Genomic DNA, 115343 nt, shown 5'->3' with positions numbered 1-115343 from the left:
CGGTGTGCGCGATCAGTTCGGCGAGTTCGGTGCCGCCGTAGACGTCGGCGGGACTCACCACGAGCCGACCACCGGCACCGAGGGCCATGGTGATCTCGAAGATCGAGGCGTCGAAGCTGGGTGAGGCCACGTGGAGCACGCGGGCGTCGATGCTCGCCCCGAGAATCTGCTGCTGATTGGCCAGCATGCCCGCCAGGCCACGATGGGTGACCGCGGCCGCCTTGGGCCGTCCGGTGGAGCCGGAGGTGTAGACGAGATAGGCGAGGTCGTCGAGGCGGGGCCGACGGGTCAGCTCATTGTCGCCGATCCGTGTCCCGCAGTGACCGGCCAATTGCAGCTCGACCGTCGCATCGTCGATCACCAGCCATCGAGGCCCCTCGGGCAGGTCGTCGGCGGCATCGGTGGTGGTCAGGCCGATCAGCGGCGTCGAATCGGCGATCATGTCGCTGCGACGTGCCGCAGGCTGGCGGGGGTCGATCGCGACGAACGCGGCACCCGTCTTGGCCACCGCCGCCACGGCGACGACCGAGTCGATCGACCGGGCGATCATCACCGCGACGGTCGTACCCGGACCGGCGCCGTGCGAGATGAGTTCGCGGGCCAGCTGATTGGTGCGTGCCTCGAACACCGCCCAGGTCATCGTCGAATCCGTGCCCACCACGGCGGGCGCAGCACTCTGTGCCTGGGCGGCGCCGTCGGAGAGCAGCTCACGCAGGGTCCGGCCGGCCGCGGGTCCGGTCACCGGACGGGTGAGCTCGGCGATCCGGCGGGTGGGCAGCAGATCGATGGTCGCGACATGGCCATCAGGCGTGTCGACCATGCCACGCAGCATCGCGGTCAGCTGCGTACCGATCGCCGCGACCGACGACTCGTCGAACAGCTCGGCGGCATAGGAGATCTCGACCTCATACGCGTCGGCACGGTCGGTGACGGTGATCGACAGGTCGTATTTCGCGGCGGCCACGCGCGCATCGATCCGGTCGACGACGTCGGGCCATCGGGTCAGCTCGTCGGACGGGTCGGCCTGCATCGTCAGAGCGACCTGGAACAGCGGGGTGTACGACGCAGAACGTTGCGGTGCAACCACATCCACGACCCGTTCGAACGGGGCGTCGGCATGTGACATCGCGCGCGCCCGGCTGGTGTGCGCGGACGTCAACAGTTCGGTGACCGTGGTGGCCGCCGGCACCGCCGTACGCAGCACCACGGTGTTCACGAACATGCCGACGAGATCGGCGGTGCGTTCGTCGTCGCGCCCGGCGACGGCGGTGCCGATCGACACGTCGTCGGTGTCGGCGATGCGGGCGAGGACCGCGGCCAACGCCGCGTGGACGACGGAGAACGGGGTCACCGACGTGGTGCGCGCCAGTTCGCGGATGCCGTCGGTGAGCTCACCGTCGAGGGCCAGATCGACGTAACCGCCTCGGCCGCCTGCCATCTCGGGCCTCGGGCGGTCGGTGGGCAGGACGAGCAGATCCGGCGCTCCGGCGAGTTCGGCACGCCAGAAGTCGAGGTCGGCGGCGTGCAACGCACTCGGATCGTCGTCGTCGCCGAGCATGCGCTGCTGCCAGAGCGCGAAGTCGGCGTACTGGATCGGCAGCTCGGTGAACGTCGGCGCCCGGCCGTCCTTGCGTGATGCGTAGGCACTCAACAGATCCCGGATCAGCGGGCGCAGGGAGAACCCGTCCGCGGTGATGTGGTGCAACACCACGACGAGCACATAGCCGTCGTCGTCGCCGAACAGCGCCCAGCGGAAACCGATCTCGTCGACGAGATCGAATCCTCGTTCGGCGACCGTCGTCACCGCATCTGCCGCCGGACCGTCGATGCGGCCGACCTCGATGTCGGCGACGTGACGTACCTCGTCGACCGAGAGGATCTGCTGCACCGGCTCACCCGCGACCGCCGGATAGCGGGTACGCAACGACTCGTGACGGTCGAGGACGTCGAGCACGGCACCGCGCAGCGCATCGACATCGGCGTCGGGTCCCAGCCGGATGGCACCGGGCATGTTGTAGGTCGCGGCGTCGGGGTCCATCCGGTTGACGAACCACAGTCGGGTCTGTGCGTGCGACAGCGGAACCGTCGGGCCCCGATCGGCGACCCGGGTGAGCACCGGACGTGCCACGTCGGCCGCGTCGTCTGCCCGACGGGCCATCTGGGCGATCGTGGGACCGTCGAAGACGTCGGTCAGACGCAGCGACAGATCGTGTTCGATCCGGGCACGCGACACCAGTCGCGCCACCGTGAGAGAGTCGGCTCCCACACCGAAGATGTTGTCACGCACGCTGATCGACTCGACGCCGACCAGGTCTGCGAGCAGTTCGGCGAGCACCTCCTCGGCGCGCGATCGCGGCGCGACGAACGGTGCGTCGCCGCCGGCGGAAGGCGCAGGCAGAGCTGCTCGGTCGAGCTTGCCCGAGGCGTTCACCGGGAACTCGGCGAGAACCACGACCGCCGAGGGCACCATGTGCGAGGGCAGGTGCCGGCGACAGAAGTCGAGGACGTCGTGATCCACGAGTTCGGTTGCGCCCGAACGCACGTAGGCCACCAGAGCCGGACCGGAAGCGTGATCGTCGCGAGCCACCACGACCACCGCATCCACGCCGTCGACCGCGGTGATGACCGACTCGATCTCCCCGAGTTCCACCCGCTGACCACGGATCTTGACCTGGAAGTCGGTGCGCCCCAAGAACTCTAGCTCACCGTCGGAGTTCCACCGGACCAGGTCCCCGGTCCGGTACATCCGTTCGCCCGGATCACCGAACGGCAGGGCGACGAAGCGGTCGGCGGTCAGATCCGTCCGCCCCACGTAGCCGCGCGCCAACTGCACGCCTGCGATGTAGAGTTCGCCCGCCACACCTGCCGGGACCCGGCGCAGGCGGGCGTCGAGCACGTACAGGTCGGTGTTGGGCACCGGTCGGCCGATCGGCACCGTTGTGTGGCCCGCAACGACTCGGTGCTCGGTCACGTCGACCGCGGCCTCGGTCGGGCCGTAGAGGTTGACCAGGTCGACCGAGCTGGTCTCGGCCACCTTGTCCGCCAGGCCTCTGCTCAGCGCCTCACCCGAGGTGAACACACGTCGGACACTCGGGCCGAACGCCGGTGCATGCGCGTCGTGGTGGGCGCGGATGTCCACGTAGGCATCCAGCATCGACGGCACGAAATGCAGGGTCGTGACGCCGGTCGACGCGATGAGTTGCGCCAGGTAGTCGGGGTCGCGGTGTCCGTCGGGACGGGCGAGCACCATTCGGGCGCCGCAGGCCAACGGCCAGAACAACTCCCACACCGAGACGTCGAAGGTGATGGGCGTCTTGTACAGGACGACGTCGTCGGAACCGATGGGGTGATGATCCTGCATCCAGTCGAGTCGGTTGAGCACCGCCCGGTGACCGACCTCGACCCCCTTGGGCACGCCGGTCGAACCGGACGTGAACAGCACGTAGGCTGCGGCATCGCCGCCGCGCACGGGAACCGTGGCGGCCTGTTCGGGGAGTGCGTCGGATGCGGTGGCGTCGAAAGCGGCCCAGTCCAGGTAGTCGGCGTCCACGACGATCTGCGCGCCGACGGTGTCGGCGATCAACGCACGACGCCGGGCCGGCTGCTGCGGATCGACCGGCACGTATGCGGCACCCGCGGTGAGCACCGCGTAGACCGCGACGACCTGGTCGAGGCCACGCGGCAACGAGACGACCACCCGATCCGACGGCGCGACACCGTCTTCCATGAGCCTGGTCGCCAGACGACGGCGCAGGTTGTCGAACTCGACGTAGGTCCAACGACAACCGTCGGCCTCGACGGCAACGGCGTCGGGACTGCGGCGGACCTGCTGCGTGAACACGTCGAGCAGGTCGGTGGAGTCGGCTGCCGTCGGCTTCTGCTCGCCTGTCCCGAGTGCATGGATCTCGGCGAGTTCGTCGTCGAAGAGGAGGTCGATGTCGGCGATGGCGGTGTCGGGCGCGGCCAGCACACGGTCGAGAAACAGCATGAACCGCTGTACGTGGCGGTCGAGTGTCGCCTGATCATAGAGTTCCGGATTGCCGTGCAGATCCACGACGAGTTGCTCGCCGGGCCCGGCCTGATAGAGATTGATCCGCAGATCTTCCAGAATCCCCGACGTCAGGATGTGGTAATCGACACGGGCACCGACGAGTTCGATCGCCTTGTCGAAGAACATCATGTTGACGATCGGACCGAACGACGCGGTGTTCGAGTTCCCCATCCCGGCGTCCACCCGGATGTCCTCGAACCGATACCGCTGGTGCCGTAGCGCACCGGTCATCTCCGCGCGGACCTGGGTGACAAGCTCGTCGAGTGGGAGATCACGCACGTCCCGAGCGACGATCGGCAGCATGTTGGACAACATGCCGCCCGCCCGCTTGATGCGGGCCGTCGCGCGACCGGTCACCGGAAGGCTCAGCACCACATCGTCGGTGCCGGTCATCCGTGCCAGGTAGGCAGAAAATGCCGCGGTCAGCACCATCGCAGGCGACGCACCGAGATGTGCGGCGTGGTTCTCCAACGTCTTGCGCGCGACACCGTCGAGCACGTCGCCCGCGACCGCGTTGACCGGCCGTAGCGGAGCCGTCGCCGAATGTGCTGCGAGACTGACCCGTTCGGGCAGGTCGACGGCCCGCTCGGACCAGTAGGCGTGATCGGACTCACGTCGGCGGCCGGTCGTGTACGCGTGATCGTCGGCGACGAGTTCGGCGAGGTCTGCGTGCCGGACCGGGCGCGGCGCCTCGTCACGTACCGCCGCGTTGTAGCGGTCGAGAACCTGCTGCATGGCGGTCAGTGCGGCGTAGCCGTCGATGACCAGGTGATGGGCACGCAGGTACCAGAAGGCCCGGTCGTCGGCGACGCGGATCAGTGCGGTGACCGCGAGCCGGTCGGCGAGCAGATCGATGGTGCGCTGGTGATCGCGATCCATCCAGGTCCGTGCCGCGGTCTCCGGGTGGTCGTCGGCGCGCAGATCGACGATCTCGAGGTGGAATCCGACCTGAGGGTCGACGACCTGCAGCGGTGTGCCGCCGTCGTCGATGATCCGGGTGAAGGGGGACTGCAGGTCCCAGCCCACCTCGCCGACCTTCTGGGCGAACAGGTCGATGTCCAGGGCACGGTCATCGTCACGGATGTCGAGATAGTGGGCGACGATCACCGAGTAATCCGGAGAGAGATTCTCCGCGAACCACATTCCGCGCTGCGCTGCCGTGAGAGGCAGTGGCGTGTGGTCCGCGACGTCCACGACTTGGGTCGCGGGTTGCGTCGGGTCCATTCCACTCGCTCTCGTTCGGTTCGGCCGGTCTGGCGGTGACATGCACCGACCGCACCCGAGATAACGAATGCGGCATCGACCGACACATCTACGTCTCGTTCTTGATCCGTCATCGCCGACGTGGCTGTACGCCGACGACCCTCCCCCGACTTTCGATCCCCCGATCGCGTGGTCCGCGTCCGCCGGCTGCTTAGTACCTGCAACTAACCGTCACGAACTCACGTAAGTCGTTATTCGATCCGCGCCACCGGTTCGTTACATGCCCGGGACGTCCGATTCCGACATCGCACCGTAACGAAATCGGTCCGCGAACCGGTAATCGACACAGGGGCTGGTTCATCCGGTCGATCGAACGGTCTACCCGGCGCCACGACGCCCGTCGTGGCCCATCCGAGTCGGTGACCGTCGTCAGTGACAGTCGTCACGCGAATCGCCTGCCCACTCGTCATGAAATGCACCATATGGCGCAAACCTGTACGTCGGCTGTCAGTGCCACGTCAGGTCGCCGTGTATCGATGTGGGGCCGTATGTTGGGCCCAGAGGGCCCCGGTACGCCCCCCATCGTCGATCGCCAGGAGGAGCCCGAATGTCCGGAGGACGTCACCGCGCCGATGACCCAGATCGGGTCGGACGTGTGATCGTCGCCTCACCTCCGGCCGCTCCCGCCCCGCCTCGGGCTCGACACCCGGCCGACTCGGTTCCGGACGCGCCGAGTCCGGACGTCCCGGTTCCGGACGCGCCGGTTCCGGGGCCTGCGGCCGACCCGCCTCCGGCCACCGCTGGTCGGCCTCCGGGGCCACGGTCACCGCTCGACCCGGGTCGGGTCTCCCCGACCCTGTCTTCGGGTCCTCTGCCCCCGGGTCCCCGGCCCTCGGATCCCCTGTCCGCGGATGCCGTGCCCTCTGTTCCACAGCCCCGGAATCCACAACCACCGAATCCACGGTCACCGGGTCCCCGGCCCGCTGAACCTCGGCCCGCTGCACCCCGGTCGGCTGCACCCCGGTCCGCTGGACCCCGGCCCTCCGCTCCCCCGCCCCCTGTTCCTCCGCCCTCCGCCGCGTCGCGTCCGGTCGCGCCAGTTCGGCCCCCGGCCGGCCAACCGCCGGTCGCCCCGGCCCGGCCGCCGACTCGCCAGCCCCCGACTCACCAGTTCCCGGCCGACCAGCCGCCAGGCGTCCCGAACCGGCCGACGGGCGCGCGGCCCGCGGCAGGCACGCGGTCGCCCGGCCCGGCTCCCGCCACCGGGCCCCGGGCTCCCGTCGCACCGAACGCCGCCGCCCCGAACTCCGCCGCCCCGACCGGGCGGCAACCATCTCGACAGTCCCCGGTCCGCGAGGCCGTGACGCGGCAGGAACCGGCCCGACAGCCCCCGGCCCAGCAGGATTCTGCCCAGCAGGACTCGGCCCGGCAGGACTCGCTTCGGGACGCTCGGGTCGCTCCCGAGCCCGCCGTTCGCGCGGTCGGATTGCAGAAACGATTCGGCGAGGACGTCGCGGTCGCAGATGTGGGATTCACGGTCGAGAAAGGCACCATCCTCGGTCTGCTCGGCCCCAACGGGGCAGGCAAGACGACGACGGTGAACATGCTCTGCACCCTGCTGTCCCCGGACGGCGGCACCGCCACGGTCGCCGGGCACGACATCGTCGGCGACCCGGCCGCGGTGCGGCGGTCGATCATGCTGACCGGGCAGTTCGCCGCCCTCGACGAATCGCTGACCGGACGTGCCAATCTCATCCTGTTCGGCCGTCTGCTCGGTCTGACCAAGGCTGCCGCCGAGGTGCGCGCCGACGCACTGCTCGCCGACTTCGGTCTGACCGACGCCGCACAGCGGCGCGTCCGTGAATACTCCGGCGGCATGCGTCGACGCATCGACATCGCCTGCGGACTGGTCACCCGGCCGGAGGTGGTGTTCCTCGACGAACCGACCACCGGCCTCGACCCCCGCAGCCGTCAGGAGGTGTGGCAGCTGGTCCACCGGCTGCGCGAGGCCGGGGTCACCATCGTGCTGACCACCCAGTACCTCGAGGAGGCCGACGCACTCGCCGACCAGATCGTGGTCATCGACCAGGGCCGGGTGATCGCGGCGGGCACTCCCGACGAACTCAAGGACCGCATCGGCGCGGCCTTCTACGAGGTGACACCTGCCGACCCGGACGAGATCGCGGCGACCCGATCGGTGCTCGCCGACCTCGGTGCCGAGACCGCGGACACCACCGACCCGCAGCGTGCCGAGTCGGTGACCGTGCCGGCACCCGACGATGCCGACACCCTCGTGGCGATCGTGCACCGCACCAGCCGGGCGGGCATCCGCCTCGCGGATGTGGCGCTGCGACGGCCCACCCTCGACGAGGTGTTCCTCACGCTCACCGATCCCGGTCGCCGCGCCGACCACACGCGTGACATCGAGACGACGACCGTGCGGGCCACGTGAGCACGAACGCATTGATCGACGACACGGCGCTGACCGCACCGCGGATCAGCGCCATGCGTCAGTGGTGGACGCTGGCCGGGCGCGGGGTCGCCGGCATCATCAGCAGCGGCGAGTTCGTCTTCGCGATCATGGCGCCCGCGTTCCTGGCGGTGTGCTTCTATCTCCCGCTGCGCTCGATGATGGACGCCGGGGGCATGGACTACGCGCAATACCTGATGCCGATCATCGCGCTGCAATCCGTCGGATTCGTGGCCTCCGCGTCGGCGATGCGATCGTCGGCCGACGGACTGCGGGGTATCAATGTGCGTTTCCGTGCCATGCCGATCCATCCGGCGGTGCCGATGGCGGCGCGCGGCACGGCCAACGCCGTCCTCCTGGTGATCTCGCTGATCTTCGCCACCATCGCGAGTCTGCTGATCGGCTGGCGCCCCCACGGCGGTGTGCTCGGCACGATCGGCCTGTACGTGGTGGTGCTCGTGGTCGGCATGCTGGTCGCGGTCGTCGCCGACGCGGCCGGTCTGCTGGCCCGGAGCCCGGAGTCGGTGAGCCAGATGATCAGCCTGCCGGTCCTCATCCTCGGCATGCTGTCCACCGGTTTCGTTCCCGCCGAGAGATTCCCCGACTGGATCGCGCCGTTCGCACGCAACCAGCCGGTCTCGCAGTTCTCCGATGCGATGCGCGCCTTCAACGACGGCAGCGCCACCTGGACCGTCGTCGCGCCGACCGTCTACTGGTGTGCGGGCCTGGCCGTGTTCGCCGCCGGTTTGCTGTACTGGGCCGAACGGCGGGCTCGCGGATGACCGCTGCACATCGCGCCGCCGAACCGCACACCGACGACGAGCACCCGACCCTGCCCGACGCCCCGGTGGCGGCCGGACCGCGGGAGAGTTCCGTGGCCGCCTGGCTCGCACACACCGTCATCCTGGCCGGTCGCCAACTGTCGGTCTGGGTCCGCGACTACACGACGCTGGCCCAGAGCCTGCTGTTCCCGGCGCTCACGATGATCATGTTCACCGTCGTCCTCGGGGACGTGGTCAGCGAGACGACCGGTCAGGACTCCGCGTTCGGGACGGTACCGCTGGTGATCCTCGTCGGCGCGATGTTCGGTTCCATGGCCGCTGCCGTCCGACTCAACCGGGAGCGTGGCACCGGCCTGCTGGCCCGCCTGTATGTACTGCCGATCCACCGAGCTGCCGACCTGAGCGCACGCATCATCGCCGAATTGGTACGCATCCTGGTGGCGACGATCGTGTTGCTGATCGCCGGTCTGGCCATCGGATTCCGGTTCACGCAGGGTGTGGGCGCCGCGATCGGCATCGTCGGGGTCGCGCTGCTCTACGGGATGTCGTTCTCGATGGCGGTGTTGGCGCTGGCCGTCAACGCACGTCCCGGTGGACCGATCGTGCCGATGATCTCGCTGCTGGCCAGTGTGATGATGTTCTTCAACTCCGGCTTCAGCCCGATCGAGGCGTACCCACAGTGGCTTCAGCCGATCGTCACCAATCAGCCGATGACGCCGGCGATCGAGGTGATGCGGTCGCTGGCGACCGGCGGACCGATCACCGAGAACCTCGTCAAGGTCGTCATCTGGGCGGTGGCGCTGCTGGTCGTCTTCACCTGGCCCGCGTTGCGCGGATACCGGCGCGCGGCCACGAACCGCTGACGGGTCGCGACACCCGATACGACGCGCGCTTGGCAGAGTTGACCCATGGACATCGCATCCCCCGATCGGGAGATCCTCACCTGGGAGCTCAACGGCCAGGCCTGTCGCGAACTCGCGCAGCGCGTCGCCGACGACGGGTTCGTCCCCGACATCATCCTCGGGATAGCCCGCGGCGGACTCATCCCGGCCGGCGCGCTGGCCTACGCGCTCGACTGCAAACTGCTCATCTCCCTGAACGTCGAGTTCTACACCGGCGTCGGCGAGACCCTCGCCGAGCCGGTGCTGCTGCCGTCGCTGCTGGAGAGCAGCGGGCTCACCGACCAGACCGTGTTGGTGGTCGACGACGTCGCCGATTCCGGCAAGACGCTGGCCCTGGTGAACGACTACTGCCAGCAGCAGGGCCGGGTCGCCGAGGTCCGCAACGCCGTGCTGTACACGAAACCGCACACGGTCACCGTGCCGGACTACTGCTGGCGGACCACCGACAAGTGGATCAACTTCCCGTGGTCGGCGGACGGCCCGGTGGTCGATCCGGCCGGTTGATCGACGCGTCGCCCACCACCCCTGCCCGATCGCCCACCGCCCGATCGGGACCGGCCGCGACGTGTTCTGCGCCGACGTGTTCTGCGCCGTCGTGTTCTGCGGCGTCGCGACCGTGGTCGGTGAAATCGTGGCGACGGGTCACCCCACCCGAGTTCACCACCACCGTGGCCCGGATCGCCCGCCCCTGCGGTAGCACCCGGGCGGTGACCCGGCCATCGTCGAGGCCGTCGAGTTCGGCGACGAGCGTGTCGTCGAGCATGCTCTGCACGGCAGGGGCGAGCGGTGTGGTCCCGTCGTCGAGCAGCACCACGTTGATCCCGCGTTCGCGCGCCTGCCAGACCGCGTCACGCACCCGGGCGGCTCCCCACGACGGCGCCCGAATGCCGTCGCGCAGTTCGGCCTCGACCAAACGGGCCCGGGCCACCTCGGCCGCGCTGAACTCGTGTCCCCCGGCCACCTGTTCGAGGAGCGGTCGGGCACGTCGTTCGAGCTGAGCGAGTTGTCGATCGCGTTCCTCGGCGACCGCGAGGGCCGCGGCATCGTCGGCGGCGAACCGCACCGCGCGCGTCCGCAGGATGACGATGCTGCGCGCCATCGGGCGCAGCATGACCGCGAAGAGGGTCGCGAAGATCATCACCGGATACACCCAGGTGGTATAGCCCGCGCCGGTCGCGAACCCCAGTCCACGGCCTGCGCCCCAGATGCCCGCGGACAGGGTCAGCGCAACCGCGCCCGTCCAGGCCGGACCGAGACGCCCGCGCACCGCGAGCAACGCGAGCACCACGATGCCCGTCACCGCAGACGGCGACACCTGTGCCGGCTCGAACGTGTCCATCGGCAACGACCACAGCGCCAACGCCGTGCCGGCCACCATGAGCACCACCCCGAGCACACCTGCCGGGTAGGGCAGGCGATGCCCGGGGATCCGCGTCATGGCGACCACGTCGACGGCCAGGATCCCGAACGCCACGGTCAATCCCACCCAGCTCAGGACCGAGTCGATGTCGAGGCCCGAACCGACGGTGACGACCACGTACATCACCCCGAGCACGATGACCGCACCCGTGACGGGGCGCGACCTCAGCCCGAACAGATCGTCGATGTCGAGGGTCGTCGACGACGGTTCACGCGCGGTCATCACGATCCCAACGCAACACGACCGTCGTACCCCGGCCCGGTTCGCTGCGGATCTCCGCACTGCCACCGGACAGCTCGGTCATCCGACGACGGATTCCCCCGGCCACACCGAGGCGTTCCGGCGGTACCTGGGCCGGCTCGAAGCCTCGCCCGTCGTCGACGACCGCGACGACCATGCGTGCCTCGCCGAGGTTGCCGACCACCACGCACGACGACCCGGCCCCGGCATGCCTGCGGAAGTTGCGGATCGCCTCGCCGATCGCGTCGACGACGGCGGCCACCACCGCGATCGGATACCCGGCATCTGCGCCCTCGACCGTGATGTCGACCTCCACGTCGGTGTCGAGGTCGGCCACCGCCGAACGCAGTCGTTGCGACGCGTCCTCGACACCGACGAGCGTGTCGCAGGCGACCTGGTCGTCACGGTGATCGAGTTCCTCGAGGGCGGCGCGCGCATGCGCGCTCAGACGCGGCGGCGGCCGTCCGACGTCGATGGCCAGCAGGATGGCGATCACCCTGTCGTGGATCAGCGTCGCGAAGCGTGCACGCTCGGCCTGTTCGGCGATGGGTGCCGCGGACGCCGCGGCCGCCCCCATGGCCGCGGTGCGCGATTCGTCGAGGACCTGCGCCGTCCGCACCGCAACCGCCGCGATCGCGATGAAGACGCACATCAGGGCGATGTTCAGCAGGCAGCCGAGGTAGGTGTCCACCCCCACCTGCCCGTAAAGGCCCAACTCGTTGGCGCTGCGCGCGGCCACCGTAGCGACCACGACATACCCCAATGCCATCGGGGCCGACCCGATCAGGGCGAACATCAGGCCCGGGATCCCGGGGAACTGGACAAGCCACACACTCCATCGCGCGCCGTCGTCGGCGGTGTCACCGTTGAACGCGAGGAACCAGAGACCGAGCGCGGCCAGGAATCCCAGCGTGCTCGACCAGGCGACCGCCCCCAGGTGCGTCATCCGCGGGCGATACGACGTCACGATCAGCGCGAGTGCCGGGCCGGCCACCAGCAGCACGCTCAGCGGCGGCCACCACGGCGCGGTGACCTCGGCGCGCGCGGCGATCAACGGCAGCAGGCCGACGGTGAACGTGATCAGTCCACACCCCAGATAGCGGGTGCCGATCCGACGGATCCGCTCGACGTCGGAGTCGTCCCGGGGGCCGGCGACCTGTGCCGAGATCCGACGGATCCACTGCCACGACGACGATCCCTCCACCGCTGTCGACGCGTCCTGGGTCACCGTTCATCTCCGTCGCCGCCCGTCGATCATCGGTGAACCGCGCCGGGCGAACGCGACGGTTCGCCGCTCATCGTGCCCGCCCGGGTCCCTGCGGCGCGAACCGGCCATCCCGGTGTCCGCTCAGCGCAGCCGGTAGAGCTGCCATCCCCAACCGACGAGCGACACCTCGACCGCCCCGTCCGACGCGGTACGCACCGTCTCCCCGGACAGCGGGTTGTCGAGGCACACCGCGATCTCGGCGGTCGACGGCGCGTCGGCACCGTCCCAACCGGGCAGCACCCGTGCCGAGGCAGTCCGGTCCCCGAGATTGACCGCGACGATCCACCGCCCGGCGCCGGTGCGAGCCCACGCCACCACCGCATCCGACGAGCCGCGCACCTCACACAGCCGCCACGATCCGGCCCGAAACGTGTCGTCGCGCAGCACCTCGAGGAACGCGCGATAGAAGACGGCGCGGTCGGTGTCGACCGGCTCGTCGGGAAACCGTCCGAGCTGCACCGGCAGTCGCGTCCGCCTGCCCTCGATCTGGCCCTGGTGGATCAGTCGGGCACCGGGCTGGGTGAAGGTGGCCACCGCCGCCTGTCGGTCTCGTTGACCGAACGCCGACGCGGCCCGATCCTCGTCGTGGTTCTCGATGAACCGCAACGTCGACGACTGTGCGGCGGAATCCGCGGCGAGCGTCGGCCACAGCCGCGGCGGGTCGTGACGCAGCGTGTCGTAGAGAGCCTTGTCGTAGCAGTGATCGAAACCCTGCGCTGCCAGTGCGGTCCCGGTGCTCCAATAGGCTTCCGCGACGAAACAGAATCCCGGGTGATCGGCGCGGACCGCCTCGATCATCATCGGCCAGAACTCGTCGTCGGGGGCCGGTCCCACACGCTCGCCCCAGGTGGCCGCGAACACGTCGTTCATGACGAGCATCGCCATGTCGCAGCGAACGCCGTCACAATGGGCCGCGATAGACCGGAGGGTCTCGACGATCTGTGCGCGCAGGCCCGGGGAGAAGGCGTTCACCTGCACCACGTCGCGCCACGCCGGGAAGTACGGGTCTCGACCGTTGGCCAGTACCGCCTCGCCCACCGGCACGAACGATTCCGGACGGTGTGCCAGGTCGTCGTCGGTGCCGGAGACGAACCACTCCGGATGAGCCGTCGTCCACGGGTGGTCGACGGCGACATGATTCGGGACGAAATCCAGCAGCAACGCGATACCGCGACTCGACAACGCCTCCCGGGCGCGCGCCAGCCCCTCGCGACCACCGAGATGGTCGTCGACGACGTACTCGTGGACCGCGTACGGCGAACCGACAACGTCGTCGTCGGTCAGGTCCGGTAGGGCCCGGGCGAAGGACTCCATCAGCGGGGCGTCCGCGCGAGCGATCGCGATCCCGGTCGGGCTGCGCCGCCACACCCCCATCAGCCAGACCGCATCGAATCCGTATCCGGCGATCGCATCCCACTGTTCGTCCGGGACGCCGGCCAGATCGACCGTCCGGCCGTGCTCGGCCGACAACGCGGCCAGCCACGGCCAGGTGTTGATCTCGTAGATGAGCGGCGACGGCGGCAACTGTCGTCCGGGCCGCGACTCGGCGGAGGAGCTCACGAGTGCATCTCTACCGCATGGATACCGGCCGTGCCGACGATTCCGGCCCGCCGGACGCACAAAAGCGGCCCGCCCCCTCAGGGGACGGGCCGCTTCTGGCACATCTCGCGGAGAACGACCTACTTGGCCTTCTCCAGCACCTCGACGAGGCGCCACCGCTTGGTGGCCGAGGTGGGGCGGGTCTCCATGATCCGCACCCGGTCGCCGATTCCGGCGGACTCGTTCTCGTCGTGTGCCTTGACCTTGCTCGTGGTGCGGATGATCTTGCCGTAGAGCGGGTGGCTCTTACGATCTTCCAGCTCGACCACGATGGTCTTCTGCATCTTGTCGCTGACCACGTAACCGATCCGCTCCTTGCGGCTGTTACGCGTTTGCGTCTGGGTCACTTTCTGGTCCTCACTCATGCGTCATCGCCCTCCGGTCCCGACGCCAGACCCAGCTCACGCTCGCGCATCACGGTGTAGATCCGGGCGATCTCGCGACGCACGGTCCGCAGGCGGCGGTTGTTGTCGAGCTGGCCGGTGGCCATCTGGAAACGAAGGTTGAACAGCTCTTCCTTCGACTCGCGCAGACGATCGACCAGATCGGTGTCACTGAGCTCACGCAGCTCGTTCGCTGCCACTCCGAGTGCCATCAGAACTGCTCCTCTCTGGTCACGATGCGGGTCTTGATCGGGAGCTTGTGCTGCGCGCGACGCAGGGCCTCGCGAGCGATCTCCTCATTGGGGTAGGTCATCTCGAACAGCACACGACCCGGCTTGACCGGGGCGACCCACCATTCCGGCGAACCCTTACCGGAACCCATGCGGGTCTCGGCAGGCTTCTTGGTCAGCGGACGGTCCGGGAAGATGTTGATCCACACCTTGCCGCCACGCTTGATGTGCCGGTTGATGGCGATACGAGCGGACTCGATCTGACGGTTGGTGATGTACGCGCCTTCCAGTGCCTGGATGCCGTAGTCACCGAAGGTCACCTTGGTGCCGCCCTTGGCCTGGCCCTTCAGGCTGGGGTGGTGCTGCTTGCGGTGCTTGACCCGACGTGGGATCAACATGGGCTAGCCCTCCTGCTTCTCTGCTCCCGCACCAGCGGTGGCCTCGGCCGGAGCATCGGCGGCGCGACCCGCTTCGGTGCTCGTGGCAGTGGTTCCCGAGGAACCGCTGCGGCGGGGCCGGCTGGGACGGCGCGGACGACGGTCCTCGGCGGCCGGAGCGGCTGCTGCCAACTCACGCTTGCCACCGACGATGTCACCCTTGTAGATCCACACCTTCACACCGATCCGGCCGAAGGTGGTCTTGGCTTCGTAGAGTCCGTAGTCGATGTCGGCGCGCAGCGTGTGCAGCGGCACGCGACCTTCGCGGTAGAACTCACTGCGGCTCATCTCTGCGCCGCCCAGACGACCCGAGCACTGGACCCGGATGCCCTTCACGTTCGGCTGACGCATCGCCGACTGGATGGCCTTGCGCATCGCACGGCGGAACGCCACACGGTTGCTCAGCTGCTCGGCGACGCCCTGGGCCACGAGCTGTGCCTCGGACTCCGAGTTCTTCACCTCGAGGATGTTCAGCTGCACCTGCTTGCCGGTCAGCTTCTCCAGATCGCCACGGATCCGGTCGGCCTCGGCGCCGCGGCGACCGATGACGATGCCCGGACGCGCGGTGTGGATGTCGACGCGAACCCGGTCACGGGTGCGCTCGATCTCCACCTTGGCGATGCCGGCGCGCTCGAGTCCCGTGGACAGGAGCTTGCGGATGGCGACATCCTCTTTCACGTACTCCGCGTACTGCTTGTCGGCGTACCACCGCGAACTCCAGTCCGTGGTGATGCCCAGACGGAAGCCGTGCGGGTTGATTTTCTGACCCACTACTGGGCTCCCTTCTTCGGCTGACGCGACCGGCCGCGGCCGGCGGTGGCCTTCTCGGGAAGGCTCTCGACGACGACGGTGATGTGGCTGGTGCGCTTGCGGATGCGGAACGCACGACCCTGTGCACGCGGCTGGAACCGCTTGAGCGTCGGGCCTTCGTCGGCGAACGCGGTGGCGACGACCAGGGTCCGGCGATCCAGATCCAGGTTGTTCTCCGCATTCGCGACGGCGCTGGCAAGCACCTTGTAGACCGGCTCGGACGCCGACTGCGGGGCGAACCGCAGGATGTCCAGAGCCTCGTCCACGTTCTTGCCGCGGATCAGGTCGATCACACGGCGCGCCTTCATCGGCGTGACACGCACGAAGCGAGCCGTCGCCTTGGCGGTCGGGTTCTCAGTCTTCGTAGTCATTACCGACGCTTCGCTTTCCGGTCATCCTTGATGTGACCCTTGAAGGTGCGGGTGGGGGCGAACTCGCCCAGCTTGTGGCCGACCATGTTGTCCGACACGAACACCGGCACGTGCTTGCGGCCGTCGTGCACCGCAAAGGTGTGTCCGATGAAGTCGGGAATGATGGTCGAGCGGCGTGACCAGGTCTTGATGACCTGCTTGGTGCCCTTCTCGTTCTGCACGTCCACCTTCTTCAGGAGATGGTCGTCGACGAACGGGCCCTTCTTGAGGCTACGTGGCATTCTCTTACCTCCTCCTGTTCTTATCGCTTGTTCTTGCCGGTGCGACGGCGGCGAACGATCAGTGCATCGCTTGCCTTGTTCTTGCGGGTGCGGCCTTCCGGCTGACCCCACGGGCTGACCGGGTGGCGACCACCCGAGGTCTTGCCCTCGCCACCACCATGCGGGTGGTCGACCGGGTTCATCACGACACCGCGGACGGTCGGGCGCTTACCCTTCCAGCGCATACGGCCGGCCTTGCCCCAGTTGATGTTCGACTGCTCGGCGTTGCCGACCTCGCCGACGGTGGCGCGGCAGCGCACGTCGACGCGACGGATCTCGCCCGAGGGCATACGCAGGGTCGCGTACGCGCCCTCCTTGCCCAGCAGCTGGATCGAGGCCCCGGCCGAGCGCGCCATCTTCGCGCCGCCACCCGGACGCAGCTCCACGGCGTGCACCTGGGTACCGGTCGGGATGTTGCGCAGCGGCAGGTTGTTGCCCGGCTTGATGTCGGCGGTCGCACCGCTCTCCACCACGTCGCCCTGCTTGAGTCCCTTGGGCGCGATGATGTAGCGCTTCTCGCCGTCCACGAAGTGCAGCAGCGCGATACGCGCGGTGCGGTTCGGGTCGTACTCGATGTGCGCGACCTTGGCGTTGATGCCGTCCTTGTCGTTACGACGGAAGTCGATCAGACGGTAGGCACGCTTGTGGCCGCCACCCTTGTGACGAGTGGTGATGCGACCGTGCGCATTACGTCCACCCTTGCTGTGCAGCGGACGGACGAGCGACTTCTCCGGGTGGTCACGGGTGACCTCCGCGAAGTCCGCGCCACTGGAACCGCGACGGCCCGGGGTCGTCGGCTTGTATTTACGAATAGCCATGAGTTGAAAGTCCCTCTACTCTCGAGCCTCCGGTCAGCCGACCGGGCCCCCGAAGATCTCGATGGGCTTGCTGTCTGCGGCCAGCGTCACGATCGCGCGCTTGGTGTCCTTGCGCTTGCCGTAACCGAACCGGGTGCGCTTGCGCTTGCCCTGACGGTTGGCCGTGTTGACGCTGGTGACCGTGACGTCGAAGATCTTCTCCACCGCGATCTTGATCTCGGTCTTGTTCGAGTCCGGGTGCACCAGGAAGGTGTAGACGTTGTCCTCGATCAGTCCGTAGGACTTCTCCGAGATGACCGGCGCCAGGATGATGTCACGCGGGTCAGCCTGCGTAGCCATATCTAGGCCTCCTCTGTTGCGTCGGCGACGGGAGACTTCGTCTCAGTCGCAGTCTTCGTGTTCTGCGCGATGAACGCGTTGAGCGTCTCGACGCTGAACACCACCTCGTCCGAGTCGAGGACGTCGTAGGTGTTGAGCTGATCCGGCGCGATCGGCAGGACGTTCTGCAGGTTCGCGACGCTCTTCCACGCGGTGTCGTCCTCACGGCCGAGCACCACCAGGAACTTGCGGCGATCGCTCAGGCTCTCGAGGAACACCCGAGCCGACTTGGTCGACGGGGTCTGCCCGGCAACCAGCTCGGTGATCACGTGGATGCGCTCGTTGCGTGCCCGGTCCGACAGGGCGCCACGCAGTGCGGCGGCCTTCATCTTCTTGGGCGTGCGCTGGCTGTAGTCACGCGGCTGCGGGCCGTGGACGGTGCCACCGCCGGCGAACTGCGGTGCACGGGTCGAACCCTGGCGGGCGCGACCGGTGCCCTTCTGCCGGTACGGCTTGGCTCCGCCACCGCTGACCTGACCGCGGGTCTTGGTCGCGTGGGTGCCCTGACGGCCTGCGGCCTGCTGGGCCACCACGACCTGGTGCATCAGCGCGATGTTGGCCGGCGCGTCGAACAGCTCTGCGGGCAGATCGACCGTGCCGGTGGACTTGCCGTCGGCGGACTTGACGTCCAGCGTCAGCTTCGTTTCGGACTTGACTGCATCGGTGCTCACTTCGCACCACCCTTCACTGCGTCGCGGACCACCACGATGCCGCCCTTGCGGCCGGGGATCGCGCCCTTGATCAACAGCAGACCGGCCTCGGCGTCCACCTTGTGAACGGTGAGGTTCTGCGTGGTCACGGTGTCGTTACCCATGCGACCCGCCATGCGCATGCCCTTGAACACGCGACCCGGGGTGGCGCAGCCACCGATCGAGCCGGGTGCGCGGTGCACGCGGTGCGCACCGTGGCTGGCGCCCAGACCGGAGAAGCCGTGACGCTTCATGGCACCGGCGAAGCCCTTGCCCTTGGAGGTGCCCGTCACGTCGACCTTGGTGCCGGTCTCGAAGATCTCGGCGGTCAGTTCCTGGCCGATCTCGAGCTCCGAGACGTCCGCGACGCGGATCTCGGCGAGGTGGCGACGCGGGGTGACCCCGGCCTTGGCGTACTGCCCGGCGACCGGCTTGGTGACCTTGCGCGGGTCGATCGCACCGTAGGCGAGCTGCACGGCGGTGTAGCCGTCCTGCTCAGCCGTGCGGAGCTGGGTGATGACGTTCGGTCCGGCCTGGATGACCGTCACCGGGACGACACGGTTGTTCTCGTCGAAGACCTGGGTCATGCCGAGCTTGGTGCCCAGGATGCCTTTGGTTGAACTCTGGTTGCTCATATCTCTCTCGCCCCCCGCCTACTGAATGTTGACGTCGACGCTGGCCGGCAGGTCGATGCGCATCAGCGCGTCCACCGTCTTCGGCGTCGGGTCGAGGATGTCGATGAGTCGTTTGTGAGTGCGCATCTCGAAGTGTTCGCGGCTGTCCTTGTACTTGTGCGGCGAACGGATGACGCAATAGACGTTCTTCTCGGTGGGCAACGGCACCGGGCCGACCACGCGCGCCCCGGTGCGGGTCACGGTTTCCACGATCTTGCGCGCCGAAGCGTCGATCGCCTCGTGGTCATAGGCCTTGAGCCTGATGCGGATCTTCTGTCCCGCCACGCTGTGTCCTCTTCCGTCAGTTGTTCTCGACAGACAAACACCGCGTGACCTGGGCCGGCACTGTACGCCGTTGGGCACATGACCACCCGCGTGAGAGTCGGGGATCGACGCTGTTCATCTGTCGTTGTACGTTGGCTCTCCTTGGTGGAAAGCCCGTTGTGCTCCGGCACCCGCGGTCGGGCGTGTCGTGTCCGTACGCAGTATCGAGCGCACGCGTTACACGCCCTGGCCCGGAATCCGGGGCCTGGGAGTCATTCACCTGGCCGTGGCCGCAGGAGAACCCACGTCCGCCGGTCAAGGCAACCCGACAAGTATGCACCAGGTCGGAGCGGGATTCAAATCCGTCCGCGCAGACGTGGGCGTCGACCCCGCCGGCCCGTGTGAGTGATGCTTCGCACATGACGATGTCGATGGTCGGGTTCCCGGCGGCAAGCGCGGACGCGCTCTAAGCTCAGCGCAGGGATCCGAGGTCCGGCTCGCCAGCCCCGAGCCGACGGGAAGGTCTGGCATGAGCACGCTCATCCCGCCCCACTCCGAGTCGGGGATCGACCACGCCGGCGAGCCGATCGCCACTCCCCGATCCGTGGCCCTGTCTGCCCGACCGGCACCACGCCGGATCTCGAACGTCACCCTCAAGGTCGTCATGGCGCTGACCGGCACGGTGTTCGCCCTGTATGTGCTGGTGCACATGATCGGCAATCTCAAGGTCTACACCGGTGCCGACCACTTCGACGCCTACGCACACTGGCTGCGCACGCTGCTGGAGCCCCTGCTCCCGTACGAGGGCATGCTGTGGATCTTCCGGGCGGTCCTGTCGATCTGCCTGATCGCACACCTGGCCGCCTCGCTCCTGCTGATCGGGCGGTCGCATCGGGCCAAGGGACGGTTCCGACGCACCGGTCTGGGGTGGCGACGGTGGCCCGCCGTACTCATGCCCTACACCGGGCTGGTGCTGCTGATCTTCATCGTCTTCCACATCCTCGACCTGACCACCGGTACCGGCCCGGCTGCGAGCGACGAGTTCATCGCCACCACCCAGGACGGTTCGCACGCCTATCACAACCTCGTGCAGAGCTTCGAGCGCTGGCCGGTCGCCACGTTCTACATGATCGTCATGGTCCTGCTCGGACTGCACCTGGTGCACGGCATCTGGAGTGTCGTCAACGACCTCGGCGTCACCGGCCGACGATGGCGCCGGCTGGGTGCCCTGGTCGCGGGTGTGGTGGCCGCGGCCGTGATGATCGGCAACATCAGCATCCCGCTGACCGTCGTCGCCGGGTGGGTGCGCTGACATGGCAACCTCCGACCACGACGCCCCGCTGCCGCCCACGGTGAACCTCGACTCCCTGCGCACGCTCGGCGCCGACGTGTCCGCCGGCGCTCCGGACGGCGATCCCGCCACCGCGTGGCGACGCCGCCGTGACGCCTACCGGGTCGTGGGCCCGCTCAATAGGCGCAAGTTCACCGTCATCGTTGTTGGCACGGGACTGGCCGGTGCGGGCTGCGCGGCAGCTCTCGGCGAACTCGGCTATCAGGTCCACTCGTTCACCTTCCACGACGCGCCGCGACGCGCGCACAGCGTCGCCGCCCAGGGCGGTGTCAACGCCGCACGGGCACGCAAGGTCGACAACGATTCGATCCACCGGTTCGTGGTCGACACCGTCAAAGGTGGCGACTTCCGGGCGCGGGAGGCCGACGCGTTCCGGCTCGCGGAGGAATCCGTCCGCGTCATCGACCATCTGAACGCGATCGGTGCGCCGTTCGCACGGGAGTACGGCGGACCACTGGCGACCCGCAGCTTCGGCGGCGTACAGGTGTCGCGCACCTACTACACGCGGGGTCAGACCGGTCAGCAGCTCCAGGTGGCGACCTCACAGGCCCTGCTTCGGCAGGTGGCCGCCGGTACGGTCACGCTGCACACCCGCCAGGAGATGCTCGACCTCATCGTGGCCGACGGACGTGCGCAGGGCATCGTCACCCGAGATCTCGTGACCGGTGAGATCGCGGCGCAGACCGCACACGCGGTGGTGTTGGCGACCGGCGGCTACGGCACCGTGTTCTTCCAGTCCACGTTGGCGCGCAACTGCAACGCCACGGCGTCATGGCGGGCCCATCGACGGGGTGCTCTGATGGCCTCGCCGTCATTCATCCAGTTCCATCCCACCGCCCTGCCCGTGAACGCGCCGTGGCAGTCCAAGACGACGCTGATGAGCGAGTCACTGCGCAACGACGGACGCATTTGGGTGCCGCGCAAGGCGGGTGACGACCGGGCCCCCGGGGACATCCCCGACGCGGACCGCGACTACTACCTCGAGCGCAAGTACCCCACCTACGGGAACCTGACCCCACGCGATGTCGCGTCCCGCGCAGCCCGCGAACAGATCGAGGATGGCCACGGGGTGGGCCCGTTGCGCAACAGCGTGTACCTGGATTTCGCGGATGCGCTCACGCGACTGGGTAAGCCGATCATCGCCGAGCGTTACGGCAATCTGTTCTCGATGTATCACGATGCGACCGGCGAGAACCCCTACGAGGTGCCGATGCGCATCGCGCCCGCCGCGCACTTCACGATGGGCGGGCTGTGGTCCGACTACAACCAGATGACCTCGATCCCCGGACTCTTCGTCGGAGGTGAGGTTGGCTGGGGCTACCACGGCGCCAACCGTCTGGGAGCCAACTCGTTGCTCTCGGCTTGTGTGGACGGTTGGTTCACGTTGCCCTATGCCGTCCCCGACTATCTGGCCGGCCATCTCGGCGAACCCCTTGCACCCCAGAATCATCCCGCGGTCGTCGAGGCCGCGGCGGAGGTCCGGGCCCGCATCGCCCGCCTCACCTCGATCGGCGGTGAGCAGGGACCCGAGCATTTTCACCGACGCCTCGGGCAGATCCTCTATCGCGGCTGTGGGGTGTCCCGCAGCGTCGCCTCGCTCACCACGGCGATCGACGAGATCCGGGCGCTGTCGGCGGAGTTCTGGACAGACCTGCGGGTCACCGGCACCGAGGGATCGCTCAACCAGGAACTCGAACGGGCCGGGCGGGTCGCGGACTTCCTCGAACTCGCCGAGCTGATGTGCATCGACGCATTGGACCGCGACGAGTCGTGCGGCGCCCACTTCCGCATCGATCACCAGAGCGCCGACGGCGAGGCCCTGCGCGACGACGAGGCCTGGTGTTTCGCATCGGCGTGGGAGAGCACGGCGGACGGTCGCCCCATCCGGCACGCAGAACCGTTGTCGTTCAGTGCGGTTCCCCTGCAGACACGCAACTACCGGTGAGAAGGGCCACCCATGAGGATCACCATCGAGGCCTGGCGGCAGGAGAACCACGACGCCGCGGGCCGATTCGAGACCTACGTCGTCGAGGACGCCACCCCGGAGATGTCGTTACTCGAGGTGCTCGACCGACTCAACGACCAATTGGTGGCCCGGGATGTGGATCCGGTGGCCTTCGACTCGGACTGTCGCGAGGGGGTGTGCGGCGCATGCGGCATCGTGGTGGACGGCCGACCGCACGGTCCCGTGCCGAACACCCCGTCCTGTCGGCAACATCTCCGGCACTTTCCCGACGCCACGCACCTGCGGCTCGAACCCATGCGCGCCGGCGCTTTCCCGGTCGTACGTGACCTGGTGGTGGACCGCTCCGCGCTCGATCGGGTGATCGAGGCCGGTGGGCACGTGGCGGTCGACGCCGGGCAGGCCGGCGATGCCGATGCGACACTCATCCCCCATGACCGCAGCGAGACAGCCCTGGACTATGCCGCCTGCATCGGATGCGGCGCGTGCATCGCGGCCTGCCCCAACGGGGCGGCGCACCTGTTCGCCGGCGCAAAGCTCCTCCACCTGGCCGCACTCGAGCACGGCAAACAGGAGCGGGGCCGACGGGCCCGGGCCATCACCGGTCAGATGGAGCAAGACTTCGGTCCGTGCTCCACCTACGGCGAATGCGCCGAGGTCTGCCCGGCGGACATCGACCTCAACGCCGTCGCCGCCGTGAACCGGGAATCGCTGCGAGCCGGATTCCGCCGCAAACCGGACTGACCGCCCACGCTCGCCAGCATGGCTGCCGGGAGACCGGTGATCCACACGATAACCTCACACGCATGCACGTCGACGGACGAGAGATCGTCGTTTCGGGCAGCGTGCTGCAACCGTTGACCCGACGCACCAACGACATCATCCGGGTCATCGTCGCCGCGGTGGTACTCGCCGTCGTCGTCACGAGTTCGCTCATCACCCGCAACGACTGGGTGGCACTCGAGCGGTCCATCTCCGACATCGTCAGTGTGCTGACCCCGACACAGGCCAATCTCGTCTATCTCGCGTACGGCGTGGCGATTCTCGCGCTGCCCTTCGTGATCCTGGTCGGTCTGCTGGCGGCCCGACGGTGGCGGATGCTGTGGGCGTACGCCGCGGCCGCCGCGATCAGCCTGCTGGCCCTGTCGATCACCGAGAACGGGATAGCCGCGCCGAGCTGGCATTTCGACCCCACCGATCGCCTCGACTCGGTGTTGTCGCAGTTCCTCGACGATCCGCGGTGGATCGCCATGCTGGCGGCCGTCCTGACCGTCTCGGGCCCGTGGCTACCCGCGCGATGGCGACGCTGGTGGTGGGTGCTGCTGCTGGCGTTCGTACCGATCCATCTGTTGGTGAGCGCCGTCGTGCCCGCCCGCGCGGTGCTCGGCCTGTCGACCGGCTGGTTCGTCGGCGCACTCGTGGTGTGGGTGGCCGGCACCCCGGCCCTGGTGGTGCCGCTCGAGGACGCGGTGCGTGCACTCGCGCGCCGCGGCATCACCGTCACTGGGTTCACTGTTCTGCGACCCGCCGGGCCGGGACCGCTCGCCCTGCGTGCGGACATCGCCTCCGCACGCCCCGACGACACCGCACCCGATGCCCCATCCGACGATGCACACCACACCCCACCCGATGCGGCAGCCCCCGACCATGTCGTGGTCGACCTGTACGGCCCCAACCAGCGCAGCGGCGGTGCGCTGCGGCAGTTCTGGCGCAAGGTTCGACTGCGCAAGAACGAGACGGCGCCCCTTCATCTGTCGGTGCACCGCACCGTCGAGCACCGGGGCCTGATGGCGATCGCCGTCGGCGATCTGGGTCTGGCCAACACGGAAACGATCAGCGTGGCCGCGCTCGACCGCGGGTGGACGATGTACGCCCGGACGCCGACCAGCGGTCGGGCAATCGATGACACCGCCCACGACACCGTGGTCGGACAGGTCTGGGCGGCGCTCGGCGTGTTGCACGCGAACGGCATCGCACACGGGGACCTGCGCGCCGTCGAACTCACGCGCCACGATGCCGACGATCACGGGCAGCCTGTCCGATTCGGTGGCTTCGGATACGCCGAGTACGGGGCGACCGACGCCCAATTGCAGTCGGACATAGCTCAACTCCTGGCGACGACGACCGACCTACACGGCGCGCCGGTCGCGGTGGCCGCCGCCATCGACGTCTTCGGCACCGACACCGTGCTGACCGCGTCCCGACGTCTGAGCGTCTCGGCCGTGCCCAAACGGATCCGGGATGCGCTGACCGACCCGAAGTCCGCGTTGACCGCCGCCCGTGACGAGGTGAAGTCGTCGACCGGCGCCGACCAGATCCCTTCGCAGTCGATCAGCAGGTTCACCCGCAGCCAGATCATCCAACTCGTCTTGCTGGTGGCACTCGTCTACGTCGCCTACCCGTTCATCAGCGACATCCCGACCTTCTTCACCGAGCTGCGCACCACCGACTGGTCGTGGGCGCTGCTCGGCCTGGTCGTGTCGATGCTGACGTATGTCGGTGCTGCAGCGGCACTGTGGGCCTGCGCCGACCGGCTCGTCGGCTTCCGCGATCTGACCGTCATGCAGTTCGCCAACACCTTCGCGGCCACCACCACACCGGCGGGTGTCGGCGGTCTCGCACTGAGCACACGCTTCCTGCAGAAGGGCGGGCTCGGCGTGGTGCGCGCCACCACCGCGGTTGCCCTGCAGCAAGCCGTGCAGGTGATCGTCCACGTGGTGTTGCTGATCCTGTTCACCACGCTCGCAGGCGCTTCCGCCGATCTGTCGCACTTCGTCCCGTCGGCCACGATCCTCTACCTCATCGCGGGCATCGCACTCGGCGCCGTCGGCCTGTTCGTGTTCGTGCCGCGACTGCGACACTGGCTGGGATCGGCAGTGCGGCCACGACTGCTCGAGGTCATGGCCGATCTGGGGCAGGTGGCCCGCGAGCCGAGACGCCTGGCGATCATCACACTCGGCTGCGCCGCAACCACTCTCGGTGCAGCACTCGCCCTGTGGGCGAGTGTCAACGCGTTCGGCGGGACCACGTCGTTCATCTCGGTCACCGTGGTGACGATGGTGGGCGGAACCCTCGCGTCGGCCGCACCCACCCCGGGTGGCGTCGGTGCGGTGGAGGCCGCCCTGATCGGCGGTCTCGCCGCATTCGGCGTCCCGACCGCGGTGGCGGTGCCTTCGGTCCTCCTCTACCGGGTTCTGACCTGCTGGCTGCCGGTTTTCATCGGCTGGCCGGTGATGCACTGGTTGACGCGGACCGAAAAGATCTGACGTCCTGAGCCTCCCGAATGGTGGTACCGATCGCCGACTACCAGATCCCGATGAGTTTCATCCAGGCGCCACCGACGATGGTCCAGATGAGAATGATCACCACCGACATGATGAAACCCACCCGAAACCACTCCGAGGTCTTGATGTAGCCCGATCCGTACATCACTCCCGCGGGTCCCGACGAATAGTGCGCGAGACCGCCGAAGAGGTTGCCGATGAAGCCAAGCACCAGCGCGGAGAACAACGCCGGGGCGCCTGCGGTGGTCGCCGCGCCCAGGAACACCGCGTACATCGCGACGATCTGAGCAGTGTTGGATGCGAACAGATAGTGGACGTAGAAGTAGACCAGGGTGAGCGCCGCGAAGGCCAGCAGCCAGGGCAGGCTGTCCACGCTGCTCGCGACCTTGTCCCCGATCCAGTCGATGACACCCAGCGTCTTGAGCTGGTCGGCCATCGCCACCAGTACGCCGAAGAAGATGAGCGTCTGCCAGGCCCCTTTGTCGCTGACCAGGTTGTTCCAGGTCAGCACGCCGGTCACCAGCAGGATACCGATCCCGAGAAACGCGGTCGCAGTGGCGTCCACATTCAATTCGTCGCTCAGGCACCAGAGCACGAGCAGCACCACGAACGTGCCGGCCATGATCCATTCGTGCACACTCATGCGACCGGCCTCACGCAGTTGGGCACGGGCCAGATCGGGCGCCTCCGGAGTCTTTCGCACCGTGGGCGGATAGACGCGTTGCATCACCCACGGCACCACGACGAGGCTGACCAGCCCTGGGACGATGGCCGCCAACGCCCATTTGGCCCAAGTGATCTCGATACCGGCCTCACCGGCCGCCTTCTGCGCCAACGGGTTACCTGCCATCGCGGTGATGAACATCGCCGAGGTGATGACGTTCACCTGCAATGCCGTCAGCAGCAGGTAGGCGCCCAACTTCTTTCGTGACTCTTCGGTGTCCGGGCGCGAGTCCTCGAGTTCGGCGAGGGACCGGATGATCGGATAGACCACACCACCGGCGCGTGCGGTGTTCGACGGGGTCGCAGGGGCCAGGATCAGGTCGGTGACGGCCATCCCGTAAGACAGTCCGAGGCTCGATCGGCCGATCGCCCGTACGAACACCAACGCGATCCGCTTGCCGAGCCCGGTGACGATGAACCCCTCGGCGATGAAGAACGATGCGACGATCAGCCAGATCGTCTTGTTCGAGAATCCCGCCAACGCCTCGTCCATCGTCATCGTCTTGGTGATCATGGCGAGGGCCAGGCCGACCATGGCCACCGATCCGGTCGGCAACGGTTGCAGGATGAGGCCCAGAATCGTCGCCACGAAAATCCCCAGCATGTGCATTCCGTTGGGGTCCACACCGTCCGGATTCGGCAGGAAATAGACGACCAAACCGACGACGACGGGGATGGCGGCCTTGTACCAGAGCGGACTGAAGTGGAAATGCGGATGTGGTTGGGCGGTGGTCGAATTGCCTGTGTCGGCTCGCGACTCGGTCATGTCGTCATGATCCACCCAACTCGGCTCGGCGAAGTGGCAGTTCACGGATCCGTTACGTCGACGCCCAGCAAACTTACCGCACAGTAAGATCAGCGCCATGAGTGATACCGGATCGTCGAATCCCACCTATGCGCTGCGCCGCCGCCTGCCCGACAACCTCTTCGGACACGCGCTGTTCTCCATCGGCATGGTCGCCCGCGTCCCCTATTTCGGCACTGTGCTGCCCCTCGTCGAGGACATGCGCCCGGGCTACTGCCGGGTCCGCGCGCCCAAGTGGTTCGGCGTGCACAACCACATCGGCACGGTTCACGCGATCGCCGCCTGCAACCTCGCCGAGACCGCGATGGGCATGCTCATGGAGGCCACCACCCCGACGACGCATCGCTGGATCCCCAAGGCCATGAACACGCGATACCTCACCAAGGCGACCACCGGATTGACCGCCGAGGCCACCCTGCCCGAACCGGTCGCGCTCGACGAGATCACCGAGGGCACCGACGTCGTGGTCGACATCAGCATTCGGGACAAGCACGGCGTCGAGGTCGTTCACTGCGACATCACCACCTGGGTCACCCCGCGATGATCGACTGATCCGGACGAGTTCTCTCGCTCGCCCTGCCGTTGCCGCCCGTTCGACCTAGTCTTGGTGGATGACGCCCGGTAACGACCGCGTGGACACCGACGGCGTGAGCGGGCGCGTCCGACGCGTCGGGGTCGAGGAGGAGTTCCATCTCGTCGACCTGCGCACCTCCCGGTTGACCACCCGGGCCCCCGAGTTGCTCGAGGTGCTGCCCGACGACGGTCCGTACGTCGAGGAGCTGCAACGCTGCGTGATCGAGGCCAACAGCGACGTACACACCCGGCTCGACGATCTACGCGCCAACCTGGAGTCCAATCGCTCGGTGCTCGTCGACGCCGCCGCCCGCCTCGGCCTCGGTGTGGTCGCGGCCGGTTCGGTTCCGCTCGCCGTCCCCACCGAGATGCGGGTGACCGAGACGCCGCGTTACCGTCGCATGCTCGCCGACTACCAACTGCTGGCACGCGAACAACTGATCTGCGGCACACAGGTCCACGTCGACGTCGCCGACCGTGACGAGGCGGTCGGCATCGCCGCCCGCATCAGCCGACACATCCCGGTACTGCTCGCGTTGTCGGCGAGTTCACCGTTCTGGGCAGACGGGAGCGACACGGGGTACGCGAGCGCGCGCACACTGGTCTGGCAACGTTGGCCGACCACCGGGCCGTTTCCGGACGTGCGTACCGCAGCCCAGTACGACGCCGAGATCGACGGTCTGATCCGCAGCGGCGTGATCACCGACCGCGGCATGGTGTACTTCGACGTGCGGCCGTCGACGCGGGTGAACACGCTGGAACTGCGGGTCTGTGACAGCTGTCCCTCGGTCGAGACCATCACCCTGATCGCAGGCCTGTTCCGGGCGTTGGTGGTCCACGGGGCACGTCGACTCGATCGCCCGGTCGACCCGATCCCGCCGACGCTCTACCGGGCAGCGATCTGGCAGGCGGCGCGGGCCGGGCTCGAGGGCGATCTCATCGACATCGCACACGCTTCGCCACGCCCGGCCGCCGAGGTCGTCAGCGACCTCACCCGCGCACTGCGCGAGGAATTGGAGGCGAACGGCGACTGGGACGTCGTCACCGCACTCACCCGACGAATCCTGCTGGCGGGCAGCTCATCCGCGCGTCAGCGACGCACCCTGCGACGCCTCGGACGGCTCTCCTCGGTGGTCGATCATCTACTTGCCGAGACCTCCGGTCCCGTCACCGAGGTGCCCACACCCGAGGATCCGACCGGCCGACTGCTGCACGGTTACCGGCCGCCGGTCGCGGCGCCGGAGGCACCGCTGCTGCCCACCCCGCAGCGGCACTGCCACGACGAGGCACTCACCACCGACCTGGATCCGCGTCCGGGATATCCCGAGATCCTCGAGGCGGCAGCGCAACTCGGCGCCGTCGAGTTGCGCAAACGTCAGTACCTCATCGAACGTGAGCAGAGCATCGACGGCGTGACGTTTCGCGTGAGCGGACAATCCCGAGCACAGTTGTTCCCGCTCGACGTGATCCCCCGCTTCATCGGGGCGCAGGACTGGGAACGGGTCTGCGACGGGTTGCGCCAGCGAGCCCGGGCCCTCAACGCCTTCATCGTCGACATCTACGGCGCACAGCAGGTGATCGGTGACGGCGTGATCGGAGCCGAGATACTCGATCGCGCACCCGGCTACCGCCAGACCGGCCGTATCCCGGCATGGCAACGCGTGCGCACACACATCTGCGGCACCGACCTGGTCTCCCCGACACCCGGCGAGTTCCTCGTTCTCGAGGACAATCTGAGGGTTCCCTCCGGGATCGCATACGCGATGTCCAACCGCGCGTTGCTGTCCGAGTTCCTGCCCGAGATCCCGATGCCGCCCGCGACCCTACCGGTGACCGGGGTCGGGGCGATGCTCCGCGAGACCATCGCGGCCGCCGCACCGCCCGACCCGCACCCCGACGGCATCGACATCATGCTCAGCTCGGGATGGCAGGATTCCGCATGGTTCGAACACACCATGCTCGCCGAGGCCGCCGGCCTACGGTTGACCACTCCCGAGCACATCTCGGTCGCCGTCGACGGCAGCGATGCCGGGCGCGTCTTCGTCCATCACGGCAATACGCGGCTGCCGGTGAACACCGCGTACGTCCGCATGGACGAGGACATGATGTTGTCCTCCAAAGGGTTCGACGGGACCCCACTGCGGGCAGGACTCCTCGACGGCCTCGCCGGTGGTCGCTTCTCGATCGCCAACTCGCTCGGCAACGGCGTCGGCGACGACAAGGCGATCTACCACTTCGTGCCTGCGATGATCCGGTACTACCTGTCCGAAGAGCCTCTGCTCGGACAGGTACCGACCTGGTTGTGCGCAGAGCGGGAGCAGCGCGACCACGTCCTGGACAACCTCGAGAACCTCGTCGTGAAGCCGATCGACGGCCTCGGTGGCGCGGGTATCACCATCGGACCCGAATGCTCGGATGAAGAGTTGGCCCGACGACGCGTGGACCTGACGACCCAGCCGGAACGCTACATCGCGCAGGAAGTGGTGGCGCTGTCGACGCATCCGACCTTCGACGGCAACGGCTTCTACGCCCACCACGTCGATCTGCGGGCGTTCGTCCACCTCCGGGACTCTTCTGGCGGCATCACCGCGCACGTGGCGCCCGTGGCGCTGACGCGGGTCGCGCCCGCGGGCAGCCTGATCGTCAACTCCTCCCGCGGCGGAGGAGGCAAGGACACCTGGATCCAGGGCTCGGAGACCGACTGCGCCGGGACGGATTCCGCGGACCCCAACGCCGGCAGCGAGGAGTAGCGATGTGCGGATTCGCCGGTGAGATCCGGTTCGACGGGGCGCCACCCGACGTCGCCGCCGTCGAGGCGATGACGACAGCCATGACCCGCCGCGGTCCCGACGGTTTCGGCGTCGTCGCCAGAGGAGCGGTGGCGCTGGGGCATCGACGTCTCAAGATCATCGATCTGTCCGAGCGGGGCGCTCAGCCGATGGTCGATCCCGATCTCGGCCTCGCACTGGTGTTCAACGGCTGCATCTACAACCACCGTGATGTGCGTGCCCGGCTCGAGGCGAAGGGCTACCAGTTCTTCTCGCACTCCGACAGCGAGGTCATCCTCAAGGCCTTCGACGCGTGGGGAGCCGACTGCGTCGACCACCTGGTGGGCATGTTTGCGTTCGCGGTCGTCGACACCGACTCCGGGGTGCTCACGCTGGCCCGCGACCGGCTCGGGATCAAGCCGCTCTACCTCGCCGAGACGCCCGGCCGACTCCGCTTCGCCTCGTCGTTGCAGGCACTGCTGTGTGCAGGCGATGTGGACACGACCCTGGACCGCGTGGCCCTGCATCACTACTTCAGCTTCCATTCGGTCGTCCCCGCGCCACACACCGTCTACAACGGCATCCGGAAACTGCCGCCGGCCACCGTCCGCACCATCACTCCCGACGGACGCGGAGTGGAGAAGCTCTACTGGGCACCGAGTTTCGAGCCACACCCGGACCGGCTGGGCTGGGACGAGCACCGGTGGCAGGACGAACTTCTCGAGTCCTTGCGCACCGCGGTCCGCCGACGAATGGTCGCCGACGTACCCGTGGGAGTGCTGCTGTCGGGCGGTGTCGACTCCTCCCTGATCGTCGCGCTCCTCGCCGAACAAGGCCAGAGCGACCTCGCCACCTTCAGCATCGGATTCGACTCCGCGGGTGGCGAATCCGGCGATGAGTACGCATACTCGGACCTGATCGCGGAGACCTTCGCCACCGATCACCACAAGATCCACATCGGCACCGACCGCCTGCTGCCCGCGGTGCCGGACGCGATCGCGGCGATGGGCGAACCGATGGTCAGCCACGACTGCGTGGCGTTCTATCTGCTGTCCGAACAGGTCAGCAAGTCGATCAAGGTCGTGCAGTCCGGGCAGGGTGCCGACGAGATCCTCGGCGGTTACGACTGGTATCCCCCGCTGGCCCGCACCCCACGAGCAGAGACCACCCCGGCCTACGCCCGGGTCTTCTTCGACCGCGATCACGCCGCGATCGATGGGCTGCTCGCCGATCAGCACCGCCTCGACGGCGACTACGACCCGAGCCGGGCGTTCGCGCTGGCCCATCAATCCGCGCCGGGCGCACGTACCGCCGTCGATGCCGCCCTACGTCTGGACACCACCGTGATGCTCGTCGACGACCCGGTCAAACGCGTCGACAACATGACGATGGCATGGGGGCTCGAAGCGCGGGTACCGTTTCTCGACCATGAGTTCGTCGAGCTCGCCGCCACCTGTCCCCCTGATCTCAAGCTCGCGCACGGCGGCAAGGGTGTGCTCAAGGACGCGTCGCGAAAGCTGTTGCCCGCAGCCGTGATCGACCGCACCAAGGGCTACTTCCCGGTGCCTGGAATCCGGCATCTCGAAGGCGGCGTCCTGGACATGGTCACCGACGTCCTGCGCTCACGCACCGCCGTGGATCGGGGACTCTACCGCCCCGAGGCACTCGATCGGCTGTTCGCGGACCCCAACGGTGTACGCACCACCCTCGGCGCGAACGAGTTGTGGCAGGTCGCGATGCTGGAGATGTGGCTACAGACCATGGACAAGACGATGGAAACGTCGGCGCCACGATGACCGACCGTCGAGCGGCAACCGTGACCGACGCCCGGCCGATCGACTTCGACGACCGCGGCTGGCACACCTACGGTGCGTCGGTGTCACCCGACGGCACCGCATTCGCCTACATCATCGACGACGGCACCGGGTACCCCCGCGCCGCCCAGCGCTCGCTCTCCCGTGCCGGGGTCGGTGAGCTGCGTTGGGTGCGACTGCGATCCACCGGCCCGGTACGCAAGCTGATCCACTCGACGGACGGTCGCTGGCTGGCCGTCGAGCTCGCCCCGTCGGGCGGCGAACACCATCAGGTGTGGGTGGTCACCACCGACCCCGACGACGACACCGCACATCGTGTCGCCGCGGCCCGACCGGATGGACGGTCCTTCGGCACGGTCTCCCTCGTCGGCTGGGACACCGATCGGGTGCTACTGACCGCAACCGATGTGGACGGCACCGCACACGCCCTGCGCGTGCATCCGGGCACCGGCACGACAACAACCCTCGACATCCGCGTGGGCGGCGCGTTGATCGACTCGTGGAAGGGCGCCACCCTGGTCCGCGTCGGACCGCGCGGCTACCGCGACATGCTGCTGCTGCGCCGCCGGATCGACGGCGATCCCGACGATGTCACGATGACACCGTTGCTGCCCAACGATCCCGGCGCGGTGACCGATCAGGGTTACATCCTCGACCAGGGTTTCGAGCACCCGTCCCAGGTCTTCGTCGGCCGCCCCCGCGGTACCGACCGCGACCTCGACAGCGTGCAGGCGCTCGTCATCAGCGACTTCGACGCGAAGTTCCCCCGCCTGCTCGGCGTCGAGGTCGGGCGCTTCGGTGTCCGGTTCCGAATCCTCGCGCAACGTCCGGACGCCGGGCTCGACGAGTTCGTGGTCTCCAACGACCAGTCGACTGTGGCCATGCTCTGGAACGTGCACGGACGCAGCGAGTTACAGATCTTGACACTGCCCGATCGCACGCTGCACGATCCGATCGAACTGCCCGGCGACGTCGGCGGCGAACTGTCGATCAGCGCCGCGGGGCGACTCGTCGCGCTCACCGTGTCGAGCCCCCGACACTCGCCGCTGGTGCACCTGGTCGACACCGCAACCGGACGGGTCGGCGCGGTCCGCGACGATGTCATCGCCGGCGCGGGACCGTCGAGCCGGTTGTCGCCCGAGATCGTCGAGTTCTCGGCTCGTGATGGGATGCCACTGTCCGGCTTGCTCTTCCGCGCTCGAACCGACGACAGAGACCTCCCCGGCCCCACACTCGTCTACTTCCACGGCGGCCCGGAGTCGCAGACCCGCCCCGACTACAACTTCCTCTTCGGACCTCTCGTCGCCGCGGGGATCACGGTGTTCGCACCGAATGTCCGCGGCTCCTCGGGCTACGGGCGGCTGTTCTCCCACGCCGACGATCGGTACGGGCGGTATGCGGGGATCGACGATGCGGCCGACTGTGCGGACTTCCTGTGCGCGCAGGGCATCTCCCGCCGCGAGGCCCTGTACTGCGCCGGGCGCTCCTACGGCGGATATCTCACATTGGCCTGCCTCACGTTTCACCCGGACGTGTTCGCCGCGGGGATCGCCATCTGCGGCATGAGCGATCTGGAGTCCTTCTTCCGCAACACCGAGCCGTGGATCGCCGTCGCCGCGTACACCAAATACGGTCACCCGGAATCCGATCGCGAACTCCTCGCCGACCTGTCACCCATCCATCGCATCGGTGACGTGCGCGCCCCACTGTTGGTCATCCACGGCGCCCACGACACCAATGTGCCGGTCAGCGAGTCACAGCAGATCGTCGACGAACTGCGCGCCCGCGGCAAGGTGGCCGAACTGATGCTGTTCGGCGACGAAGGGCACGAGATCGTCAAGCGACACAACCAACAACGCCTCACCGAGGCGGTTGCGGCGTGGGTCCTCGCCCATCTACCGTCGGAGGACACCCGATGAGTTCGCGTATGGCCGACCGGCTCATCGCACAACTCATCGAGACCCGGTCGGGCAACGCCCGCGCCGATGCGCTCGAGGAGCTGCGGCGATTGATCCTGTCCGGTGGCGCGCCGCCGGGATCGCTGATCGCACCCGCGGAGGTTGCCGACGTCCTCGGCGTCAGCACGATCCCGGTTCGTGAGGCACTCAAGACCTTGGTCGGCGAAGGCCTCGTCGTCCATCGACGCAACGCCGGCTATCGAGTCGGCCAGTTGTCCGCCGACGAGCTGCGCGAGATCTATTTCGTCCGTGGCACTCTGGAGCAAGCCGCACTGACGACCGCGGTGGATCGGATCGACGAACGGTCGCTGGAGTTCGCCCGACGTCGCCACCACGAGCTGGTGACGGCGGTGAAGTTCGACGACCGCAAGGCCTTTCACGAGATCTCCCGGCAATTCCACCGCGCCCTGGCCGCTCCGTGCGCGATGCCCCGGCTGCTGCACATGTTCGAGGCCACCTGGAATCTCACCGAACCGTTCCAGGTGATGCGTTCGGTACGAACCCCCGTCCAGCAGGCACTCAACGACGACCACGCCGCACTGCTGGCCGCCTTCGCCGCGCGCGACGCCGCGGCGGTCCTCGATGTAGCCCGCGTACATCATCAACGTCTCGAGGGTGCGGTGATCGAGACAGCTGCCGACCTCGAACTCCGGCACGACTGACGTCATCGCGCCCGCCCCCGTCCGTCCTCGTGTCCCGGACGCCGGGCACCCATCCGGGAAAATATATCGGCGCGTTCATTCCGGGGTAACAATCCGTTCTTACGTTCTTCTCAGCAGCGCCGCCCGGCGACCACGCCGGTTCGATGAGAACCCCGACGATCCGGAGATCACATGTCCGCACCAGCCGCCGACGTCACGACCGCACACGAGGGCGCGGCGGGCGAGAGCATCATCAAACTGGGCTACCACCAACGGCTCACCAATTCCGATCTCGCACCGCTCAAAGAGCAGAAGTGGACTTGGTACAACATCTTCGCGTTCTGGATGTCGGACGTGCACAGCGTCGGCGGCTACGTGTTCGCCGGCAGCCTGTTCGCCCTCGGCATCGCCGCGTGGCAGGTGCTCATCGCGCTGCTGGTGGGCATCATCGCGGTCAACATCTTGTGCAACCTGGTCGCCAAGCCGTCCCAATTGGCCGGCGTGCCCTACCCGGTCACGACCCGAGTCGCCTTCGGGGTCAAGGGCGCCAACATCCCGGCGATCATCCGCGGGTGCATCGCGGTGGTCTGGTACGGCATCCAAACCTATTTGGCCTCCGTCGCTTTCGGCCTGCTGGCGCTGAAGTTCTGGCCCGGCCTCGAACCATGGGGAGACGTCGACCAGCACGGATTCCTCGGACTCAGCGTGCTGGGGTGGGCCGGCTTCATCCTGATGTGGGTTCTGCAGGCGTTCGTGTTCTGGAACGGCATGGACACCATTCGCAAGTTCATCGATTTCTGCGGTCCGGCGGTGTACGTCGTGATGATCGCACTCGCGGCCTACCTGATCGTCAAGGCAGGTTGGGGCAACGTGAGTCTCGACCTGTCCGAGGGCCCGGGATTGTCCGGATGGTCGGCATTCACCCAGATGCTCAGCGCCTTCGCACTGGTGGTCTCCTACTTCTCCGGGCCGATGCTGAACTTCGGTGACTTCTCTCGATACGGCAGGACATTCGCGGAGGTCAAGAAGGGCAACTTCTGGGGATTGCCGGTCAACTTCCTGTTCTTCTCACTGCTCGTGGTGTGCACGGTGTCGGCGGGTGCCACCGTGATCGGACACGACGAGGACGGCAACATCATCACCGACCCGGTGCACATCGTCGACCAGATCGACAACACCACCGCTGCGGTGCTCGGCGTGCTGACGTTCGCCATCGCCACCATCGGAATCAACATCGTCGCGAATTTCGTCTCACCCGCCTTCGACTTCTCCAATGTCGCACCGACGAAGATCTCCTGGCGGACCGGCGGCATGATCGCGGCGATCGGATCGGTGCTCATAACCCCGTGGAATCTGTTCAACAACCCCACCGCGATCCACTACACGATGGACACACTCGGCGCCGTGATCGGTCCGCTGTTCGGCATCCTCATCGTCGACTTCTACCTCGTCCGCAAGCAACGCATCGAAGTCGACGACTTGTTCAGCATGGAGCCCGGCAGGTCCTACTCGTACCGCAACGGGTGGAATCCGATCGCGGTGATCTCGGTGATCGTCGCCTCGGTGCTGCCGATCTCCTTCGTCATCTGGGGTACCGCCTACCAGGCGAGCTTCACCTGGTTCATGGGCGCGGCTGCCGGTGGGGCGATCTACTGGCTGGGCATGAAGATCGCACCGGCGAGTTTCGTGTACGACACGGGTGTGGCGCCCGCCGATACACCGACCGCCAAGGACGGTAGAGCCGAACCGTCTGTTCTGTGAGCGCATGCGCATCTGTGTCATCAACCCCAACACCTCGCCGAGGATGACCGACGGTGTGGCCGCCGCAGCGCGCGCCGTGGCGCGCCCCGACGCCGAGATCGTCGCCGTGACGTCGCCGATGGGACCGGCCTCGATCGAGAGCCACTACGACGAGGCCCTGGCCATCCCCGGACTGCTGCGCGCGATCGCCGAGCATCCCGGCTGCGACGGTTATCTGATCGCCTGCTTCGGCGACCCGGGTCTGGACGCCGCCCGAGAGGTGGCCGACGCTCCGGTGCTCGGGATCGCCGAAGCGGCAATGCATTTCGCGTCAGCACTGGGGCGCGGGTTCTCGGTGGTCACCACGCTGCACCGAACCATCGGCCGCGCAGACGATCTCGTCGGTCACTACGGATTCTCGCGGCAGTGTCGCGGCATCCACGCCTGCGACATCGGTGTGCTCGACCTCGACAACGACCCGACCACCGTCGAGACCCTGGTGCAGACCTGCCGCAGCGCACTGATCGACGACCGCTCGGACGCGATCGTGCTCGGCTGTGCCGGCATGGCCGATCTCGCCGAGCGGATCGGCACGGCCATCGGGGCGCCGGTGGTCGACGGGGTCGCCGCCGGCGTGGGCATGCTCACGGCGATGGCGGCGATGGGGCTGCGCACCGGAACGGCGTCCGGAGAGTTCCGCTCCCCGCCACCCAAGCCGTACACCGGCGATCTCCGGGACTTCGGTATCTCCTCGACCAGGACTTTCGACACATTTCCGACCCCACGGCCACCGCGTGCCGGCGAGCCAGGCCACCCACGCAGGTAGGCTGACTTCCGGCGGAGGCGTCGTGCAGTGTGCGAGACCGCACCGATTCGGTCGAATCCTCCGTACCGAGGTACTGGTACCGACCCTCGGTGCCGTGGTCGAGAAGTGAGGGAGCCTGTGGCCGACAAACGACGAAGCCCGATTGTTGACCCCCGTGTGGCTGAACGCCGACGTTCGCTGTTCATCAAGATCGGTGCCGCAGTGGTCTTGATCGCCGTCGCCCTCGGCCTCGGCCTGTGGGCGATCCTGTCGAACGAGTCGTCCACCGGTGATGCCGCACAGGTCACCGTCGCCACCGACACCAATGCCTACCGGGTCACCAATGCCGCGGCCGGGTCCACGCCACCGGCCGTCCTGACCATCGTCGAGGACTTCCAGTGCCCGGCATGCAAGCAGTTCGAGACCCAGTTCGGGCCGGTGCTCTCCGAACTGCGCAACAACCCCGCGGTCGCCCTCGACTACACGCCCATCGCGATCCTGGACCGGATGTCGACCACCGAGTACTCCTCCAGGGCCGCCAACGCCTCGGCATGTGTCGCACAGTCAACCGCCGGCGGTGGCGACTTCTCCACCTGGCTCGCGTTCCACAACGCCCTCTACGCACAGCAGCCGGAGGAAGGCGGAGCCGGCCTGGCCGATGCACAGCTCAACTCCATCGCCAACGAGGCAGGTGCACAGAACGTCCGTCAGTGCATCGACGACCGCCAGTTCGGTGACTGGGTGACCGAGACGACCCAGAAGACCGCGGCCTCGCAGACCCCCACCGTGAAACTCAACGGGCAGGAACTCCAGCTGACCACGCCGGATGCCCTGCGCGACGCGGTGCTGCAGGCCGCCGCGAAGTGAATCGGCGACGATAGAAGAGAACCGTGAACGCCACGACCCCCGAACCGAGCACGACCCCGTCCGCGCATCCCGACGAGCGTGAGGCCCCTGACGCCGACACCGCGGGGGCCGATGCCCCGGCGGTGGACGCCCCGGAGGCCGACAGCACGGGCGTGGCACCGACGACCCCGGCGACAGCGGATCCGGGACAGCAGCGGGGTCTGCTCGCACGGGTACCGGTATCTCTGCCGGTGGCTCTCACGGTCCTCGTCGCCGGTGTCCTCGGACTGATCGCGTCGGCCACCCTGACGGTCGAGCGGTTCCACCTGTTCACCGATCCGAACTACGTACCGAGTTGCAGCATCAACCCGGTGCTGTCCTGTGGTTCGGTGATGGTCACCGATCAGGCCGCGCTGTTCGGGTTCCCCAATCCGCTCCTCGGGATCGCGGCGTTCCCCGTCATCATCGTCACCGGTGTCCTGGCAGCTGCCGGAGTGTCGCTGCCCCGCTGGTACTGGTTGGGTCAGTCGCTCGGCACGCTGCTGGGGTTCGTACTCGTCAATTGGCTTGCGTTCCAAAGCCTCTACCGCATCCATGCGCTGTGCCCGTATTGCATGGTCGTGTGGGTGATCACGCCGATCATCCTGGTGCTGAGCATCGGCCGGGTGGTCGGCTCCTCGCGCGTCGGTCGAGAGGTGCGGTCGTGGCTGTGGGTGCTGTTGCCCGTCTGGTACGTCGTGGTGATCGTCGCGATCGGGGTCGAGTTCTGGGACTACTGGTCCACCCTCATCTGATCCACCCGACCGCGACCACGGTCCGGACCCACATGCCTGAGGTGTCGCCGGCGACCGGGTGCGCGTGATCCGAGCACACGGCGCCCGAGCCGCATATCGTGGTGCCATGGCCGCATCACTGGATGATCCCGAGATCCGCGACTTCCTCGCCGATGGCACCAAGACGGGCCACCTCGGCTATCTGGCACCGGACGGCCGCCCGCTGAGCGCACCGGTCTGGTTCGTCCTCGACGGTGGGCGACTTGCCTTCAACACCGGTGCGACGACCGCGAAAGGCCGAGCCATGGCGCGAGATTCGCGGGTTGTGCTCAGCGTCGACCTCCCCGAACCGCCGTACGGGTTCGTCCAGGTACAGGGACGTGCCGTCACCACCGACGATCTCGACGAGGTCGTGAGGATCGCAACCCTGTGCGGGGGCCGCTACATGGGCGCCGCACGGGCCGCGGAGTTCGGCGCCCGCAACGGCGTCCCGGGCGAACTGGCGGTCTGGATCGAGCCGACCAAGGTCATCGCCGCCCTCGACGTCTCGGGCTGATCAGTCCGCAGTGACCCGGATCGTGCTGTCCCGACCGGCCACGGCGGTCGACAGCGCCTGCGGGATCAGCACGAGGCCGAGGACCGTCATCGCCAACGCCCACGAGTCGGTGGCATCGTGCAGCGCCCCGATCGCGATCGGGCCGACCGCTGCCATCATGTAGCCGATCGACTGCGCCATTCCCGACACCTGACCGGTGACCGTCGTCGACGGGGATCGCAGCACCATGAACAGCAACGCCAGACTGATCGACGCTCCGGGCCCGAACATGACGAGGGCGACCCACAGCGTGGTGAGGCTCTGCCCACCGACGAGACCCACGAAACCGACGGCGCAGACGACGAGCACGCCCAGCGTGATCAGCCGCTGGTCACGGAAACGCCCGGCGATGATGGGGATGACCAGCGACGCCGTCAGTGCCACGACCTGACCGATGGCGAGAGTGGTTCCCGCTTCCTTGGCGGTGTGGCCCTCGTCCTGCAGATACTGCGGCAGCCAGGCGCTGAAGGTGTAGAAGATGAGCGACTGTGTACCCATGAAACCCGTGACGGCCCAGGCGATGCCGTTGCGCCACAGCGAGGGGATCGCCGCGCCCACCACCACGGTGTGCACGCGTCGCAGCTGTGGAATCCAGACCACCATCGCGACGATCGCCAGCACCGACCAGCTCGTCAGGGTCAGTCGCCAGTTGCCGTCCACCGCATCGTCGATGGGAACGGTGAGTCCGGCGGCGATCGCGGCCCCTCCGGACAACGTCATCGAGTACAGACCGGTCATGAGACCCGACCGATGCGCGAAGTCTCGTTTGATCAGTGACGGGAGCACCACGTTGCACACACCGATGGCGGCGCCGACCACCGCGGAACCGACGAACAACGTCGCGACGTTGGGCACGAATCGCAAGAGCATTCCCACCACCAGCACCACCAGCGACGCGAAAACCGTGCGTTCGATGCCGAAGCGCGCCGCCAGACGCGGCGCCACCGGCGCACTGAGCCCGAAGAAGAGAACCGGAAGCGTGGTGAGCAGACCTGCTGTGGCGCTGCTGAATCCGAGATCCGAACGAATGTCGCCGACCAAGGGCGCCACCGAGACGACGGCGGGGCGGAGATTGGCGGCCACCAGCATGATGCCGACGGCGGCGACGACGGCCGCCACACCGGCCGGGCCGCCGCGGCCCGGCGATTCATGGGTGGCGTCGTCGAGCACGTTGTCGGTGTCGGTCTGACTGTCGGTCTGGCTCATGACGACTGCCCCGGGGCGTGGTCGAGGTAGCTGTGCACCGCAGCCCGGGCCGCACTGGCGTCGCCCGCCGCGATGGCATCGACGACGTCGGCGTGGCCCGCCGGATGGACCCCTTCGGCGACAGTGGGTCCGAACACCGATTCGTGCAGTCGCCCCATCACCTCGGCGATCGCCGCATGCAATTCGACGAGCAGACCGTTGTTGGAAGCTGCCACCATGGCCGCGTGAAAAGCGATGTCCGCCTGCGCATACACGTCCAGGCCGCCGTTTTCCACAGCGGTCCTGGCGACGGCGAGGTGCCCCCGTAGGTCCGCGATCTGCTCGGGCGTCGCACGATCCGCCGCGACCGCGGCAGCCTCGGCTTCCACCGCGCGACGGGCGACGGTCAGATCGACGAGTTCCGATGTCGGCACGCACCGCTCGATCGCGGCCGCGAGCACGTTGCGACTGCGCACATAGGTGCCGTCGCCACGTCGCGGAACCAACATCCCGGCATGTTCGAGGGCACGGACAGCTTCCCGAATAGTGTTGCGGCCCACGCCGAATCGCTCCACGAGATCAGGTTCGGCGGGTATGCGCGAGCCCACCGACCACTCCCCCGATCGGATCAGGTCGGTGATGCGGCCGACGACGACCTCACTGGTACGTGGCGGCGGGGCGATTCGGTCAGACACCGAATGAACCTAACATCCCATGTTTTCTCCGGCAAAGCCTGATCCGACCAAGTCCGCCCCGAATCTCCCCATCCCCGACAAACCCCGCGGCCCCGACAACGTCGCCAATCCGCTCCCGCGACAGCAACCGCTTTCCCCGCGAGAGCACCCACCAATCACGCGACAGCAACCCCTCTTCGCGCGACAGCAACCCCTTTCCCCGCGACAGCAACCTCTTTCCCCGCGACAGCAACCGCTTTTCCCGCGACGGCAACCAAGATCCCGGCGAGAGCACCGTGGTGTCGTTGCGTGTCGGCGGCGCCGATACGTGTCCTCGGCAGGCGTCGTCATCGCATCCGTCGGCGGGACCGAGCCGATATGCGACTCGGTGTCGTCGGCATGGATCACGTCGTCGGGCCTCGTGGTGCCGATCGTGTCGCGGAGAGTGGGCTCCGTCGCGGGCGAACTGGTTGCTCTCGCGGGGAAAGCGGCTCCTGTCGCGGGTGGACTGGTTGCTGTCGCGGGCGAACTGGGTGCTGTCGACGGAAAAGCGGTTGCTCTCGCGGGGACGCTGGTTGCTCTCGCGGGAAAAGTGGTTGCTGTCGCGGGCGGACTGGTTGCTGTCGGGGGCGAACTATACGACCGAAACGCATTGTCCCGCAGGGCATATAACGCGCAGGGCCAGGAGACGCGCAGGGCCAGGAGGCGCGCAGGGCCAGGAGGCGCGCAGACCGGGAGGCGTCCGCACACCGTCATTCGGACGCCAGCACGTCCCCGATCCGACACGCGACCATCATGATCGTGGCATGCGGGCCGCTGCGACCCGCGGTCGGCAGGATCGAACCGTCGACGATCCGCAGGCCGGCGACATCGCCGACGACACCGAGCCCGTCGGTGCGGATCCCCATCGGGAAACTGCCCCACGCGTGCTGCGAGGTACGCACCACCGGATCGACCGCCACCGACCCGCCCACGACGAGGTCGGCGAAGTCCGCCGAGTGCAGCATCTCCGTCACCACCGCCACACCGTCGTCGAGCACCTGGCGGGCGCCGACATCGACGTCACCGAGATGCACCAGCACACCGGCATCGGTCAATCGCAGCGACCCGGGGGCGCCGGGGCGCATGGCGGCCACCCCGATGGCGGGACCGACCGGCGCCAGCCCGTCGATGTACTTGGCCATATCGCTGCTATAGCAACGTATTTCGAGATCATCGTCGGTGTGCAGCACCGATTGCAGCAACGCGGTGCGCGGGCCGTCGTCGCGGCTGCGATAGTGCACCAGCATCTCCCGGTGCTCGCGCACACCGACCTCGTCGGAGGCGACGAGGCCAGATCGCAACAGGATCGCGGCCGTACCCAGCGTTCCCGCGCACACGATCACCTCACCGCACTCGATCACCTCGCCGCCGACGCGCACTCCGGCGACCCGACGCCCCGCGGTGACGAGCGCGTCGACCTCCGCCTCCGCGCGGACGATCAGATTGCGTCGCGCGACGGCCGGACGCAGGTATGCCTCTGCCGCGGTCATCCGTGCCTGGCCGACGCGGTTGGACCGCACCCGGTTGACGCCGATGATCGGCCACGGGTCCTCGGCGGGGCGGGTCGGGAACGTGTGCCGCCAGAATGCCTCGAACCGCGTGGCCGACTCCGACAGTTCGGCGTCGGAGAACGCGGAGACTCGCATCGTGCCGTCGGGACCGTCGAGTTCGTCGTAGCCGCGCTCGATGTCCTCGGGCGTCCATCCGGCAGGCCAGCCGACGAAGTCGCCGGGATGCCACCGGAGGAAGTATCCCCCGTTGACCGTCGCCGACCCACCGAATCCGCTGCCGCGCACCACTCCGAGCCCCGACGCCTCGACGTGTTCGACGGCGAACGGGGCGCCCGATCCGATGGGGAGTACACGCAGGTCGCGGTCGGCGTCCGACGGCCACCGTCCCGGGCCCCGCTCGAGCAGCAGCACGGTGCGGTCGGGATTGCGCGAGAGCCGCTCGGCCAGAACGCAGCCCGCGCTTCCGGCGCCGACGATCACCACATCGACAGATCCCCGTCCGGCGCGCACCATCACGATTCCTCGCGCGCGCCGTCTATTTGGTCAGGACCGGCCGCAACGCGCCGAGATCGCGGTGACGCAGCGCGCCCTGCCACAGGCCCGCGCCGTATGCGAGATCGTCGAGGCGACGGAAGACGACGTAGGTCAGCGGGCCCATCGCCGGACTCGCCGAGGGTTCGGTGACCAGGTGACGTATCCACGCGGCGACACCCTCGCCGATCGCGATTTCGATTGCCAGACGGCGGAACCGAGCGGAGAAGATCGCGAGGATGGCTGCCACCGGCCAGTAGTGTCGGCAGATCGCGCCGGCCGCCTGCCACACGCCGAAGCCGACCGCCCGGCCGGTCATCTGGGTGGCCACCACCGGAGCGCCCGGCAGTTCCCCGAGCCGCCTGCGCAGCTTCATGCCGAGTTGCCCGACGATGATCATCGCGATGGCCATCCCGATCCGGGTGCGGGTGAGCAATGCGACCACCGCGACGGCCATCGGGATCGACATCACGACGGGCGCCGCCGAGCCGCCGTGCCGGTCGGCGAGATAGGAGGCACCGGTGCCGTAGTAGCGACGGCGATCGAGGACCGAACGCACGTCGGTGCGGTGATCGTGGCTGACCTCGGCCACCGGGTCGTAACGGACCCGCCACCCGGCTTTGTGTAGCCGCCAGCACAGGTCCACGTCCTCGGCCACCCGCATGGTCTCGTCGAAGCCTTCGAATGCGCTGCGCCGCACCAGCATTGCGGCACTGGGAACGTAGGGGACGCGAGTGCCGGGTGCCACCGAGCATTCGTCCGGCCCCATGTCGAGAGACGAATAACCGTTCTCGTAACGCTCCGCGATGGAGGCACCGTGGTCGGCGCGGCTCAATCCGACGATCCGCGGCGCCACCACCGCAACCGACGGATCCGAGAAGTGACCGAGCAGCATGGTCAGCCAGTCGGCAGGCGGGACCACGTCGGAGTCGAGAAATGCGACGAAGTCGGTGGTCGCCGCGACGGCGCCGGCGTTGCGTGCCGCCGACGGTCCGCGGTTCTCGTCGAACCGGATCAGCGCAACGCCGGGGCCGGCAGCCCGGATGGGGTCGGGAGAGCCGTCGTCGACGACGATCACCTTGGTTCCCGCGATCGCCTGTAGCAGGCGATCGACGCCGCGCTGGTTGCCGCGCACCGGCACCACCACGGTCACCTCGTCCGGCCGAGGCCCGAACATGGGGCGCGGGTTGGCGATTCCGCTGTCGAGCAACCGGCGGGCGAGGCTGCGGGTGGCTCCGTCACACACTTCGATCCGCCCGTCGGCCGAGGTCATACCCAACGCGGCATCGGACAGGCGCAGCATCCTGGTCGGTGACCCGCCGACGAGGAACCGCAGATCGCGGTTCCGGGCGCACCGCATGTCGATCTGGACCTGGAAACCGTCGGGCAGGCAGTTGTCGGGCGCGGACGCCGCGGGCGGCGGCACACGATCGATGGTGGTCATCCGAGTCGTCCCGTCTCGCCCACCGACCAATCGCGGACGGCCGTGGTGAGGGCACCGACCATCGTCGCGGTCAGGTCCGCTCCGTGTTCGGCACTCGCCCCGGTCGGATCCCCGAGTACCCCGTTCGCGCTCACTGCGGCCACCCCTCCACTGCGCATCGACTCCAAGAGCGTGCCGATCGGTGCGGTGTTGCCGACCTCGGCTGCGGACAGCGCCACATCACTTGGCGAAACATGAAGCAGCACAGATGTTTCCGTGATTCCCGCATGTGCGTCTCCCCCTGAGGTGCCGCACGGGAACCATGCGACGTCGCGACCTTCGTATCGCAAGCGGCGGACCGCGGAGACCACCGTGGCCCCGTTGCCGCCATGACCGTTGACGAACACCAGCCGGTCGGCCCACCGGCATGCGCTACGTCCGTATTCCACGAGCATGAGGTGCAGCGCCTCGTGCCCGAGTGAGATGGTGCCCGCAAATCCCTCGTGCTCGCCGCTGGCGCCGTAGTTGATGCCCGGGGCGGCCAGCACCGCGCGTCCCGACCCGGTCTCGTCGACCAGCTCGTCGGCCACCTGATTCGCCACCACCGTCGAGATACGGCTGTCGGTGTCGAGCGGGAGATGAGGTCCGTGCTGTTCGGTGGCGCCGAGCGGCACGAGCAGAGTGACCGAACGTCCGGACAATTCTGGCCAGCACAACTGCCCCAGCGCGGCCCGACGTTCCATTCGTTCAACTCTAGCGACGGAGTCGGTGTGTGTTAACCGGGTCGGCGCATTTAATCACGATGGATCCACCACGCCGGGCGCCATCCGCCGCCCGCCTGTCCGAGCGATCGATCGGTTGTGCCATGCTGGACGCACAGCGTGACACCCGACACAGCGAGCGGGTAGGACTCCGGGAGGACAGCAATGACGTCATCTACGCCGCACAACAGCGGAAAGAGCGGGCCGCTCAGCGCAATCCGCGTGATCGAGTTCGCCGGGATCGGACCGGGACCCCACGCAGCGATGATGCTGGCGGATCTGGGTGCCGACGTGGTCCGCGTTCAGCGGCCGGGTACCTTGCCGCAGGCCGGTCGCAAGGCCGATGCCCTCCTGCGCGGACGGCGGGTGGTCGAGGCCAACTTGAAGGATCCCGCCGATCGGGACACCATCCTGGGTCTGGTCGGCAAGGCCGACGTCATCCTCGAGGGTTTCCGGCCCGGTGTGATGGAGCGTCTCGGGTTCGGACCCGACGACCTCGAGAAGGTGAACCCGGGTCTGGTCTACGGACGCATGACCGGTTGGGGCCAGGAGGGACCGCGCGCCGAACTCGCCGGACACGACATCAACTACATCTCGCTGACCGGCATGCTGCACGCCATCGGCCGCAAGGGCGACCGGCCGGTGCCGCCGCTGAACCTCGCCGGCGACTTCGGCGGCGGGTCGATGTTCCTGGTGATGGGTGTCCTCGCGGCGCTGCTGGAGCGTCAGACCTCCGGCCGTGGCCAGGTCGTCGATGCGGCGATGGTCGACGGCGCGTCGGTCCTCGGACAGATGATGTGGGCGTTCCGCGGCACCGGGCTCTGGAGCGACGAGCGTGGCGTCAACATGCTCGACACCGGCGCCCCGTACTACGAGGTGTACGAGACCTCCGACGGCAAGTACATGGCGGTCGGTGCCATCGAGCCGCAGTTCTACGCCGCACTGCTGTCCGGGCTCGGGCTCGCCGACGCCGACCTGCCTGATCAGAACGATATTGCCAACTGGCCCAAGCTCAAAGAGGTCTTCACCACGACGTTCGCCTCGCGCACCCGCGATGAGTGGGCCAAGGTCTTCGAGGGCACCGATGCCTGCACTTCGCCGGTGTTGACCTTCGCCGAGGCGCCGTCCGACCCGCACATGGCCGCACGGTCGAACCTCGTGGAGATCGACGGTGTGACGCAGGCCCAGGTGGCCCCGCGCTTCTCCCGTACCTCTCCGCAGACGCCCAGCGCGCCGGACCGGGAGGCGACCGACCCGGCGACACTCTGGAACGACTGACCTCCGCGAGCGCGGGCAGCGGCCACCTCACAGGTCGCGCCCGCGCTCTCGGCGCCTACGAACCGGCGCCACCGCCGGACGCGACAGCAACCACAAAATCACCGACAGCAACCGCTGGCCCCGCCACTGGCGTGGGACCACACAAAGCGTGGTTGCTGTCGGTGATTTTGTGGTTGCTGTCGGCGGTTGTACGGCCGGGGCGATTACACCTTGGAACTGCCCATATCGATCTGGAACTCGGACCCGGTGATCGCCTTGGCGCCGTCGGAGGACAGGAACAGCACCGCATCGGAGATCTCGTCCACCGACGCCACCGGGTGATGGTCGAGCATCGACGTCAGATGCGGTGTGACCCACGGGATACCGAAGATGCGGTGCGCCTCGGTGTCGGCCACGCCCATCGGGGTGTCGACGGCGTACGGATGAATGCTGTTGACCCGGATGTGGTGCTGGCCGAGTTCCTTGGCCGCGGTCTGGGTCAGTCCACGCAGACCGAACTTGGACGCGGAATAGGAGGCCTGCATCGGCATCGCCTTCAGGCCGGCGACCGAGCTGACCACGAGGATCGATCCGCCGTTACCGGCCTCGATCATCGTCGGGATGGTGGCGCGCAACGTCTTCCACGTGCCGATCAGGTTGATCTCGACGACATCGGAGAACTGCTCCTCGCTCAGCTCCCAGGTGTTGCCCCAGGTCAGCACCCCGGCATTGGCGACGACGTGGTCGAGCCTGCCGAACTGCCGCACGCCGTCGGCCACCAACTCCTGCTGGAATGCCAGATCTCGCGTATCACCTTGCCGCGCAAGGATCTTTCCGCCGGCCTCTTCCACCAGACGGATCGTCTCGGCGAAGTCGTCGGCCGTGGCGGCCGGATAGGTGGCGTGGTCGATGATCGGCCCGGCGACGTCGAGGCCGATGATCGACGCCCCTTCCTGCGCGAAGCGGATCGCGTGATTACGTCCCTGCCCGCGCGCGATGCCCGTGATGTAGACGACCTTGCCGTCGAACTGTCCCATGCGAAAACTGTAACACGTTCTAGTTGCGGCTCGGCAAGGACTGCGTGCGGCCAGATCACCCCGGTCCTGCACCCCCGATTTCGGTCGCGTGGACACCGGCGTCGGCGCCATGAGGGGCCGTCGAGCACGGCAGCCCCTGTCCGGACCGCGTGGTCCGGACAGGGGCTGCCCGCTCGATCACGTCCGGCATCCGGTCGAGCCTGGTGGGCGCCCGGCCCACACTCGAGGTCCGGTCAGCCGCCGAAGGAGCGTTCGAAGTTGTCCGGGATGATCAGGTCATCGCGGCTCAGGTCGTGAACACTCTTGTGTCCCAAGCCCATCACGACTCCGTCGAGGCCCATCTGCAGAAGGTCGAGGACATTCTCCACACCGGCTTGCCCGTTGGCGGCCAGGCCCCACAGGTAAGCCCGACCGATCATCACCGCGCGGGCACCGAGTGCGATGGCCTTGGCGACATCGCTGCCGCGGCGGATGCCGCCGTCGAGCAGGACCTCGATGTCGTCACCGACGGCATCGGCGATGGCCGGCAGCAACCGGATGGTCGCCGGGGTGCCGTCGAGGTTGTTGCCACCGTGATTGGACACCGACAACGCGGTGGCACCGATGTCGACGGCACGCTTGGCGTCGTCGAGGCGGGTGACACCCTTGACCATGAACTGCCCGTCCCACTGTTCGGCCAGCCACTGCAGGTCTTCCCAGGTGGGCGGCGGGGTGTTCATCCACTCGCCGTAGGCGCCGAAGAAGGTGGGACCGGGCAGCCCCTTGCCCTTCGACACGTTCGGCGCGGTCAGGTCGGGGATGTTGATCTTGCCGCCGCGCACCCAATCGAGTGCATATCGCGGCTTGACGGCGATCTCCGGGGCCAGCCGGAGCAACGCCTGGAAGTCGACCTTCTCCGGGATCTCCGGGCTACCCCAGTCGCGACCGACGTTGAACACCCAGTCGGTGGTGACGATCAGTCCCTGCGCGCCTGCCTCTCGCGCACGCAACGCCCGCGCCAGGATCTCCTCGCGAGTACCCAGCCAGTAGATCTGGAAGAAGATCTTGTCGTTGACCGCGGTGACCTCTTCGACCGCGTGAGATGCGAAGCTGGACAAGCCCATCGCGGTACCGCGCGCCGCGGCGGCGCGTGCGACGGCCACCTCTCCGTCCGGGTCGACGGCCTGCACACCGGTCGGCGAGATCATCACCGGGAACGGCAGATCCTGCCCCATCACCCGGGTCGACAGATCCCGCTCGGCCTGGGCGCCGATGACATGCGGGGTGAACTCGATCTCGGAGAACGCATTCATGTTGTCCTCGAGCGTGTGCCCGCCCTGCGTGCCTGCGACCAGCGAGGAATACACCGATTTCGGCAACCGCTTCTTGGCGCGGCGCTGCGCCTCGTGAACGGATTCGAACCAGGGATTCCGAGCCCAGGGATTCTTGGCCATTGTTGTTTCCACCTACTTCGTTGATGGCGCCATGGCGCGCCCGGTGCCGTCGACCGGACGCGCCATGATGCCGCTGTTTGACTAGGGCGCGAAACCCGCGAGCGGGTTCTCGTCACAACTCTTCGACGGCGGCGCGCCCACGGGGAGCAGGTCGCCGTCTGGGCGGCGGGTCATCAGCGTGAGCGGCGTGCCACGCGAATGATCCTTGTTGGCAGTCGGTTTGGTGCGATCGCCGGCGAGCAACTGCTCGCCGTATCCCTGCACGCACTCGGGATCCGGCCCGTCGAGCGGCAGACCGGTGAAGAACTTCGCAGCCATACACCCGCCACGGCAGGCGTCGAAGTGCGCGCAGCGGGTGCACGCCCCGGCGTTCTGCGGCTCACGCAGCTCGGTGAACAGGTCCGAACGCTGCCAGATCTCCTGGAAGCCGCCGTCGGTGGTGATGTTGCCGGCGAGGAAGTTCTCGTGGATGGCGAACGGGCAGGCGTAGACATCGCCGACCGGGTCGATCAGACACACCACCCGACCGGCACCGCACAGATTGAGGCCGGGCAACGCGCCGCCGCCACCCTCGCCGCCGAAGGCCGAGAGGTGGAAGAACGAATCTCCGGTGAGGACGTTGTCGCCATGTGCGACAAGCCATTCGTAGAGTTCACGCTGCTGTTCGGGCAACGGGTGCAGGTCGTCCCAGACGTCCGCGCCGCGCCCCGAGGGACGCAGCCGGGTGATCCGCAGCGTGGCGTTGTAGCGGTCGGCGAGCGCCTTGAACTCGTCGAGTTGGGCGACATTCTGTCGGGTCATCACCACGCTGATCTTGGCGTCGGCGAAACCCGCCTCGTGCAGGTTCTCCAGCGCGCGTACCGCCATGTCGAAGGACCCGGGGCCGCGAACCGCGTCGTTGACCTCGGCGGTGGCTCCGTCCAGGGAGATCTGCACGTCGACGTAATCGGACGCCGCCAAGCGCTCGGCAACCGCCTTGTCGATCCGTAATCCGTTGGTGGAGAACTTCACTCCGACCTGATGGCTGGTCGCGTAGTCGACGAGCTCCCAGAAATCGGGACGCACGGTCGGCTCACCACCGCCGATGTTCACGTAGAACACCTGCATGCGCTGCAGTTCGTCGATGATGGCCTTGCACTGTTCGGTCGACAGCTCGCGCGGATCCCGCTTACCCGACGACGACAGGCAGTGCACGCAGGACAGGTTGCAGGCGTAGGTCAGTTCCCAGGTCAGGCAGATCGGCGCGTCCAGGCCGCGCTCGAACTGGTCGACCAACCGTCCCACCTTGGGAACGGACCCGCCTCCGGTGTCCCGTGCGGGACGGTGGTCGGTCACCAGGTCGGTGGCCATCGGCGGTGATTCGAGTGTCGTCATCTCGGGACTCCTCAGGGCTGGGGCGAGTCGTGAGCGGAAAGGGAAGAACTCAGGCGGGGGCGTCGCGGCGGACGATCATCCCCGAATCGGCCAACGCGCGCAGGGCCTGTACGTACAGCGGCCGTTCGGCCTCGCCGATACCGGCCTCCGACAACGCGCCGTCTGCGTCCGCATGATCACCGAGCGACCCCACGATGTCGACGACGGTGAGATTCTTCAGGAAGGAGAGCTTGCGGGTGCCGAAGTGATAGAGCAACGCGCCGAACGGTTCCGGCCGCAGCGCCACCTTCGGGTTCAGTTCCCACGCCTGTGTGCTGTCGAATGTCGAGCCGGGCCCGGCGACCGGGGTGCGGTCGCCGGACACCGGAGTCGATGCCGGGGAGGACATCAGTAGACCCCGCACATCCCGTCGATCGACACCTCTTCGACGAGGGATTCGCCCACGAGATCGGCCTCGTGCGTGGACGTAGCTGCCTGATCGGCCATGATCCAAACCTCCATTTGTTGTCGGTAGTGATGCGGATCACCGGATACTATAATGGCACTCGGTGCATAAAAACACCCCCCGCCCAGAACTGGCTACATGGACAGGTGCCGATGAGCCGATCCGACCAGGTCACGCAATCCGAGACCACCGCTGCGTCCGCTCCGTCGGCGCCCCCTGCCCTCGGACGCCGTCCGGTCACCACGCGTGCCCGGATCAGCGCCGTCGCCATCGACCTGTTCACCGACCGAGGCTTCGACGACACCAGCGTCGACGATGTCGCCGATGCGGTGGGGATCGCGCGTCGGACGCTCTTTCGGTACTACCCGTCGAAGAACGCCATCCCGTGGGGGGACTTCGACGCCCACCTCGACGACATGCGTTCGCTGCTGGGGCGAATCCCGGCCGACCTACCGATCGCGGACGCACTGCGGCGCGCCTTGGTGTCGTTCAACCAGGTGCCGGCCGCCGAACTACCCGGGCACCGCAGGCGTATGTCACTGCTGCTGGGAGTTCCTGCGCTGCAGGCATACTCGATGCTCATGTACGCCGACTGGCGCGCGGTCATCGCCGAGTTCTGCGCCCAGCGGCTGGGCCTGCAGCACGACGATCACCTACCCCAGACGATCGCCTGGATATGCCTCGGCACCGCACTGGCCGCCTACGAACAATGGCTGACCCACCCCGACGCCGACCTGGAAGCCCTCATCGTCGCCGGTAGTCGTACCCTGGCTCAGGGAGTCGGCGCACTGCCACTGGGTGCGGCGGGTGCGGTACGCTAAACTAGAACATGTTCTAATTCCGACCCGGGAGCGAGCGACCGACAGCGCCTCGCACAACGGAGGAGAGGTGGCGAGATGACCGAGCTGACCCCGCACGGCTCACGCAGCGTGATCCTGACGGTCGCCGACGTCATCGACGAGACAGCGGATGCACGGTCGGTGATCTTCGAACTGCCCGAGGCCCAGCGTGAATCGTTCACCGACTACCGGCCGGGACAGTTCCTCACCCTGCGCATCCCGAGCGACCAGACCGGATCGGTGGCACGGTGCTATTCGCTGGCGTCGTCGCCGCGCACCGACGAGCTGCCCAAGGTCACCGTGAAGCGCACCGTCGACGGGTACGGCTCCAACTGGGTCTGCGACAACCTCGTCGCAGGCGCCCAGATCGAGGTGCTGCCGCCGTCCGGGGTGTTCACCCCCAAGGAACTCGACACCAAGCTGCTGCTCATCGCCGCCGGCAGCGGCGTCACCCCGGTGATGTCGATCCTCAAGGCCGCCCTGTACAGCGGTACCGAGCCCGTCACGTTCTTCTATGCCAACCGCACCGTCGACGACGTCATCTTCGGGGCGGAACTGCGGGCCCTGCAGGAGGCACACCCCGAGCGACTCACCCTCATCCACTGGTTGGAGTCACTGCAGGGGTTGCCCAACGACCAGGTCCTGGCCACCACGTTCCGGGCGTTCTCCGACCACACGGCGTATCTGTGCGGTCCCGGTCCGTTCATGGACGCGGTACACAAAGGGCTTGCGGGAGCGGGGTTCCCGCATCACAACGTGCACACCGAGGTCTACAACTCGCTGTCCGGCGACCCCTTCGCCGACGTCGAGCTCGAGGAGGTGTCCGCCGACGAGGAGGCCGAGTCCGCCATGGTGGACGTCGAACTCGACGGCGAGACGCACAGCCTGCGATGGCCGCGCAAAAGGTCGCTGATCGACGTGATGCTCGCGGCCGGGCTCGACGCCCCGTATTCATGCCAGGAAGGCGAATGCGGTTCGTGCGCCTGCACCCTCACCGAGGGCACGGTCGAGATGGACAACTCCGGCGCCCTCGATCCCGAGGACATCGCCGACGGGTACATCCTCGGCTGCCAGGCACACCCGACGTCGGACGCATTGCGCGTCGAGTTCTGACCTGACATCGTCGAGACGTTCGGTTCCGTCCCGACCCGAGGAGTCCGTCAGTGAACCCAGAACGACTGGCCCGCGCTCTCGCCGGCCTGCTGTTGACCGTCGGCGCAACGCATTTCGCTTTTCCCAAACCGTTCGACGAGATCATTCCCGAGGAGATCCCGGGCGATCCACGCGCCCTCACCTACGCATCCGGGGTGGCCGAGGTGGCCATCGGTGCGGGATTGCTGGCACCCCGGACACGTCGTGTCTCGGCACTGCTGGCGGTGGCACTGTTCGTGGCGGTCTATCCGGCCAACATCAACACCGTGCGACTCTGGAAGGACAAACCGGCCCTTCGTGCCCTCGCGATCGCGCGCCTGCCCTTCCAGTTCCCGATGATCTGGGCCGCGATCAAGGTCTTCCGCGCCACCGGGCGCCCTTCGGGAGACCGCGCCTAGCGCACCTCCCCGGGGCCGGGAGGGCACCCCGGAGGCCAGGGACTGCCTCGGTATCGCCAGACCGATCCGAAGGGTCCCGCGGCGCGAGAGTTCCCTCAGCGTAGCGACCGGTAGTGCGCACGCGCGTCGGCGTCGAGGTGCTCGATCGCGTAACTCAGTGCGGTACGGCCCATTTCGGCGGCGTGCACCTCGAGGAAGTCGGTGAGCAGCGCACGGTCGGTTCGCTTGCCCATCTCCCGCAACATCCACCCGGCAGCCTTCTGGATGAGATCACGTCGATCCGACAGCACCGACGCAACCACCGCCCGGGTGGCCTCGGGATCGCCGTGTTTGAGGAATGCGAAGGTCGCGACCACCGCCGCCCGCCGGGTCCACAGATCCTCGTCGGCCGCCATGTTCACCAGGGTCTGCCGATCGCCGCGACGGTACAGCCACTCCCCCAGGATCGGGTCGGCGGAGGCGTCCACCAGATCCCAGTTGTTCACCCGCCCACCGGACAACGCGTCGCGATAGACCGCGACCCAGTCGGCACGAGCGGCATCGTCGTCGGCTCGATCGAACTGCGCACGCAGCAAGAAGAGCGCGAGCAGACGGTGCTCGTGCACCGACGACGCCAGCAACACCCGAATCGTCTCCGCATCGGCGGCACCGCGAAATCGTTTGGCCACCTTGCGCAATTGCGGCACGGACACACCGACGAACTCGTCCCCCTCGCCGTACTCGCCGGGGCCGGTCTTGAAGAACCGCGACGTCCCGGCGGCTCGCGCCGGATCGGCGAGTGCACCGACCGCGGCGATGATCTGCGCGGGCGTCGCGGTGCCGCCCACCGCCTCAGCCCAGGAGGTCGGCGATCGGGGTGGGCGTGAGCAGCTTGGGCCGGGTCTTCATGACCCCACCGACCTTGCCCGCCCCGACGACACCGGTGAGAATCCCGTCACGGCTGTAGTAGGCAAGGAACTTTCGGCCGTCGTCGTCGACGATGTGCACCTCGTCGGTGGCCGCCGGTCGACCGAGAACCTGGATCTTGAGGTCGAACTGGTCGCTCCAGAAGTAGGGCGGCGCGGCCGGGGTCGTCGCGTCGGACCGCGCGATCCGGTGTGCGACCTCGGCGGCTTGTTCGACGGTGTGGGTCCAGTGCTCGACCCGCCGGGTGCCACCGTCCTCGGTGCGCCAGTTCGCGACGTCGCCGAGCGCGTAGACATCGGGCGCCGACGTCTTGCCGCATTCGTCGCACGCGATGCCACCGCCGGACTCGCGCGGCGCCAACTCGATTCCGGAACCGTCCAGATAGTCGACGACGGGAATGGAGCCGATCCCGACGACGACGATGTCCGCGTCGACGACCGAGCCGTCGCCGAGCCGCACACCACGCACCGCGGAACCATTCGTCAGGATCTCGTCGACACCGACACCGGTCCGGACGTCGACGCCGTTGGCGACATGCAATCGGGTGACGAGCGCCCCGATCTCGGGGCCGAGCGCCACCGCCAACGGGGTGGGTGCGGGTTCGACCAGGGTGACGGTCAGGCCGCGCTGGTTGAGGCTTGCCGCCACCTCGCAACCGATGAAGCCGGCGCCCACCACGACGGCACGACCGGCACCGTCGATCTCTTCCCGCAGTGCGAGCGCGTCGGAGATGGTGCGGAGCACATGCACGCCGGAGATTCCGGCGGTACCGGGCAGCGGACGCGGCACGAGCCCGGTGGCCAGGATCAGCGACTCGTAGCCGAGTGTCTCGGTGCGGTCGGGGTCGTCGACGTTCTCGACGGTGACCGTATGGTCGGCGGGCGAGATGGCGCGGACTCGCTCCCCCATCCGCAACTCGATGGACGATTCGCCGAAGAACTCCGGGGGCTTGAGATCCACGCGGTCCTCCTTGCCCAGCAGGACCGATTTGGACAGCGGCGGCCGATCGTACGGCGGATGCGGTTCGGCGCCGATCAGCGTGATCGAACCCTCGTACCCGTTGCTGCGCAGCCCTTCCGCCACACGGATGCCACCGAGACCTGCTCCGACCACGATCACACCAGCGGATGATCCACTCATGACTGTCCTCTCATACCGGTATCTCCGCGCTCGGGCCCATCGGCCACACAGCGCGGGTCGCCGGTCATCCGTGGACCGGCCCGGGTGCCCCGATGCACCCTTTACAGTGGTGCGCCGCCGACCGTCTCCAGGTCGGCCAGGCGCCAATTCCCCCCGACATTACGCATAGTCGCCCACCGAGCGATAGGGGCCGTCTCATCATTCCCGGTTCCGCCCGCAGAGATACCCGGAATCCGGACCACCTGGTCGGCGAAGACCATGACCTGGGATTGCTCGTCGGAATAAGCGTTGACCCCGACCCCGACGACACGGACCGTCATGCTCGCACCCGCCTCCACGGCGCCCGGCAGCACCAGGTCGGGCCCCTGACTGCGGTACTCGACGTCCAGTGGTCCGGTGAGGTGCCCCGCCACCTCGTCACGCGCCGCGACATCGGTGTCGGGTCCGAAGGTCATCAATGCGGTCACCGCACGGGCCGTCGCCGCCTGGACGGCGCTGCGTTGTGCGTCGTCGGGGACCGGCCGTGCTCGCTGCGCGCCCACGACACCGAGGATCGCCACCACCGCGGCGACCACCGCGAGCACCGTGGCCACCATCAGACGACGGCGACCCCGACGGGTGAGACGGGCCGGCGCGCTCATGCCGGGGCCGCCTGATCGATACGCCATCCGGAATCCGTGCGGACCATGGTGACCTCGACGGTGATCTGTCGGTCGGACGGGTCTCCCCCGACGAGTTGCGGATCGGTGGCCTCGGCGACGACCAGCACCCGTGCCTGCGCACCGACCTCGCCGGAGCCGGGGTCGGTGACGAGTCCGGCCGACAGGATCTGGCCCGTGCTGGGCGCCTGATGACCGGAGATCTCGGCGGCGAGCGCCGCGCGGGCCGCCTGTACCCGTTGGTGCTGTGCGCCGGTGGTCACCGCGAGGACTCGCTCGAGGTACCCGGCCGGGTCGGCCGGGTCGGCGGTCAGCAACGTGGTGACCGAGGTGCGGGCCGCGGCGAGCGCATCGTCGGCCGCGGCGGCCCGGCCCGCGGCGGCGCGGTTGTGCACCCCGACACCGATCACCGTGCCGAGAAGGACGAGCGCGACGATCCCGGCGACCGCCAGTCCGATCATCAACTGCGTGCTGCGACGCCGCGCGCGGGCGCGCAGGGGTTCGGCGGCCGCGATCCGCGCCCGGCGGGCGGCGCGGGTGGCTTCGTCGACCCGTGCCGCAGCGGCGTCGACGCGCTGCGATGTGGGCTCGGTCATGTCAGCACCGCCAGCCCGGTCAACACCCAACGCTGTCCCACTCGATCGAATCCCGCCGTGACCGAACGCTTTTCCTCGACAAACGAGCCGGCGCCGGTGTCTCCCCTGGTGCGCACGGTGGCGCGGATCAAGACGTCACCGTGATCGGGTCCGGCATCGATGATACCGACCTCGTCGGATGTCCAGGTGATCGCGGCCGCACCCGCTGACGGTGGCCGGGTCAGTTCGGTGGCGTAGCGATCGGCGAACTCGCCGCCGACGAGCGTGCGTGCCTTGGCTCGGTCGGTCTGCCAGGTCTGCACGTCGACCGAGAAGACCTGCGCCACGATGCCGCCCGCCTCGCGGCGCAGTTCGGAGCGGGCTCGTTCGGTGGCGGCGTCGCCGTCCGCGGTGCGCCACAGACAGATCAGTGTGGCGAGCAGTGCGATCACGACGATCCCGGCGACCGCCACGAGGATCGACGCCGTGCGCACCGATACCACCCGAGGGCGGACCGGCGACTGCTGCGGACCGGATTTCTCCGACGTTGTGGTGGTCATGGAAGGTATTGCACCGCCGCCAGTTTGAGCTGACCGTCGTCGGGGACCACCAGCACCCGCAGGCGGAACTGCCGAGTGGCCGCGGCATCGCCGGATCCGGCCGCGCCGGTCTGCGCAAATCCCACCGTGGCCGCGACGAGAACCGTCGCCCGGTCGCCCGACCGACCCGAGACGCCCGCCCCGTCGACCGTTCCCCGCGCGACCGTCCCCTGCGACGCGACGAAACGTGTGTAGCTGTCCGCGGATTGGCCGAACTGATCGTAGAACGCCCCGGTGGCGCCCTCGAGGATACGGCGCGCCTGGTCGGGTCGACGGTGATCGGGACTGAGCAGCAACGAGACCCGCGCGACCGCGGCGCGCCGGTAATCGTCGTCGGTGTACGCGTTGTCCGCGCGCACCCAGAACGTGACGGCGACGACGGCGGCCACGATCAGCAGGACTGCGATCGTCGCGACCAGCCAGACGATCCGGGGCCTGCGGCGCACCCCGGCGGCGACCTGCGCGTCGTGCAACTCGTCGACGGCGGAGGCCAGCTCCCTACGCGTCGTCCGCTCGTCGTCGAGCCGGGTGTCCTTGCCCATCACACCGATTGTGTCAGCTCTCGCCGATCCGGTGCGAGTAGGCCGCCCGCTGCTCGTGGTCGTAGTCGAGGAAGACGGTGTCGAGTTTGGCCATTCGTCGTGACGCACGCTTCATCCGCTGCGGGAAGATCGCCATGGCGTGCACCCACGCCATCGAACGCGGCGCCGTGACCCGCAGGCGCGGCCGGACGACAATGGAGACCACCTGGGCGGCAACATCTTCGGGCTCGAGCACCTGGATCATCCGGTTGGTGCGCAGCCCGGAGATCAAACCGGTGCGGGTGAAGGTCGGCAGAACGGTACTGACCTGCACGCCGGTGTTCTCGAGTTCGGCGTTCACCGCTTCGGAGAACTCGATGACGGCGGCCTTGGCCCCGTTGTAGACGGTCATCCCCGGCGTGGGCATCCGCCCGGCGACCGAGGCGATGTTGACGACCTGTCCATGCCCACGTGCAACCATCCGGCGCGCGGCGAGTTGCGTACCGGTGATGACGCCGACGACGTCGATGTCGAAGGTCCGACGGATCAGCGCGTCGTCGTAGGACAGGAAGGCTCCCACCGGCATGATGCCCGCGTTGTTGATGAGCACGTCGATCGGCCCGACCGCGTTCTCGACCTTGGTGAGGAACTCGTCGAACGAGGCCCGGTCCGTCACGTCGACGCCGAACCCCTCCACGCCGAGGTCGGCGGCCGCCTTACCGACGGCTTCGTCGTCGATGTCGCCGAGTACGACGGTCGCGCCGGCCTCGAACAGTTGCGTCGCGGTCTCGAAACCGATGCCGCGGGCGGCTCCGGTGATGGCGATGACCTTGTCCGCCAACGCGGACCGGATCTCGTCGTGATCCGCCGAGCGCACCAGCCGGTCACGCAGGGACATGTGAGTACTCCTTGATCGAGGAATGCAGCGATTCGTACAGGGGTGGACGTGGAACCGGGCGGGTCACCAGATCATCGGCGCGAGGTACTTGGCCGCCAACTCGCGGACCGCTGCCGGCGACTGCCGGTCCTCATCGGAAGCCGGCACCTCCAGAAACGAGATCACCAGCCGGACATGAAGTTCCACCGACTGCCGGAGCTCGTCGTCGGGCATCTTGGCGCCCGCGGTCCGCAGGGTCGCGGCGACCCGATCGGTGACCATGTCGATGAACAGTGAGGTCACCGCCGCGGTGATGCCCTTCATCTCCGAATCCGTCAGCACCAGCCTGCGCATCAGCGGGTCCTCGGAGATCATCACCGCACCCTCGGCGAACGCCTCGACGACAGCGTCGGCCGGACCACGGCCGACCACGGCCAGCTCGAGCCTGCGCATCCCCCGCTCGTAGAGATCGTTGGCGACCGCGAGCAGCAACGCCTCCTTGTTGGGGAAGCGTCGATACAGGGTGCTGCGGCTGACGCCGGCGCGCGCGGCCACCTCATCCATGTTGGCCCGGCGCACGCCGACCTCGGTGAACTCGGCACCTGCCGCGGCCAGGATCGACTGTTCCTGGTCCTCGGGACTCGAGGTGTTGCGGGTCTTCCGTCCGTTCTTTGCCGGTGACGTCGCCTTGGTGGAGGTCATCGGCGACGCAGCGTGACGGGTAGTTTGTCCTTCGGCACCGGCAGGGAGCTGTAGTCCATCGGGATCTGGTAGTCCTCCGGGACCGACCACTCATATCCGCGCACCAGATGGTGCAGGATCGTCTTGATCTCCATCTGGCCAAAGTACAGGCCGATGCACTTGTGGACACCACCGCCGAACGGCATCCACGCCATCCGGTGGCCCTTGTCCTCGGCGCGGTCGGCGTCGAAGCGCTGCGGGTCGAAGATGTCGGGGTTCGTGTAGAACTCCGGGTCGCGATGGTTGGTCAGCTGCGGGACCGTGACGAAGCTGCCCTTGGGCACGTAATACCCCTGCACCGACGTGTCCTTGACGGCCATGCGCGGCTGCGCGGGCACCGGGGTGCACATCCGCAACGATTCCTTCATCACCTGATCGATCACGGTCAGCTTGCCGAGGTCGTCGTAGCCGAGCTGCGGGTTGAGCTCCATGGACTGTTCGTGCGCCTTCTGTTGCCACTCCGGCGATTTGGCCATCCGATAGGCCATCTGGGTCATCGTGATGGTCGATGTGTCGTGGGCAGCCATCAACACGAAGATCATGTGGTTGACCACGTCCTCGTCGGTGAACCGCTCGCCTTCGTCACTCTCGGCGTGGCAGAGCACCGAGAACAGGTCCGGCGTCTCGCGGGCGCGCTTGGCCGCGATGTTCTCGTAGAAGAATTCTTCGAGGACCTTGCGGCCACGCAGTCCCTTCCACCAACGGCCGCCGGGTACCGGCTTTCGGACGTAGGCGACGCCGGCCCGCACGGTGTCGATGAACGCCTTGTTGATCTTGTCCGCCTGGTCCTTGGGCAGTTCGAGTCCGAGGAAGACCTCGAGCGCCACATCGAGGGTCAGCGACTTGAACTCGTCGAACAGCTTGACGTTGCCGGTCGGGAAGTCCGCGAGGCGCTCGGCGATCATCGGCTGCATCTCCTGCATGTAGCCCTTGAGAACCGACGGTGTGAACGCCTGCTGCAGGATGTGCCGGTGATGGCGGTGCTCGTCGAAGTCGAGCAGCATGATGCCGCGGTTGAAGAACGGGCCGATGAAGTAACTCCATGCCGGCCCGTTCGCGAATGCCTTGTCGCGATTCATCAGGATCTCGTCTGCGGCACGCGGACCGGCGGCGATCACCATCTTCACGCCGAGAGCATTGAGTCCGGACACATTTCCGAAGCGGGCGAGCCGGTCGTCACCGAACGCGAAGGGGTCGCGACGCATCGCCATCATCTCGAGAATCCCGTTGCGTTCCGCGCACGGCACCTCGAGCAACTCACTGTCCGCCGGGGCCTTCGCCAACACCGTCGTCATCGCTTCTCCTCACCCAACCATCGGCATTCACCACGCTCCGGGAATGTGAGCCCGGTCGCACCTGACTCTATTGGAACAGATCGGTGAAAATGTTTCTAGTGGGTCCCCGCAGAAGCCCGCCCCGCCAACACCGCGTGGCACCGCGTCAGGCGCTCACGCCACCACAGATCGCGTTCGGGCCCGGCCGTCGGCAACGCCGCGGTCTCGACGTCGTCGGGACCGACCCACCGGGGCGTGATCGCGCCGTCGACGGGTACGAACGGCTCGGCGACGTCGACGGTGAACAGCGTGCCCGTGCCCAGACCGCACGCGTGGTCGAGTTGGCCGAGCGCCGCAGCCGCGGCCACGCCTGCCGCGATCCCGACCGCCGAGTCCAGCGCCGACGACACCACCACCGGAAGGCCGATGACCTCGGCCAGTGACAACACCGCGCGCATCCCGCCGAGCGGCGCGATCTTGACGATCGCGATGTCGGCGGCGTCGGCGGCCACCACCCGGTACGGGTCGGCGGCCTTGCGGATCGACTCGTCCGCGGCGATCGGCACGTCGACGGCGCGCCGCACCGCCGCGAGTTCTTCGACCGTCGCACAAGGCTGTTCGGCGTACTCGAGTTCACCGATGGCTCGCAGGGCCCGCACCGCGTCGTCGACGGTCCACTGCCCGTTCGCGTCGACCCGCACCCGGGGGACGATCGCACGGGCCGCAGCCACCCGCGCGACATCGTCGTCGAGCCCCTGGCCGGGTTCTGCCACCTTGATCTTCGCGGTCGTCGCCCCCGGATAGCGGGCCAGGATCGCGGCGACCTCGTCGGCGGGCACCGCGGGCACCGTGGCGTTGACCGGCACCCGACCCCGCTGCGGCCGGGGCGGACCGAGATAGGCCGCCTCGAGACCGGCCGCGAGCCAGTTTGCGGACTCCTCGTCGTCGTATTCGACGAACGGCCCGAACTCGCCCCAGCCCGCCGGACCGCGAAAGATCATCGTCTCGCGCGCGGTGATCCCCCGGAAGCGGGTGCGCATCGGCATCCGCACCACCTGCGCGGATGACAACACCTCGGCCACCGACGGCAGCTCGTTCGTGCTCACCATCACCACCTCTCCCGTCGAACCCGCGTTGGAACAAATCTTCCACTTCGTTCCATCGTGGGTTACCCTGCTCACATGTCAGTCAACCAGGACTACGAGCAGGCGATCCGCGAGGCCGAGCCCGTCATCGTCGCCGACGACGCCGATGCACCCTTGCCCACGCCCCGACTGGGTGCGGATTCGCTGGTGTGGAAGTTCTACGGGGACTCCCGGGGCATCCTCGGCTTCCAGCGCCTGGCCGGTACCGAGAACTGCATCGAACAGTTGGGGCAGGCGGTTCTGGACCATTCGGTCATCTTCGACGATTTCCTCGGGCGCGCGAAGCGCACCGGCCCGCCGGTGATGAAGACCGTCTACAGCACCGAACCGCAGAAGTGGGGACGCACCGTCCGCGACTTCCATCGCGACATCAAGGGCACCATCAGCGACGGATCGCGCTACCACGCCCTGAACCCGGAACTCTTCTACTGGGCGCATGCGACGTTCGTCGATCAGGTCCTGTTCATCACCGACACCTTCATCCGCAGGCTCAGCTACGCCGAGAAGGTCCAGATCTTCGAGGAGAGCAAGGTCTGGTACGAGCTGTACGGGGTGAGCTCGCGCAGTCAGCCACAGACCTACGAGGAGTTCCTCGCCTACTGGGACGACATGCTCGACCGGTTCATCCCGCACAAGACCGTCGTGTACGCGACCGGGTACATCCGCAAGGGTCTGCCCGGCCCGAAGAAGATTCCCGCGCCGGTGTGGAAGGTGATCTCGGCACCGCTGAACGGATTCATCCGCACCGTCGTCGTCGGGACGCTACCCCAGCAGATGCGCGATGTCTGCGGGCTGGAATGGAACACCAAGCGGGAGAAGCGTTTCCAGCGGTTCGCCGCGACCATGCGGGCACTCAATCCGGTGTTCAACAGGCTGCCGCTGAAGTGGCTGTACGTGCCGTGGGCCTACGAGGCATGGCGTGAGATCGGGGTGGATCCGCGCGGACTGCACAACCGACCGGCGGCCTGACCGACCCGCGCTGTCCGCGGCGCTACCACTGTCCGAAGGCGCCCGCCGGGTCCGCGTGACCGAAACCGCCACTGTGGCTCCGGCTGCCGTGCACGCGTTCGTCCATCGACCGTAACCGTGGCCCCTCACCCAACCGGGAACCGAGTACTCGTTCGATCTTCGGACCGATCCGTGAGAAGTCGTGCGCCGCAGTCGACATCGGGTAGGCATCGGCGACCAGCGCGAGCCAGTGGTAGGTCGACCGCAGATCGTCGGCCGACAGTGGACCGGTCACCCAGTCGTCGCTGCGCCAGGTCTCGCGTTCCCATGCCTGCCACGGGTAGTCCACGTCGGCCGATGGCGCCACCGAGTACAGACCACGGACGATGACGTCGTTGCGTTCGATGCCGGCCTCGGTGCGCCACCGGGAGACCAGCTCCGAGTACTGGGCGTACTCCTCGGCGACCCAACTCGTCCGGCGCAGTGCCCGCCATCCCGCGCGCCGCAGCGTTCGTGCCACCGTGCCGTCGAGCACCTGGCTGCGATGGTGCGGATCGCCCGCACCGGCGAAGTAGAGGAACCAGGTGAATCCGGCGGGGCCCATCCGGTCGATCGCCGTGCCACCGCGATCGGGTTTGAGCAGCGCGAAGGCTGCCGCCGGGTCGTCTCGGCTCTGCAGCGCCGCCTGCTGCAGGAGTCTGCCGATCCGCTCGCGGTCGTCGGCGACCGCGCCTATCCGCCGCTTGGTGTCGGCCGTACGACGGCCCTGACAGAACGCGATCGTGTTCCACAGCAGCGCAATCGCACCCTCGGACGACCGGGTGGCCTCGGCACCCAGTCGAAACAACTCGCTTCGCGAGATGGTGTCGACGTCGAGTACGTCGGGAAATCCGCGGTCGGACAGTGCGGCCGTCCACCACCGACGGTCGACGTCGACTGCATCGGCACACAGTTCTGCGGTGCGATCACCCGCGGCAAGCCAGTCGGACAGGACACGTGGGATCGCAATATCGGTCGGGTTCATGGTCTTTGGACGCACGGCGGCCGCCCGTGGTTCCGTTCGATCGACCGAGCCCGACCGCGGCGGCATCCGCCGTGCTGCGGTACTACCCGATCGCGGCCGCGATACGACGCCACTGGTCGCGCGGGTACGCCTTCGGATCACTGTCGAGCACCTGGATACAGACGTGATCGGCGCCGGCATCCCGATGCTCGCTCACCCGCCTCAGGATCGCCTCCTCGTCACCCCACGCGATGATCGCGTCGAAGAGCCGGTCGCTCACGGTGTCGATGTCGTCCTGGGTGAACCCCGATCGCAACAGGTTGTTCGCATAGTTCGGGAGCTGGAGATAGGCGCGCAACCATTCGGTTCCCACGGCCCGGGCGTGCTCGCGGTCGGTGGTGAGCACGACCGTCTGTTCCGGCAGGAGCATCGGCCCGTCACCCAGGGCATCACGGGCCTTCGCGGTGAAGTCCGGGGTGACCAGGTAGGGATGGGATCCGTTGGCGTGCGTTGTCGACAGGTCCAGCATCTTCGGCCCCAGCGCGGCCAGCACTCGGGAATGCACCGGCACCGGATGCTCGGCGGCGTCGAGTTGTTCGAGGAAAGCCCTCGTCGCCGCGAGCGGCCTCCGATACCGGCCTGGTTCACCCGCGTCGATGAGCGGCGCGTGACTGACACCGATGCCGAGCAGGAATCGGTCCCCGTGTTCCTCGGTCGCGGAGTGATAGCGCGCGGCGACGTCGGCCGGTTCGTGCATCCAGAGGTTGAGGATGCCGGTGGCGACCACCGCCTTGTCGGTCGCCGCCAGCAGGTTGCCGACCGAGTCGAACACCGGGCCACCCACATCGGGTATCCACAGGGCCCGGTAGCCCAGTTCTTCGAGTTCTGCGGCAGCATCCGCGGATTCGGCGGGGTCGCCATAGCGCAGTTGGCTGCTCCACACGCCTATGCCGTCGAGCTTCATGGTCACGCTCCTTCGTCTGTCGGTGGTGAACCAGGTCGAGACCCGAATGGCGCCAGACTATCGTCTGCACGGACCCGGCGTCTCGGCCGGGGCGAGTCGGACGACCTATGTCGCAGTGAGGAAATCGTGTGCTGCCGCAGCGAATTCGGCCGCCTTGTCACGGTGGACGCTGTGTCCCGCGTCGATGACGGTGAAGCGTGCGTCGGGAAGTGCCTGGCTCAGGCTCCGCAGATGCTGCGGCGGAAGAAAGCTGCGCCGCCCACCGGAGATCACGAGAGTCGGCACGTTCACCGTTCGCACTCCCTCCCACCAATCGGGGTCGGGCACCTCGAATTGCGGCCCCACCTGCGCGCCCACGGAGCGGTCGAAGCGCACCAGGGGCATGGGATCGGCGACCAGCGCCCCGATACCGCGCAGCCGCTCACCGAATCCGGCGATCACGGTGATCCCCTCGTCGACGTCGGACTGGTCGCGAGGCATCGGGGGCACCTCCTCGAGGACGAGGCGGCGGACGCGGTCGGGTTCGGCGATCACCGCTCGCAGGGCCGTGTGTGCCCCCAGGGAGTGTCCGACGAGGTCGACGCTGGTCAGGTCCAATTCGTCGAGGACGAAGCGCAGGTCGTCGCGAAAGTCGTCGAGACCGTATCGCGGCGCCCGCCCGCTACGCCCGTGGCCGCGCAGGTCCATCGAGACCACCGGTCGGCCCGCCCGGCGCAGCGTACGGGCAAACGACCGCCAGGTCGCGTGGTCACCGGCCATCCCGTGCACGAGCACGACCGGCACGGATGCGTCGATGGTGCCCGCGGTGCGGACCGCGATCCGAATGTCGTGTCGGTCGAGGATGCGCATTCACGCCACGATAGTCGCCGGCCACGATCGCACCTGAAGGCCGTGGTCGCCGGGCGCACGGGTCAGTCGCGGAACCAACCACTGTGCTTCGCGCGGAACACCATGTCCTGCCAGTAGCCCCACTGGTGAGTACCCACCGACGGGAAGTCGGTCGTGATCCGAACACCGGAGACGCCCGCGGCAACCTGGAAGGCACGGGTCTGCGCGAGTGACACGACCTCGAGCGGCGTGCCCTTGATGGAGCCGACCGGATCGTTGTTGTAGCGGCCCCAGACGCCTGATGCGGCGCCGACCCTGATGCGCATGCCCCGCATGCGTTGGATCTGCGCCAGCGGGTCGTTGTTGACCCATCGGATGTTCCACGGTGGCCCCCACATCGCATCCGCGCTGAACGGACCGACACCGGCTGCGATACCTGCGTCGAGCAGCGAGAGCCGCACTGCCTCACGCATCGTCGGCGCCGACAGGTTCAGATATCCGGACAACGAGAAGATGTGCGACACGCGTTTGCGGTGGTAGGCACCATAGATCATCGCCGCGTTGCCACCCATCGAGATCCCCATGAGCGCGTACTTGCCTCGCGGTCCCACCGCGAGTCCCCGCGCGTCGAGCTCGCGGATGATGGAGTTGAGCCTGCAGGTCCAGCGATACCGATAAGTGATCTTGCTGCCCGGGCTCTTGGTCTCCCAGTCCGTGTAGAAGCTCGCGAGACCGCCGACGGGCTCGATGACGTTCACGCCCTTGTCGGCCATCCGCTGAATCCGGGTCTCGTGGCGCCAGCCGCTCACATCGCTCGTCGCACGCAGCCCGTCGAGTGCGATCACGGTCTTGTAATTCCCCCACCGCGTCCACATGTCCACGGGGGTCGACGGCATCCCGCACCCGCTGACGTAGAAGCGGCCGAAGGAGGCCGCGTTCGCAGTGCCCGCCGAGACCGCGCCTGCGCCGAAGATGATGGCCACGACGAGAAGGCAGACTACGAAACGCCGTCGCCGTGCGAGCCGGCGCGGACGGATGCTGAGAACGGGCACCGCAGAACCGTAATCCGCTGTGCGACAGGGCCGCCAGAGCTGTGACCACAAGAGATCGACATCGATACCGGGGTGTTACCAAAGTGGCCAATGTGATCCATGTGGCAAGTGGTGCGTGAAGCCCGGTTCGCGCTCACTGTCCTCGTTCCCGCTCACCCAGTCGTGTGAGCGGGAACGAGGACAGTGAGCGGGACCCTTGGGCAGAGAACACAAAGGCGCCCAACCACGTGGGTGGTTGGGCGCCTTTGGTCAGATCTCGGTGACTATGTCACTTGTTGATCTTGGTGACTCGACCCGCACCGACGGTGCGGCCACCCTCGCGGATGGCGAAGCGCAGGCCCTCGTCCATGGCGACCGGCTGGATCAGCTTGACGCTCATCTCGGTGTTGTCGCCCGGCATGACCATCTCGGTGCCCTCGGGGAGGGTAACGACGCCGGTCACGTCCGTGGTACGGAAGTAGAACTGCGGACGGTAGTTGTTGAAGAACGGGGTGTGACGGCCACCCTCGTCCTTGCTCAGGATGTAGGCCTGGCCCTCGAACTCCGTGTGCGGAGTGGTGGTGCCCGGCTTCACGATGACCTGACCGCGCTCGACGTCCTCACGCTTGAGGCCGCGGAGCAGCAGACCGGCGTTGTCGCCCGCCTGCGCCGAATCGAGGAGCTTGTGGAACATCTCGATACCGGTGACGGTGGTCTTGGTGCTCTTGTCGCGGATGCCGACGATCTCGACTTCCTCGTTCACGTTGACCTCGCCGCGCTCCACACGACCGGTGACCACGGTGCCGCGGCCGGTGATCGTGAAGACGTCCTCGACGGGCATCAGGAACGGCTTGTCGGTCTCGCGAACCGGGTCCGGGATCGACTCGTCGACCGCAGCCATCAGTTCCTCGATCGACTTGACCCACTCGGCGTCGCCCTCGAGCGCCTTGAGCGCCGAGACCTTCACGACCGGAGCTTCCTCGTCGAACTCCTGGGCGGCCAGCAGTTCGCGGACCTCCATCTCGACGAGCTCGATGATCTCGTCGTCGTCGACCATGTCGGACTTGTTCAGTGCGACGAGGATGTAGGGCACACCGACCTGGCGGGCCAGCAGCACGTGCTCACGGGTCTGCGGCATCGGACCATCGGTCGCTGCGACCACGAGGATCGCACCGTCCATCTGGGCCGCACCGGTGATCATGTTCTTGATGTAGTCAGCGTGACCAGGAGCGTCGACGTGCGCGTAGTGACGCTTGTCGGTCTCGTACTCCACATGCGAGATGTTGATCGTGATACCACGAGCCTTCTCTTCCGGAGCCTTGTCGATCTGATCGAACGCGAAGCTCTGGTTGAGTTCCGGGTACTTGTCGTGCAGCACCTTGGTGATGGCCGCGGTCAGCGTGGTCTTGCCGTGGTCGACGTGACCGATGGTGCCGATGTTCACGTGCGGCTTGGTCCGCTCGAACTTCGCCTTCGCCACTTTGTTTGTCCTCCTGGACTGTTGTTGTCCTGCTGGGCGGATCCCAGCAAGAGTCGTTACTTACGTTGTCTGCGCCCGCTCTTGGTATGTGGGCCAGCGCGTTTCGCCTAGGGCCGGTGATTACTCGCCGGTGGCCTTGGCGATGATTTCCTTCGACACGTTCGCCGGAACCTCGGCGTACGAGTCGAACACCATGGAGTAGTTTGCCCGGCCCTGAGTCTTCGACCGAAGGTCTCCGATGTAGCCGAACATCTCCGACAGCGGAACCTGTGCCTTGACGACACGTGCACCACTGCGCTCCTCCATGGCCTGGATCTGGCCACGGCGGGAGTTCAGGTCGCCGATCACGTCACCCATGTACTCCTCGGGCGTCGTGACCTCAACGGCCATGAGCGGTTCGAGGATGACCGGGCCCGCCATCTTCGCAGCCTCCTTGAGGGCCTGCGAACCGGCGATCTTGAAGGCCATCTCCGAAGAGTCGACGTCGTGGTACTGACCGTCGAGCAGAGTGACCTTCAAGTTGACCAACGGATAGCCGGCGAGCACGCCGTACTGCATCGCGTCCTGCGCACCGGCATCCACCGACGGGATGTACTCGCGCGGGACGCGGCCACCGGTGACCGCATTCTCGAACTCGTAGGTGGCGCCGTCCTCGGCGTCCACCAACGGCTCGAGCTTGATGATGACCTTGGCGAACTGCCCCGATCCACCCGTCTGCTTCTTGTGGGTGAACTCGTGCTTCTCGACGGTCTTGCGGATCGTCTCGCGGTAGGCGACCTGCGGCTTGCCGACGTTGGCCTCGACCTTGAACTCGCGCTTCATGCGGTCGACCAGGATGTCGAGGTGGAGCTCGCCCATACCGCCGATGACGGTCTGGCCTGCCTCCTCGTCGAGTTCCACGGAGAACGTCGGGTCCTCTTCGGCGAGCTTCTGGATCGCGGTGCCCAGCTTCTCCTGGTCCGACTTGGTCTTCGGCTCGATGGAGACCTTGATGACCGGGTCCGGGAAGCTCATCGACTCCAGCACGATGGGCGAGGTCGAATCGCACAGGGTGTCACCGGTCGTGGTGTCCTTCAGGCCGATCATCGCGTAGATGTGTCCGGCCCAGGCCTCGTCGACCGGGTTCTCCTTGTTGGCATGCATCTGGAAGAGCTTGCCGATGCGTTCCTTCTTGCCCTTGGTGGCGTTGAGCACCTGCGTACCCGCGGAGATGTGTCCGGAGTACACACGCACGAAGGTCAGCTTGCCGAAGAACGGGTGCGCCGCGATCTTGAACGCGAGAGCCGAGAACGGCTCGTCGGCGCTCGGCTTGCGAGAGAGGATCTCCTCCTCGTTGCCGACCGCGTGGCCCTCGACCGACGGCACGTCGAGCGGCGACGGCAGGAAGTCGATGACCGCGTCCAGCATCGGCTGGACACCCTTGTTCTTGAAGGCCGAGCCGCAGAGCACGGGGTAGAGCTCACGGCTGACGGTCAGCTTGCGGATCGCACCCTTGATCTCCTCGACGGTGAGTTCCTCGCCGCCGAAGTACTTCTCCATGAGGGCCTCGTCGCTCTCGGCGACGGTCTCGAGAAGCTGCTCGCGGTACTCGGCGACCTTGTCGACGAGATCCGCGGGGATCTCCTCGATGGTCGGCTCGGTACCGATCGCGACGGTGCCGCGCCAGGTGATCGCCTTCTGCTCGATGAGGTCGACGACACCGTCGAACTCATCCTCGGCACCGATCGGGAGCTGCAGAACCAACGGCTTGGCGCCCAGACGATCCTTGATCGTCTGCACGGTGAAGTAGAAGTCGGCGCCCAGCTTGTCCATCTTGTTGACGAAGCAGATACGTGGGACTTCGTACTTCTCGGCCTGCCGCCAGACCTGCTCGGACTGCGGCTCGACACCTTCCTTGCCGTCGAACACGGCAACCGCGCCGTCGAGGACGCGGAGGCTGCGCTCCACCTCGACGGTGAAGTCGACGTGCCCGGGGGTGTCGATGATGTTGATCTGGTTCTTGTTCCAGAAGCAGGTCACCGCCGCAGAGGTGATGGTGATGCCCCGCTCTTTCTCCTGCTCCATCCAGTCGGTGGTCGAAGCACCGTCGTGGGTTTCACCGATCTTGTAGTTCACACCGGTGTAGAAGAGGATTCGCTCGGTCGTCGTGGTCTTACCGGCATCGATGTGGGCCATGATGCCGATGTTGCGAACCTTTTTCAGGTCGCTGAGCACTTCCTGTGCCACGTGGTTTCCCTTCGGGAATAGCTATGTGTTCAAAGGCTTTTCGGCTTCGCATGACCGCCGAGACGATCATGCGAAGCAAGCGGTCACCAGCGGTAGTGCGCGAACGCCCGGTTGGCCTCGGCCATCTTGTGGGTGTCCTCGCGGCGCTTGACCGAGGCGCCGAGACCGTTGGAGGCGTCGAGCAACTCGTTGGCCAAACGCTCGACCATCGTCTTCTCGCGGCGCTGCCGGCTGAAGGTGACCAGCCAACGCAGCGCCAGGGTGTTGGCGCGGCCCGGCTTGACCTCGATCGGCACCTGGTAGGTCGCGCCACCGACGCGGCGGCTCTTGACCTCCAGGGTCGGCTTCACGTTGTCGAGGGCGCGCTTGAGGGTGACGACCGGATCGGTGCCGGTCTTCTCACGAGCCTGCTCGAGGGCCTGGTAGACGATGCGCTCGGCGGTCGACTTCTTGCCGTCCAGCAGGATCTTGTTGACCAGCTGGGTGACCAGCGGGGACCCGTAGACCGGGTCGTTGATCAGGGGGCGCTTGGGTGCGGGTCCTTTACGTGGCATGACTTATCAGTTCCCCTTCTTCGCGCCGTAGCGGCTACGGGCCTGCTTGCGATCCTTGACACCCTGGGTGTCGAGCGAGCCGCGGATGACCTTGTAGCGAACACCCGGGAGGTCCTTCACACGACCGCCACGAACGAGCACCATCGAGTGCTCCTGGAGGTTGTGTCCCTCGCCCGGGATGTAGGCGGTGACCTCGACGGAGCTGGTCAAGCGCACACGCGCGACCTTCCGCAGCGCCGAGTTCGGCTTCTTCGGGGTGGTGGTGTAGACGCGGGTGCACACGCCACGACGCTGCGGGCTCCCCTTGAGGGCCGCGGTCTTGGTCTTTGCAGCCTTGTCGTGACGGCCCTTGCGGACCAGCTGGTTGATGGTTGGCACTAGGTGTTTCTTCCTTTGTTGGCAGTGTCCGCCGACATCCGCGCGAACGCTCGCCGACGGCCGTGTAGTTGTCGTTTGCGGTTTGTGCTCCGGGCAGGCCTCCGGGACCGAACTGGCTCCCACTACCTCCGCAACTCGCCCCACCAGCACGTCTGCGCTGGTCAGTACATTTATCGACACCCCGAGGTCGGGTGTGTCCCCAACTCGACCAAGGTGTCGCCTGTCAGCCCACCGTGCACCCGATTGCCGGGCATGCAGACTGGCCCAGCATGTGCCGGGCACCGGCGAACCACTCTACCGACCTGGTTTGCACAGGTCAAAAAACGGATCCAGGTCACTGATCCTCGACGACTACCGGGTGAACTCGCGGTGGCCGCACAGTGTGTTCAACGCACTCATGCCCCCGTCGGTTCCCCGCGTCCGCACCGAGCGCCGGCCGATGCGGGCGCAGCCACGGCGATCGCGTCGTCGGCGCGACACCATCGCGTCGGATCGATCCGGAATCACCGTGACGCACTGCCGTTTCCGGTGCTGTCCCGGGCGCCCGACCGGTGCTTCACCGCATCCGTCGACGCACGATGTCGGAGCCGCCACGGGTGATCGTGGCCGCTCCGACATCGGGTGCGCTCGTGTTACGGGGTGTTCCACCAGGCGAGCACCGACGGCCACGCCTGCGGGTTGGACGTCTGGTAGCCGAGGTACGCGCCGATCGCCGCGCCCACGCCGGCACCGATCCAGCCGAACACGATGAAACCGATGAGGCCGCCGACGAGGGTCGAGATCGGGGTGTTGCCCTTCCAGCCCTTGTTCAGCTCCTTCCACATCAGGTCGTAACGCTGGTTCTTGGTGAGGCGCTTGGCACGGGGCTTTGCCTTGTTCCGCTTCGCCGCATCGGTGGCCGCCGCATCCAGCAGCGCCCGGTGGTCGCGGCTGACGATCGGGGTGAGGGTGGCAGACGACCGGTCGGCACCGACCGACCAGCGCAGCGGCACCCGGAATCCGTCCATCGTGCCGACCAGCGGCAGCGAGTCGACGACGCGCCCGGCGCGGTCTCGCACCTGCAGTTCGGTGCCTGCGGCGTTCGGGACGAACGCTGCGTCACGCAGTTTCGCGACGACGCTGTGTCCGTCCGCGGCGATCGCCGCTGTGACGAAGGGCGCGGTAACGAAGGGCGCTGGGGCGGACGGCGCCTGGGAGCTGCGCGCCGGTGCGGCCTGGGCTTGGGCGGACGGGAGGACGAGGGCGACCGCGGTGAACGCGGCGATCGCCAGGAGAACACGGTGAATGTGCTTCATTGACCCCAACTTCATGTGAACCGTGAACGAACGCCCTCAGGCGAATCCTGAGAGCCGGCTGAACAGTAGCCGGACGATCCGATACGGACGTCTCACGAATCGCTGGATATGGCGCAGATCACGCACCGGCGTATGCCGTTCGGATGACCTCCGAAAACCATTCGCGGGTAACACCATTCGCCGGGACCGAAACACCCGGGGGCGCCCACATACGAACGACCGTGTCCGAGTGACTGTGTCCGAGCGACCACAGGGCCGGTGACGACGAGACGGCGCCGGCGGTGCGGTTGTCTGCGCTCACCGCCCGCATCGTCGCGACGACTAATCCGCCGACTGCGGCAAGGTCACCTTCGACGCGCCCCGTTTGGCGGGGTTCGACGGTGGCGGCACCACCGGTCCGATGTCACCGTCCGGCGCGTCGTCGAGGTCGACGACGACCGGTGCGTGATCGCTTGGCTTGCTCCCCTTGCGGGCTTTGCGATCCACCCATGCCGCCGCGACCCGGTCCGCGACATCGCCTCCGGCCAGGATGAGGTCGATGCGCATGCCGAGATCCTTGTGGAACATGCCTGCGCGGTAGTCCCAGTAGCTGAACACCCGTTCGTCGGGCCACCGGTCGCGGACGACATCGTGCAGGCCGAGCCCTTCGAGACCCGCGAGCGCGGCGCGCTCGGGTTCGGTGACGTGGGTGTGGCCGACGTAGGCGGCCGGGTCGAAGACGTCGTCATCGGTGGGCGCGATGTTCATGTCGCCGCACAGCATGGTGTTGGCTGCCGTGTCCGGACCACTGCCGCGGGCGACCGTCTCACGCAGACGCGACAGCCATTCGAGTTTGTAGCGATAGTGATCGGAGTCCGGTTCCCGGCCGTTCGGCACGTACAGCGAGTAGATGCGTACGCCACCGCAGACCGCGGAGACCGCCCGCGCCTCGACCGGCGAGTCGGGTTCGGGATATCCGGGTGCGCCGTCGAAACCGTCGCGCACGTCGTCGAGACCGACCCGGGAGAGCAAGGCCACGCCGTTCCACTGGCCTTGTCCCACATGGGCGATCTCGTAGCCGCGCTCGGCGAGGTCCGCACCGAGGGCGTCGTGGAATGCCGCGTCGCCGAGTTTGGTCTCCTGCAGACACACGACGTCGGGGCGACGCTCGTCGAGCCAGGGCAACAGACGCGGGATCCGTTGCTTGACCGAGTTCACGTTCCACGTCGCGACACGCATGGCTCAACGGTAGCCGTGCGAACCGACGCCCGGGACGGCACCCGCCCAGGCGTCGAGGACACGCGGGACTTCCCTTTGTCGGTGACGTGTGTCACGTTTGAGCCATCGAACCTATCGCCACCCGTTCCGACCAGACACCGCGACGTGCCGTCATCGAGCACTCGTGGCGCCGATCCGCGCTCTCGGGAGTGCGGCCCGACGACGTGCCCCCGGCCGTGCTGCTCGACATCGCCTCCGCCGATCCGCTGCTGGATGCGGCCCGCCCGGTCCTCGACGATGCGGCGGGGAGACTGGCCGACACCGACATGTCCCTGCTGCTGGTCGACCACGAGTGCCGCATGGTGTCGCGGGTCGCGTGCGGCGCCACGCTGGAACGCACGCTCGACGAACTCGGCGCCGCCCCGGGTGTCCCCTTCGCCGAGGACATCGTCGGCACCACGGCACTGGGCACGCCCGCCGAGACCCGCGACGGCATCGCGATCAACAGCGCCGAGCATTACCTCGAACAGTTCAAGTCGGTGAGTTGCTTCGGTCAGCCGATCATCCATCCGGCGACCCGCCGGCTCGCAGGCATCCTGTGCATGACCGAGATCTCCGAGCGGATCAACCCGTTGTCGGTGCCGTTCGTGAACGGCATCGTCGCCGACATCGCCGACCGGCTGCTGGATCGGTCCCGAGCACACCAACGTCGGGTGCTCGACGCCTTCCAGCGGGCCGCACCACGCCGCGACGTCGCGGTCGTCGCGGTCGGCGACGATCTGCAGCTCACCAATGCCCTTGCGGCCGAACTGCTCTCCCCCACCGACATCGGCGCACTCCGGATGGTGGTCGCCGACCCGGGACTGCGCGCGACCGTCATGCCGCTCACGTTGGTGTCCGGTGTGGAGGTCGAACTGGCCGTAGAGCCGGTGGCGGGCGCGCGGGGCGCCGCCCTCTTCCGCTTCCGGCCCGTCGCCCCACCGCCGACGACCGCGGTCCGCCCGGCAGGTCCGGCGTCGGTGAGTGTGGCGATCACCGGGGAACCCGGTACCGGGCGCAGCCGTCGCGCCGCCGAACTCGCCGCCGAGACGGGTCGTGACGCAGAGGTCGTCGACATCGCCGACGATCTGATCGCCGGGACCACCCCGGACATCCCGGCTCTGATCGGACGGGCCCGGCGCGACCGTGCGCCGTTGGTGATCGACGGTGCCGATCTGCTCGACGACCGTTCGGTGACACTGTTGGGCCGGGCCGCCGCGCAGGCCGTCGACCCCGCGGCACCGCTGATCATCGTGACCGGCCCCCGCGAGCAGGCCAGCGCGTCGGTCGCCGCCCTCCTCGCTCGCTGCGCCACCCGCCACGACCTCGCCCCGCTACGGCGGCGCACCTCGGAACTCGCCGCCCTCGCCAGCGATGCGCTGAGCGCCATCGGCCCCACCCTCTCGTTGTCCGGGCAGGCCACCGACGCGCTGCTGTGTCAGGACTGGCCGGGCAATCTCGGTGAGCTCGACGCCGTGCTGCGCCAGGCTGCTGCATCGTGTACCGCCCGTGCGGCGCGGGTGGTGGAGGCCACCGATCTCCCGCCGGACTACCGGACGGTGAGTCGGGCCGCGCACCTGTCCGGCCGCGAACAGGCCGAACGGACCGCCATCGTCGATGCGCTGGAGCACGCAGCGGGCAACAAGGTGCACGCCGCTCGCGCGCTCGGCATCAGCCGCACCACCTTGTACGCACGCATGCGCGCACTGGGTGTCTGAGGCGCCGGGGTGTGTGAGGCGCCAGTGTGTGAGGCTGACCGGTCAGCTCGCGGCAAGCGTCTGGCGCGCCAACGCGGCGATCAGGTCGGTCTGGGTGACGATCCCGACGATGCGGTCACCGTCGAGGACCGGGACCGCATCGCACCCGCTCTCCGAGAGCATCGGCAGCAGCGCCGCGACCGGTGTGTCGGGAGCCGCCACCGGCAGATCGGTCGCCATGATCTCGTCGGCGCGATCGCCGGCGGTGCCACGCCGCAGCAGTCGGTCGGTGGCCGCACGCATGCCACCGGCAGGCTGCCGACTGGACACCAGATGCAGTTGGAACACGACGCCGAGGAAACGTCCTCCCGGGGTCACCACGGGCAGAGATGTGAAGCGGTGGTGACCGAACAGCTCGACCAACTCCGTCGGCGACGACTCCGGTCGCACCGTGATCAGATCGCGCGACATCACATCGGCTGCCGTGAGCGGACCGGCGCGGTGCCCGGCGGCCTGTAGTTCGGCGGCACCGACCAACCGCGCGAGATCGGCGACCCCGAGGTTGAGCGATTGCTGATAGCGCTCGAGGATGCCGTTGAGCTCGTCCTCGCTCAGACCCAGGCGCCCCACCGACGGGGTGTCGAATTGGCGGAACGGGTAACGCCTGCCGGTCAGGCGCGCGTAGGCGGCGGCGAGGATCACCAGCAGCACCGTCCCGAGTGCGACGGGCGCGAGTGCGAAGCGAAAGCCCAACGCGTGTATCGCGTCCGGCGACAGCGCCGCGGTCATCGCCACGGCACCCGCCGGCGGATGGACGGCGTGACAGAGGATCATCGCCGCGACCGACAGCCCGACCGCGAGCGCGACGCGCAGTGCCGGCTGCGGCACGAGGAGTGTGGCCGCCACCCCGATGACGGCGGACACCGTGTTGCCGACGACCGCAGGCCATGGTTGGGCCAGAGGGCTGTTGGGCACCGCGAACACCAGCACCGTCGTCGCGCCGAACGGCGCGATCATGTACAGGCCGAGCCGGAGATCGACGCCCGACGACAACAGGACACCACCGACGACGGCGAGGCCGAGGATCGCACCGACGCCGGCTCGCAGCGCCTCGCGCGGCGACACCGAAGCATGCGCCGGACCGATGCTCCGCAACATCTCGCGCAGCTGCGCCGACCGCACCCCTGCCATTGCTCTCCCCTGTCGCCGAAAGTCGCCGGAACACGGTAGCCCGTCGACCGAACCCCGGGTAAGGCGACCCTCACCTGAAGGTGACCGCGTTGTGCAGGCCGGTGTTCAGTTTCTGGACACGGCGACACCGCGCGGGGGTGGCAGAAATGAATCAGGTCACAACTATGACCCGGATCACTCCGGTGATCGCCATCCGACCAGGAGGTTTTCATGACCGCCGTCGCCACCGACCTGTTCCCCCGGGTCCGCGACTTCATCTCCAGCGATCGACCGATGCTGATCGGCGGCGAATGGGTGTGGGCCGCTTCGGGCCGCACGTTCGAGACCATCGATCCCGCCACCGCCCGCCCCATCACGTCCGTGGCGCACGGCGATGCCACCGACATCGATCGGGCCGTGCGTGCGGCACGGCAGGCGTTCGACGACGGGCCGTGGTCGCGGATGAAGCCCAATGAGCGCGAGCGGCTGCTGTGGCGTGTCGGTGACCTCCTGACCGAGCGTGCCGCCGAGTTCGGCCAACTCGAGGCCCTCGACAACGGCAAGGCGGCGACCATCGCGACGGCGGTGGACATGAACTGGTCTGCCGACATCTTCCGCTACAACGCCGGCCTGGCCACCAAGATCACCGGCTCCACGGTCGACGTGTCCATGCCGTTCGTTCCGGGCGGCGAGTTCCACGCCTACACCCTGCGCGAACCGGTCGGCGTGTGCGGCCTCATCGTGCCGTGGAACTTCCCACTGCTGATGGCTGCATTCAAACTGGCGCCGGCACTGGCCGCGGGCAACACGGTCATCCTGAAGCCTGCCGAACAGACGCCGCTGACCGCATTGCTGCTCGGCGAGATCTTCACCGAGGCAGGCTTCCCGCCCGGCGTGGTCAACATCGTCACCGGTTACGGCGAGGCGGGCGCCGCGCTCGCCGCCCACGACGACGTCGACAAGATCGCCTTCACGGGTTCCACCGAGGTCGGCAAGAAGATCGTCGAGGCGGCGAAGGGAAATCTGAAGAAGGTGTCGCTGGAACTCGGCGGCAAGAGCCCGAACATCGTGTTCGCCGACGCCGATTTCGAGAAGGCGGTCGCCGGGTCGGTGGCCGCATGGATGTTCAACCATGGTCAGTGCTGTGTGGCGGGTACCCGTCTGTTCGTGGAGCGGCCGATCTTCGACGACTTCACCGCCGCGGTGGCCGAGGCCGCCTCGCAGGCGAAGATCGGTCCCGGTCTCGATCCGACCACCGAGCTCGGTCCACTGGTGAGCCAGGAACAGTTCGACCGGGTGTCCGGCTATCTCGCTGCGGGCCTGGCCGACGGTGCCCGCGCACTCACCGGCGGAAAGCGTTGGGGGGACGAGGGTTTCTTCATCGAGCCGACGGTGTTCGTCGATGTCGAACCCGACTTCTCCATCGTGTCCGAGGAGATCTTCGGTCCCGTGGTCGCAGCCATGCCGTTCGACGCCGACACCGGAGTCGCCGCGGCGGCCAACGACTCGATCTACGGACTGGCCGCGGGTATCTGGACCCAGGACCTGTCCAAGGCGCACAAGACGGCCCGACAGATCCAGGCCGGCTCGGTATGGGTCAACCAGTACAACGGCTTCGACACCGCCATGCCCTTCGGTGGGTACAAGCAATCGGGCTGGGGTCGCGAACTCGGCTCGTCGGCAATCGATCTGTACACGCAGACCAAGGCCGTCAACATCGCCCTCTAGACATCCATCGTCTCGAATCCACCCGTTCACAAAGGAGTGCAACCCATGTCCATGACGACCAAGGCCGCAGTACTGACCGGACCCGGCAAGCCGTTCGAGATCGTCGAACTCGACCTCGACGAACCACGCGCGGGCGAGGTGTTGATCAAGTACACCGCTGCGGGCCTGTGCCATTCGGATCTGCACCTCACCGATGGCGACCTGCCGCCGCGCTACCCGATCGTCGGCGGCCACGAGGGCTCCGGGATCATCGAGGCCGTCGGCCCGGGTGTCACCAAGGTGAAGCCCGGCGACCACGTGGTGTGCAGCTTCATCCCGAACTGCGGTACCTGCCGCTACTGTTCCACCGGTCGACAGAACCTCTGCGACATGGGGGCCACGATCCTCGAGGGATCGATGCCCGACGGAACGTTCCGGTTCCATTCCGGTGGTGACGATTTCGGCGCGATGTGCATGCTCGGCACCTTCGCCGAACGGGCCACCATCTCGCAGCACTCGGTGGTCAAGGTCGATGAGTGGCTGCCGTTGGAGAAAGCCGTCCTCGTCGGGTGCGGCGTGCCGTCGGGCTGGGGCACCTCGGTGTATGCCGGCGGGGTACGGGCCGGTGACACCGTGGTGATCTACGGCATCGGAGGACTCGGGATCAACGCCGTGCAGGGCGCGGTGTCGGCGGGCGCCAAACATGTCGTCGTGGTGGATCCGGTGGCCCTCAAACGGGATACGGCGATCAAATTCGGTGCGACACATGCTTTTGCCGACGCGGCCGAGGCTGCGACCAAGGTCAACGAACTGACCTGGGGACAGGGCGCCGATCAGGCGCTCATCCTGGTCGGCACCGTCGACGAGGAGGTCGTGCAGAACGCGACGGCCGTGATCGGCAAGGGCGGCACGGTGGTGATCACCGGGTTGGCCGATCCGACCAAGCTGACCGTGCACGTGTCCGGGACCGATCTGACGTTGAACCAGAAGACGATCAAGGGCAGTCTGTTCGGCTCGGCCAACCCGCAGTACGACATTGTCAAACTGCTGCGGCTCTACGATGCCGGTCAGCTCAAACTCGATGAACTGATCACCCAGACCTACACGCTCGATCAGGTCAACGAGGGTTACCAGGATCTGCGCGACGGCAAGAACATCCGCGGCGTGATCATCCACGACAGCTGATCAACCCCGCATGACCCCGGCCCGGGCGCGTCGACTCCCCCTTCCGCGCCCGGGTCGGTCCATGCGTGTCGTTCGTGTCGGCGCGAGCGCCTCACGACAGCGCGACGTAGCAGACCGCCGCGACCCACGGCACCCAGCCGACGACGAGCGCGGTGACGTTGAGCCACAGGTTGTCCCGCACGACGGCCATCACCTCCCGCAACTCGGCGGCCGGAAGGAAATAGGCGGCCGTGCGCGCTCCGGTACTGAACCCGTCGAGTTCGGCCGCCCGCATCATCGTCGCCGCCCGCAATGCGTGATAGTTGCTGGTCACGACCGCTGTGGTGCCGGTGACCCCATGGGCGGCGAGGACTCGCGCGGACAGTGCGACATTCTCGGCGGTGTCGGTCGACCGCTCCTCGAGGACCACGACGTCGTCGTCGACACCTGCGTCGAGTAGATGATCGCGCATCGCGGACGCCTCGCTGACGGCTTCGTCGTCGCCGCGGCCACCCGAGCAGACGATCAGCGGCCGGCGACCACGGCCGGCCGAGCGGGCGTGGACGCGTCTGGCCAGCGCCAGTCGCGATGCCAGCAGCGGACCGACCCGCCGCCCGTCCAATAGTCCGGCACCGAGGACGATGACCGCGGCGACCGTGTCACGTTCGGCCCGCAGGTGTCCCCACCACCCGTACACGATCGACCAGGAGACCACGGCGACCATGACGAATCCGGCGTAGGCCACCGGCAGACCGATCGTCGCGAGTGCGACCAGAACCACCGTCGGCGCATCGGAATCAAGGCGGCCCGCACCGAGTCCCACGGCGACACCGATCGCATAGACGAGGATCGACGCACCGACGACGACCGGCACAAGAGTGGCCGCCTGACGTCCCTCGCGGTGGATGAGGGTCACACCGTTGCCGATCAGCAGGATCGCGAGCGCGGTCAACATGGCCAGGCCGGCGAATGCCACACCGGCCAGATGCCACCCCACCGACAGTTCGTCACCTCGGACCCGTGCCACCACGAGCACCACGGTCACCACCCCGACCACCATCGTGGCGGTCAGGTACACGCCGGGACGCACGCGACGGGGTTCCTTCCAGGCGCTGATGACCGTGCTGAGCACCAGCAGTGCGAGCACGGTCAGGATCAGTGCCATGCCGGCCATTGTGCCAGTCCGGCATCAGGCCAGGAGTGGTTCAGTGACGCGGTCCGACGTCCACCCGACCGCCACGCGGCGTGTGGAAATCGTACGCCGACTCCGCATGCTGACCGTCGTCGATACCGTCCATCTCATGCTGGCGATGGGCACGCAGACCGAGCGTGTACTTGAGTGCGACACCGATGATCGCGGTGACGACCAGCGCGTAACCGAGGACGGCCGACACCGCGACGGCCTGCCGCCACAGCTGGTCGAATCCGCCACCGTAGAACAGGCCGTCGACACCCGCGGGCGCCGACGAACTCGCCACCAGACCGATCATCAGCATGCCGACGACGCCACTGACGAAATGCACACCGACCACGTCGAGCGAATCGTCGTATCCCCAACGGAACTTCAGCTCGATCGCATACGACGCCACCGCGCCGGCCACCGCGCCGATGGCCAGCGCACCGATCGGGGTCACCGACGAACACGACGGGGTGATGGCGACCAGGCCGGCGACCACTCCGGAGGCGGCGCCGAACGAGGTCGGCCGACCGTGGCGGATACGTTCGACGACCAACCACGCCACCATGGACATCGCCCCGGCACCGACGGTGTTGGCCACGACGAGTGCAGCGGCGCCGTTGGCCGCCAGCGTCGAACCCGCGTTGAAACCGAACCACCCGAACCACAGCAGTCCCGCGCCGAGCATCACGAACGGCAGATTGTGCGGTCGCATCGGATCCCTGGGCCATCCCGTGCGTCTGCCCAGCAGCAGTGCGATCACGAGTGCAGATGCGCCCGAGTTGATCTCGACTGCGGTGCCACCGGCGAAATCGATGGCGTGCAGGTGCGCCACGATCCATCCGCCGTGCTCCGCGGTGAGACCCGGTGTGCTGAACACCCAGTGCGCCACCGGGACATAGACCAACAGCGACCAGAGCGCGGCGAACACCAGCCAGGACGTGAAATGCATACGGTCGGCGACAGCTCCGGCGATCAGCGCGACGGTCACCATCGCGAAACCCGCCTCGAACGCCACGAACAGCAGGGCCGGGATGGTGCCGACAAGAGGCATGGAGGCGGAGTCGGAGCCGCCGGCACCGAAGTACCCGAAGAGGTTCTTCAACCCGGCGAACGTGGCGGGATCGCCGATCACACCGCCGTGGTCGGGCCCGAAGGCCAACGAATAGCCCACCACCACCCAGATGATCCAGATGATCGGCACCGCCGACAGACACATCATCATCATGTTGAGCACGCTCTTCGAGCGCACCATGCCGCCGTAGAACAGGCCCAGGGCCGGGGTCATCAACAGCACCAGCGCGAACGCCGCCAGCATCCATGCGGTGTCGGCTCCGTCGGGGGTACCCATCGTCGGGAACGAGATCACGCGATCACACTACGGTCCCCGCGGGGCGGTGCGGAAGGCGATCGAGCCTCGAATTCTCCACCGGCACTTGGCCGTCCGATTTGCCGGATTACGCTCCGCCGGGACCTGGCGCACCGGACAGCAATCGACACCGGCCGGATCGGGCGGCCAGTCCTGGGACCGGGATCGACACCAACCCGCCGTTGGGGCCGGAATCTAGTTCGGCGCGCCGTCGTTCGAGGCGTCCAGCGCTGCCGACACCAGCAACGTCCAGGTCGCGACGACCTGCTCACGACGCCGCGAGTCGTCGGACAGGGTGTCGGCGAGCCCGAGTCCCCGCGCGAGGTCGAGGGTGACCTGCGCAATGCTGCGCGCCTGTGGATTGGTGCCCTCGGGATCGAGCGCCGACACCGTCATCCGGTGCGCCGCATGAGCGAACTTGCCCTCCAACGGCAGGATCATCTCCCGCAGGGCGGGATCCGAGGCTGCGGCGGCCCAGACCTGCAACGCCGCCTTGAACTCGGTGCCGGTGTAGATCGCCACGGCGCGGGCGACGCCCGCTGCCACGCGATCGCCGTCCGGCACCGACTCCGGCGCGGCCGAGGCGCTCGCCGTCATGTCGTCGAAGATCAGCTCGAGTGCCGCGGTGATGAGGGCTTCACGCGTCGGGAAGTGGTGTTGGGCAGCACCTCTCGACACCCCGGCCCGTTCGGCGACCGCGGCGACCGTCGCCGCGGCCCACCCGTCCTGGGCGAGCGCGTCGACGGTGGCGCGCAGCAGCCTCTCTCGTGTCAGCCGCGATCGTTCCTGCTGTGGTTCACGCTGACTCGACGCGCGGGTCCCGGTGGTCATGATTCACCGGACTCCGAGAGGTCCCAGTGGGGCCTGCGCTTGGTCAGGAACGCCGTCATACCCTCGCGGGCTTCCTCGGAGGCGAACAGTTCCGCCGACTCGTCTGCCCGTTGCCGGGCGTGGCGGGTGAACTCGGCGAGAACACCGGCGGTGGCCAGGGATTTCGAGGCGGCCAGTCCCTGAGGCGACGCCCGCCGCAGCCCGGCGAGCACGGTTGCCAGTCCGGCGTCGAGGTCGTCGCCCGAGGCGAATGCCTCACTGACCAGACCGATCCGGACCGCGGTGGCAGGGTCGAACGTCTCGCCGGTGAGGAAATAGCGCCCCGTCGCCCGCGCGGTCAGCTTGGGCAGCAACACCAGTGAGATCACCGACGGAGCCAGCCCGAGCCGCGATTCGGTGAGTGCGAAGGTGCACCCGGGGCCGGCGAGGACGATGTCGGCAGCTCCGAGCAGACCGAACCCGCCGGCGCGGACGTGACCGTCGACCTTCGCGATCACTGGCTTCGGCAGCTCCAGGATCGACTCGATCAGGTCGAGCATGGCGCCGGTGCCCACCGAAGACGCCTCCTCGACGGACGCTCCCCCGGCCAGTGCCTCGCTCAGATCCGCTCCGGCGCAGAAGGTTCCACCGGTGTGGGTGAGGACCACCGCGCGCACCTCCGAGTTCGCCTCCGCAGCGCGCAACCCCCGTAGGAGTTGATCGACGAGGGTCGCCCCCAGCGCGTTGCGGTTCGCAGGCGAATCGAGGGTGAGGGTGCAGATCCCGGCATCGAGTTCCGAGTGGACGACTTCGGTCATCGTGTCTCCCGCTCAGTACGATTTGGGCAGACCCAGGCTGGTCTGCGCCACGAAGTTCAGGATCATCTCACGACTGACCGGTGCGATTCGCGCGATCCGAGCCAGACTCAGCATCGGCGCCAAGCCGTATTCCGAGGTCAGCCCGTTGCCGCCCATGGAGTGCACGGCCTGATCGACGAGTTTCACGCAGGCCTCCGCCGCCGCGTACTTGGCCATGTTCGCCGGCTCCGCCGCGCCCCAGTCGTCCCCGGCGTCGTACATCGTGGCGGCCTTCTGCATCATCAGCTTGGCCATCTCCAACTGGACCTTGCCCTCGGCCAACGGATGCGCGATCGCCTGGTGAGCGCCGATCGGCGTCTTCCAGACGGTGCGATCGTTCACATACGCCACCGCCTTCTGCAGGGCGAAGCGTCCCATGCCCACTGCAGATGCCGCACCCATGATGCGTTCCGGGTTGAGCCCGGCGAACAGTTGGCTCAGCGCCGCGTCCTCGGAGCCGACGAGCGCGTCGGCGGGCAGCCGGACATCGTCGTAGAACAACCCGAACTGCTTTTCCGGGTTCTGCAATTCCATGTCGATCATGGTCGCCTCGAAACCGGCCACATCGGTCGGCACGATGAACAACGCGGGATTGAGCTTGCCGGTCTTGTTGTCCTCGGTGCGCGCCACCACCAGAACGGCCTGCGCCTGGTCCACACCGGAGATGAACACCTTGCGGCCGTTGAGAATCCAGTCGGACCCGTCTCGTCGCGCGGTGGTGGTGATGTGATGCGAGTTGGAACCGGCGTCGGGTTCGGTGATGCCGAACGCCATGGTGACCGAACCGTCGGCGAGACCTGGCAACCAGCGCCGTCGCTGCTCGTCGGTACCGAAGCGGGCGATGACGTTACCGCAGATGGCAGGCGACACGACGAGCATCAGCAGCCCGGTGCCCGCCGCCGCGATCTCCTCCATCACGATCGACAGCTCGTACATCCCGGCGCCACCACCGCCGTACTCCTCCGGGAGGTTCACCCCGATGAATCCGAGCTTGCCTGCCTCGGTCCACATCTCGTCGGTCTTGCGGCCCTCCTGGGCACAGGCACGGAAGTACTCCTGCCCGTACTTGGCGGCAAACGCCGCCACCGATGCGCGCAATGCGGCCCGCTCCGGGGTCTCGACGAACGGGTTCACCTGGGCATCGTCGACGACGCTCATCCGATCTTCTCCTTTTGTTCGATGGTGTTCGAGTGGTGGGACGCACCGTCGCCGTCGTCGGCATCGATGACCGCCAGCACCTCGCCGACGGAGAGTTGTTGTCCCGGTTGCACGGACAGGCTCGCGACGACACCGTCGACGGGTGCGGCGACGGTGTGCTCCATCTTCATGGCCTCCAGCCACAGCAACGGTTGCCCCGCGGTGACACGTTCACCCTCGGTGACCGCCACACGGATCACCGCGCCGGGCATCGGCGCGAGCAGCGACCCCGGCCGCGCCACCGCGCTGGGATCGATGAAGCGCGGCTCGCGTCGCAGATGCACGGACGTGCCGGCGCCGTCGACGAAGATCTCGTCTCCGTATCGGCAGACCCTCAGGGTCGTGCGGACACCCGCGGCATCGAGCACGATGCGATCTGCCGAGACGTCGGCGACGCCGACCTGTTCGTCATCGGGAAGCTCGACGCCCTCGCGTGCGTGTCGATAGCGCACCTCGATCGTGTCGTCGGAGCGTGGGTTGCGATAGCGCCGAACCTGGGATCCGGACCGGAGATTGCGCCAGCCTGCGGGGACTGCGGCCTGCACCCGTGCACTGCGCCGGGCGTGGGCCGCATCGGCGAGCGCGGCCGCGATCGCGGCGATCCGGACATCGGAGGTGTCGGCGAGCGGCGCCGCGAGTACGTCGAGTCCCACCTGGTCGATGAATCCGGTGTCGGTGTCGCCCGCGAGGAACGTGGCGTCACGCAGGGTGTTGACCAGCATGTCGCGGTTGGTCACCGGACCGTGAACGCGTGCATCGGCCAGTGCCCGCGACAGCATCGCTGCGGCGCGCCGCCGATCGGGGGCCCAGCTGATCACCTTGGCCAGCATCGGATCGTAGAAGGTGGATATCTCACTGCCGCAATCGATACCGGAGTCCACTCGGATGCCGGCGCGGTCGAGCAGACCGAACCGTACGTCGGAGCCGAGTTCGATGGCGTGCATCACCCCCGACTGGGGTTGCCAGACCGACGCCGGGTCCTCGGCGTAGAGGCGCGCCTCGATCGCGTGCCCTGATGTCGACGGCGGCGTCGGGTCGAGATGATCCCCCATGGCCACCCGCAGCTGCCAGGCGACGAGATCGACCCCGGTCGTCAGCTCGGTGACCGGATGCTCCACCTGCAGACGGGTGTTGGTCTCCAGGAAGTAGAAACGCCCGGATTCGTCGGCGAGGAACTCGACGGTGCCCGCACCGGTATAGCCGATGGCCACGCCTGCCGCACGCGCTGCCGCGAACAGGCGTTCGCGCAGGTCTCCCCCGATGCGGTCCACCAGGGGCGACGGCGCCTCCTCGATCACCTTCTGATGGCGCCGCTGGATCGAGCATTCGCGTTCGGCCACCGACCAGATCGCGCCGTGCATGTCGGCCATGATCTGGACCTCGATGTGATGCCCACGTTCCACGTAGGGTTCGCAGAAGACCGTCGGATCTCCGAAGGCCGACTCGGCCTCCCGAGCAGCAGCCGCCACCGCGTCCGCGAGCTCGTCGAGTGAACGAACGATACGCATACCCCGGCCGCCGCCCCCGGCGGACGCCTTGATGAGCAACGGCAGGTCGTCGATCGTCACCGCTGCCGGGTCGATGTCGCCGAGCACGGGCACACCCGCGTCGGCCATCAACTTCTTCGCGTTGACCTTGGAACCCATCGCGGTGATCGCCTGCGGCGGCGGACCGATCCAGACCAGCCCCGCATCGATCACGGCCTGCGCGAATTCGGCGTTCTCCGAGAGGAACCCGTAACCGGGGTGAACGGCATCGGCACCGGCCGCATGTGCTGCCTCGATGATGAGATCGCCCCGCAGGTAGGTCTGCGCCGACGTCGAGCCGGGCAGCCGGACCGCGGTGTCGGCGTCGCGAACGTGTGGCGCATGTTCGTCGGGGTCGGAGAACACCGCGACGGTGCGCAGACCCATGGCTCGCGCGGTGGTGAACACGCGGGAGGCGATCTCACCGCGATTGGCGACCAGGACCGAATCGATTGTTGTCATCACTGCCTCACATCCGGAAGACGCCGAAGTTGGTCGTACCCTCGACCGGGGCACTGTGGATGGCCGACAGGCACAGCCCCAGAACCGTTCTGGTGTCCCTCGGGTCGATGACACCGTCGTCGTAGAGCATTCCGGACAGAAACGCGGGCACCGACTCCGCCTCGATCTGGGCCTCGATCATCTGTTTCATCGCGGCGTCCGCGGACTCGTCGACGGTGCCGCCACGCGCCTCGGTGGCCGCGCGCGACACGATCGAGATCACCCCGGCGAGCTGTGCGGCGCCCATGACCGCGGACTTCGCGCTCGGCCACGCGAAGAGGAACCGCGGATCGTAGGCGCGACCGCACATCCCGTAGTGACCCGCGCCGTAGCTGGCACCCATGAGGATGGAGATGTGCGGCACCGTCGAATTGGACACCGCGTTGATCATCATCGCACCGTGCTTGATGATGCCGTTCTGCTCGTACTCCCTACCGACCATGTAGCCGGTGGTGTTGTGCAGGAACAGCAATGGCGTGTCGCTGCGATTGGCGAGCTGGATGAACTGCGCGGCCTTCTGCGACTCCTGGCTGAACAACACGCCCTGCGCATTGGCGAGGATGCCGATGGGATGGCCGTGTATGCGAGCCCACCCGGTGCACAGTGAGCTGCCGTATTCGGGTTTGAACTCGTCGAAGTCGCTGTCGTCGACGATGCGGGCGATCACGTCACGTGGGTTGAACGGGATCTTCAGGTCCGCCGGCACGATACCGAGCAGTTCCTCCGGATCGAACCGCGGTTCGCAGACGTCGGCGACCGGACCGGGTCCGTGCTTGCGCCAGTTGAGTCGGGCGACGATACGTCGTCCGATCCGGACGGCGTCCTGTTCGTCGGCGGCGTAGTAGTCGGCCAGTCCGGACTCTCGCGCATGCATCTGTGCACCACCGAGCGATTCGTCGTCGCTGTCCTCACCGGTCGCCATCTTGACCAGCGGCGGTCCGCCGAGGAACACCTTGGACTGGTTCTCGATCATCACGACGTGATCGCTCATGCCGGGCACGTAGGCACCGCCCGCGGTGGAGTTGCCGAACACCAGCGCGATGGTCGGAATCCCTGCCGCCGACAGCCGGGTCAGGTCACGGAACATCCGTCCACCGGGGACGAACACCTCTTTCTGGGTCGGCAGATCAGCACCACCGGATTCCACCAATGACAACACCGGGAGCCGGTTGGCGAGGGCGATGTCGTTGCATCGCAGGATCTTCCGCAACGTCCACGGGTTGGAGGTGCCACCCTTCACGGTCGGGTCGTTGGCGACGATCATGCATTCGACACCCTCGACGACCCCGATTCCGGTGACCACCGAGGCGCCGACCTGGAAGTCCGAACCGTAGGCCGCGAGCGGACAGAGTTCCAGGAACGCGGAATCCTCGTCGACGAGCAGTTCGATACGTTCGCGAGCGGTCATCTTGCCGCGTGCGCGGTGTCGGGCCACATACTTCTCGCCCCCGCCCGCCAGTGCCTTGTCGAACTCGATCTGCAGGTCGGCGAGCTTGCCCACCATCGCATCGCGGGCGGCGCGGAAATCCTCGCCCGCCGGATCCAGGGTGGAACGGATCGTCGTCATCGCTGATACCCCAGTCGTTTCGCGGCCAGGCCGGCCAGGATCTCGGTGGTGCCGCCGCCGATGCCGATGATGCGCATGTCGCGATACTGGCGCTCCACCTCGGTGCCGGTCATGTAGCCGAGGCCGCCGAAGAGCTGAACCGCCTTGTCGGCCACCCATTCCCCGGTCTCGACCGCGGTGTTCTTGGCGAAGCAGACCTCGGCGATCAGGTCGTCGTCCGAGGTGACCTTGCGTTCCACCACCGCTCGCGTATAGGTGCGTGCGATGTCGATACGACGAGCCATCTCGGTGAGCGCGTCCTGCACGTTCTGTCGCGCGATGAGGGGTTTGCCGAAGGTCTCACGGTCGCGCACCCAGGCCAGGGTCAAGTCCAGACAGCGTTGCGCACTGGCATATGCCTGCACCGCCAGACCCGAACGCTCGGTGACGAACGCGGTGGCGATCTGCGCGAAACCGGAGTTCTCCGGTCCGACGAGGTTGGCCACCGGCACCCGGGCGTCGACGAAGGAGAGTTCGGCGGTGTCCGAACTACGCCATCCCATCTTGTCGAGTTTGCGCGTGACGGTGAAACCCGGTGTGCCCTTCTCCACCACCAGAAGTGACACCCCGCCCGCACCCGGACCACCGGTACGGACCGCGGTGACCACGAAGTCGGCGCGCACCGCCGAGGTGATGTAGGTCTTCGACCCGTTGACCACGTAGTGCTCGCCGTCGCGGGTCGCGGTGGTCCGCAGATGACCGACATCGCTACCGCCACCGGGTTCGGTGATCGCGAGGCTACCGATCTTCTCGCCCGCCAGCGTCGGTCGGACCCACCGATCGATCTGCTCGGGGTCACCGGCGGCGATCAGGTGCGGCAACGCGATGCCGTGGGTGAACAACGAGGCGAACACGCCACCCGCGGCACCCGCGTAGTGGAACTCTTCGGCGAGGATCGTGGTGTCCACCAGATCTCCTCCCGAACCACCCGTGTCCTCGCCGACACCGAGACCGAAGAGCCCCAATTTTGCGGCCTCGGAATGCAACTCCCGGGGGATCAGCCCCTCGCGCTCCCAGTCGTCCTGATACGGCAGCACGTGGCGTTCGACGAAACCCTTGATCGTCGAACGCAATTCACGGCGTTCCGGGGTGTCCCACACGGGGCTGGTGATCGGCACTGCTACTCCTGTCGACTCGGGTGTGCGTCGCCGAGATAGGCGACGGGAACGGGGACGGGACGTGACCGCAGCCATTCCCCCATCCCCTTGGCCTGCGGATCGAATCGCACGTTCTCGGCGACCCCTCGCCCGAGCACCTCCTCGATCACGAAGTTGATCGCGTTCAGGTTCGGCAATCGGTACCGGCGGATCGGCAGTTCGGCCACCTCGGGAAGCAGCAGCCGGAGCAGGTCGACATCCAGCGTGGCGTCTAGCCAGGCGAAATGGTCGGGATCAGGCACCCAGACACCGATGTTCGCGCTGCCACCCTTGTCGCCGCTTCGCGCTCCCGCGATCAGTCCCAGGGGAACCGAGGTCGTCGGGCCCCAGTCGGTCGACCCCGCGGCAGGCTCGTCGACCGGATCGTCGGGGACGTCGGTCCGCAGCGGACTCGGTGCAACCCGTTCGACGACCCCGGTGTGCAACGCGGCGCGATGATCGACGGCTGCGGCATCGACGTAGCCGGGTTCGAACACCCCGTAGGGCGTACCGTTCCCGGGCGGCGCGGTCATCGTGAACCCCGGAAAACTCGCCAGCGCCAACTCGACCGCGGTCGCGGAGAAGACGCGCCCGACCTTCTTCGCATCCGGATCGCGCACCACACACCGCAACAATGCGCTGGCCTGTTCCTCGGTCTGCGCATCCGGGCGGTCCAGGCGCGACAACTCCCAGTCGATCTCCGCGGGAGCCGTCGGCAGGGCGGCCAGGAACTGCTCGCGGAACAGGTCCGCCTTGGCTTCGATGTCGAGGCCGGTGAGGATCACGGTGATCTCATTGCGCACGCCGGCAAGATGATTGAGCGAGACCTTCATCGTCGACGGCGGCGCCTCTCCCCGAACGCCGTGGACGGCAACCCGGTCGTCGCCGACCTGCGCGAGCTCGACGGTGTCGAGTCGGGTGGTCACGTCCGGCCCCAGGTAGCGCGGCCCGCCCACCTCGTAGAGCAGCTGCGCGGTCACGGTTCCCACGGTCACCGCGCCACCGGTTCCGGGATGCTTGGTGATGACCGACGACCCGTCGGCGGCGAGTTCGGCAATGGGAAATCCCAGGTGACCCATGTTGCCGAGATCGGTGAAGAACGAGTAGTTGCCACCGGTTGCCTGCGCGCCGCATTCGATGATGTGTCCGGCCACCACGGCGCCCGCCAGCTGGTCGAGATCGTCGTGGGACCAATCGAATTCACTCGCCGCCGGACCGACGGTGAGGGAGGCGTCGGTGACCCGCCCGGTGACCACGATGTCGGCACCGGCATCGAGTGCGGTCTTGATTCCGAACGCACCGAGATACGCGTTCGCGGTCAGGGGCTCGCCCAGACCCAGTTCGGCCGCCCGGCCGACGAGGTCGTCGCCGTCGACGAAGGCGACCTCGGCGTCCACGCCGAGGTGGTCGGCGAGTTCACGCAGCGCTACGGCGAGCCCGTGCGGGTTGAGGCCGCCGGCGTTGGTGACAACTCGGACCCCTTTGTCGACGGCGAGCCCGAGACAGGTCTCCATCTGTCGCAGAAAGGTCTTCGCGTACCCCGTCTTCGGGTCCTTGATGCGGTCACGACCGAGGATCAGCATGGTCAGCTCGGCCAGGTAGTCACCGGTGAGATAGTCGAGGTCACCGCCCTCGAGCATCTCTCGCACCGCCGAGAACCGATCCCCGTAGAATCCGGACGCGTTGCCGATACGGATCACCTTGTCCACCATGGTCACCGCACCTCCTGTCCGGTCGACGGCGCACGTCCGGCACCCGGCGGTCCGGCGAATGCCTGCGCGATTCCCGACCACTGTCGGGCCTGGTCACCGATGATCTCGAGGTCGAGATCGGCGAGGGCGCGACGCTGGGTGACCAATTGACAGAAGTCGACGGCGGGTCCGCGGACGACGTCGGCCGCATCGTCGGGGCCCCACGTCCAGACGTCACCCGACGGTGCGGTGATCTCGTAACGGAAGGCCGCGGCAGGTGGCGTGAGTCCGTTCACGATATATGCGAAATCCCTTGTGCGAACACCGATGTGCACCACTGCGCGGATGCGGTCGGTCGGTTCGGGATGCACGTCGAGCGCGTCGGCGACGTCGAGTCCGTGCGCCCACGTCTCCATCAGCCGGGCGGTCGCCATCGACGCCGCCGACATCGGCGGACCGAACCACGGGATCTTCTCCCCGTCCGGGACCGCACGCAATGCGTCGGCCAGCGCGGCGCGGCCCCGCCTCCAGTCGGCGAGAATCTGCGCAGGCGAGCAAGCCGCACCGGCCGCAGCGGCGTCGTCGACGAACCCGGTCGCGTTCTCGAGAGCCGCGGACGCGAGGGCACCGAAGGCGTCGGGGTCGGTGGCCGCGAGCGCTGCCACCTCGTCGGTCCAGGCGAGGTGCGCGATCTGGTGCGCGATCGTCCAGCCCGGCGCAGGAGTCGGCCGAGACCATGCCTCGTCGTCCAGCGTCGAGACCAGATCATCGAGTTCGGCGGATTGAGCGGTCAGGTCGGCAACGACCCCGTCCACGATCGACATGCGATCAGCGTCACACACGACCCTGAAAAAATCAATCACGCACGATTGTTTTTGCGTCGGCCCGCTCCGACGTCGGCCGTGCGTACGGCGGAGCCGCCGCAGCGATCGGCCGGAGACCGTCGGCGATCAGCGGTAGTGCGTGTCGGCCTCGGCTCGGCACAACAACACTCCGTCGTCGGCGCGCATGGCGGCCTCGAAGGATGCGATGCGTCGGCCGACCTTGACCGGTACGACCTCCACGACGACGTCGCCGCCGTCCACGGCAGGCGACCGCAGGAAGGCAGCCGCGAGGTCGGCGAGCTGATAGTCGCGCCCGGCTGATGCGTTGGCCTGCCCGGCGAACGAACACGCCTGCGCCACGATCGCACCGATGACACCACCGTGCATGGTGCCGAACACATTTCCCATCCAGCGTTCGGTCGTGACGACGAATCGCACGCCGGTCCCGTTGTCGTGGTCCACCACCTCGACCCGACCGTTGAGGAGTTCGGTGAGCGGTCCCGCCGACCGCGCTCCCGCCGCGATCTGCTCGACGATCTCGCGACCCGTCAGATGGGACTCGATGGCCGGCGGCAGTGCGACGGCCTGGGCCCCCGGCCCACCCGGAGCCGAGCCCTCTCCCCCGATGTCGGCCGGATTCACGTCGAAGCTGCGACCCACGGCCACGTTGCGCGCGGTGCCCGAGCAGCACAGTCGCCCGGCGGAGGTGACGATGTCGACACGGGTCGTACCGAACCCGTCGTCGTGCATCAGCAGCTCGGCGGTGCCGGTCACCCGGTCGCCGACGGACACCTGCCCCTGCGTCGCGATCGACAACCGAGCCTGGACGCACGGGGACCCGGTCGGCCCCGAACGGAAGAACGGCAGGCCACCGAGATGATCGAAGAGCACCGCGAGGGCCGGCAGATCGATCCGGCCGCGGTGGTCGGCGAATCGTGGCCCGAGCTGCTGGTCGGCCGCGACCACACCGGGCGCGACAAGGGTGACGTTGCCGATGCCGAAGGCACCGACCGGGTCATCGGGGGCACCGGCGTCGGGCCGGCCTGTGTCGACAACCATGTCCTGCATCTCCTGCTCACTCACCGACAACTCGCTCACGGGTCCCAATCAAGCACCCCGGTTTCGCTCCGTCGCACCGGGGCCGTCGAATCGCGACGCGGACCACACTCGACGGGGCGCGTCTACCATGCAGACGGAGCCCAGGTCCGACGATGATCGCCGTGCAGGCGAATGGAGCGAGGAGTACTCGATGGCGTCATCGCGAGCGGTCCAGAGCGCGGAGTCGACGCGCGAGCGCCCCGGACAGCCGCGGAGCGGACAGCGGACCCGCCAGATCCTGCGCGCCGCGACCGAACTGTTCCAGGAGGTCGGCTATCAGAACGTGAGCATCGACCAGATCGGTGCCGCCGTCGGACTCACCGGCCCCGCCCTCTACCGGCACTTCGCGAGCAAACACGATCTCCTCGTCGCCGCTCTCCTCGGCCAGGTCGAGGTGGTGGACGCCGTCGCCGATCAGGCCGGCAAAGAATCCCCCACTGCAACAGTCGAACTCGACCGCTTCCTGGAGGGTATGGCGGATCTCGGGGTGGACCGCGACGAGGCGATGCTCTGGCGTAGCGAACAGCGCCACCTCCGCGAAGCCGAGCAGTTGGCATTCCGCGCCGAGTTCGGCGATGTCCGGCGCCGGGTCGCGTCACTGGTCTCGGCCGCGCGCGGCGGGGTCACCGACGAGACTGCCGATCTGATCGCCTACCTCGTGCTGTCGATGTACGCACAATCCCGGGACATGCGACCGGGTCTCGCCCCCGCTCGGTTACGCCGGACCCTCCTGACACTCGGCCACGCCATCGTCGACTTCTCCCCCGCCGACACGGGCGCACCGGCGCCTGCGCCGCCGCCACAGGCCCGCGTTCCCGCAGGCCGGCGGGCCCGGATCGTGCACGCCGCATCCGAGTTGTTCGACGCCCGAGGCTACTTCGACGTGCGTATCGATGACATCGCCCGCGCGTCCGGCCTGTCGGTGGCGACCCTGTATCAGCACTTCGCGAGCAAGGCCGAGATCCTGCAGGCGGTCCTCGAACACGGCCTGCACGGCTTGCTGTTCACCACCGCTCGCGCGCTCGCCGAGGCGCAGACGCCCCGAAGCCGCCTCGACGCACTCATCGGCTCCTACGTCGACCTCGTCATGGGCACCACCGGTCGGGCCTTGCGCATCCTCGGCACCGACGTGATCTACCTGCCCGACGAGACCCGGGCGTGCATCCGCGAACTACAGGGCGACCACCTCGCCGAGTGGGTGGACGCCATCTGCGCGATCGACCCCGAACTCGGTACCGCCGACGCGCGCGCCATCGCGATCGCGACCATCGGCACGATCACCGACATGTCGCAGACGCCCCGTGTTCGCGCACGCGCACACATTCATCGAGAACTCGTGGCCGTCGCGACGGCCATGTGCACCCCGCGCGACCACCTGCCCCTCGACTGATCCACCTGCCGACCTGCAGCCCCACCCGCTCTCATCCGAGCGTCCACAACCCCACGAAGTTATGACTGATTCTTGATTCAGTTCTTGTATATCCAGCCAATATCGCCCATAGTTAGTGATGGTTCTGATTTCTAGCCACAAATCCACATCACAAAGGGGTGTTCGATGTCCGTGATCGATCTCGCCGACCTGTCGACGCAATTCCGGGACGCGATGGCGTCGGTGTGTACACCGGTCGCCGTGGTGACCGCGATGGACGGCGCCCGACCCCACGGCACGACCGTCAGCGCGTTCGCATCGTTGTCGATGTCGCCGCCGTCGCTGCTCGTGTCACTCGACCAAGGGTCCGAACTACTCGGCCTGGTCACCGACACCGGCTGCTTCGGCGTCAACATCCTGGGCAGCCGACAGTCGGCGCTGGCCGGACGATTCGCGAGCAAGGGACGAGACAAATTCCACGACGTGGCCTGGTCACGCGACCACGACGTTCCGCGTATCGACGACGTGCCGCACTGGATCGCCGCCGAGGTGATGCAGACCGTTGTCGTCGCCGACCACACGGTCGTCTTCGGCCGCGCGATCGCCGTCCGCGGGCAGGCCGCACCGCCGCTGACCTATCACCGTCGGGTGTTCGGCACGCATGCGGCACTCGACGCCGACCGCGCCTGCGGATCGAGGTCGTGATGTCGATCGTCGACATGCCGAGGCGCCCGATCGGCACGCACTCGACGGGATCCGTCGCGCGGGTCTGCGCCGCACTGGCCGAGTTGGCGTCGGGAGCGACGGTGGTGGTCTTCGACGACCGAGACGACCAAGCCGATCTGGTGCTCGCCGCCGAGCACGCGACAACGGCCGAACTCGAGTTCATGATCCGCCACACAGGCGGGTTCGTGCAGGTGGCGCTCACCCACAGTGATTGTGTCCGTTTGCAACTCCCGCCGATGTGGGGTCTGAACGACGCGAATGTGCAGTCCGGACCCACGGTGACCGTGGATGCCGCCGCAGGCATCGGCACCGGGATCTCGGCCGCCGACCGAGCACTCACGATCCGAACCGTCGCCGACCCGACCACGCGCCCGGACGACCTGACGCGCCCGGGCCACGTGGCCCCGGTGAAAGCAACCGGGGCCGCCACAACCGACCCCGGCGTCGTCGACGCCGTGGTGCACCTGATGGGCGCCGCGGGGCTGCGTACCGTCGCAGCCCTGTCCACACTTGTCTCCCCGCAGGACGAAACCCGCATGGCGACAAGGGAGGAGAGCCGCGCATTCGCCGCGGAACACGGACTCGCCTTCGTCACCACCAACGATGCGGTCGTGCACGCCGGCGCGGCCGCAACCCGTCCCGCCTGACCCCGTTCTCGGCCCGACCTGTCCCACACCTGGCCGGTTCCACACCCGACCGGTTCACAGCGCACACGGTCGGTGATTGACTGTCGACATGGTGACGAGGGTGACCGAGATCGTCGCGGGCCTCGCGGCGGCAGCGGTGGTGATGACGGGATGCGCGAGCGGGGCCGACCGCCCCGAGGTGGGCAGCATGTCACCGTCGGCGCGGACGACACAGTCCACCGCAGCCCAGACACCTTCGGGTCCGTCGATCGGTCAGCAGTGTCCGGGCGCCGACATCGGCCGCACGGCCACCGATCCGAACGGGACGGCGATCGTCTGCGACAACTACGTCTGGGCGCCCGACACCGGACAGACCCCGAGGCACCGATGGGCCGACGATCAACGCGCGTGGACCGACTGCATCGCCACCCACAGCCCCGCGGAATGCCGGCGGATCCTCGGCGTCGGATGAGTCCGCCACCGAGCCCGACCGCCGACGAGTAGACATTTTTCAGGTTCTGTTCACACAAACGAGAACACGTTCTACAGTGGTCGGGTGGCCGAGACTGTGACCCAGCTCCTAGCGGAGCGCGCGACCGATGACAACCTGGCGATCACCCATGACGACCGACAATGGTCCTGGCGGGAGTACATCGCCGACGCCGAATGTGTCGCCGCCGCGGTGCTCGGCCTCGCCGATCGGTCTCGTCCGATGCACATCGGCACCCTGCTCGGCAACACACCCGACATGCTGATCGCCCTCGCCGCCGGCGCGTTGGGCGGCTACGTGACCGTCGGCGTGAACAACACCCGTCGGGGTGAGGGTCTGGCAGCCGACATCCTGCGCGCCGACTGCCAGATACTCGTCACCGACGCCGAACACCGCCCTCTGCTCGACGGACTCGACCTACCCGGCGTCACGATCCTCGACACGTCCTCCCCGGACTGGGCACGGCTCCTCGATGATGCCGGCGAGCTCGAACCGTATTCCGTCCCCGGTGCCGCCGACACGTTCATGCTCATCTTCACCTCTGGCACGAGCGGCAATCCCAAGCCGGTTCAGTTCGCGCACATGATGATCCCGTTCGCGGGCCCCGTCCTGGTGGACAAGTACGACATCGGCCCCGGAGATGTCTGCTATCTGTCGATGCCGCTGTTCCATTCGGCGGCCCTGATGGGCGGATACTGCGTCGCCCTGTGCGGCGGCGCCGCGATGGCACCCGCGAAGTTCTCCGCGTCGACCTTCCTGCACGACATCCGGCGCTATGGCGCCACGTACATGAATTACGTCGGCAAACCCCTGGCCTACATCCTCGCCACCGAGGAGCAGCCCGACGACGCCGACAATCCGCTACGAGTGGCCTTCGGCAACGAGGCCACCGACCGTGACATCGACGAGTTCTCCCGCCGCTTCGGCGCCACCGTGTGGGACGGCTTCGGCTCCACCGAACTCGCGATCATCATCACGCGCGAGCCGGGCACCCCGCACGGGTCGATCGGCAAGGGCTTTCCCAATGTGGCCGTGTACAACTCGGAGACCATCGCCGAGTGTCCGCGCGCCGAGTTCGACGACAACGGCGCCCTCGCCAACGCCGACGAAGCCATCGGCGAACTCGTCAACATCGAGGGTGCCGGGATGTTCATGGGCTATTACAACGATGCCGACGCCACCAACGAACGGATCCGTCACGGGATGTACTGGTCGGGGGATCTGGCCTACAAGGACGCCGACGACTGGATCTATCTGGCCGGCCGGACCGGCGACTGGATGCGCGTCGACGGCGAGAACATGGCGGCGGGACCCATCGAGCGGATCCTGCTGCGGCTTCCCGAGATCAATCGGGTGGCGGTCTACGCCGTGCCCGACGAACACGTCGGCGACGCCGTGATGGCGGCCGTCGTGCTGGGCGACGGAGCCGAGCTGACCCCGGAGTCGTTCGCCGAACAGCTTGCTGCGCAGCCAGATCTGTCACCGAAGGCATGGCCACGCTACGTCCGGATCGCCGATGACCTCCCCACCACCGCGACCAACAAGATCCTCAAGCGCACCCTGAAGCAAGAGGGTGCGGTCGCAGGTGATGGCACGCTGTGGGTTCGCGAGGCCCGCACCAGCCGGTACCGTCCGGCCACCGCCACGCCGGCCACGGTGTGACACGCCGATGACCGAGCCCACCGTGACCGAATCGCTTCCCGAGATCGGCTACTACGCGCTCTCCCGCCACCCGGTGGCCCCCGCCGAACTCGTCGACGAGGCACGGTTGGCCGACCGATCGGGTTTCGGCGCGGCATTCATCTCCGAACGGTTCAACGTCAAAGATGCCGCGGTCATCAGCGGAGCGTTGGCCGCGGCCACCGAACGGATGGGTATCGCCACCGCCGCGACCAATCACAACACCCGGCATCCGATCATCACCGCGACCATGGGTGCGACGCTCTCCGAACTCAGCGGTGGCCGGTTCGCACTCGGACTGGGACGCGGCATCACCCCGCAGTGGCAGATCCTGGGGCTGCCGCCGGTCACCGGAGCCCAACTGGCCGACGCCGCAACGGTTCTGCGCACGCTGTGGCGAGGCGAGATGATCGTCGGACACGACGGCCCGATCGGCGACTATCCGCTGCTGAATCTCGGGGTCAGTGTGTCACCACCGCCTATCATGCTCGTCACCATGAGCCCCAACACGCTGGCGCTCGCGGGCGCCGTTGCCGACGGCGTCGTACTGCACACATTCTTCTCCGATGCCGCCACCCGCGAGGCGGTGCGCATCGTCCGGGACGCCGCCGAACGGGCCGGCCGAGATCGGGCCGCGGTACGCATCTGGTCGGTGGTCGCCACCGTCCCCGATCATCTGGGCGAAGCCGAACACCTGCGGCGCCTGTACGGCAGGCTGGCCACCTACCTGCAGGGATATCCCGACGTGCTGCTCGGCGCAAACGGTTGGCAGAGGACCGATCTCGACACCGTCCGGGCCACCGACGCATTCTCCGGCGCACGCGGACCACTCGATGCGACCGCGACGATCGACGAACTCCGCGAGTTGGCCCGAGCCGTACCGTCGGCCTGGGTCGCCGACAGTGCGGTCGGTCCACCGGAGGTCTGCGCAACCGCCATTGCGCGTCAGTTCGGTCTCGGTGTGGATTCGGTGATCCTGCACGGCGCCACCCCGTCGGAGCTGCTGCCGGTGCTCGACGCCTATCGTCGGGTCCGTCCGGACCTGCCCGCCCTCCCGGTGAACCCGGGCACCACACCCGCAGCACTCGCCGAGGCAGCCCGATGACGACGACCGACCCGAACCGCACATCGATCCCGACCTCCCCGGAAGAGATCACCGCGGGCTACCTGACCGGCCTCTTGCGTTCGGCCGGACACGATGTCGTCGTCGAGAGCGTCGACACGACACCGGTCGGTTCCGGACAGATGGCGGGTTCCTACCGACTCACCCTGTCGTACCGGGAGCCGACCGATCTGCCGCCGACCATGGTCGCGAAGGTCGCCATCGGCGATCGCACCCGTCGAGAGTTCGCCTCCGGCGTGTATCGCACCGAGACCCTGTTCTACGACCGGTTGGCACCCACCCTGGCCGTACCGCGACCAGCCTGCCACGCCACCGCCATCTCCCCCGACAGCACCGAGTGCATTCTGCTGCTCGAGGACATGACGCCCGCCGTGCAGGGTGACCAGATCACCGGATGCTCACCCGCACAGGCACAGTCGGTGGCCGTGGCGGCCGCGGGCCTCCACGGTCCGCGATGGTGCGACGACTCCATGTTCGAGGTCCCCGGCCTGGCCCTGCCCACCCACGAGGATCGCGAACTCATGGAATCGGTTCTCGGACCGATGGCCGACGCCTACCGGGCCCGGTTCGAACTCGATGCCCGCGAGGCGGCGACGATCGACTGGCTGGTACGGGAGGCGGGCGACTGGATCGAGCGAACGCCAACCCGGTTTGCGCTGATACACGGTGATCTCCGCATCGACAACGTCCTGTTCGGCGCCGACGACGTGGTCACCATCGTCGACTGGCAGACGATCTCGCCGGGGCATCCGCTGCGTGACATCGCATTCCTGTTGTCCACGAGCCTGACCGTGGACGACCGCCGCCGCCACGAACAGGACATCGTCGCGGCCTACCACCGGGCACTGCTCGATCACGGTGTGTCCGGATACACCGTCGAGCAATGCTGGCACGACTACATCGATTCGCTCATCCAGGCCCCGTTGATCGTCGTGTTCGGGTGCGCCGCCGCGATGGCCACCGAACGCGGGGACCACATGTTCGCGACCATGCTGTCCCGATGCTCGACCGCCGTCGAAGACCTGAATCCCGGTGCTCTGCGGTGAAACTCGTCATCGGAGCAACCGGATTCCTCGGTTCCCACGTGGTCCGCGCACTCGTGGGGACAGGCGAATCGGTGCGCGTTCTCATCCGCGAGACCAGTGACACGCGCGCGATCGACGACCTGGAGGTCGAGCGTGTCGTCGGCGACCTGTTCGACTCGGCGGCGGTGGCCTCGGCGATCGACGGCTGCGACGTGGTGTTCTACTGCGCTGTCGACACACGCGCGTGGCTGACCGATCCTGCTCCCCTCTACCGGACCAATGTGGAGGCGCTGCGCGCGGTGCTCGACGTCGCCGTGCAGGCGCAACTGCGTGCATTCGTGTTCACCAGCACACTGGCCACGATCGGCCGGGTGTCCGGTCGCCGGGCCACCGAGCAGGACGCGTTCAACTGGTTCGGGTCCGCTCCCGACTACGTGCGATCACGCGTCGCTGCAGAGGATCTGGTGATGTCGTATGTGCGCAGCCACTCTCTGCCCGCGATGGCGATGTGTGTGGCCAACACCTATGGGGCGCGAGATTGGCAGCCCACGCCACACGGGGCGTTCGTGGCGGGAGCCGCACTGGGCAAGCTGCCCTTCACCGTTCGCGGCTGTGCCGCGGAGTCGGTCGGGATCGAGGACGCGGCACACGCTCTGCTGCTCGCCGGCGACAAGGGGCGTCCGGGTGAGCGGTACATCGTCGCCGAACGCCACATCGACCTCGGCGACGTCATCGCGATCGCCGCATCGACCGCCGGGCGGCGACCACCACGCCTCGTATTGCACCGCCCGGTGCTGTACCTGTGTGGGGCAGTGGGTTCCGCATTGGCGAAGCTCACCGGACGCCCCCGCCGACTCACCGTGGCGTCGGTGCGGCTGATGCACATCATGTCGGCGATGGACCACGACAAAGCCGCGCGCGAACTCGGGTGGGAGCCGGCATCTGTCACCGTGGCCGTGGAGCAGGGCGCCCGGTTCTGGCTCGACCGTGCGGCAGGCCGACGGGTACGAGCCGGAACCGACTGACCAGGGTGCTCACGCCAAGAGTTCGGACAGCTCCGTCAAGGTGTACGGCCCGGTGTCGTTGTGATCACGGTAGGCGATGAAGGTGGGTTGCTGCGGTTCGTAGCGACCGATGAATCCACCTGCCGCGGTGAAGATCTGCCCGGAGAGCTGGGAAGCGGCGTCGCTGGCGAGGAAGACGTAGAGCGCGGCGACGTACTCCGGCGGTGCCGGGGCGAGTGCGGCGTCGCGCGTCAGGTCATCGAGGATCCCCCGACGATGCAAACCCTCGATGTGCGCAACGTAGTCGTCACCTGACGACAACCGCGACTTCGCCCCGGGCATCACCACATTCACCCTCACCCCGTGGTCGGCGAGGTCGGCGCCCGCCGCGAGTGCCAACGCGTTGACCCCGCCCTTGGCCGCCGGGTAACCACTGCCGCCGAACATCCCGAGCGATGCCGCAGATCCGGTCAACACGATGGAACCGGATTCCTGTTCGACGAAGACCCGGCCGGCGGCCTGCGTCAGGTGGAATGCACTCATCAGGTGGGCGTCCACCTGTTCGCGGAACTCGTCGGGCGTGATCGAGAGAACCGTCGATCCCGTCGGCTCCGCGATACCCGCACAGTTGATCGCGATGTCCAGCGCACCGAACTCGCGCAGCGCGGTGTCGACCATCTGCTGGGCGACTCCGTCGTCGCCTGCCGATCCGACGACACCGATCGCGTATCCGCCACCGCCGCGGATCTCGGTGACGGTCTCCTCCACCGCGCCCGGGTCGCGACCGTTCACCACCACGGACACCCCTGCCCCGGCGAGGGCGTAGGTCACCGCGAGGCCGATGCCCCGGGTGGCTCCGGCAACAACGGCGACGCGCCCGGACAGGCTGTGTCCCAGCATGTCCGGGCCCGGTCGATCTGCGCCGTCAGGCATCACACCACACTACTGATCGGGGTGATCGGAATCGACCTTCCCCGGTCGGTGAACTCGAACGCGGCCCCGGAACTGAATCGCGCCACGGCCACCTCACCCGGCTCCTTGATCGCCGCGTCCCCGCGGACCACGGTGACCTCGAGAGCCCCGTCGGTCGACTCCGCACCCGAGACCACCAGGTACGGGTCCACTGCGGTCGCGATGGCCTGCAGCGGCTCGAGATGATCGGCGTCGAGCAGGGTGATCCACCCGCCGTCGGCGACTGCGTCCGAGTCCTGCGGGATGCGCACCACCACCACCGCGTCGTCGCGCACCTGCGCGGTGACGCCGGTGTACTGGCCGGGACCGAGCACCGGGTGCAGCCCGATGACGGTGGCCAGCCCGTGCACGTCGGCGTCGAGATCGAGCGCCTGACGCAGTCGGTCGGCGGCCAGTCCGGCGATACCGACGAGCTGCTTGCGGAAGATCTCGGTGACCTGGTCGTCCGACTCGGCAACCCGACGCAGGCTCTTCAGGAAGCCCAGCGACAGCAATTGATGCTGCAGTGCAACTTCTTCCGCGATTCGCACCAGGGCGGTTCGGGACCACTCACGGAACTGCAGGTCCTCCACGAGGTGCCCGCGATAGTCCACCCAGCCGTCGGTGGCCGACGCATCGATCGCCGAGAGGGACAGGACGCCTGCACGCGTGGTGAACATCTCCTCGGCATCCGCGGGCAGCGGCAGTTCGTCCCGATCCGGTTCGATGGTCACCGTCCATTCGCAATGCGGCATGCGGTCGACCGGACGGCGCGGCGGACGATGGATCGGACGGATGCGCGCGCGACGATTGGTCGCGATCGCGGTCGCATCGAACGTCGGGTCCTCGATGTCGTGGCACATCGTGGTGACGTAGTCATCGCCCATGGGCTCGACATCCATCAGCGCTCCGCAGTGCTGAAGGAAGAACGACCCGTGGTACTTGTCCTCGACGGTGTAGCGGAAGTCCATGAACTGCGGCGGCGCACCGATGTCGAGCTGCAGACATTTGAACATGTCCTCGACACCGTCGCCGTCGATTCCCAGCGCGGTCCGCATCCGATGCGTGTAGACCGGGCTGGCGGCCATCCACTCCTCGATCGCGATCTGTCCCATCACCTCCCGACCGAAGGCGCTGATCAGATGGGCCATCCCGCTGCGGTCGATCATCTGACCGGAGAGCAGGAGTTCGGGTACCAGGATCGCGAGTCGATCGCGTTCCAGATCTGCGTAGCTCGGGGCTGTTCGAGTCATGTCAGATCACCAGAACGCAACCGGCGCCTTGCCGAACGGATACCAACCGGGCTGGTCACCGGTCGCCTTCTCGATCCGTTTGAGCATGCCGTCGCTCATCGCCTTGTTCTTCAGCATCTCGATGAACAACGCCGAGACGTTGCCGTAGTCGAAGAAGTCACGCTGCCAGGAGAACTGGAAGTTGCCGCCGTACTTGAACCAGCTGCCCTGGATGCCCTCGAGCGCGTAGTGGCTGCCGTCCTCGCGGGTTCCCTCGTAGATCTGTTTCCACAGTCCGATCATCGATCCGGTCTGATCGTCGATGACCCACTCCTGGTAGGGGTAGGTCCAGCCTTCGAGACCCTCCATCTCCTGTCCGAGAGCGATGTCACGGATCTCGTCACGGCCGACGGCCATGAAGTCCTTGTCGGGACCGTAGTTCCACCCGTAGGTCGCGTCCTCGGTGTAGAACTCGGCCAGCGGCTTCCAGTCACCGGCCTTTTCCGCCTCGATGTTGGCGTCGAGCCACCGGCGCTTCATCTCTTCGAGTTCAGCACGATCAAATGCCATTGCGGGTTCCTCACTCACTCGTCGTCTTCGACAATTCTCAAAGCTTGTGTCGGGCAATACATCACCGCGGCCTCCACCTCGGACCGCAGGGATTCGTCAGGATGGGCGTCGAGGATGTCGACGTGATCTTTCTGTGCGGAGAAGACGTCCGGCGCCTCCATCTCGCACATGCCGTGGCCCTGGCACAAGTCCAGGTCGACCTCGACACGCATCAGTTACCGCTCCCGCCCGATACCGGAGCGCTCGCACGTCGCCGGTAGGAGACCCGGCAGGGCTGCTGCAACTGCACGACCATCTTGGAATGGTCGTTGCGGTAGGTCTCCGACGGTTGGAGCATCTCGAACTCGTAGTTCTGGAAGAGCACCGAGAAGATGGCCTTCAGCTGCATGATCGCGAACTGCGCACCCACACAACGGTGCCGACCGGCGCCGAACGGAATCCAGGTCCAGCGGTTGGCCAGATCCTCCTGGCGAGGCTTCTCGTAGCGATCCGGATCGAACGCCTCGGGATCGGTGAAATCCTCGGGCAGTCGGTTGGAGATCGCCGGCGAGACCGCGATCGACTGACCGGCCTTCACCTCGAAGTCCTCGACGCGGAAGTCCTTCTGCACCACTCGCATCAAGACGATGAGCGGCGGGTGCAGTCGCAACGCCTCCTTGAGCGCGTTCTCCAGCTGCGGGATCTGACGCATCGCAGCGAAGCTGTACTCCGCGCGCCCCTCCCCCTTGTCGGCATAGATGTCGTCGAGTTCGTCGTAGACGCGCGCCATGTACTCGGGATTGCGGAGCAGTTCGATCAGGGTCCACGCCGCGGTGCCAGAGGTGGTGTGATGCCCGGCGAACATCATCGAGATGAACATACCGGTGATGGTGTTGGCGTCGAAGCCGACCTGCACCAACACGTCCATCAGGTCGCGATCCTCTTTGTTCTCGGTCGGATTCGCGATGCGGTCGTTCATCACCCCCTGGATGAACTCGACGAGTTCGGCACGTGCCTCGTCACGTTTGCGGAAGCTGTCGATGTCGGCGTTGTAGTCGACGTAGGCGATCGGATCGGTGCCCTTTTCCAGGTCGTGGAACAGGTGCGCGATGTGGCCGTTCAGCTGCTCACGGAACTTGCGGCCGATCAGGCACGCCGACGACGTGTAGAGCGTGAGCTCGGCGAAGAACTCCAACAGGTCGATCTCGCCCTCGTCGCCCCAGTCGGCGATGATCCGTTCCACCTCATGCGGGATCGTCACCGCGTGTTGCTTCATGTGCGGCCCCTTGAGGGCCGCGTTGTGGATCGCCTTGGAGCGCTCCTCCGGATTCGTGTCGAACACGACCCCCTCACCGAAAACCGGTGTCATGAAGGGGTATGCCGCCGCCTGGTCCAGATCCTCTTCGGGTGCCCGGAAGAACTCCTCGTTGGCCGCCGCACCGGACACCAGCACGACCTCGCGGTCGGCGAGTTGGAACTGCCCGACGTCACCGCACTCCTCACGGACACGCCAGAACAATGCGATCGGATCGGTCGCCAGCTCGTCGAGATGGCCGTGTTCGCCGTCTCCGCCGGAGACGCGTTTGGGTGTGGTCAGAGTGGTCATCGCTACTCTCCTCGGTCCTTCTTGTCACGGGGGATGGCGCCCTCGGCCTCCACCTCGACGACACGCATGTGCGCTCCGCGAGGCATGGTGACGATTGCGGTCACGGCCTGGGCGATGTGCTCGGGCGCCAGGAAATTCCCGTGCCGGGCAAGGCCGTGTCTGATCCAGTCGTTGAGCATGAGCTCGGTGGTCTTCTGATCGAGGTCCATGCCCATTCCGGTCAAGACCTGGCCTGGCCGGATCACGCTGGCGCGCACGCCCGTTCCCTCCAGTTCCAGTTGTGCGGTGGCGACCAGACCGTCGATACCCGCCTTGGCCGCGACATACGCCGACGACCACGGGCGCGGATGCAACACCACGTCCGAACCGATGAACACGTAGTCGCCACGGCCTCGTTCGATCATTCCGGGGGCCACCGCACGGTAGAGGCGATGGGCGCCGACGAGATGGATGTCGATCTGCGCGGCGAAGTCGGCGGGCGTCACCTCGTAGGACAAACCGACGGCGAGGTCGCCTGCGCCACTGACCACGATCTCCAGATCACCGAGTGCCGCTTGAGCTTTCTCGACGCATTCGAGCACCGACGTTTCGTCGGTGACGTCGAGCGGTACCGCGACGGCTTCACCGCCGCCTGCGATGATCCGGTCGGTGATCTCCTGCAGCTTCTCCACGCGGCGAGCGGCCAGGGCGACCGGATAGCCTGCTGCGGCAAGGATTTCCGCGGTGGCGGCCCCGATACCCGAGGACGCGCCGGCGACCAGGACGGGCCTACGTTGCGGATGAGGGATGAACGCCATCAGCGCACCTGCACTTTCACGGGGAGTTCGGCGAAGCCGCGCACATTGACCGAATGCACACGGACCGCGTTGTCGATGTCGATGTCCACGCTGCGGATCGAGCGGGCCACCTCGGTGAGCCCGACGTTCGACTCCAGCCGCGCGAGGTGGGCACCGAGACAGAAGTGGGTACCCATTCCGAAACTCATCAGGGCCTGACTGCAATCGCGGCCGATCTGATACCGATCGGCATCGGCGAAGACGTCCTCGTCCCGATTGGCCGAACCCACCAGCAGCAGCACCCGGTGACCCGCGGGGATCGTCACGTCACCGTAGGTGACGTCGGCGGCGACCTTGCGCAACACCATCTGGGTGGAGTTGTCGTAGCGGAGGGTCTCCTCGGTCCAGTCCGGGACCGCGTCCGGATCGGCGAACACCTTGTTCAACTCGTCCGGATTGCGCCAGCCCCAGTAGAGGGCATTGGCGAGCAACTTGGTGGTGGTCTCGTTGCCCGCCACCACCATCAGCACCATGAAGCCGACGATCTCGTCCTCGGTGAGCCTGATCTTCTCGCCTGTCTCGTCGTCGTCGACCTCGGCCTCGATGAGGGCCGACACCAGGTCTTCGCCCGGGTGCTTGCGACGATCCGCGATCAGTTCCGAATAGTATTTGTGCAGCTCGATGTAGGCGTAGATCGCCGCTTCCGGGATGTCCATGACACCCTCTTCGCGATGCAGCAGCAGATCCGACTGGTGACGCAGATGCGTGCGATCGGCCTCGGGCACGCCGAGCAGCTCGGAGACCACGTCCATCGGCAGCAGGCCGGCGAAGTCGGCGATGTAGTCGAACTCGCCCTTGTCGAGGCATTTGCTCCAGTGCTGGTGGGTCAGCGCCGAGATCCGCCCGGAGAGCTCGCCGACTCGCCGCGGTGTGAATCCCTTGGACACCAGCTTTCGGATGCGCATGTGCTTGGGATCGTCCATGGCGAGAAAGGACATCGACTTGTGCGCGTCCGGGCCATACGACGACGGATCCATCGACACGCCCCACGCGTTGGACAGATTCACACTGTCCCGGAAGCCACTTCGCACGTCGGCATGTCGAGCGAGAGCCCAGAAATCCATCGCCGAGTTGTAGTACACCGGCGCTTGCGCCCGCAGTCGGGCGTAGGTGGGATAGGGGTCCTCGTGGAAATCGTAGGCATACGGATCGAAGGGGACGAGATGTTCCATCCCCGCCACCGTGGTGGTGTCGGTCATCGGTTCTCCATCAATAGGTGTGCGGCTGCGACAAGACGTTCCGAGGTCTGCTCATAGGACATGTGCCCCATGCCGGCATGCACGAGGCCACCGGCGTAGATCATCTCCAGCGCATCGACGAGCGGGCCGGGGTTCTCCGGGTCGACTTCCAGCGCATCGGCCAACCGGCGGCGGATGAAACCGCCGATCCGCAGGCGAAGATGCTCGACGTCTGGGTCGGTGCCGAGCAGGGCCATCGTGACCGCCCCGCCGAGCTGCCCCTGACCGGCCACCACCATCGACACCGAACGCAGGATCTCCGCCACCCGCTCCTGCGCGGGAAGCGCCGGATCGGGCTCCCCGACGCCGGCACTGAGACGACGCCAGAACACCTCGGCGACAAGGTGACTCTTCGACGAGAAGTAGGTGTACGCGGTGGCAGGCGCGACCCCGGCCCGCTTGGCGACGGTCCGCACCGTGAGCCCGTCGAAGCCCTCTTCGTTGAGCACCTCGACGGCAGCGTCGGTCAGACGCGAGACGGTCTCGGCCTGCTGCTGGGTGAGCCGCCGTCTGGTGGACTCCTGCGAAATCGGTCGCGATGCGGGACTGGACATGTGAGCGAGGCTACACTAGGTTTGAACTCGAGTCCAGACACCTGTCCAGATGGAGTTCCAGACAATGCCCTTACGACCCGAAACGTCGTCGGACCTGCTGATCGACGGGAAGCTCGTCCCCGGCGCCGGCGGCACCTTCGAGATCCTCAATCCGGCCACCGAAGAGGTGCTCGGCCACGCTGCCGACGCCACGTCGGCCGACATGGACGCGGCGATCGCGGCCGCGCGACGCGCATTCGACACCACCGACTGGTCACGCGACCACGCCTTCCGGGCGCGTTGCCTGCGTCAGTTGCGCGATGCGCTGCTCGCCCACGCCGACGAGTTCCGCGACCTGACGGTGGCCGAGGTCGGTTGCCCCGTCTTCCTCACCAGCGGACCACAGTTCGAGGGCCCGGTCACCGACCTCGGGTACTTCGCCGATCTCGCCGAGAACTACACGTGGACCCAGGATCTCGGTCAGGCCAAACCGATGGGCCTCAAGAACACTCGCGAGGTGCGCTTCGAGGCGGCCGGTGTGGTCGGCGCGATCACACCGTGGAACTTCCCGCACCAGATCAACTTCGCGAAGATCGGTCCCGCCCTGGCCGCCGGGTGCACCGTGGTGCTCAAGCCCGCGCCGGACACACCGTGGTGTGCGGCCTTGGTGGGCAAGGTGATCGCCGAGGAAACCGACTTCCCGCCCGGCGTGATCAACATCGTGACATCCGCCGACCACGCCCTCGGCGCGCAACTGTCCACCGATCCGCGCGTCGACCTGGTGTCGTTCACCGGCTCCACCGCCACCGGCAAGAAGGTGATGGCGTCGGCCGCGGAATCCCTCAAGAAGGTGTTCCTCGAGTTGGGTGGCAAGTCGGCGTTCATCGTCCTCGACGACGCCGACCTCGGCTCGGCCTGTGCGATGGCCGCGTTCAACGTGGTCACCCATGCGGGTCAGGGGTGTGCGATCACCACTCGTCTGCTCGTGCCGCGGGAAAAACTGGACGAGGCCATCACCGCCACCCGTGACGCGTTGGCGGGCTTGCCCGCCGGTGACCCGACCGACGCGGGCACGATCTGCGGCCCGCTGATCTCGGCGGCACAGCGCCAACGCGTCGAGTCCTACATCGAGGTGGCCAAGGACGAGGGCGGCACCATCGAGATCGGCGGAGGCCGACCCACCGACAAGGGCTCAGGCTTCTTCGTCGAACCGACCCTCATCTCCGGCCTGGACAATTCCGCCCGCGCGGCACAGGAGGAGATCTTCGGACCGGTCCTGGTGATCTTGCCGCACGACGGCGACGACGACGCGATCCGCATCGCCAACGACTCGCCCTACGGCCTGTCCGGGGCGGTCTGGGGTACCGACACGGAACGGATCAACAAGGTGGTCAACGGGGTTCGCACCGGAACCATGGGGATCAACGGAGGCATCTGGTACTCCGCCGATGTCCCGTTCGGGGGTTACAAACAGTCCGGCATCGGACGGGAGATGGGCGTCGCCGGGTTCGAGGAGTATCTGGAGTCGAAGGCCGTCGCGACCCCGGCCTAGGCCATGTTCGACGTCGGCATGGACGGTTTCCACACCGCGCCCAGCGATCTCGATACGGCGCCTCGCTTCGCTCGGTGCCTACTCGATCGGCGGGGTGACCCAACCGCCGGTCGGTACCGAGCCCCCGCCGGCCGAGTGCCCGCCCCCGCCGGTCGAGTAGTCCGAGCCGCTAGGCGAGGACGTATCGAGACCACCCCGACAACCGACAACCGACAACCACAACAGAAAGCAGCACAATGACTTCCGACAATCGCGGACAACGTTTCGCCGACCAGAACATCATCGTCACCGGCGCCGCAGGCGGCATCGGCGAGGCCTATGCCCGGGCCTTGGCCGCCGAGGGCGCCAACGTCGTCGTCGCCGACGTGAACGACGAGGCGGGCAAGCAGGTCGCCGCCGACATCGGTGGCCTCTACGTGCACACCGACGTCTCCGATGTCGAGTCGGCGCAAGCCCTGGCCACCGCCGCCGTCGACACCTACGGAACCATTCACGGTCTGGTGAACAACGCGGCGATCTATGGCGGGATGAAGCTCGACTTCCTCATCACCGTGCCGTGGGACTACTACAAGAAGTTCATGAGCGTGAACCTCGACGGCGCGCTCAACGTGACCCGTGCGATCTACCCGCACATGACCGACGGCGGCGCCATCGTCAACCAGTCCTCCACCGCCGCATGGCTCTACAGCGGCTTCTACGGTCTGGCCAAGGTCGGCGTGAACGGTCTGACCCAGCAGCTCGCCACCGAACTCGGCGGCCAGAACATCCGGGTCAACGCCATCGCTCCCGGCCCCATCAACACCGAGGCCACCTTGTCCACGACGCCCACGTCGATGGTCAACGAGATGGTCGACAAGCTGCCGCTCAAGCGCATGGGCACCCCCGAGGACCTCGTCGGCATGTGCCTGTTCCTCCTCTCCCACGAGGCCAACTGGGTCACCGGGCAGATCTTCAATGTCGATGGCGGACAGGTCATCCGGTCGTGAGTGACACCATCCGCCTCGGTTATGTCGGGCTCGGCAACATCGGCGGTCCGATGGCCGGCAGCCTGGCCGCGTGGTCGGGCGGGCTCAGCGTCTTCGATCTCGACCCCGACGCCGTCGCGAAGATCGTCGACAAGGGAGCCAACCCCGCCGACTCGCTGGCCGACCTCGCGACATCGGCCGACATCATCGGCATCTGCGTGCTCGACGATGCACAGGTACGGACGGTGGTGGCAGGCGACGGCGGTCTGCTGTCGACCGCCAAGCCCGGCACCATCATCACCGTGCACTCGACCATCAGCCCGCAAACGGCTGTCGAGTTGGCAGCGACATGCGCCGAACGCGGCGTGGTCCTGCTCGACGCACCGATCTCCGGTGGAGCGATGGCCGCCGAACAGGGACGGCTCGCGATCATGGTCGGCGGTGCACGGGACTCCTACCAGAAACTCAAGGAGCCGTACGCCCTCGCCGCGGAGATGCTGATCCATGCCGGTCCCGAGGTCGGCGCAGGCACCCGGATGAAGCTGGCCCGCAACCTCTTGCATTTCGTCGCATTCACCGCGACGGCCGAGGCATCCCGGCTCGCCGAGGCCGCAGGCATCGACATCACCAAACTCGGCAAGGTCGTGCGGCACACCGATTCCATCACCGGCGGTGCCGGTGCGATCATGTTGCGCGACACGACCGCCGAGATCCCCGACGGCGACTTCTGGCGGGACATCTTCCTGCCGGTGCGTACCCTCGGGGAGAAGGACCTCGGGCTGGCACTGAGCCTCGGCGATCAGCTCGACGTCGATCTGCCGCTCGCGCAGATCGCCCTCCGCGATCTGGCCACGGCACTCGGCGTTCCCCATCACGAAGGAGAGCAGTCATGAGCACCGAACCCCAGCAGACCGACGCTCCCGAACAGACCGAGCAGCGACGTCGGGGCCTCGAGATGATGTCGAAGGTCTACGGCTGGGAGATGTCCGACGGACCGGGCGACTTCTTCGCCCACACCGCCGACCAGGTCTTCGGCGAGGTGTGGAGCCGAGAAGGTCTGTCGGTGCGCGACCGACGACTCGTCTTGCTCGGGGCGCTCGCGCAGGCCGGACAGATCGACGTGGCCGAGATCCAGGCAGGCGCGGCGTTGGCCAACGGCGAGCTGACCCCCGAGCAACTCGAGGAGATCTCGCTGTTCCTCTGCTACTACGTGGGGTGGCCGTTGGGTACCAAGATGCACTTCATGTTCGGCGACGTCATCGGGAAGCATCGGAAGAAGCAAGAGAAGTGACCGGGCGGCACCGGGATCGCGGGGACATCGACGAGTTCGGGGATCTCGACGTGACCTTCGCCGAATTGTCAGGTGGCCGTGGATGTTCGATCATGAGCGCCACGCCGGGACCGAATCTGGCCGCACACGGATTCCGAGAGAACGAGTACGCCGTCTCCGGGGTCGCCGCCAGGTTCGAGACGTCCGGTGATCGCGAGCTCACCGAGGTCGGCAAGGACACCTTCACAACCCGCATCCTGGTGCGTCGCCCGATCGACGACGCCCGATTCAACGGCACCGTCGTGGTCGAGTGGCTCAACGTGAGCAGCGGCTCCGACGCCGCCGCCGACTACACCTATCTCGCCGAAGAACTCGTCCGCGGTGGCTTCGCGTGGGTCGGTGTGTCCGCGCAGTACACCGGGATCACCGGCGGTCCGGGCTCGGTCGGCGGTCTCGACACACCGTCGCCGACCGGGCCGGCCGCCAAGGACCCCGAGCGTTACACCGGATTGCACCACCCCGGGGACGCGTACTGCTACGACATCTTCGGGACGGTCGGCGCGGCGTTGCGTACCGTCGGCGCCGATCATCCCCTGGCCGGCCTCACCGTTCGTCGGTCCCTGGCGGTCGGCGAATCCCAGTCGGCGATGGCGCTGACGACCTACGCGAATCTGTTCGCCGGATACCACCGGGTCCATGACGGCATCCTCATCCACTCACGGGCCGCAGCCGGGATGTCACTCGGCGAGGTCGGCCGCGGTATCGACATCGACCAGGTCTTCGATGCCGAACCGACCACGATCCGCACCGACCTCGACATCCCGGTCTTCATCGTGCAGACCGAGACCGACGTACTCACCAATTTCCGGTTCCATCTGTCCCGACAGCCCGACACCGATCGCATCCGCGTCTGGGAGATCGCCGGGACGTCGCACGCCGACCTCCACCAGATCGGCCCGTACGAAGACATGCTCGGCTGCCCGACACCGGTCAATCGGGGTCAGCAACGATTCGTCCTGCGCGCGGCGCTGCACCATCTCGACGCCTGGGCAGCAGGCCGTTCACAGCCACCATCGGCGCCGCCGCTCGAACTCGACCTGTCCGGCGCCACACCGCAGTTCGTCGTCGACGACATCGGCAACGCGCGCGGCGGCGTACGGACCCCCTGTGTGGAGGCTCCTAGCCAGGTCCTCTCCGGTGTGGTCGGCGGTGAGGTCTCCCGCATCTGCCTGCTGTTCGGCTCCACGACACCTGCCGCACCCGAGGCGCTGGCCGCGCGTTACACCGATCCGTCGGAGTACCTGCGCCGTTACGGCGAAGCGACCGACTTGGCCATCGCCGCCGGTTTCGTCCTCGCCGACGACCGCGAGGAACTCCTCGCCGACGCGCGACCCGACCTGATCGGACCCGACCGCTGACGATTCGTCCCGAGTGGCGGGCCGCCGCGCCCGGCCTCGCGGCCCATCCGGAGATGGTCGCGACATGGGCTCAGTCGAACCGGAGGCCGAGGAGCACGCCGACGAACCGGCTCCGTCGCGACACCATCCACGCCAGACCGTCCAGGAAGCAGAGCACATGGAGTTCACCCTCGAGGACATCTCGGATGCCGAGGTCACTCGGCGTCGAGAGCTGTACGGGCCGTTGACGGATTCGGTGCGCGAACTCATCGACGCGGTCATCCGGACCGAGGTCGACGAGGAGACGGTCCGCGACGCGCACCGCGTCATCGCCGAGACCGTCGAGCGTTTGCAGGCCAACCAGCTGGCGGGCTCCTTCGGCGTGCGACACACCGCCGACATGAAGGGCATGCCGTGGGGGAACTCCGTCATCGGGCTGCGTAACGCGATCGCGCCGCCGTTGACCACCGTGCGACGGACCGACGGCACCGTGAGCGCCGACTTCACCCTGGGTGCCGCCTACGAGGGCCCACCGAGCTGCGTCCACGGCGGGGTCGCTGCGATGATCCTCGACCAGGTACTCGGCGAGGCAGGCAGTGCCGATGACGTGCCCTGCTACACCGGGACCATCTCGTTTCGCTACCTGCGTCCCACACCTCTGGGCGCGCTGCACGCCGAGGCGGTCATCGTCGAACGCGACGGCCGCAAGAAGATCGTGCGCGGCGCACTCTCGGACGGCGACGGCGAGACCGTCACCGCCGAAGGAGTTTTCATCGTGCCGAAGGACTGGAACGGCCCCATCCCGCGATCGATCCGATCACGACCGATCTGACGCCGATCGGGCCGTGCACCACCGTCGCGCCGACCGGCAGGGAGTAGCGTCGGTGAGATGAACGACGACGTTCTGCCCGACACCACTCCTCTGCCGCGCCCGTTCAGCGCGGCAGAGTCCACCGCCGTCCGGGCGATCTGGGGCGAGCTCGGGCTCCCCGGTCTGGTGGACGTCCACACCCACTTCATGCCGAAACCGGTGATGGACAAGGTGTGGGCGTATTTCGACTCGGCCGGCCCCCTCGTGGGCCGCGAATGGCCGATCACCTACCGCGCCGACGAGGACGTGCGGGCCGCGACCTTGCAGGACTTCGGGGTCCGCGCCTACTCGTCCCTGGTCTACCCGCACAAGCCGGACATGGCCGAGTGGCTCAACGGGTGGGCAGCCGATTTCGCCGCCCACCATCCCGATTGTCTGCAC

Annotated in this window: 107 protein-coding genes (2 of these 107 cut by a window edge); 41 read left to right on the top strand and 66 right to left on the bottom strand. The window is 67.4% G+C overall.

All coding sequences use genetic code 11. The features are described 5' to 3' along the window. Positions 1-5275, bottom strand: the 5' portion of a protein-coding gene (locus tag AAFP35_RS05760; RefSeq protein WP_419220598.1) for an amino acid adenylation domain-containing protein. It extends 2750 nt beyond the left edge of the window; only the first 5275 of its 8025 coding nucleotides appear in the window; the start codon lies at positions 5273-5275; its stop codon lies beyond the left edge, outside the window. A 1339-nt stretch (positions 5276-6614) separates the two neighbouring features. On the opposite strand from AAFP35_RS05760, the gene AAFP35_RS05755 reads away from it, so the two are divergent. The 4 genes from AAFP35_RS05755 to AAFP35_RS05740 are packed head-to-tail and all read left to right on the top strand — an operon-like array spanning position 6615 to position 9912. After that, positions 6615-7706 carry an ATP-binding cassette domain-containing protein gene (locus AAFP35_RS05755; RefSeq protein ID WP_419220597.1) on the top strand — a complete coding sequence of 364 codons (1092 nt, stop codon included), beginning with the start codon at positions 6615-6617 and terminating at the stop codon, positions 7704-7706. Continuing rightward, the gene (locus AAFP35_RS05750) at positions 7703-8506 is read left to right on the top strand and encodes an ABC transporter permease (RefSeq protein ID WP_419220596.1); all 804 of its coding nucleotides are present in this window, start codon (positions 7703-7705) and stop codon (positions 8504-8506) included. The genes AAFP35_RS05755 and AAFP35_RS05750 overlap by 4 nt, the downstream gene beginning before the upstream one ends. After that, a complete protein-coding gene (locus AAFP35_RS05745) occupies positions 8503-9369 on the top strand; it encodes an ABC transporter permease (protein WP_419220595.1) in 867 nt (288 codons plus the stop codon). The genes AAFP35_RS05750 and AAFP35_RS05745 overlap by 4 nt, the downstream gene beginning before the upstream one ends. A 45-nt stretch (positions 9370-9414) precedes the next feature. Continuing rightward, on the top strand, positions 9415-9912 hold the full coding sequence (locus tag AAFP35_RS05740) for a phosphoribosyltransferase (protein ID WP_419220594.1): 498 nt from the start codon (positions 9415-9417) through the stop codon (positions 9910-9912). Here the strand turns inward: AAFP35_RS05740 and AAFP35_RS05735 are convergent. The 14 genes from AAFP35_RS05735 to rpsJ all read right to left on the bottom strand — a co-directional run bounded on the left by AAFP35_RS05735 (position 9863) and on the right by rpsJ (position 19329). Further along, entirely contained in the window at positions 9863-11050 is a 1188-nt protein-coding gene (locus tag AAFP35_RS05735) for a hypothetical protein (protein WP_419220593.1), read from the bottom strand. The genes AAFP35_RS05740 and AAFP35_RS05735 overlap by 50 nt on opposite strands. Continuing rightward, on the bottom strand, positions 11037-12296 hold the full coding sequence (locus tag AAFP35_RS05730; protein ID WP_419220592.1) for a sensor histidine kinase: 1260 nt from the start codon (positions 12294-12296) through the stop codon (positions 11037-11039). The genes AAFP35_RS05735 and AAFP35_RS05730 overlap by 14 nt, the downstream gene beginning before the upstream one ends. A gap of 120 nt (positions 12297-12416) precedes the next feature. Further along, positions 12417-13895 (bottom strand): alpha-amylase family glycosyl hydrolase, encoded by a 1479-nt coding sequence (locus AAFP35_RS05725; protein ID WP_419220591.1) that lies wholly within the window; start codon positions 13893-13895, stop codon positions 12417-12419. Positions 13896-14014: 119 nt separating this feature from the next. After that, positions 14015-14299 (bottom strand): 30S ribosomal protein S17, encoded by a 285-nt coding sequence (gene rpsQ / locus AAFP35_RS05720; RefSeq protein WP_419220590.1) that lies wholly within the window; start codon positions 14297-14299, stop codon positions 14015-14017. Next, positions 14296-14529 (bottom strand): 50S ribosomal protein L29, encoded by a 234-nt coding sequence (gene rpmC / locus AAFP35_RS05715; RefSeq protein WP_330432749.1) that lies wholly within the window; start codon positions 14527-14529, stop codon positions 14296-14298. The genes rpsQ and rpmC overlap by 4 nt, the downstream gene beginning before the upstream one ends. Further along, entirely contained in the window at positions 14529-14945 is a 417-nt protein-coding gene (gene rplP / locus AAFP35_RS05710; RefSeq protein ID WP_004020548.1) for a 50S ribosomal protein L16, read from the bottom strand. Before rplP ends, rpmC begins: the two co-directional genes overlap by 1 nt. A gap of 3 nt (positions 14946-14948) precedes the next feature. Next, a complete protein-coding gene (rpsC, locus tag AAFP35_RS05705; RefSeq protein WP_419220589.1) occupies positions 14949-15755 on the bottom strand; it encodes a 30S ribosomal protein S3 in 807 nt (268 codons plus the stop codon). Next, positions 15755-16165 carry a 50S ribosomal protein L22 gene (gene rplV, locus AAFP35_RS05700; protein WP_286318639.1) on the bottom strand — a complete coding sequence of 137 codons (411 nt, stop codon included), beginning with the start codon at positions 16163-16165 and terminating at the stop codon, positions 15755-15757. Before rplV ends, rpsC begins: the two co-directional genes overlap by 1 nt. Beyond that, on the bottom strand, positions 16165-16446 hold the full coding sequence (gene rpsS, locus AAFP35_RS05695) for a 30S ribosomal protein S19 (protein WP_006332376.1): 282 nt from the start codon (positions 16444-16446) through the stop codon (positions 16165-16167). The genes rplV and rpsS overlap by 1 nt, the downstream gene beginning before the upstream one ends. Before the next feature lie 20 nt (positions 16447-16466). Continuing rightward, positions 16467-17303, bottom strand: a complete 837-nt coding sequence (gene rplB, locus AAFP35_RS05690) for a 50S ribosomal protein L2 (protein ID WP_419220588.1) — start codon at positions 17301-17303, stop codon at positions 16467-16469. Between the two features lie 33 nt (positions 17304-17336). After that, a complete protein-coding gene (gene rplW / locus AAFP35_RS05685; protein ID WP_419220587.1) occupies positions 17337-17642 on the bottom strand; it encodes a 50S ribosomal protein L23 in 306 nt (101 codons plus the stop codon). A gap of 2 nt (positions 17643-17644) precedes the next feature. Next, positions 17645-18352: a 50S ribosomal protein L4 gene (gene rplD, locus AAFP35_RS05680; RefSeq protein ID WP_419220586.1), complete on the bottom strand. Its 708-nt coding sequence runs from the start codon at positions 18350-18352 to the stop codon at positions 17645-17647. Further along, a complete protein-coding gene (gene rplC, locus AAFP35_RS05675; protein WP_419220585.1) occupies positions 18349-19005 on the bottom strand; it encodes a 50S ribosomal protein L3 in 657 nt (218 codons plus the stop codon). The genes rplD and rplC overlap by 4 nt, the downstream gene beginning before the upstream one ends. An 18-nt stretch (positions 19006-19023) precedes the next feature. Next, positions 19024-19329, bottom strand: a complete 306-nt coding sequence (gene rpsJ, locus AAFP35_RS05670; RefSeq protein ID WP_003938093.1) for a 30S ribosomal protein S10 — start codon at positions 19327-19329, stop codon at positions 19024-19026. 508 nt (positions 19330-19837) lie between these two features. Here rpsJ and AAFP35_RS05665 point away from each other — a divergent pair. The 4 genes from AAFP35_RS05665 to AAFP35_RS05650 all read left to right on the top strand — a co-directional run bounded on the left by AAFP35_RS05665 (position 19838) and on the right by AAFP35_RS05650 (position 25888). Next, on the top strand, positions 19838-20620 hold the full coding sequence (locus AAFP35_RS05665) for a succinate dehydrogenase cytochrome b subunit (protein ID WP_419220584.1): 783 nt from the start codon (positions 19838-19840) through the stop codon (positions 20618-20620). A gap of 1 nt (position 20621) precedes the next feature. Beyond that, complete coding sequence (locus AAFP35_RS05660; protein WP_419220583.1) at positions 20622-22604, top strand: fumarate reductase/succinate dehydrogenase flavoprotein subunit; 1983 nt, start codon at positions 20622-20624, stop codon at positions 22602-22604. Between the two features lie 12 nt (positions 22605-22616). Next, positions 22617-23366, top strand: coding sequence for a succinate dehydrogenase/fumarate reductase iron-sulfur subunit (locus AAFP35_RS05655; protein ID WP_419220582.1), 750 nt, complete (start codon positions 22617-22619; stop codon positions 23364-23366). A 62-nt stretch (positions 23367-23428) separates the two neighbouring features. Beyond that, entirely contained in the window at positions 23429-25888 is a 2460-nt protein-coding gene (locus AAFP35_RS05650) for a lysylphosphatidylglycerol synthase transmembrane domain-containing protein (RefSeq protein WP_419220581.1), read from the top strand. Between the two features lie 37 nt (positions 25889-25925). Here AAFP35_RS05650 and AAFP35_RS05645 read toward each other — a convergent pair whose 3' ends face one another. Next, the gene (locus AAFP35_RS05645; protein WP_419220580.1) at positions 25926-27395 is read right to left on the bottom strand and encodes an anion permease; all 1470 of its coding nucleotides are present in this window, start codon (positions 27393-27395) and stop codon (positions 25926-25928) included. 97 nt (positions 27396-27492) lie between these two features. Between AAFP35_RS05645 and AAFP35_RS05640 the strand changes: the two genes are divergently transcribed. The 10 genes from AAFP35_RS05640 (at position 27493) to AAFP35_RS05595 (ending at position 39908) form a co-directional block, all read left to right on the top strand. Then, positions 27493-27978, top strand: a complete 486-nt coding sequence (locus AAFP35_RS05640; protein ID WP_419220579.1) for a hotdog fold domain-containing protein — start codon at positions 27493-27495, stop codon at positions 27976-27978. A gap of 67 nt (positions 27979-28045) precedes the next feature. Next, positions 28046-30757 (top strand): glutamate--cysteine ligase, encoded by a 2712-nt coding sequence (locus tag AAFP35_RS05635; RefSeq protein ID WP_419220578.1) that lies wholly within the window; start codon positions 28046-28048, stop codon positions 30755-30757. A gap of 2 nt (positions 30758-30759) precedes the next feature. Continuing rightward, entirely contained in the window at positions 30760-32571 is a 1812-nt protein-coding gene (locus AAFP35_RS05630) for an N-acetylglutaminylglutamine amidotransferase (protein WP_419220577.1), read from the top strand. Beyond that, positions 32568-34508 (top strand): alpha/beta hydrolase family protein, encoded by a 1941-nt coding sequence (locus AAFP35_RS05625; protein ID WP_419220576.1) that lies wholly within the window; start codon positions 32568-32570, stop codon positions 34506-34508. The genes AAFP35_RS05630 and AAFP35_RS05625 overlap by 4 nt, the downstream gene beginning before the upstream one ends. Beyond that, positions 34505-35209 carry a GntR family transcriptional regulator gene (locus AAFP35_RS05620; protein ID WP_419220575.1) on the top strand — a complete coding sequence of 235 codons (705 nt, stop codon included), beginning with the start codon at positions 34505-34507 and terminating at the stop codon, positions 35207-35209. The genes AAFP35_RS05625 and AAFP35_RS05620 overlap by 4 nt, the downstream gene beginning before the upstream one ends. A gap of 171 nt (positions 35210-35380) precedes the next feature. Beyond that, positions 35381-36949, top strand: a complete 1569-nt coding sequence (locus AAFP35_RS05615; RefSeq protein WP_419220574.1) for an NCS1 family nucleobase:cation symporter-1 — start codon at positions 35381-35383, stop codon at positions 36947-36949. 4 nt (positions 36950-36953) lie between these two features. Continuing rightward, entirely contained in the window at positions 36954-37754 is an 801-nt protein-coding gene (locus AAFP35_RS05610; RefSeq protein ID WP_419220573.1) for an aspartate/glutamate racemase family protein, read from the top strand. Positions 37755-37871: 117 nt separating this feature from the next. Further along, positions 37872-38600 carry a DsbA family protein gene (locus tag AAFP35_RS05605; protein ID WP_419220572.1) on the top strand — a complete coding sequence of 243 codons (729 nt, stop codon included), beginning with the start codon at positions 37872-37874 and terminating at the stop codon, positions 38598-38600. A gap of 23 nt (positions 38601-38623) precedes the next feature. After that, on the top strand, positions 38624-39373 hold the full coding sequence (locus tag AAFP35_RS05600; RefSeq protein WP_419220571.1) for a vitamin K epoxide reductase family protein: 750 nt from the start codon (positions 38624-38626) through the stop codon (positions 39371-39373). Positions 39374-39479: 106 nt separating this feature from the next. Then, on the top strand, positions 39480-39908 hold the full coding sequence (locus tag AAFP35_RS05595) for a PPOX class F420-dependent oxidoreductase (RefSeq protein WP_419220570.1): 429 nt from the start codon (positions 39480-39482) through the stop codon (positions 39906-39908). Here AAFP35_RS05595 and AAFP35_RS05590 read toward each other — a convergent pair whose 3' ends face one another. The 5 genes from AAFP35_RS05590 to mftE all read right to left on the bottom strand — a co-directional run bounded on the left by AAFP35_RS05590 (position 39909) and on the right by mftE (position 46056). Next, complete coding sequence (locus AAFP35_RS05590; RefSeq protein WP_419220569.1) at positions 39909-41153, bottom strand: CynX/NimT family MFS transporter; 1245 nt, start codon at positions 41151-41153, stop codon at positions 39909-39911. Beyond that, positions 41150-41827: a FadR/GntR family transcriptional regulator gene (locus tag AAFP35_RS05585; RefSeq protein ID WP_419220568.1), complete on the bottom strand. Its 678-nt coding sequence runs from the start codon at positions 41825-41827 to the stop codon at positions 41150-41152. The genes AAFP35_RS05590 and AAFP35_RS05585 overlap by 4 nt, the downstream gene beginning before the upstream one ends. 731 nt (positions 41828-42558) lie before the next feature. Next, the gene (mftG, locus tag AAFP35_RS05580; protein ID WP_419220567.1) at positions 42559-43872 is read right to left on the bottom strand and encodes a mycofactocin system GMC family oxidoreductase MftG; all 1314 of its coding nucleotides are present in this window, start codon (positions 43870-43872) and stop codon (positions 42559-42561) included. A gap of 22 nt (positions 43873-43894) precedes the next feature. Then, complete coding sequence (gene mftF / locus AAFP35_RS05575) at positions 43895-45334, bottom strand: mycofactocin biosynthesis glycosyltransferase MftF (RefSeq protein WP_419220566.1); 1440 nt, start codon at positions 45332-45334, stop codon at positions 43895-43897. After that, positions 45331-46056, bottom strand: a complete 726-nt coding sequence (mftE, locus tag AAFP35_RS05570) for a mycofactocin biosynthesis peptidyl-dipeptidase MftE (RefSeq protein ID WP_419220565.1) — start codon at positions 46054-46056, stop codon at positions 45331-45333. The genes mftF and mftE overlap by 4 nt, the downstream gene beginning before the upstream one ends. Positions 46057-46239: 183 nt before the next feature. On the opposite strand from mftE, the gene AAFP35_RS05565 reads away from it, so the two are divergent. Continuing rightward, positions 46240-47352: a CaiB/BaiF CoA transferase family protein gene (locus AAFP35_RS05565; RefSeq protein WP_419220564.1), complete on the top strand. Its 1113-nt coding sequence runs from the start codon at positions 46240-46242 to the stop codon at positions 47350-47352. Positions 47353-47555: 203 nt separating this feature from the next. On the opposite strand, the gene AAFP35_RS05560 is transcribed toward AAFP35_RS05565, so the two are convergent. The 5 genes from AAFP35_RS05560 to mftA all read right to left on the bottom strand — a co-directional run bounded on the left by AAFP35_RS05560 (position 47556) and on the right by mftA (position 51661). Then, positions 47556-48368, bottom strand: coding sequence for a mycofactocin-coupled SDR family oxidoreductase (locus AAFP35_RS05560; RefSeq protein WP_419220563.1), 813 nt, complete (start codon positions 48366-48368; stop codon positions 47556-47558). Positions 48369-48601: 233 nt separating this feature from the next. After that, positions 48602-49801 (bottom strand): pre-mycofactocin synthase MftD, encoded by a 1200-nt coding sequence (gene mftD, locus AAFP35_RS05555; RefSeq protein WP_419220562.1) that lies wholly within the window; start codon positions 49799-49801, stop codon positions 48602-48604. An 81-nt stretch (positions 49802-49882) separates the two neighbouring features. Then, positions 49883-51175 carry a mycofactocin radical SAM maturase gene (mftC, locus tag AAFP35_RS05550; RefSeq protein WP_419220561.1) on the bottom strand — a complete coding sequence of 431 codons (1293 nt, stop codon included), beginning with the start codon at positions 51173-51175 and terminating at the stop codon, positions 49883-49885. A gap of 49 nt (positions 51176-51224) precedes the next feature. Next, entirely contained in the window at positions 51225-51563 is a 339-nt protein-coding gene (gene mftB / locus AAFP35_RS05545) for a mycofactocin biosynthesis chaperone MftB (protein ID WP_419220560.1), read from the bottom strand. Further along, a complete protein-coding gene (gene mftA, locus AAFP35_RS05540) occupies positions 51563-51661 on the bottom strand; it encodes a mycofactocin precursor MftA (protein ID WP_419220559.1) in 99 nt (32 codons plus the stop codon). The genes mftB and mftA overlap by 1 nt, the downstream gene beginning before the upstream one ends. Before the next feature lie 111 nt (positions 51662-51772). Between mftA and mftR the strand changes: the two genes are divergently transcribed. The 3 genes from mftR (at position 51773) to AAFP35_RS05525 (ending at position 54009) form a co-directional block, all read left to right on the top strand. Next, positions 51773-52441, top strand: coding sequence for a mycofactocin system transcriptional regulator (gene mftR, locus AAFP35_RS05535; RefSeq protein WP_419220558.1), 669 nt, complete (start codon positions 51773-51775; stop codon positions 52439-52441). Positions 52442-52516: 75 nt separating this feature from the next. Beyond that, on the top strand, positions 52517-53572 hold the full coding sequence (locus AAFP35_RS05530; protein WP_419220557.1) for a 2Fe-2S iron-sulfur cluster-binding protein: 1056 nt from the start codon (positions 52517-52519) through the stop codon (positions 53570-53572). Between the two features lie 50 nt (positions 53573-53622). Then, the gene (locus AAFP35_RS05525; RefSeq protein WP_419220556.1) at positions 53623-54009 is read left to right on the top strand and encodes a MauE/DoxX family redox-associated membrane protein; all 387 of its coding nucleotides are present in this window, start codon (positions 53623-53625) and stop codon (positions 54007-54009) included. Between the two features lie 95 nt (positions 54010-54104). Here AAFP35_RS05525 and AAFP35_RS05520 read toward each other — a convergent pair whose 3' ends face one another. The 10 genes from AAFP35_RS05520 to AAFP35_RS05475 all read right to left on the bottom strand — a co-directional run bounded on the left by AAFP35_RS05520 (position 54105) and on the right by AAFP35_RS05475 (position 62407). Then, positions 54105-54836: a DNA alkylation repair protein gene (locus AAFP35_RS05520; RefSeq protein ID WP_419220555.1), complete on the bottom strand. Its 732-nt coding sequence runs from the start codon at positions 54834-54836 to the stop codon at positions 54105-54107. 4 nt (positions 54837-54840) lie between these two features. Then, positions 54841-56055, bottom strand: a complete 1215-nt coding sequence (locus AAFP35_RS05515; protein WP_419220554.1) for an NAD(P)/FAD-dependent oxidoreductase — start codon at positions 56053-56055, stop codon at positions 54841-54843. A gap of 101 nt (positions 56056-56156) precedes the next feature. Beyond that, positions 56157-56696: a hypothetical protein gene (locus AAFP35_RS05510; RefSeq protein WP_419220553.1), complete on the bottom strand. Its 540-nt coding sequence runs from the start codon at positions 56694-56696 to the stop codon at positions 56157-56159. Continuing rightward, positions 56693-57310: a hypothetical protein gene (locus AAFP35_RS05505; protein WP_419220552.1), complete on the bottom strand. Its 618-nt coding sequence runs from the start codon at positions 57308-57310 to the stop codon at positions 56693-56695. The genes AAFP35_RS05510 and AAFP35_RS05505 overlap by 4 nt, the downstream gene beginning before the upstream one ends. Beyond that, positions 57307-57849: a hypothetical protein gene (locus AAFP35_RS05500; protein ID WP_419220551.1), complete on the bottom strand. Its 543-nt coding sequence runs from the start codon at positions 57847-57849 to the stop codon at positions 57307-57309. Before AAFP35_RS05500 ends, AAFP35_RS05505 begins: the two co-directional genes overlap by 4 nt. Continuing rightward, positions 57846-58430, bottom strand: coding sequence for a hypothetical protein (locus AAFP35_RS05495; RefSeq protein WP_419220550.1), 585 nt, complete (start codon positions 58428-58430; stop codon positions 57846-57848). Before AAFP35_RS05495 ends, AAFP35_RS05500 begins: the two co-directional genes overlap by 4 nt. 13 nt (positions 58431-58443) lie before the next feature. Continuing rightward, complete coding sequence (locus AAFP35_RS05490) at positions 58444-59307, bottom strand: SDR family oxidoreductase (RefSeq protein WP_419220549.1); 864 nt, start codon at positions 59305-59307, stop codon at positions 58444-58446. A 63-nt stretch (positions 59308-59370) separates the two neighbouring features. After that, positions 59371-59988, bottom strand: coding sequence for a TetR/AcrR family transcriptional regulator (locus AAFP35_RS05485; protein ID WP_419220548.1), 618 nt, complete (start codon positions 59986-59988; stop codon positions 59371-59373). Then, positions 59985-61322, bottom strand: coding sequence for a cytochrome P450 (locus AAFP35_RS05480; RefSeq protein WP_419220547.1), 1338 nt, complete (start codon positions 61320-61322; stop codon positions 59985-59987). The genes AAFP35_RS05485 and AAFP35_RS05480 overlap by 4 nt, the downstream gene beginning before the upstream one ends. Before the next feature lie 95 nt (positions 61323-61417). Beyond that, on the bottom strand, positions 61418-62407 hold the full coding sequence (locus tag AAFP35_RS05475; protein ID WP_419220546.1) for an o-succinylbenzoate synthase: 990 nt from the start codon (positions 62405-62407) through the stop codon (positions 61418-61420). Positions 62408-62482: 75 nt separating this feature from the next. Between AAFP35_RS05475 and AAFP35_RS05470 the strand changes: the two genes are divergently transcribed. Next, the gene (locus AAFP35_RS05470) at positions 62483-63415 is read left to right on the top strand and encodes an oxygenase MpaB family protein (RefSeq protein ID WP_419220545.1); all 933 of its coding nucleotides are present in this window, start codon (positions 62483-62485) and stop codon (positions 63413-63415) included. A gap of 22 nt (positions 63416-63437) precedes the next feature. On the opposite strand, the gene AAFP35_RS05465 is transcribed toward AAFP35_RS05470, so the two are convergent. The 10 genes from AAFP35_RS05465 to AAFP35_RS05420 form a co-directional block, all read right to left on the bottom strand. Then, on the bottom strand, positions 63438-64433 hold the full coding sequence (locus tag AAFP35_RS05465; protein ID WP_419220544.1) for a hypothetical protein: 996 nt from the start codon (positions 64431-64433) through the stop codon (positions 63438-63440). A gap of 67 nt (positions 64434-64500) precedes the next feature. Next, a complete protein-coding gene (locus AAFP35_RS05460) occupies positions 64501-65361 on the bottom strand; it encodes an LLM class F420-dependent oxidoreductase (RefSeq protein ID WP_419220543.1) in 861 nt (286 codons plus the stop codon). 105 nt (positions 65362-65466) lie between these two features. Beyond that, the gene (locus tag AAFP35_RS05455; RefSeq protein WP_419220542.1) at positions 65467-66210 is read right to left on the bottom strand and encodes an alpha/beta fold hydrolase; all 744 of its coding nucleotides are present in this window, start codon (positions 66208-66210) and stop codon (positions 65467-65469) included. Positions 66211-66272: 62 nt separating this feature from the next. Next, positions 66273-67241, bottom strand: coding sequence for an alpha/beta hydrolase (locus tag AAFP35_RS05450; protein ID WP_419220541.1), 969 nt, complete (start codon positions 67239-67241; stop codon positions 66273-66275). Between the two features lie 268 nt (positions 67242-67509). Further along, the gene (tuf, locus tag AAFP35_RS05445) at positions 67510-68700 is read right to left on the bottom strand and encodes an elongation factor Tu (RefSeq protein WP_419220540.1); all 1191 of its coding nucleotides are present in this window, start codon (positions 68698-68700) and stop codon (positions 67510-67512) included. Positions 68701-68820: 120 nt separating this feature from the next. Further along, positions 68821-70926, bottom strand: a complete 2106-nt coding sequence (fusA, locus tag AAFP35_RS05440; protein ID WP_419220539.1) for an elongation factor G — start codon at positions 70924-70926, stop codon at positions 68821-68823. An 83-nt stretch (positions 70927-71009) separates the two neighbouring features. Next, positions 71010-71480, bottom strand: coding sequence for a 30S ribosomal protein S7 (gene rpsG / locus AAFP35_RS05435; protein WP_161062017.1), 471 nt, complete (start codon positions 71478-71480; stop codon positions 71010-71012). A gap of 6 nt (positions 71481-71486) precedes the next feature. Then, a complete protein-coding gene (rpsL, locus tag AAFP35_RS05430) occupies positions 71487-71858 on the bottom strand; it encodes a 30S ribosomal protein S12 (protein ID WP_007619326.1) in 372 nt (123 codons plus the stop codon). 632 nt (positions 71859-72490) lie between these two features. Continuing rightward, positions 72491-73153, bottom strand: coding sequence for a hypothetical protein (locus AAFP35_RS05425; RefSeq protein WP_419220538.1), 663 nt, complete (start codon positions 73151-73153; stop codon positions 72491-72493). 321 nt (positions 73154-73474) lie between these two features. Next, the gene (locus AAFP35_RS05420) at positions 73475-74371 is read right to left on the bottom strand and encodes an exodeoxyribonuclease III (RefSeq protein ID WP_419220537.1); all 897 of its coding nucleotides are present in this window, start codon (positions 74369-74371) and stop codon (positions 73475-73477) included. Between the two features lie 104 nt (positions 74372-74475). Between AAFP35_RS05420 and AAFP35_RS05415 the strand changes: the two genes are divergently transcribed. Continuing rightward, on the top strand, positions 74476-76107 hold the full coding sequence (locus AAFP35_RS05415) for a sigma-54-dependent Fis family transcriptional regulator (RefSeq protein WP_419220780.1): 1632 nt from the start codon (positions 74476-74478) through the stop codon (positions 76105-76107). A 42-nt stretch (positions 76108-76149) separates the two neighbouring features. Here AAFP35_RS05415 and AAFP35_RS05410 read toward each other — a convergent pair whose 3' ends face one another. Continuing rightward, positions 76150-77277, bottom strand: a complete 1128-nt coding sequence (locus tag AAFP35_RS05410) for an HPP family protein (protein WP_419220536.1) — start codon at positions 77275-77277, stop codon at positions 76150-76152. 210 nt (positions 77278-77487) lie between these two features. On the opposite strand from AAFP35_RS05410, the gene AAFP35_RS05405 reads away from it, so the two are divergent. After that, positions 77488-78984: an aldehyde dehydrogenase family protein gene (locus AAFP35_RS05405; RefSeq protein WP_419220535.1), complete on the top strand. Its 1497-nt coding sequence runs from the start codon at positions 77488-77490 to the stop codon at positions 78982-78984. Between the two features lie 45 nt (positions 78985-79029). Next, positions 79030-80148, top strand: a complete 1119-nt coding sequence (locus AAFP35_RS05400; RefSeq protein WP_419220534.1) for an NDMA-dependent alcohol dehydrogenase — start codon at positions 79030-79032, stop codon at positions 80146-80148. Between the two features lie 91 nt (positions 80149-80239). Here the strand turns inward: AAFP35_RS05400 and AAFP35_RS05395 are convergent, their stop codons facing one another. From AAFP35_RS05395 to AAFP35_RS05345, 11 genes are all read right to left on the bottom strand, one after another. Beyond that, a complete protein-coding gene (locus AAFP35_RS05395; RefSeq protein WP_419220533.1) occupies positions 80240-81292 on the bottom strand; it encodes a YdcF family protein in 1053 nt (350 codons plus the stop codon). Positions 81293-81332: 40 nt separating this feature from the next. Further along, a complete protein-coding gene (locus tag AAFP35_RS05390; protein WP_419220779.1) occupies positions 81333-82655 on the bottom strand; it encodes an ammonium transporter in 1323 nt (440 codons plus the stop codon). Between the two features lie 213 nt (positions 82656-82868). After that, complete coding sequence (locus AAFP35_RS05385) at positions 82869-83504, bottom strand: TetR family transcriptional regulator (protein ID WP_419220532.1); 636 nt, start codon at positions 83502-83504, stop codon at positions 82869-82871. Next, positions 83501-84301, bottom strand: coding sequence for an enoyl-CoA hydratase family protein (locus AAFP35_RS05380; protein WP_419220531.1), 801 nt, complete (start codon positions 84299-84301; stop codon positions 83501-83503). The genes AAFP35_RS05385 and AAFP35_RS05380 overlap by 4 nt, the downstream gene beginning before the upstream one ends. 12 nt (positions 84302-84313) lie before the next feature. Further along, positions 84314-85498, bottom strand: a complete 1185-nt coding sequence (locus AAFP35_RS05375; RefSeq protein WP_419220530.1) for an acyl-CoA dehydrogenase family protein — start codon at positions 85496-85498, stop codon at positions 84314-84316. Beyond that, complete coding sequence (locus AAFP35_RS05370; protein ID WP_419220529.1) at positions 85495-87525, bottom strand: acetyl/propionyl/methylcrotonyl-CoA carboxylase subunit alpha; 2031 nt, start codon at positions 87523-87525, stop codon at positions 85495-85497. Before AAFP35_RS05370 ends, AAFP35_RS05375 begins: the two co-directional genes overlap by 4 nt. Before the next feature lie 7 nt (positions 87526-87532). After that, positions 87533-89131 (bottom strand): acyl-CoA carboxylase subunit beta, encoded by a 1599-nt coding sequence (locus AAFP35_RS05365; protein ID WP_419220528.1) that lies wholly within the window; start codon positions 89129-89131, stop codon positions 87533-87535. Next, positions 89128-90288: an acyl-CoA dehydrogenase family protein gene (locus tag AAFP35_RS05360; RefSeq protein ID WP_419220527.1), complete on the bottom strand. Its 1161-nt coding sequence runs from the start codon at positions 90286-90288 to the stop codon at positions 89128-89130. The genes AAFP35_RS05365 and AAFP35_RS05360 overlap by 4 nt, the downstream gene beginning before the upstream one ends. 2 nt (positions 90289-90290) lie before the next feature. Then, positions 90291-92018 (bottom strand): acyclic terpene utilization AtuA family protein, encoded by a 1728-nt coding sequence (locus tag AAFP35_RS05355; RefSeq protein WP_419220778.1) that lies wholly within the window; start codon positions 92016-92018, stop codon positions 90291-90293. A 2-nt stretch (positions 92019-92020) separates the two neighbouring features. Beyond that, positions 92021-92821: a TIGR03084 family metal-binding protein gene (locus AAFP35_RS05350; protein ID WP_419220526.1), complete on the bottom strand. Its 801-nt coding sequence runs from the start codon at positions 92819-92821 to the stop codon at positions 92021-92023. A 126-nt stretch (positions 92822-92947) separates the two neighbouring features. Further along, positions 92948-93880: a hotdog fold thioesterase gene (locus tag AAFP35_RS05345; protein WP_419220777.1), complete on the bottom strand. Its 933-nt coding sequence runs from the start codon at positions 93878-93880 to the stop codon at positions 92948-92950. A 190-nt stretch (positions 93881-94070) separates the two neighbouring features. Here AAFP35_RS05345 and AAFP35_RS05340 point away from each other — a divergent pair, with 190 nt between their 5' ends. From AAFP35_RS05340 to AAFP35_RS05305, 8 genes are all read left to right on the top strand, one after another. Then, a complete protein-coding gene (locus AAFP35_RS05340; RefSeq protein WP_419220525.1) occupies positions 94071-95309 on the top strand; it encodes a TetR/AcrR family transcriptional regulator in 1239 nt (412 codons plus the stop codon). Between the two features lie 165 nt (positions 95310-95474). Further along, a complete protein-coding gene (locus AAFP35_RS05335; protein WP_419220524.1) occupies positions 95475-95993 on the top strand; it encodes a flavin reductase family protein in 519 nt (172 codons plus the stop codon). Beyond that, positions 95993-96661 (top strand): 3,4-dihydroxy-2-butanone-4-phosphate synthase, encoded by a 669-nt coding sequence (locus tag AAFP35_RS05330; RefSeq protein ID WP_419220523.1) that lies wholly within the window; start codon positions 95993-95995, stop codon positions 96659-96661. Before AAFP35_RS05335 ends, AAFP35_RS05330 begins: the two co-directional genes overlap by 1 nt. Before the next feature lie 100 nt (positions 96662-96761). Further along, a complete protein-coding gene (locus AAFP35_RS05325) occupies positions 96762-97112 on the top strand; it encodes a hypothetical protein (RefSeq protein WP_419220522.1) in 351 nt (116 codons plus the stop codon). Between the two features lie 84 nt (positions 97113-97196). Beyond that, the gene (fadD1, locus tag AAFP35_RS05320; protein WP_419220521.1) at positions 97197-98792 is read left to right on the top strand and encodes a fatty-acid--CoA ligase FadD1; all 1596 of its coding nucleotides are present in this window, start codon (positions 97197-97199) and stop codon (positions 98790-98792) included. Positions 98793-98799: 7 nt separating this feature from the next. Then, positions 98800-99915, top strand: coding sequence for a TIGR03857 family LLM class F420-dependent oxidoreductase (locus AAFP35_RS05315; protein ID WP_419220520.1), 1116 nt, complete (start codon positions 98800-98802; stop codon positions 99913-99915). Next, entirely contained in the window at positions 99912-100979 is a 1068-nt protein-coding gene (locus tag AAFP35_RS05310) for a phosphotransferase (protein WP_419220519.1), read from the top strand. Before AAFP35_RS05315 ends, AAFP35_RS05310 begins: the two co-directional genes overlap by 4 nt. Then, positions 100976-101983, top strand: coding sequence for an NAD-dependent epimerase/dehydratase family protein (locus AAFP35_RS05305; protein ID WP_419220518.1), 1008 nt, complete (start codon positions 100976-100978; stop codon positions 101981-101983). Before AAFP35_RS05310 ends, AAFP35_RS05305 begins: the two co-directional genes overlap by 4 nt. Positions 101984-101992: 9 nt before the next feature. On the opposite strand, the gene AAFP35_RS05300 is transcribed toward AAFP35_RS05305, so the two are convergent. From AAFP35_RS05300 to AAFP35_RS05265, 8 genes are read right to left on the bottom strand one after another with little or no spacing between them, the layout of a single operon-like run. After that, complete coding sequence (locus AAFP35_RS05300; protein WP_419220517.1) at positions 101993-102895, bottom strand: SDR family NAD(P)-dependent oxidoreductase; 903 nt, start codon at positions 102893-102895, stop codon at positions 101993-101995. Next, positions 102895-104166: a hypothetical protein gene (locus AAFP35_RS05295; RefSeq protein WP_419220516.1), complete on the bottom strand. Its 1272-nt coding sequence runs from the start codon at positions 104164-104166 to the stop codon at positions 102895-102897. The genes AAFP35_RS05300 and AAFP35_RS05295 overlap by 1 nt, the downstream gene beginning before the upstream one ends. A 6-nt stretch (positions 104167-104172) precedes the next feature. Beyond that, complete coding sequence (locus AAFP35_RS05290) at positions 104173-104715, bottom strand: nuclear transport factor 2 family protein (protein ID WP_419220515.1); 543 nt, start codon at positions 104713-104715, stop codon at positions 104173-104175. 14 nt (positions 104716-104729) lie between these two features. Next, positions 104730-104927 (bottom strand): ferredoxin, encoded by a 198-nt coding sequence (locus tag AAFP35_RS05285; RefSeq protein WP_419220514.1) that lies wholly within the window; start codon positions 104925-104927, stop codon positions 104730-104732. Further along, a complete protein-coding gene (locus AAFP35_RS05280; RefSeq protein ID WP_419220513.1) occupies positions 104927-106300 on the bottom strand; it encodes a cytochrome P450 in 1374 nt (457 codons plus the stop codon). The genes AAFP35_RS05285 and AAFP35_RS05280 overlap by 1 nt, the downstream gene beginning before the upstream one ends. A gap of 2 nt (positions 106301-106302) precedes the next feature. Then, positions 106303-107097, bottom strand: a complete 795-nt coding sequence (locus AAFP35_RS05275) for an SDR family oxidoreductase (protein WP_419220512.1) — start codon at positions 107095-107097, stop codon at positions 106303-106305. Then, the gene (locus AAFP35_RS05270; RefSeq protein WP_419220511.1) at positions 107097-108335 is read right to left on the bottom strand and encodes a cytochrome P450; all 1239 of its coding nucleotides are present in this window, start codon (positions 108333-108335) and stop codon (positions 107097-107099) included. Before AAFP35_RS05270 ends, AAFP35_RS05275 begins: the two co-directional genes overlap by 1 nt. Further along, positions 108332-108928, bottom strand: coding sequence for a TetR/AcrR family transcriptional regulator (locus AAFP35_RS05265; RefSeq protein ID WP_419220510.1), 597 nt, complete (start codon positions 108926-108928; stop codon positions 108332-108334). The genes AAFP35_RS05270 and AAFP35_RS05265 overlap by 4 nt, the downstream gene beginning before the upstream one ends. A 64-nt stretch (positions 108929-108992) precedes the next feature. Here AAFP35_RS05265 and AAFP35_RS05260 point away from each other — a divergent pair, with 64 nt between their 5' ends. The 7 genes from AAFP35_RS05260 to AAFP35_RS05230 form a co-directional block, all read left to right on the top strand. Continuing rightward, on the top strand, positions 108993-110459 hold the full coding sequence (locus AAFP35_RS05260) for an aldehyde dehydrogenase (protein WP_419220776.1): 1467 nt from the start codon (positions 108993-108995) through the stop codon (positions 110457-110459). A 236-nt stretch (positions 110460-110695) separates the two neighbouring features. Further along, positions 110696-111445, top strand: a complete 750-nt coding sequence (locus AAFP35_RS05255) for an SDR family oxidoreductase (RefSeq protein ID WP_419220509.1) — start codon at positions 110696-110698, stop codon at positions 111443-111445. Further along, entirely contained in the window at positions 111442-112317 is an 876-nt protein-coding gene (locus AAFP35_RS05250; RefSeq protein ID WP_419220508.1) for an NAD(P)-dependent oxidoreductase, read from the top strand. The genes AAFP35_RS05255 and AAFP35_RS05250 overlap by 4 nt, the downstream gene beginning before the upstream one ends. Next, positions 112314-112715, top strand: a complete 402-nt coding sequence (locus tag AAFP35_RS05245; RefSeq protein WP_419220507.1) for a carboxymuconolactone decarboxylase family protein — start codon at positions 112314-112316, stop codon at positions 112713-112715. The genes AAFP35_RS05250 and AAFP35_RS05245 overlap by 4 nt, the downstream gene beginning before the upstream one ends. A gap of 92 nt (positions 112716-112807) precedes the next feature. Then, complete coding sequence (locus AAFP35_RS05240; RefSeq protein WP_419220775.1) at positions 112808-114112, top strand: alpha/beta hydrolase domain-containing protein; 1305 nt, start codon at positions 112808-112810, stop codon at positions 114110-114112. 157 nt (positions 114113-114269) lie between these two features. Beyond that, on the top strand, positions 114270-114923 hold the full coding sequence (locus AAFP35_RS05235; RefSeq protein WP_419220774.1) for a PaaI family thioesterase: 654 nt from the start codon (positions 114270-114272) through the stop codon (positions 114921-114923). 57 nt (positions 114924-114980) lie between these two features. After that, on the top strand, positions 114981-115343 hold the 5' portion of the coding sequence (locus tag AAFP35_RS05230) for an amidohydrolase family protein (RefSeq protein ID WP_419220506.1). It continues 564 nt past the right edge of the window; only the first 363 of its 927 coding nucleotides appear in the window; its start codon is at positions 114981-114983; its stop codon lies off the right edge, out of view.

Source organism: Gordonia sp. CPCC 206044 (genome assembly GCF_048537895.1).
Classification (GTDB): Bacteria; Actinomycetota; Actinomycetes; order Mycobacteriales; family Mycobacteriaceae; genus Gordonia.
Note: the sequence above shows the minus strand (reverse complement) of the source record. Positions and strands in the feature narration are given on the sequence as shown.

Bases quoted from the DNA above. Each gene is read 5' to 3' on its own strand.
- AAFP35_RS05745 (WP_419220595.1), top strand. From the start codon at position 8,503: ATGACCGCTGCACATCGCGCCGCCGAACCGCACACCGACGACGAGCAC.
- AAFP35_RS05740 (WP_419220594.1), top strand. From the start codon at position 9,415: ATGGACATCGCATCCCCCGATCGGGAGATCCTCACCTGGGAGCTCAAC.
- AAFP35_RS05735 (WP_419220593.1), bottom strand. From the start codon at position 11,050: ATGACCGCGCGTGAACCGTCGTCGACGACCCTCGACATCGACGATCTG.
- rpsQ (WP_419220590.1), bottom strand. From the start codon at position 14,299: ATGAGTGAGGACCAGAAAGTGACCCAGACGCAAACGCGTAACAGCCGC.
- rpmC (WP_330432749.1), bottom strand. From the start codon at position 14,529: ATGGCACTCGGAGTGGCAGCGAACGAGCTGCGTGAGCTCAGTGACACC.
- rplP (WP_004020548.1), bottom strand. From the start codon at position 14,945: ATGTTGATCCCACGTCGGGTCAAGCACCGCAAGCAGCACCACCCCAGC.
- rplV (WP_286318639.1), bottom strand. From the start codon at position 16,165: ATGACTACGAAGACTGAGAACCCGACCGCCAAGGCGACGGCTCGCTTC.
- rpsS (WP_006332376.1), bottom strand. From the start codon at position 16,446: ATGCCACGTAGCCTCAAGAAGGGCCCGTTCGTCGACGACCATCTCCTG.
- rplB (WP_419220588.1), bottom strand. From the start codon at position 17,303: ATGGCTATTCGTAAATACAAGCCGACGACCCCGGGCCGTCGCGGTTCC.
- rplW (WP_419220587.1), bottom strand. From the start codon at position 17,642: ATGGCTACGCAGGCTGACCCGCGTGACATCATCCTGGCGCCGGTCATC.
- rplC (WP_419220585.1), bottom strand. From the start codon at position 19,005: ATGAGCAACCAGAGTTCAACCAAAGGCATCCTGGGCACCAAGCTCGGC.
- AAFP35_RS05665 (WP_419220584.1), top strand. From the start codon at position 19,838: ATGAGCACGCTCATCCCGCCCCACTCCGAGTCGGGGATCGACCACGCC.
- AAFP35_RS05660 (WP_419220583.1), top strand. From the start codon at position 20,622: ATGGCAACCTCCGACCACGACGCCCCGCTGCCGCCCACGGTGAACCTC.
- AAFP35_RS05655 (WP_419220582.1), top strand. From the start codon at position 22,617: ATGAGGATCACCATCGAGGCCTGGCGGCAGGAGAACCACGACGCCGCG.
- AAFP35_RS05650 (WP_419220581.1), top strand. From the start codon at position 23,429: ATGCACGTCGACGGACGAGAGATCGTCGTTTCGGGCAGCGTGCTGCAA.
- AAFP35_RS05645 (WP_419220580.1), bottom strand. From the start codon at position 27,395: ATGACCGAGTCGCGAGCCGACACAGGCAATTCGACCACCGCCCAACCA.
- AAFP35_RS05640 (WP_419220579.1), top strand. From the start codon at position 27,493: ATGAGTGATACCGGATCGTCGAATCCCACCTATGCGCTGCGCCGCCGC.
- AAFP35_RS05635 (WP_419220578.1), top strand. From the start codon at position 28,046: ATGACGCCCGGTAACGACCGCGTGGACACCGACGGCGTGAGCGGGCGC.
- AAFP35_RS05630 (WP_419220577.1), top strand. From the start codon at position 30,760: ATGTGCGGATTCGCCGGTGAGATCCGGTTCGACGGGGCGCCACCCGAC.
- AAFP35_RS05625 (WP_419220576.1), top strand. From the start codon at position 32,568: ATGACCGACCGTCGAGCGGCAACCGTGACCGACGCCCGGCCGATCGAC.
- AAFP35_RS05620 (WP_419220575.1), top strand. From the start codon at position 34,505: ATGAGTTCGCGTATGGCCGACCGGCTCATCGCACAACTCATCGAGACC.
- AAFP35_RS05615 (WP_419220574.1), top strand. From the start codon at position 35,381: ATGTCCGCACCAGCCGCCGACGTCACGACCGCACACGAGGGCGCGGCG.
- AAFP35_RS05610 (WP_419220573.1), top strand. From the start codon at position 36,954: ATGCGCATCTGTGTCATCAACCCCAACACCTCGCCGAGGATGACCGAC.
- AAFP35_RS05595 (WP_419220570.1), top strand. From the start codon at position 39,480: ATGGCCGCATCACTGGATGATCCCGAGATCCGCGACTTCCTCGCCGAT.
- AAFP35_RS05590 (WP_419220569.1), bottom strand. From the start codon at position 41,153: ATGAGCCAGACCGACAGTCAGACCGACACCGACAACGTGCTCGACGAC.
- mftG (WP_419220567.1), bottom strand. From the start codon at position 43,872: ATGGTGCGCGCCGGACGGGGATCTGTCGATGTGGTGATCGTCGGCGCC.
- mftF (WP_419220566.1), bottom strand. From the start codon at position 45,334: ATGACCACCATCGATCGTGTGCCGCCGCCCGCGGCGTCCGCGCCCGAC.
- mftE (WP_419220565.1), bottom strand. From the start codon at position 46,056: ATGGAACGTCGGGCCGCGCTGGGGCAGTTGTGCTGGCCAGAATTGTCC.
- AAFP35_RS05565 (WP_419220564.1), top strand. From the start codon at position 46,240: ATGACGTCATCTACGCCGCACAACAGCGGAAAGAGCGGGCCGCTCAGC.
- AAFP35_RS05560 (WP_419220563.1), bottom strand. From the start codon at position 48,368: ATGGGACAGTTCGACGGCAAGGTCGTCTACATCACGGGCATCGCGCGC.
- mftD (WP_419220562.1), bottom strand. From the start codon at position 49,801: ATGGCCAAGAATCCCTGGGCTCGGAATCCCTGGTTCGAATCCGTTCAC.
- mftC (WP_419220561.1), bottom strand. From the start codon at position 51,175: ATGACGACACTCGAATCACCGCCGATGGCCACCGACCTGGTGACCGAC.
- mftB (WP_419220560.1), bottom strand. From the start codon at position 51,563: ATGTCCTCCCCGGCATCGACTCCGGTGTCCGGCGACCGCACCCCGGTC.
- mftA (WP_419220559.1), bottom strand. From the start codon at position 51,661: ATGGCCGATCAGGCAGCTACGTCCACGCACGAGGCCGATCTCGTGGGC.
- mftR (WP_419220558.1), top strand. From the start codon at position 51,773: ATGAGCCGATCCGACCAGGTCACGCAATCCGAGACCACCGCTGCGTCC.
- AAFP35_RS05530 (WP_419220557.1), top strand. From the start codon at position 52,517: ATGACCGAGCTGACCCCGCACGGCTCACGCAGCGTGATCCTGACGGTC.
- AAFP35_RS05515 (WP_419220554.1), bottom strand. From the start codon at position 56,055: ATGAGTGGATCATCCGCTGGTGTGATCGTGGTCGGAGCAGGTCTCGGT.
- AAFP35_RS05510 (WP_419220553.1), bottom strand. From the start codon at position 56,696: ATGAGCGCGCCGGCCCGTCTCACCCGTCGGGGTCGCCGTCGTCTGATG.
- AAFP35_RS05505 (WP_419220552.1), bottom strand. From the start codon at position 57,310: ATGACCGAGCCCACATCGCAGCGCGTCGACGCCGCTGCGGCACGGGTC.
- AAFP35_RS05500 (WP_419220551.1), bottom strand. From the start codon at position 57,849: ATGACCACCACAACGTCGGAGAAATCCGGTCCGCAGCAGTCGCCGGTC.
- AAFP35_RS05495 (WP_419220550.1), bottom strand. From the start codon at position 58,430: ATGGGCAAGGACACCCGGCTCGACGACGAGCGGACGACGCGTAGGGAG.
- AAFP35_RS05490 (WP_419220549.1), bottom strand. From the start codon at position 59,307: ATGTCCCTGCGTGACCGGCTGGTGCGCTCGGCGGATCACGACGAGATC.
- AAFP35_RS05485 (WP_419220548.1), bottom strand. From the start codon at position 59,988: ATGACCTCCACCAAGGCGACGTCACCGGCAAAGAACGGACGGAAGACC.
- AAFP35_RS05480 (WP_419220547.1), bottom strand. From the start codon at position 61,322: ATGACGACGGTGTTGGCGAAGGCCCCGGCGGACAGTGAGTTGCTCGAG.
- AAFP35_RS05470 (WP_419220545.1), top strand. From the start codon at position 62,483: ATGTCAGTCAACCAGGACTACGAGCAGGCGATCCGCGAGGCCGAGCCC.
- AAFP35_RS05460 (WP_419220543.1), bottom strand. From the start codon at position 65,361: ATGAAGCTCGACGGCATAGGCGTGTGGAGCAGCCAACTGCGCTATGGC.
- AAFP35_RS05455 (WP_419220542.1), bottom strand. From the start codon at position 66,210: ATGCGCATCCTCGACCGACACGACATTCGGATCGCGGTCCGCACCGCG.
- rpsG (WP_161062017.1), bottom strand. From the start codon at position 71,480: ATGCCACGTAAAGGACCCGCACCCAAGCGCCCCCTGATCAACGACCCG.
- AAFP35_RS05425 (WP_419220538.1), bottom strand. From the start codon at position 73,153: ATGAAGCACATTCACCGTGTTCTCCTGGCGATCGCCGCGTTCACCGCG.
- AAFP35_RS05420 (WP_419220537.1), bottom strand. From the start codon at position 74,371: ATGCGTGTCGCGACGTGGAACGTGAACTCGGTCAAGCAACGGATCCCG.
- AAFP35_RS05410 (WP_419220536.1), bottom strand. From the start codon at position 77,277: ATGGCAGGGGTGCGGTCGGCGCAGCTGCGCGAGATGTTGCGGAGCATC.
- AAFP35_RS05405 (WP_419220535.1), top strand. From the start codon at position 77,488: ATGACCGCCGTCGCCACCGACCTGTTCCCCCGGGTCCGCGACTTCATC.
- AAFP35_RS05400 (WP_419220534.1), top strand. From the start codon at position 79,030: ATGTCCATGACGACCAAGGCCGCAGTACTGACCGGACCCGGCAAGCCG.
- AAFP35_RS05395 (WP_419220533.1), bottom strand. From the start codon at position 81,292: ATGGCACTGATCCTGACCGTGCTCGCACTGCTGGTGCTCAGCACGGTC.
- AAFP35_RS05390 (WP_419220779.1), bottom strand. From the start codon at position 82,655: ATGGGTACCCCCGACGGAGCCGACACCGCATGGATGCTGGCGGCGTTC.
- AAFP35_RS05385 (WP_419220532.1), bottom strand. From the start codon at position 83,504: ATGACCACCGGGACCCGCGCGTCGAGTCAGCGTGAACCACAGCAGGAA.
- AAFP35_RS05380 (WP_419220531.1), bottom strand. From the start codon at position 84,301: ATGACCGAAGTCGTCCACTCGGAACTCGATGCCGGGATCTGCACCCTC.
- AAFP35_RS05375 (WP_419220530.1), bottom strand. From the start codon at position 85,498: ATGAGCGTCGTCGACGATGCCCAGGTGAACCCGTTCGTCGAGACCCCG.
- AAFP35_RS05370 (WP_419220529.1), bottom strand. From the start codon at position 87,525: ATGACAACAATCGATTCGGTCCTGGTCGCCAATCGCGGTGAGATCGCC.
- AAFP35_RS05365 (WP_419220528.1), bottom strand. From the start codon at position 89,131: ATGACGACGATCCGTTCCACCCTGGATCCGGCGGGCGAGGATTTCCGC.
- AAFP35_RS05355 (WP_419220778.1), bottom strand. From the start codon at position 92,018: ATGGTGGACAAGGTGATCCGTATCGGCAACGCGTCCGGATTCTACGGG.
- AAFP35_RS05350 (WP_419220526.1), bottom strand. From the start codon at position 92,821: ATGTCGATCGTGGACGGGGTCGTTGCCGACCTGACCGCTCAATCCGCC.
- AAFP35_RS05345 (WP_419220777.1), bottom strand. From the start codon at position 93,880: ATGGTTGTCGACACAGGCCGGCCCGACGCCGGTGCCCCCGATGACCCG.
- AAFP35_RS05340 (WP_419220525.1), top strand. From the start codon at position 94,071: ATGGCGTCATCGCGAGCGGTCCAGAGCGCGGAGTCGACGCGCGAGCGC.
- AAFP35_RS05335 (WP_419220524.1), top strand. From the start codon at position 95,475: ATGTCCGTGATCGATCTCGCCGACCTGTCGACGCAATTCCGGGACGCG.
- AAFP35_RS05330 (WP_419220523.1), top strand. From the start codon at position 95,993: ATGTCGATCGTCGACATGCCGAGGCGCCCGATCGGCACGCACTCGACG.
- AAFP35_RS05315 (WP_419220520.1), top strand. From the start codon at position 98,800: ATGACCGAGCCCACCGTGACCGAATCGCTTCCCGAGATCGGCTACTAC.
- AAFP35_RS05310 (WP_419220519.1), top strand. From the start codon at position 99,912: ATGACGACGACCGACCCGAACCGCACATCGATCCCGACCTCCCCGGAA.
- AAFP35_RS05300 (WP_419220517.1), bottom strand. From the start codon at position 102,895: ATGCCTGACGGCGCAGATCGACCGGGCCCGGACATGCTGGGACACAGC.
- AAFP35_RS05295 (WP_419220516.1), bottom strand. From the start codon at position 104,166: ATGACTCGAACAGCCCCGAGCTACGCAGATCTGGAACGCGATCGACTC.
- AAFP35_RS05290 (WP_419220515.1), bottom strand. From the start codon at position 104,715: ATGGCATTTGATCGTGCTGAACTCGAAGAGATGAAGCGCCGGTGGCTC.
- AAFP35_RS05285 (WP_419220514.1), bottom strand. From the start codon at position 104,927: ATGCGTGTCGAGGTCGACCTGGACTTGTGCCAGGGCCACGGCATGTGC.
- AAFP35_RS05280 (WP_419220513.1), bottom strand. From the start codon at position 106,300: ATGACCACTCTGACCACACCCAAACGCGTCTCCGGCGGAGACGGCGAA.
- AAFP35_RS05275 (WP_419220512.1), bottom strand. From the start codon at position 107,097: ATGGCGTTCATCCCTCATCCGCAACGTAGGCCCGTCCTGGTCGCCGGC.
- AAFP35_RS05270 (WP_419220511.1), bottom strand. From the start codon at position 108,335: ATGACCGACACCACCACGGTGGCGGGGATGGAACATCTCGTCCCCTTC.
- AAFP35_RS05265 (WP_419220510.1), bottom strand. From the start codon at position 108,928: ATGTCCAGTCCCGCATCGCGACCGATTTCGCAGGAGTCCACCAGACGG.
- AAFP35_RS05260 (WP_419220776.1), top strand. From the start codon at position 108,993: ATGCCCTTACGACCCGAAACGTCGTCGGACCTGCTGATCGACGGGAAG.
- AAFP35_RS05255 (WP_419220509.1), top strand. From the start codon at position 110,696: ATGACTTCCGACAATCGCGGACAACGTTTCGCCGACCAGAACATCATC.
- AAFP35_RS05245 (WP_419220507.1), top strand. From the start codon at position 112,314: ATGAGCACCGAACCCCAGCAGACCGACGCTCCCGAACAGACCGAGCAG.
- AAFP35_RS05240 (WP_419220775.1), top strand. From the start codon at position 112,808: ATGAGCGCCACGCCGGGACCGAATCTGGCCGCACACGGATTCCGAGAG.
- AAFP35_RS05235 (WP_419220774.1), top strand. From the start codon at position 114,270: ATGGAGTTCACCCTCGAGGACATCTCGGATGCCGAGGTCACTCGGCGT.